General features: G+C 61.4%; 94 protein-coding genes, 3 tRNA genes, 3 rRNA genes and 1 pseudogene (2 of these 101 only partly in view). 66 read left to right on the top strand and 35 right to left on the bottom strand.

Translation table 11 applies throughout. The annotated features are described in order from the left end of the window. On the bottom strand, positions 1 to 567 hold the 5' portion of the coding sequence (locus AC0J5Z_RS19745) for an alpha/beta hydrolase (protein WP_475035733.1). It extends 438 nt beyond the left edge of the window; only the first 567 of its 1,005 coding nucleotides appear in the window; the start codon lies at positions 565 to 567; its stop codon lies off the left edge, out of view. 548 nt (positions 568 to 1,115) lie between these two features. Further along, a tRNA-Ser gene (locus tag AC0J5Z_RS19740) sits at positions 1,116 to 1,203 on the bottom strand. A 101-nt stretch (positions 1,204 to 1,304) separates the two neighbouring features. Between AC0J5Z_RS19740 and AC0J5Z_RS19735 the strand changes: the two genes are divergently transcribed. From AC0J5Z_RS19735 to AC0J5Z_RS19695, 9 genes are all read left to right on the top strand, one after another. Continuing rightward, the gene (locus tag AC0J5Z_RS19735) at positions 1,305 to 2,288 is read left to right on the top strand and encodes an NAD(P)H-quinone oxidoreductase (RefSeq protein ID WP_475035729.1); all 984 of its coding nucleotides are present in this window, start codon (positions 1,305 to 1,307) and stop codon (positions 2,286 to 2,288) included. A 47-nt stretch (positions 2,289 to 2,335) separates the two neighbouring features. Beyond that, the gene (locus AC0J5Z_RS19730; protein WP_475035727.1) at positions 2,336 to 2,884 is read left to right on the top strand and encodes a PadR family transcriptional regulator; all 549 of its coding nucleotides are present in this window, start codon (positions 2,336 to 2,338) and stop codon (positions 2,882 to 2,884) included. 145 nt (positions 2,885 to 3,029) lie between these two features. Then, the gene (locus tag AC0J5Z_RS19725) at positions 3,030 to 5,300 is read left to right on the top strand and encodes a carbon starvation CstA family protein (RefSeq protein WP_475035725.1); all 2,271 of its coding nucleotides are present in this window, start codon (positions 3,030 to 3,032) and stop codon (positions 5,298 to 5,300) included. Further along, positions 5,300 to 5,491 carry a YbdD/YjiX family protein gene (locus AC0J5Z_RS19720; protein ID WP_475035723.1) on the top strand — a complete coding sequence of 64 codons (192 nt, stop codon included), beginning with the start codon at positions 5,300 to 5,302 and terminating at the stop codon, positions 5,489 to 5,491. The genes AC0J5Z_RS19725 and AC0J5Z_RS19720 overlap by 1 nt, the downstream gene beginning before the upstream one ends. 90 nt (positions 5,492 to 5,581) lie before the next feature. Beyond that, positions 5,582 to 6,235 carry a bacterial proteasome activator family protein gene (locus tag AC0J5Z_RS19715; RefSeq protein ID WP_475035720.1) on the top strand — a complete coding sequence of 218 codons (654 nt, stop codon included), beginning with the start codon at positions 5,582 to 5,584 and terminating at the stop codon, positions 6,233 to 6,235. A gap of 8 nt (positions 6,236 to 6,243) precedes the next feature. Beyond that, positions 6,244 to 6,684 carry a hypothetical protein gene (locus AC0J5Z_RS19710; RefSeq protein WP_475035718.1) on the top strand — a complete coding sequence of 147 codons (441 nt, stop codon included), beginning with the start codon at positions 6,244 to 6,246 and terminating at the stop codon, positions 6,682 to 6,684. Positions 6,685 to 6,822: 138 nt separating this feature from the next. Further along, positions 6,823 to 7,662, top strand: coding sequence for an aldo/keto reductase (locus AC0J5Z_RS19705; protein ID WP_475035714.1), 840 nt, complete (start codon positions 6,823 to 6,825; stop codon positions 7,660 to 7,662). A gap of 174 nt (positions 7,663 to 7,836) precedes the next feature. Next, on the top strand, positions 7,837 to 9,006 hold the full coding sequence (locus tag AC0J5Z_RS19700; protein WP_475035712.1) for a DUF6226 family protein: 1,170 nt from the start codon (positions 7,837 to 7,839) through the stop codon (positions 9,004 to 9,006). A 36-nt stretch (positions 9,007 to 9,042) separates the two neighbouring features. Next, entirely contained in the window at positions 9,043 to 9,474 is a 432-nt protein-coding gene (locus AC0J5Z_RS19695) for a DUF3592 domain-containing protein (protein ID WP_475035710.1), read from the top strand. Positions 9,475 to 9,529: 55 nt separating this feature from the next. On the opposite strand, the gene AC0J5Z_RS19690 is transcribed toward AC0J5Z_RS19695, so the two are convergent. Further along, positions 9,530 to 9,602: transfer RNA gene (locus AC0J5Z_RS19690), tRNA-Thr, on the bottom strand. A 215-nt stretch (positions 9,603 to 9,817) separates the two neighbouring features. On the opposite strand from AC0J5Z_RS19690, the gene AC0J5Z_RS19685 reads away from it, so the two are divergent. Further along, entirely contained in the window at positions 9,818 to 10,549 is a 732-nt protein-coding gene (locus tag AC0J5Z_RS19685; protein ID WP_475035708.1) for an HAD family hydrolase, read from the top strand. On the opposite strand, the gene AC0J5Z_RS19680 is transcribed toward AC0J5Z_RS19685, so the two are convergent. From AC0J5Z_RS19680 to tmk, 3 genes are read right to left on the bottom strand one after another with little or no spacing between them, the layout of a single operon-like run. Then, positions 10,546 to 12,186, bottom strand: coding sequence for an alpha/beta hydrolase (locus tag AC0J5Z_RS19680; protein ID WP_475035704.1), 1,641 nt, complete (start codon positions 12,184 to 12,186; stop codon positions 10,546 to 10,548). The genes AC0J5Z_RS19685 and AC0J5Z_RS19680 overlap by 4 nt on opposite strands. Before the next feature lie 8 nt (positions 12,187 to 12,194). Next, positions 12,195 to 13,346, bottom strand: coding sequence for a DNA polymerase III subunit delta' (locus tag AC0J5Z_RS19675; protein ID WP_475035701.1), 1,152 nt, complete (start codon positions 13,344 to 13,346; stop codon positions 12,195 to 12,197). After that, positions 13,343 to 13,987 carry a dTMP kinase gene (gene tmk, locus AC0J5Z_RS19670; protein WP_475035696.1) on the bottom strand — a complete coding sequence of 215 codons (645 nt, stop codon included), beginning with the start codon at positions 13,985 to 13,987 and terminating at the stop codon, positions 13,343 to 13,345. Before tmk ends, AC0J5Z_RS19675 begins: the two co-directional genes overlap by 4 nt. 73 nt (positions 13,988 to 14,060) lie before the next feature. Between tmk and AC0J5Z_RS19665 the strand changes: the two genes are divergently transcribed. Both AC0J5Z_RS19665 and AC0J5Z_RS19660 read left to right on the top strand, forming a co-directional pair. Beyond that, positions 14,061 to 15,245: a trans-sulfuration enzyme family protein gene (locus tag AC0J5Z_RS19665; RefSeq protein ID WP_475035694.1), complete on the top strand. Its 1,185-nt coding sequence runs from the start codon at positions 14,061 to 14,063 to the stop codon at positions 15,243 to 15,245. Between the two features lie 9 nt (positions 15,246 to 15,254). Then, a complete protein-coding gene (locus tag AC0J5Z_RS19660; protein ID WP_475035690.1) occupies positions 15,255 to 15,593 on the top strand; it encodes a DUF2516 family protein in 339 nt (112 codons plus the stop codon). A 21-nt stretch (positions 15,594 to 15,614) separates the two neighbouring features. Here the strand turns inward: AC0J5Z_RS19660 and AC0J5Z_RS19655 are convergent. Then, positions 15,615 to 16,436, bottom strand: a pseudogene (locus AC0J5Z_RS19655) (class I SAM-dependent methyltransferase). Between the two features lie 69 nt (positions 16,437 to 16,505). Here AC0J5Z_RS19655 and AC0J5Z_RS19650 point away from each other — a divergent pair. Next, positions 16,506 to 17,252 (top strand): phosphoglyceromutase, encoded by a 747-nt coding sequence (locus tag AC0J5Z_RS19650; protein WP_475035687.1) that lies wholly within the window; start codon positions 16,506 to 16,508, stop codon positions 17,250 to 17,252. 144 nt (positions 17,253 to 17,396) lie between these two features. Here the strand turns inward: AC0J5Z_RS19650 and phoU are convergent, their stop codons facing one another. After that, positions 17,397 to 18,050, bottom strand: coding sequence for a phosphate signaling complex protein PhoU (gene phoU / locus AC0J5Z_RS19645; protein ID WP_017198057.1), 654 nt, complete (start codon positions 18,048 to 18,050; stop codon positions 17,397 to 17,399). A gap of 199 nt (positions 18,051 to 18,249) precedes the next feature. On the opposite strand from phoU, the gene AC0J5Z_RS19640 reads away from it, so the two are divergent. Continuing rightward, positions 18,250 to 19,506, top strand: a complete 1,257-nt coding sequence (locus tag AC0J5Z_RS19640) for a sensor histidine kinase (protein WP_475039801.1) — start codon at positions 18,250 to 18,252, stop codon at positions 19,504 to 19,506. Further along, positions 19,503 to 20,183: a response regulator transcription factor gene (locus tag AC0J5Z_RS19635; protein WP_020608526.1), complete on the top strand. Its 681-nt coding sequence runs from the start codon at positions 19,503 to 19,505 to the stop codon at positions 20,181 to 20,183. Before AC0J5Z_RS19640 ends, AC0J5Z_RS19635 begins: the two co-directional genes overlap by 4 nt. A gap of 197 nt (positions 20,184 to 20,380) precedes the next feature. Here AC0J5Z_RS19635 and AC0J5Z_RS19630 read toward each other — a convergent pair whose 3' ends face one another. Next, on the bottom strand, positions 20,381 to 20,923 hold the full coding sequence (locus AC0J5Z_RS19630) for a hypothetical protein (protein ID WP_475039799.1): 543 nt from the start codon (positions 20,921 to 20,923) through the stop codon (positions 20,381 to 20,383). A 293-nt stretch (positions 20,924 to 21,216) separates the two neighbouring features. Between AC0J5Z_RS19630 and AC0J5Z_RS19625 the strand changes: the two genes are divergently transcribed. From AC0J5Z_RS19625 to rlmB, 6 genes are all read left to right on the top strand, one after another. Then, a complete protein-coding gene (locus tag AC0J5Z_RS19625; RefSeq protein ID WP_011690592.1) occupies positions 21,217 to 21,699 on the top strand; it encodes a CarD family transcriptional regulator in 483 nt (160 codons plus the stop codon). 121 nt (positions 21,700 to 21,820) lie between these two features. Then, positions 21,821 to 22,603 carry a 2-C-methyl-D-erythritol 4-phosphate cytidylyltransferase gene (gene ispD / locus AC0J5Z_RS19620; RefSeq protein ID WP_475035685.1) on the top strand — a complete coding sequence of 261 codons (783 nt, stop codon included), beginning with the start codon at positions 21,821 to 21,823 and terminating at the stop codon, positions 22,601 to 22,603. Next, positions 22,603 to 23,160 carry a 2-C-methyl-D-erythritol 2,4-cyclodiphosphate synthase gene (gene ispF / locus AC0J5Z_RS19615; RefSeq protein ID WP_475035681.1) on the top strand — a complete coding sequence of 186 codons (558 nt, stop codon included), beginning with the start codon at positions 22,603 to 22,605 and terminating at the stop codon, positions 23,158 to 23,160. Before ispD ends, ispF begins: the two co-directional genes overlap by 1 nt. Beyond that, a complete protein-coding gene (locus AC0J5Z_RS19610; RefSeq protein ID WP_475035680.1) occupies positions 23,153 to 23,506 on the top strand; it encodes a hypothetical protein in 354 nt (117 codons plus the stop codon). The genes ispF and AC0J5Z_RS19610 overlap by 8 nt, the downstream gene beginning before the upstream one ends. A 35-nt stretch (positions 23,507 to 23,541) precedes the next feature. Next, on the top strand, positions 23,542 to 24,996 hold the full coding sequence (gene cysS / locus AC0J5Z_RS19605; protein ID WP_475035679.1) for a cysteine--tRNA ligase: 1,455 nt from the start codon (positions 23,542 to 23,544) through the stop codon (positions 24,994 to 24,996). A gap of 80 nt (positions 24,997 to 25,076) precedes the next feature. After that, on the top strand, positions 25,077 to 26,069 hold the full coding sequence (gene rlmB, locus AC0J5Z_RS19600) for a 23S rRNA (guanosine(2251)-2'-O)-methyltransferase RlmB (protein ID WP_475035678.1): 993 nt from the start codon (positions 25,077 to 25,079) through the stop codon (positions 26,067 to 26,069). Positions 26,070 to 26,296: 227 nt separating this feature from the next. Here the strand turns inward: rlmB and AC0J5Z_RS19595 are convergent, their stop codons facing one another. Next, entirely contained in the window at positions 26,297 to 27,106 is an 810-nt protein-coding gene (locus AC0J5Z_RS19595) for a carbon-nitrogen hydrolase family protein (protein ID WP_475035677.1), read from the bottom strand. Positions 27,107 to 27,345: 239 nt separating this feature from the next. On the opposite strand from AC0J5Z_RS19595, the gene glgX reads away from it, so the two are divergent. The 6 genes from glgX (at position 27,346) to AC0J5Z_RS19565 (ending at position 35,032) form a co-directional block, all read left to right on the top strand. Then, positions 27,346 to 29,460: a glycogen debranching protein GlgX gene (gene glgX / locus AC0J5Z_RS19590; protein WP_475035676.1), complete on the top strand. Its 2,115-nt coding sequence runs from the start codon at positions 27,346 to 27,348 to the stop codon at positions 29,458 to 29,460. 29 nt (positions 29,461 to 29,489) lie between these two features. Continuing rightward, a complete protein-coding gene (locus tag AC0J5Z_RS19585; protein ID WP_475035675.1) occupies positions 29,490 to 29,969 on the top strand; it encodes a guanyl-specific ribonuclease in 480 nt (159 codons plus the stop codon). An 8-nt stretch (positions 29,970 to 29,977) separates the two neighbouring features. Next, on the top strand, positions 29,978 to 30,337 hold the full coding sequence (locus tag AC0J5Z_RS19580; protein WP_017198045.1) for a barstar family protein: 360 nt from the start codon (positions 29,978 to 29,980) through the stop codon (positions 30,335 to 30,337). Positions 30,338 to 30,990: 653 nt separating this feature from the next. Then, positions 30,991 to 31,812 carry a hypothetical protein gene (locus tag AC0J5Z_RS19575; RefSeq protein WP_475035674.1) on the top strand — a complete coding sequence of 274 codons (822 nt, stop codon included), beginning with the start codon at positions 30,991 to 30,993 and terminating at the stop codon, positions 31,810 to 31,812. A gap of 164 nt (positions 31,813 to 31,976) precedes the next feature. Continuing rightward, positions 31,977 to 33,017 carry a hypothetical protein gene (locus AC0J5Z_RS19570; protein ID WP_475035673.1) on the top strand — a complete coding sequence of 347 codons (1,041 nt, stop codon included), beginning with the start codon at positions 31,977 to 31,979 and terminating at the stop codon, positions 33,015 to 33,017. A 59-nt stretch (positions 33,018 to 33,076) separates the two neighbouring features. Further along, complete coding sequence (locus tag AC0J5Z_RS19565; protein ID WP_475035672.1) at positions 33,077 to 35,032, top strand: ABC transporter ATP-binding protein/permease; 1,956 nt, start codon at positions 33,077 to 33,079, stop codon at positions 35,030 to 35,032. A 119-nt stretch (positions 35,033 to 35,151) separates the two neighbouring features. Here the strand turns inward: AC0J5Z_RS19565 and glgP are convergent, their stop codons facing one another. Continuing rightward, the gene (gene glgP / locus AC0J5Z_RS19560; RefSeq protein ID WP_475035671.1) at positions 35,152 to 37,776 is read right to left on the bottom strand and encodes an alpha-glucan family phosphorylase; all 2,625 of its coding nucleotides are present in this window, start codon (positions 37,774 to 37,776) and stop codon (positions 35,152 to 35,154) included. Positions 37,777 to 37,880: 104 nt separating this feature from the next. Here glgP and AC0J5Z_RS19555 point away from each other — a divergent pair, with 104 nt between their 5' ends. From AC0J5Z_RS19555 to AC0J5Z_RS19520, 8 genes are all read left to right on the top strand, one after another. After that, on the top strand, positions 37,881 to 39,986 hold the full coding sequence (locus tag AC0J5Z_RS19555) for an alpha-1,4-glucan--maltose-1-phosphate maltosyltransferase (protein WP_475035670.1): 2,106 nt from the start codon (positions 37,881 to 37,883) through the stop codon (positions 39,984 to 39,986). Then, positions 39,986 to 41,782, top strand: coding sequence for a maltose alpha-D-glucosyltransferase (gene treS, locus AC0J5Z_RS19550; protein WP_475035669.1), 1,797 nt, complete (start codon positions 39,986 to 39,988; stop codon positions 41,780 to 41,782). Before AC0J5Z_RS19555 ends, treS begins: the two co-directional genes overlap by 1 nt. Position 41,783: 1 nt before the next feature. Beyond that, complete coding sequence (locus AC0J5Z_RS19545) at positions 41,784 to 45,464, top strand: 1,4-alpha-glucan branching enzyme (protein WP_475035668.1); 3,681 nt, start codon at positions 41,784 to 41,786, stop codon at positions 45,462 to 45,464. Positions 45,465 to 45,954: 490 nt separating this feature from the next. Continuing rightward, positions 45,955 to 47,477, top strand: a 16S ribosomal RNA gene (locus tag AC0J5Z_RS19540). A gap of 522 nt (positions 47,478 to 47,999) precedes the next feature. Then, positions 48,000 to 51,155, top strand: a 23S ribosomal RNA gene (locus AC0J5Z_RS19535). A 141-nt stretch (positions 51,156 to 51,296) separates the two neighbouring features. Next, positions 51,297 to 51,413, top strand: a 5S ribosomal RNA gene (rrf, locus tag AC0J5Z_RS19530). The 16S, 23S and 5S rRNA genes sit together here, the layout of an rRNA operon. Positions 51,414 to 51,516: 103 nt before the next feature. Continuing rightward, complete coding sequence (locus AC0J5Z_RS19525) at positions 51,517 to 52,011, top strand: SRPBCC domain-containing protein (protein ID WP_475035667.1); 495 nt, start codon at positions 51,517 to 51,519, stop codon at positions 52,009 to 52,011. Next, positions 52,004 to 52,525 carry a GNAT family N-acetyltransferase gene (locus tag AC0J5Z_RS19520; RefSeq protein WP_475035666.1) on the top strand — a complete coding sequence of 174 codons (522 nt, stop codon included), beginning with the start codon at positions 52,004 to 52,006 and terminating at the stop codon, positions 52,523 to 52,525. Before AC0J5Z_RS19525 ends, AC0J5Z_RS19520 begins: the two co-directional genes overlap by 8 nt. 8 nt (positions 52,526 to 52,533) lie before the next feature. On the opposite strand, the gene AC0J5Z_RS19515 is transcribed toward AC0J5Z_RS19520, so the two are convergent. Together AC0J5Z_RS19515 and AC0J5Z_RS19510 are read right to left on the bottom strand one after the other, a co-directional pair. Next, the gene (locus AC0J5Z_RS19515; RefSeq protein WP_475035665.1) at positions 52,534 to 53,556 is read right to left on the bottom strand and encodes a LacI family DNA-binding transcriptional regulator; all 1,023 of its coding nucleotides are present in this window, start codon (positions 53,554 to 53,556) and stop codon (positions 52,534 to 52,536) included. A gap of 19 nt (positions 53,557 to 53,575) precedes the next feature. Further along, on the bottom strand, positions 53,576 to 55,321 hold the full coding sequence (locus AC0J5Z_RS19510) for a glycoside hydrolase family 13 protein (protein WP_475035664.1): 1,746 nt from the start codon (positions 55,319 to 55,321) through the stop codon (positions 53,576 to 53,578). Between the two features lie 211 nt (positions 55,322 to 55,532). Between AC0J5Z_RS19510 and AC0J5Z_RS19505 the strand changes: the two genes are divergently transcribed. The 8 genes from AC0J5Z_RS19505 to AC0J5Z_RS19470 all read left to right on the top strand — a co-directional run bounded on the left by AC0J5Z_RS19505 (position 55,533) and on the right by AC0J5Z_RS19470 (position 65,301). Further along, positions 55,533 to 56,831, top strand: coding sequence for a sugar ABC transporter substrate-binding protein (locus tag AC0J5Z_RS19505; protein WP_475035663.1), 1,299 nt, complete (start codon positions 55,533 to 55,535; stop codon positions 56,829 to 56,831). A gap of 98 nt (positions 56,832 to 56,929) precedes the next feature. Then, positions 56,930 to 58,570, top strand: coding sequence for an ABC transporter permease subunit (locus AC0J5Z_RS19500; RefSeq protein WP_475035662.1), 1,641 nt, complete (start codon positions 56,930 to 56,932; stop codon positions 58,568 to 58,570). Next, positions 58,570 to 59,502: a sugar ABC transporter permease gene (locus AC0J5Z_RS19495; protein ID WP_475035661.1), complete on the top strand. Its 933-nt coding sequence runs from the start codon at positions 58,570 to 58,572 to the stop codon at positions 59,500 to 59,502. The genes AC0J5Z_RS19500 and AC0J5Z_RS19495 overlap by 1 nt, the downstream gene beginning before the upstream one ends. 2 nt (positions 59,503 to 59,504) lie before the next feature. Further along, positions 59,505 to 61,430, top strand: a complete 1,926-nt coding sequence (locus AC0J5Z_RS19490) for a glycoside hydrolase family 13 protein (protein ID WP_475035660.1) — start codon at positions 59,505 to 59,507, stop codon at positions 61,428 to 61,430. A 130-nt stretch (positions 61,431 to 61,560) separates the two neighbouring features. After that, on the top strand, positions 61,561 to 63,006 hold the full coding sequence (locus AC0J5Z_RS19485) for an FAD-binding oxidoreductase (protein ID WP_475035659.1): 1,446 nt from the start codon (positions 61,561 to 61,563) through the stop codon (positions 63,004 to 63,006). A gap of 474 nt (positions 63,007 to 63,480) precedes the next feature. Then, the gene (locus AC0J5Z_RS19480; RefSeq protein WP_475035658.1) at positions 63,481 to 64,491 is read left to right on the top strand and encodes an MFS transporter; all 1,011 of its coding nucleotides are present in this window, start codon (positions 63,481 to 63,483) and stop codon (positions 64,489 to 64,491) included. Continuing rightward, on the top strand, positions 64,488 to 64,709 hold the full coding sequence (locus AC0J5Z_RS19475; protein ID WP_475035657.1) for a hypothetical protein: 222 nt from the start codon (positions 64,488 to 64,490) through the stop codon (positions 64,707 to 64,709). Before AC0J5Z_RS19480 ends, AC0J5Z_RS19475 begins: the two co-directional genes overlap by 4 nt. Before the next feature lie 103 nt (positions 64,710 to 64,812). Beyond that, positions 64,813 to 65,301, top strand: a complete 489-nt coding sequence (locus tag AC0J5Z_RS19470; RefSeq protein WP_475035656.1) for a pyridoxamine 5'-phosphate oxidase family protein — start codon at positions 64,813 to 64,815, stop codon at positions 65,299 to 65,301. Positions 65,302 to 65,383: 82 nt separating this feature from the next. Here the strand turns inward: AC0J5Z_RS19470 and AC0J5Z_RS19465 are convergent, their stop codons facing one another. The 6 genes from AC0J5Z_RS19465 to AC0J5Z_RS19440 form a co-directional block, all read right to left on the bottom strand. Further along, positions 65,384 to 66,613 carry an amidohydrolase family protein gene (locus tag AC0J5Z_RS19465; protein WP_475035655.1) on the bottom strand — a complete coding sequence of 410 codons (1,230 nt, stop codon included), beginning with the start codon at positions 66,611 to 66,613 and terminating at the stop codon, positions 65,384 to 65,386. Between the two features lie 23 nt (positions 66,614 to 66,636). Then, positions 66,637 to 67,659, bottom strand: a complete 1,023-nt coding sequence (locus AC0J5Z_RS19460; RefSeq protein WP_475035654.1) for an ABC transporter ATP-binding protein — start codon at positions 67,657 to 67,659, stop codon at positions 66,637 to 66,639. Positions 67,660 to 67,667: 8 nt separating this feature from the next. Beyond that, complete coding sequence (locus tag AC0J5Z_RS19455; RefSeq protein ID WP_475035653.1) at positions 67,668 to 68,723, bottom strand: ABC transporter ATP-binding protein; 1,056 nt, start codon at positions 68,721 to 68,723, stop codon at positions 67,668 to 67,670. Further along, positions 68,720 to 69,721 (bottom strand): ABC transporter permease, encoded by a 1,002-nt coding sequence (locus tag AC0J5Z_RS19450; protein WP_475035651.1) that lies wholly within the window; start codon positions 69,719 to 69,721, stop codon positions 68,720 to 68,722. The genes AC0J5Z_RS19455 and AC0J5Z_RS19450 overlap by 4 nt, the downstream gene beginning before the upstream one ends. A gap of 81 nt (positions 69,722 to 69,802) precedes the next feature. After that, positions 69,803 to 71,527, bottom strand: a complete 1,725-nt coding sequence (locus tag AC0J5Z_RS19445; RefSeq protein WP_475035650.1) for an ABC transporter substrate-binding protein — start codon at positions 71,525 to 71,527, stop codon at positions 69,803 to 69,805. Positions 71,528 to 71,568: 41 nt separating this feature from the next. Continuing rightward, the gene (locus AC0J5Z_RS19440) at positions 71,569 to 72,600 is read right to left on the bottom strand and encodes an ABC transporter permease (RefSeq protein ID WP_475035649.1); all 1,032 of its coding nucleotides are present in this window, start codon (positions 72,598 to 72,600) and stop codon (positions 71,569 to 71,571) included. Positions 72,601 to 72,760: 160 nt separating this feature from the next. On the opposite strand from AC0J5Z_RS19440, the gene AC0J5Z_RS19435 reads away from it, so the two are divergent. Beyond that, positions 72,761 to 74,227, top strand: coding sequence for a chlorohydrolase family protein (locus AC0J5Z_RS19435; protein WP_475035648.1), 1,467 nt, complete (start codon positions 72,761 to 72,763; stop codon positions 74,225 to 74,227). A gap of 34 nt (positions 74,228 to 74,261) precedes the next feature. Beyond that, complete coding sequence (locus tag AC0J5Z_RS19430) at positions 74,262 to 74,963, top strand: GntR family transcriptional regulator (protein WP_475035647.1); 702 nt, start codon at positions 74,262 to 74,264, stop codon at positions 74,961 to 74,963. Here AC0J5Z_RS19430 and AC0J5Z_RS19425 read toward each other — a convergent pair whose 3' ends face one another. The 5 genes from AC0J5Z_RS19425 to AC0J5Z_RS19405 form a co-directional block, all read right to left on the bottom strand. Next, positions 74,964 to 76,379, bottom strand: coding sequence for a DUF4032 domain-containing protein (locus AC0J5Z_RS19425; protein ID WP_011773665.1), 1,416 nt, complete (start codon positions 76,377 to 76,379; stop codon positions 74,964 to 74,966). After that, positions 76,376 to 77,983 carry a beta-N-acetylhexosaminidase gene (locus AC0J5Z_RS19420; protein ID WP_475035646.1) on the bottom strand — a complete coding sequence of 536 codons (1,608 nt, stop codon included), beginning with the start codon at positions 77,981 to 77,983 and terminating at the stop codon, positions 76,376 to 76,378. The genes AC0J5Z_RS19425 and AC0J5Z_RS19420 overlap by 4 nt, the downstream gene beginning before the upstream one ends. A gap of 117 nt (positions 77,984 to 78,100) precedes the next feature. Continuing rightward, positions 78,101 to 79,183 carry an ABC transporter ATP-binding protein gene (locus AC0J5Z_RS19415; protein WP_089593814.1) on the bottom strand — a complete coding sequence of 361 codons (1,083 nt, stop codon included), beginning with the start codon at positions 79,181 to 79,183 and terminating at the stop codon, positions 78,101 to 78,103. Positions 79,184 to 79,389: 206 nt separating this feature from the next. Further along, positions 79,390 to 80,187 carry a trehalose-phosphatase gene (otsB, locus tag AC0J5Z_RS19410; protein WP_475035645.1) on the bottom strand — a complete coding sequence of 266 codons (798 nt, stop codon included), beginning with the start codon at positions 80,185 to 80,187 and terminating at the stop codon, positions 79,390 to 79,392. Next, positions 80,177 to 81,676, bottom strand: coding sequence for an alpha,alpha-trehalose-phosphate synthase (UDP-forming) (locus AC0J5Z_RS19405; protein WP_475035644.1), 1,500 nt, complete (start codon positions 81,674 to 81,676; stop codon positions 80,177 to 80,179). The genes otsB and AC0J5Z_RS19405 overlap by 11 nt, the downstream gene beginning before the upstream one ends. Before the next feature lie 176 nt (positions 81,677 to 81,852). On the opposite strand from AC0J5Z_RS19405, the gene AC0J5Z_RS19400 reads away from it, so the two are divergent. From AC0J5Z_RS19400 to AC0J5Z_RS19380, 5 genes are all read left to right on the top strand, one after another. After that, positions 81,853 to 82,731 (top strand): DsbA family protein, encoded by an 879-nt coding sequence (locus tag AC0J5Z_RS19400; protein ID WP_475035643.1) that lies wholly within the window; start codon positions 81,853 to 81,855, stop codon positions 82,729 to 82,731. Positions 82,732 to 83,199: 468 nt separating this feature from the next. Further along, positions 83,200 to 84,396, top strand: a complete 1,197-nt coding sequence (locus AC0J5Z_RS19395; protein ID WP_475039797.1) for an IS30 family transposase — start codon at positions 83,200 to 83,202, stop codon at positions 84,394 to 84,396. 160 nt (positions 84,397 to 84,556) lie between these two features. After that, a tRNA-Thr gene (locus AC0J5Z_RS19390) sits at positions 84,557 to 84,633 on the top strand. Between the two features lie 537 nt (positions 84,634 to 85,170). Continuing rightward, positions 85,171 to 85,395, top strand: a complete 225-nt coding sequence (locus tag AC0J5Z_RS19385; protein WP_475035641.1) for a hypothetical protein — start codon at positions 85,171 to 85,173, stop codon at positions 85,393 to 85,395. Positions 85,396 to 85,497: 102 nt separating this feature from the next. Beyond that, entirely contained in the window at positions 85,498 to 85,749 is a 252-nt protein-coding gene (locus AC0J5Z_RS19380; protein ID WP_475035639.1) for a helix-turn-helix domain-containing protein, read from the top strand. Positions 85,750 to 85,839: 90 nt separating this feature from the next. Here AC0J5Z_RS19380 and AC0J5Z_RS19375 read toward each other — a convergent pair whose 3' ends face one another. Together AC0J5Z_RS19375 and AC0J5Z_RS19370 are read right to left on the bottom strand one after the other, a co-directional pair. Further along, positions 85,840 to 86,763, bottom strand: coding sequence for a ketopantoate reductase family protein (locus AC0J5Z_RS19375; RefSeq protein WP_475035637.1), 924 nt, complete (start codon positions 86,761 to 86,763; stop codon positions 85,840 to 85,842). Between the two features lie 4 nt (positions 86,764 to 86,767). After that, positions 86,768 to 86,953 carry a hypothetical protein gene (locus AC0J5Z_RS19370; protein WP_475035634.1) on the bottom strand — a complete coding sequence of 62 codons (186 nt, stop codon included), beginning with the start codon at positions 86,951 to 86,953 and terminating at the stop codon, positions 86,768 to 86,770. A gap of 410 nt (positions 86,954 to 87,363) precedes the next feature. On the opposite strand from AC0J5Z_RS19370, the gene AC0J5Z_RS19365 reads away from it, so the two are divergent. Both AC0J5Z_RS19365 and AC0J5Z_RS19360 read left to right on the top strand, forming a co-directional pair. Continuing rightward, positions 87,364 to 87,960, top strand: a complete 597-nt coding sequence (locus AC0J5Z_RS19365; RefSeq protein WP_475035632.1) for a TetR/AcrR family transcriptional regulator — start codon at positions 87,364 to 87,366, stop codon at positions 87,958 to 87,960. A 202-nt stretch (positions 87,961 to 88,162) separates the two neighbouring features. Beyond that, positions 88,163 to 89,368, top strand: coding sequence for an MFS transporter (locus AC0J5Z_RS19360; protein WP_475035630.1), 1,206 nt, complete (start codon positions 88,163 to 88,165; stop codon positions 89,366 to 89,368). A gap of 266 nt (positions 89,369 to 89,634) precedes the next feature. Here the strand turns inward: AC0J5Z_RS19360 and AC0J5Z_RS19355 are convergent, their stop codons facing one another. Further along, entirely contained in the window at positions 89,635 to 89,982 is a 348-nt protein-coding gene (locus AC0J5Z_RS19355) for a hypothetical protein (RefSeq protein ID WP_475035628.1), read from the bottom strand. Between the two features lie 357 nt (positions 89,983 to 90,339). Between AC0J5Z_RS19355 and AC0J5Z_RS19350 the strand changes: the two genes are divergently transcribed. Continuing rightward, on the top strand, positions 90,340 to 91,611 hold the full coding sequence (locus tag AC0J5Z_RS19350) for a Vps62-related protein (RefSeq protein ID WP_475035626.1): 1,272 nt from the start codon (positions 90,340 to 90,342) through the stop codon (positions 91,609 to 91,611). 832 nt (positions 91,612 to 92,443) lie between these two features. Here AC0J5Z_RS19350 and galU read toward each other — a convergent pair. The 5 genes from galU to AC0J5Z_RS19325 are packed head-to-tail and all read right to left on the bottom strand — an operon-like array spanning position 92,444 to position 96,541. After that, positions 92,444 to 93,325 (bottom strand): UTP--glucose-1-phosphate uridylyltransferase GalU, encoded by an 882-nt coding sequence (gene galU, locus AC0J5Z_RS19345; RefSeq protein WP_475035624.1) that lies wholly within the window; start codon positions 93,323 to 93,325, stop codon positions 92,444 to 92,446. A gap of 32 nt (positions 93,326 to 93,357) precedes the next feature. Then, positions 93,358 to 94,221: a hypothetical protein gene (locus tag AC0J5Z_RS19340; RefSeq protein WP_475035621.1), complete on the bottom strand. Its 864-nt coding sequence runs from the start codon at positions 94,219 to 94,221 to the stop codon at positions 93,358 to 93,360. Beyond that, complete coding sequence (locus AC0J5Z_RS19335) at positions 94,193 to 95,182, bottom strand: MsnO8 family LLM class oxidoreductase (protein WP_475035619.1); 990 nt, start codon at positions 95,180 to 95,182, stop codon at positions 94,193 to 94,195. Before AC0J5Z_RS19335 ends, AC0J5Z_RS19340 begins: the two co-directional genes overlap by 29 nt. Next, positions 95,179 to 95,700 (bottom strand): hypothetical protein, encoded by a 522-nt coding sequence (locus AC0J5Z_RS19330; protein ID WP_475035617.1) that lies wholly within the window; start codon positions 95,698 to 95,700, stop codon positions 95,179 to 95,181. Before AC0J5Z_RS19330 ends, AC0J5Z_RS19335 begins: the two co-directional genes overlap by 4 nt. Before the next feature lies 1 nt (position 95,701). After that, positions 95,702 to 96,541: an alpha/beta hydrolase gene (locus tag AC0J5Z_RS19325; RefSeq protein WP_475035614.1), complete on the bottom strand. Its 840-nt coding sequence runs from the start codon at positions 96,539 to 96,541 to the stop codon at positions 95,702 to 95,704. Between the two features lie 218 nt (positions 96,542 to 96,759). Here AC0J5Z_RS19325 and AC0J5Z_RS19320 point away from each other — a divergent pair, with 218 nt between their 5' ends. The 6 genes from AC0J5Z_RS19320 (at position 96,760) to AC0J5Z_RS19295 (ending at position 104,052) form a co-directional block, all read left to right on the top strand. Next, a complete protein-coding gene (locus AC0J5Z_RS19320; RefSeq protein ID WP_475035612.1) occupies positions 96,760 to 97,434 on the top strand; it encodes a hypothetical protein in 675 nt (224 codons plus the stop codon). Positions 97,435 to 97,501: 67 nt separating this feature from the next. After that, positions 97,502 to 98,683, top strand: a complete 1,182-nt coding sequence (wecB, locus tag AC0J5Z_RS19315; protein ID WP_475035610.1) for a non-hydrolyzing UDP-N-acetylglucosamine 2-epimerase — start codon at positions 97,502 to 97,504, stop codon at positions 98,681 to 98,683. Between the two features lie 5 nt (positions 98,684 to 98,688). Further along, positions 98,689 to 99,903, top strand: coding sequence for an MFS transporter (locus tag AC0J5Z_RS19310; protein WP_475039795.1), 1,215 nt, complete (start codon positions 98,689 to 98,691; stop codon positions 99,901 to 99,903). Continuing rightward, positions 99,900 to 101,171, top strand: coding sequence for an FG-GAP repeat domain-containing protein (locus tag AC0J5Z_RS19305; protein ID WP_475035608.1), 1,272 nt, complete (start codon positions 99,900 to 99,902; stop codon positions 101,169 to 101,171). Before AC0J5Z_RS19310 ends, AC0J5Z_RS19305 begins: the two co-directional genes overlap by 4 nt. After that, complete coding sequence (locus AC0J5Z_RS19300) at positions 101,171 to 102,868, top strand: FAD-binding oxidoreductase (RefSeq protein WP_475035606.1); 1,698 nt, start codon at positions 101,171 to 101,173, stop codon at positions 102,866 to 102,868. The genes AC0J5Z_RS19305 and AC0J5Z_RS19300 overlap by 1 nt, the downstream gene beginning before the upstream one ends. Further along, positions 102,865 to 104,052: an acyltransferase family protein gene (locus AC0J5Z_RS19295; RefSeq protein WP_475035604.1), complete on the top strand. Its 1,188-nt coding sequence runs from the start codon at positions 102,865 to 102,867 to the stop codon at positions 104,050 to 104,052. Before AC0J5Z_RS19300 ends, AC0J5Z_RS19295 begins: the two co-directional genes overlap by 4 nt. A 52-nt stretch (positions 104,053 to 104,104) precedes the next feature. On the opposite strand, the gene AC0J5Z_RS19290 is transcribed toward AC0J5Z_RS19295, so the two are convergent. Beyond that, positions 104,105 to 104,920, bottom strand: a complete 816-nt coding sequence (locus AC0J5Z_RS19290; protein WP_475035602.1) for a hypothetical protein — start codon at positions 104,918 to 104,920, stop codon at positions 104,105 to 104,107. 136 nt (positions 104,921 to 105,056) lie between these two features. Beyond that, positions 105,057 to 105,938 carry a helix-turn-helix transcriptional regulator gene (locus AC0J5Z_RS19285; protein ID WP_475035600.1) on the bottom strand — a complete coding sequence of 294 codons (882 nt, stop codon included), beginning with the start codon at positions 105,936 to 105,938 and terminating at the stop codon, positions 105,057 to 105,059. 323 nt (positions 105,939 to 106,261) lie between these two features. Here AC0J5Z_RS19285 and AC0J5Z_RS19280 point away from each other — a divergent pair, with 323 nt between their 5' ends. Continuing rightward, positions 106,262 to 107,650, top strand: a complete 1,389-nt coding sequence (locus AC0J5Z_RS19280) for an MFS transporter (protein ID WP_475039793.1) — start codon at positions 106,262 to 106,264, stop codon at positions 107,648 to 107,650. Between the two features lie 135 nt (positions 107,651 to 107,785). Here the strand turns inward: AC0J5Z_RS19280 and AC0J5Z_RS19275 are convergent, their stop codons facing one another. Then, positions 107,786 to 108,028, bottom strand: coding sequence for a hypothetical protein (locus AC0J5Z_RS19275; protein WP_475035598.1), 243 nt, complete (start codon positions 108,026 to 108,028; stop codon positions 107,786 to 107,788). Positions 108,029 to 108,070: 42 nt separating this feature from the next. Between AC0J5Z_RS19275 and AC0J5Z_RS19270 the strand changes: the two genes are divergently transcribed. From AC0J5Z_RS19270 to AC0J5Z_RS19245, 6 genes are all read left to right on the top strand, one after another. Further along, positions 108,071 to 108,718: a GHMP family kinase ATP-binding protein gene (locus tag AC0J5Z_RS19270; RefSeq protein ID WP_475035596.1), complete on the top strand. Its 648-nt coding sequence runs from the start codon at positions 108,071 to 108,073 to the stop codon at positions 108,716 to 108,718. Beyond that, the gene (locus tag AC0J5Z_RS19265; RefSeq protein ID WP_475035594.1) at positions 108,712 to 109,728 is read left to right on the top strand and encodes a pyridoxal-phosphate dependent enzyme; all 1,017 of its coding nucleotides are present in this window, start codon (positions 108,712 to 108,714) and stop codon (positions 109,726 to 109,728) included. Before AC0J5Z_RS19270 ends, AC0J5Z_RS19265 begins: the two co-directional genes overlap by 7 nt. After that, complete coding sequence (locus AC0J5Z_RS19260; RefSeq protein WP_475035592.1) at positions 109,718 to 110,878, top strand: ATP-grasp domain-containing protein; 1,161 nt, start codon at positions 109,718 to 109,720, stop codon at positions 110,876 to 110,878. The genes AC0J5Z_RS19265 and AC0J5Z_RS19260 overlap by 11 nt, the downstream gene beginning before the upstream one ends. After that, positions 110,871 to 113,255: an MFS transporter gene (locus tag AC0J5Z_RS19255; RefSeq protein WP_475035590.1), complete on the top strand. Its 2,385-nt coding sequence runs from the start codon at positions 110,871 to 110,873 to the stop codon at positions 113,253 to 113,255. Before AC0J5Z_RS19260 ends, AC0J5Z_RS19255 begins: the two co-directional genes overlap by 8 nt. Before the next feature lie 7 nt (positions 113,256 to 113,262). Further along, complete coding sequence (locus tag AC0J5Z_RS19250) at positions 113,263 to 114,255, top strand: ATP-grasp domain-containing protein (RefSeq protein ID WP_475035589.1); 993 nt, start codon at positions 113,263 to 113,265, stop codon at positions 114,253 to 114,255. A 789-nt stretch (positions 114,256 to 115,044) separates the two neighbouring features. Beyond that, positions 115,045 to 115,343 carry the 5' portion of a hypothetical protein gene (locus AC0J5Z_RS19245; RefSeq protein ID WP_475035587.1) on the top strand. 394 nt of this gene lie beyond the right edge of the window, so 299 of the gene's 693 nt are visible here — the first part of the coding sequence; the start codon lies at positions 115,045 to 115,047; its stop codon lies off the right edge, out of view.

Raw genomic sequence — 115,343 nt, 5'->3', positions numbered from 1 at the left:
TTGCGGTGTGATGAGCATGCCGGACACTGCGTAGGTAACGTTGTCGGCCGTATCGGGGTTGCCCGCAGAGACCTGTGCCTGCGGTGAGCCGTGGGTGAGGTCGAAGCCGAGCAGGACAGCTTCTCCTGACGCTCCCGCGTTGACGAGGGCTTGACCGATACCGTCAAGGGCTTTCTGCTGCGTTTGCAGCTGTATCCAGTGCGGGTTTGGAATGGACCGCCCTGTGCTGGTGAACAAGGACTCCGGCGTCCTGGCGAGTTCGGCGTTGATGCGCTCCTGCTCGGTAAAGAGACGTATCCGGTTGGCTTCATTCCGGGCAGTGGCGGTGACACCGTTCAGGTTCCCGATAACCCCGGGGAGGGCTTCGATCAGGAGCAACTGACTGATGCCGGGTTCAATTGCCCCGTTGACGATTGTGTGGCCGAGCCCGGCCCACCACTTGGCTGTCACGACGGAGTCCAGCCCTGGTTGTTGCAGGAGCCCTTGTAGTCGGTCTTTGTTCGCAGGGGCGGCGAGCCAGGCTTTTAGTTGATCGGCGTTCAGGGCCCCGATGTCGTTCAAACTCACTTGCCCGGGTGATGCGTGCTGTATGAGGGCGCTCGCAACCAGTGAGGTGCAGATCCGCGCCATGCTCAAGACGGGACAACTGAAGGGAATCCAAATCGGTGGCGCAACGTTTCGCGGATCGGCCGGCAAGACCTAGGAGACTTCATTCAGGACGCCTACCGGCAAGTCAGCGAACGAATCGCCGCGGGCAACGTAGAGGATGAGGACGGAGCTAGCTAAGGGAGCGCGGGTTGAGGGACGCCTCTTACGAAGCGCAGGGCCGGACCGTGCCTTTGAAGGCTTGGTCCGGCCCTTGCCGCGGAACCGAGGGCAGCCCCAGCCATTGTGGGGGAAACGATGGCCGTTGCGAGGATCCGCTGAACTCAGTAAAGACCAGCTTCAGATGACCCGCACGCGTAGTTAGTACTCAACTTTGCTGATAAAAGGGGGGAAAACCAGCGGCCACGGATCGGCCACAAATTTACCTTGAGGATCGCAAAAGGCCGGTTGAATCAATCCACTCGGATCGACTCAACCGGCCTCTGACCTGCATAAATGCTCGGTCTACGCGGAAGGTAAGGGATTTGAACCCTTGGTACGGGGTTACCGCACACTGGTTTTCAAGACCAGCTCCTTAGGCCGCTCGGACAACCTTCCTCGCCTAGTAGTGTTTCATAGGGAGTTGGCTGTTCCAAAACATCACGTCCTCCAGCCCCTGTGCCGGGGCTGGAGGACAAGCAAGAAACCGGGAGTTCGTCATGAAAGCCGTCTACATCTCAGAGCCAGGCGGACCCGAAGTCCTCGAAGTCCGCGAGGTCCCCTCTCCGGTGCCCGGCGAGGGCGAGGTCCTGATCGACGTCGTGGCTGCGGGGCTGAACCGTGCGGACGTACAGCAGCGGCGTGGCTTCTACCCGCCGCCCCCGGGCGCCTCGGAAGTTCCAGGTTTGGAGATTTCCGGGCGTATCGCGGCCTTTGGACCCGGCGTCACCAAAGCATTCTCCGTGGGGGACAAAGTAGTGGCACTGTTGTCCGGCGGTGGCTACGCCCAGCAAGTTGCCGTCCCAGTGGAGCAAGTGCTCCGGATTCCCGAAGGCGTGGACCTGATCACAGCCGCCGCCCTGCCGGAAGTGGCCGCGACCGTGTACTCGAACCTGATCATGACGGCACAGCTGCAACCCGGCGAAACTGTGCTCATCCATGGTGCCACCGGCGGCATCGGTACCTTGGCCATCCAACTGGCCAAGGCCTGTGGGGCAAAGGTTGCAACCACGGCGGGAACGGACGAGAAAGTCGCCACCGCCAAGGGCTTCCTGGGTGCCGATATCGCCATCAATTACACCGAAGAAGACTTCGCTGAAAGCCTCAAGGCTCACAACGGAGGCAAAGGCGCGGATGTGATCCTCGACGTCGTTGGTGCCAAATACCTGCAACAGAATATCGAGGCGCTCGCCGACTACGGACGACTCATCGTCATCGGCCTGCAAGGCGGTACAAAGGCCGAGATCAACCTGGGGCAGCTCCTCAGCAAACGGGCAGCTGTCATCGGAACAGCCCTCCGGCCGCGGCCGGTCGCTGAGAAGGGAATCATCATGTCCGCCGTGCGCGAGTTCGTGTGGCCCATGCTCACCGATGGCAGGATCAGGCCCCTCGTCGCCAAGTCTTTCCCCCTGGAGCACGTTCGGGAAGCGCACGAGTACTTTGATTCCGGCGAGCATGTGGGCAAGGTCCTACTGCTCCTCTGATTCGTCCGTTCAACTGCATTCATCCGCCAACTACAGCGAGGAGCCATATGTCCATCCGGCACAGCCTGCTGGCCCTGCTCCAGGACCAGCCGCGGTACGGCTATGAGCTGCGTGTCGAGTTCGAGGACCGCACCGGTGCCGCCTGGCCGCTGAACATCGGCCAGGTTTACACAACCTTGGACAGGCTTGAGCGCGACGGCCTGGTCAGCAAAGACGGCGACGACGGCGGCGGGCACGTCGTCTACAGCATCACTGACGCCGGGGCCGAGGAAGTTGGGGCCTGGTTCACTGGCGCAGTGGACCGGGGAAATCCTCCACGGAACGAAATTGCCATCAAGTTGGCGCTCGCGGTGACGCTTCCGGGCGTGGATGCTTCTGCGGTGATCCAGTCCCAGCGGGAGGTCTCGGTCAAGGCCCTGCAGGAGCATACTCAGGCTAGAAAGGCGCTCTCCGCCAACCAACGATCGTCGGATACAGCTTGGCTACTGGTGCTGGATTCACTCATTTTCCAGGCCGAAGCGGAAGTTCGCTGGTTGGATCTCTGCGAGGCCCGTACGGTGCAAGGGCGCGGCAACGGCGGGGCCGGCATTGGTTGAACACCGCTGATCGCAATATAGCTACCGTTCACCGCAGCCAATCCATGCTGCGGTGAGTTCCGCCATGCACCAGGGAACCTCTTTGCTAGCTTGCCCGTGACGCGCGTTCGGGCCACGGCAGCGCAGCAGTTCTCAAGGAGGAGATATGGGTACGATTCCTGACCAAGCCGGACTCGCGGAAGGACTGGATCCTACGCTGCCTGCACCGGCTGTGGACGACTCGGTGCGTGAAGCGGAGGAACGCCGGTGGACCCCCGCCAAGATCGGTCTCTGGATTGCTATTTCGCTGCTGGGAGCCGTGGCATGGTTCATGCTCGCACTGGTGCGCGGCGAAACCGTCAACGCCATCTGGTTCGTCTTCGCCGCCGTTTGCACCTACCTGATCGGCTACCGCTTCTACTCCAAAGTCATTGAGCGTTACCTGCTCAAACCGGACGACCGCCGCGCTACTCCTGCCGAGTACAAAGCTGATGGCAAGGACTACGTCCGCACTGACAGGAACGTGTTGTTCGGCCACCACTTCGCCGCCATTGCCGGTGCCGGACCGCTGGTGGGACCCGTTATCGCGGCCCAGATGGGCTACCTTCCAGGCACTATCTGGATCATCATCGGCGTCGTTCTTGCAGGCGCCGTCCAGGACTACCTCGTCATGTTCTTCTCCATGCGCCGCGGTGGCCGTTCGCTGGGCCAGATGGCACGCGAGGAACTCGGCGTCATCGGCGGTACGGCGGCCCTTGTAGCCACGCTGCTCATCATGATCATCATCGTGGCCATCCTTGCCCTGGTAGTGGTCAACGCCCTCGGTGAGAGCCCGTGGGGCGTGTTCTCGGTGGGCATGACCATCCCCATCGCGTTGTTCATGGGTGTCTACCTGCGCTTCATCCGGCCGGGCAAGGTGATGGAGGTGTCCATTATCGGCTTCGTGCTCCTGATGGCAGCGATTATTGGTGGGGGTGCCGTTGCAGGTACGGAGTGGGGTGCTGCCTTCTTCCACCTGGACAAGGTCACCATCGCCTGGGGCATCATCGTTTACGGCTTCATCGCCGCAATCCTGCCCGTCTGGCTGCTGCTTGCTCCGCGCGACTACCTCTCCACGTTCATGAAGATCGGCGTGATCGTGATGCTCGCGCTCGCCATCATCGTGGTGCGCCCCGAAATCACCGTCCCGGCGTTCAGCGAGTTCGCCGGCCGGGAGAACGGCCCAGTGTTCTCCGGCGCCCTGTTCCCGTTCTTGTTCGTCACTATCGCCTGTGGCGCCCTGTCGGGGTTCCACGCGCTCATTTCTTCAGGAACCACACCCAAACTGATCGAGAAGGAACGGCAGACCCGCTTCATCGGTTACGGCGGCATGTTGATGGAATCTTTCGTGGCCATCATGGCCTTGGTTGCCGCGATCTCGATCGACCGCGGGATCTACTTCGCCATGAACGCGCCTCTGGCCCTTACCGGCGGCACAGTGGAATCTGCGGCGCAGTGGGTGAACAGCCTTGGCCTTGCCAACGTGAACATCACTCCGGACGTTTTGGCCCAGACCGCAAAGGATGTCGGCGAGGAAAGCATTGTTTCCCGTTCCGGTGGAGCTCCCACGCTCGCGGTCGGTTTGGCGCACATCATGCAGCAGTTCATCGGCGGACCGGGAATGATGGCTTTCTGGTACCACTTCGCCATCATGTTCGAAGCACTCTTCATCCTTACCGCCGTTGACGCAGGCACGCGCGTTGCCCGTTTCATGCTGCAGGACTCCATCGGCAATTTTGTTCCCAAGTTCAAGGAAGCTTCATGGAGGCCCGGAGCCTGGCTGTGCACCGCCATCATGGTGGGTGCATGGGGTGCTGTGCTCCTGATGGGAGTCACCGATCCGCTGGGTGGCATCAACACGCTCTTCCCACTGTTCGGCATCGCCAACCAGCTCCTGGCAGCCATTGCGCTGGCTGTGTGCCTCGCCATTACTGCCAAGCGCGGTGTCTTCAAATGGCTGTGGATCGTGGCAGCTCCGCTGGCTTTCGCGGCCGTTGTGACCATCACGGCCAGCTTCCACAAGATCTTCTCGCCAGTCCCGGCAGTGGGCTACTTCGCCAACAATCAAGCGTTCTCCAAGGCACTGGCTGACGGCAAGACGGAATTCGGCACGGCCAAGACCGTTGCAGCCATGGAAGCGGTAGTCCGTAACACCATGATCCAGGGTGTGCTTTCCGTCATCTTCGTGACACTGAGCATCATCGTGATCGTCGCCGCCCTCCTGGCAACCATCAAGGCAATCCGCGCAGGCGGCGGCCAGGACCATGAAGACCCGCCTGTTCCTTCCAACGTGTACGCACCCGCGGGGCTGTTCCCCACGGCTGCAGAGAAGAAGTTGCTCACAGAATGGAACGCCCTCCCTGCGGAGAAACGAACACAGAAGGCCAGCCACCACTAATGAACACCGTCTTGAGGGGCCTTCGGGGCTTCGCCGCCTATCTGGGTTCGCTCATGGGGGCTGACGCGTACCGGAAGTACCTGGAGCATTTCGCTTCTACCGGCCATGCCGGTCGCGCCATGACTGAACGAGAGTTCTGGCGGGATCGGATGGACCGGCAGGACAGCAACCCCCAGGGCAGGTGCTGTTGAGTCGGCATCCGGCACGGGTTTCGCTACGAACGAAGTCCAAAATCCGGTTGTGGCCAGAGGTTCGCAGGAACCACGTGAGAGTATGAACGAATGAGCGATCTGAACAACATTCAGCCCACGGATGAGGCTTCGGACGACACCCCCGTGGAGGGAACAATGCTGGACGAGGGCCTCGAGACGCCCAATGGACAGCAACCCCGGCCGGAAGGGGTGGAGAAGGAGGCCAGGCCCAAGGGAGGAAACCTTCACGAACTCGTTGACGAGCCAGCCAAGGTGATGCGGATCGGCACCATGATCCGCCAGCTCCTGGAAGAAGTTAAGGCCGCGCCGTTGGACGACGCCGCTCGCGGTCGCCTTGCCGAGATTCATGAGCGGTCCATCAAGGAACTTGAAGACGGGCTGGCTCCTGAACTCATCGAGGAGTTGGAACGGATCAGCCTGCCCCTCCCGGACGAAAAAGCCCCTTCTGATGCGGAGCTTCGCATTGCGCAGGCACAACTCGTTGGCTGGCTTGAGGGCTTGTTCCATGGCATTCAGGCTGCGATCGCCGCACAGCAGGCCGCCAAGGAGCACGCTGCCGCGCAGATGCAACTCCGTCAGCTCCCGCCGGGAACTGTGATTGCGCCGGGCATCGTCATCGGCGAGAACGGCCAACCGCAGCGGGCGGCTGCACCCGGCGCGCCGGGCGCTGCTGCCCAAGGCCGCCGGGAAGACCCCGACCACGGCCCGGGCCAGTACCTCTGAGTTCGCAGGTGGGTTTCTTTGGGGCCGTCCGTCAAGGGCGGAAGGACGATCTGGAGCTTGGTAAGGGATTGTGGCGCCGAGCCCATGATCGTTTTCATCGTGGGCTGGACCGGTACCACCAGGTCCTTGAGGGCGTGGATGATGAGCAGCTCTACATCGAGCTGGTGCAAATAGCCAACGAACTTGCCGAGCTATCACCTCGGGTGAGGATGATCTGCGTCGAGGCACAGAAACGGTCTCCGAGCGACGGATTGGATGTCCCGGGAGCACTTGCCGGGGTGCACCGCGCCCTGTCCAAAGCAGGAAATTCCCTGGCCACTACGGCTGAGGCCGCAGCTATGTTGAGGTTGGCCGTGGGACCCGTTCCAGTGGGCGCGTTGTCCGTTCGACGCCGGGCGGAATCAGTTTTCGAGCAGGTTGCTGACGCGGAGCGTCAACTGGGAGCCTGAAACCCAGCTGCGCTAAATGAGGCGCATTAGCAACTACCCGCGCACGCCTTTATTCCCTGCATGCAAGAAGTTAAGCGCATAGCTGATCTGCGTAACATTCGGCGCTTTTCGCGACTGCTTGCTGGGAGGATGGCAAACATGACTTCGTCACCAACACTTACTTTCAACGACGGCAACACCATCCCCCAACTCGGCTACGGGGTGTGGCAAGTTGAAGACGATGTAGCCGAAAAGGTGGTGCGCCAGGCTTTCGAAGCCGGATTCCGCCACATCGATACCGCCAAGATCTACGGCAACGAGGCAGGCGTCGGCCGTGCCATTGCTTCCTCCGGCCTTTCCGCCGAGGAAATCTTCATCACCACCAAGTTGTGGAACGCAGACCAGGGCTACGAGTCCACACTCGCAGCTTTCGAGGAGTCCATGGACCGTCTCGGCCTCGAGACCCTGGACCTTTACCTGATTCATTGGCAGCAGCCCAAACAGGAAAAGTATGTTGACACCTGGAAGGCCCTCATCGAGCTCAAGAAGCGCGGCCGGGTCAAGTCCATCGGTGTCTCCAACTTCACCAAGGAAGGCCTGCAGCACATTATCGATGAGACCGGTGTGGTTCCGACCATCAACCAGGTTGAACTGCACCCGTTCTTCAACCAGGCCGAGCTTCGCGAATTCAACGCTTCCAAGGGCATCCTGACCCAGGCCTGGTCCCCGCTTGGCCAGGGCGGCGAGCTGCTCGAAAGCGCCACCGTGGCTGAGATCGCCGCCAAGCATGATGCCACTCCGGCGCAGGTCATCATTGCCTGGCACCTTGCCATCGGCAACGTCGTGATCCCCAAGTCCGTCACCGAGTCCCGCATTCAGGAGAACTTCGCGGCGCTCAACGTCACGCTGGATGCCACTGACATCGAGGCCATCAATGGCCTGGACCGCGGTGCTGAAGGCCGCATCGGACCGGACCCGGCAGTCTCCGACTTCGCCTAAACCCCGAGTTTTACCGCGGTGCCCCGTCCCCCTTGGGGGCGGGGCACCTGCCGTTAACGCTCGACGGCGCCACTCGCTTCGGCGGGGCAGCGCAACGTCGCTCAAAGCGGAGGAGCCGCGAACTTATTTCACCATTCGGCGTCCAAACAATTGCGGTCGTCCTAGGATGGGCCCATGGGGGATATGGAAGGTCTTTTTGACGGGCCTGCATCCGGGCTGCCCGCATCACTTTCCTCCAAGACTGCGCTGTATCGGCCAGCGTCGGAGGACGAGGCTCCGGTCAAGCACCTGGCCGGTTACGCGCCGTTCATGGTGTTCTGCCAAAGCAGCGGCGTTCCCGCAGAGAACCTTGCTATTGACTTAGCCAGCCTGCTCGCCTTCTTGCGAACCAACGTCGACCTAATCTTGCGCGACCCCAAGCTACGCGATGCTGCCACCATTTTCGTCGGGAACGTCATTGTGTCGATGCGCCCGGAAGCACACTGGAGGGTCATGGCGGACGGATCCCGCGAAGCCGGTGACCGCGGCATGATGATAACGGTGGACCGCTTGTTTGACGGCTTGGCGGAAGTCGACGACACCATGGTGGCCGGACTTGTCACCCGTCTTAGGGAGTGGTCAACTGACGAACTGGACGAAACTGCGCTTCCCGAATTGCGGCCCGTTCCTGTGGGGCAGGCCCATGATCTTTATGAGCGGCCGGAGCTGCCGAACCACGAATATCGTGATGCCGACGGCCAAGTGATCCAGTACGGGAACCGATGGGGCGGTGAGAGCCCACCGGAGGACTCCTCCAGCGTGGAAACCCACGTTGAACGCTTCGAAGGCCTCCACAAGGTAGCCCGATCCCTACTTGAGTACTTGGAGAGCGCATACGACGTCGACGTCAGCCTGGATCCTGCCCACGCGATGGAGGTCTCCCTGAACACTGTCGAGGTGATCGCCGTGGCACGCCTGACGCCGCGCGACCCTCTAGCGGCGCCATTGACGTTCGTCTGGACAAGTTTCCCGGGTGTCGTGGTCCGCGCGGGTGCGCTGCACGACTTTCCATTTCCCATCTGCGGCTGTGACGCTTGTGACGAAACGGCTGAGAGCGAAGCGTCCCGCTTGGAGGAGCTGGTCCTTGGAGTTGCAGCAGGAGGGTATGGCGAACGTTACCCGGTGGGACGGGAGCGCTGGGCAGAGTATACGCTTTTTACCGCTGACGGATCAGGCAGCCGCAGCGGGAGGGGGCCGCAGGGGACTACCCCGGCTCAGCTCGCCGCCGCGGAGGAACGACTCAAAGCAGTACAAAATGGCTGGAGGCCATGGCCGCCAAGGAAGACCCGGAGTGCCCGCGACTGACCTGATCGCGAGGACCCGATGTGGGGGGGAGCAGTTGTGAAAGTCGTGCTTTATGTTGTGTGGGCGCTATTCGTGCTCGCCGTTATATGGACGCTTTTCAGCGCCATCAGGGAGATGAAACGCAGGGAGACGTTGGTCTCCAGGTGGCCCAAAGTCCTCGCGACTGTGACTGGAAACCGCTCCGGCTGGACCAATGGTGGGGGCAGCTCCACCCGCAACCGCCGTTTCCGGCCGTACTACCAGTTCAGCGACTCCCGCGGTGTTGTCTACGGGGGAGAATCTGATGTCTCAACGGTGAACGAAACCCTACCCGGCTCACCGCTGGCCGTGGCCTATAACCCTGCAGACCCACAAGAGTCCTACCAAGTCGTCAGCCAGTCCAAAATGCTGGTTGGCTGCCTGCTTCCCGTCTTCATGGCCTTCGCCGCGGGCTCATTGTGGTTCATCGGGATACTCCCCGTGGGATGACAAGCAGCAAACAAAAGCCCCGCCGGTTCAACGAACCAGCGGGGCTTTTTCTCTGAGCTTCCTATCAGAATCGAACTGATGACCTTTTCATTACGAGTGAAACGCTCTACCGACTGAGCTAAGGAAGCACCGCGTTCATCACCGGTTTCCCGGGCGATCACGCAAGACATAACTGTAATAGAGGCACCGCACCCGGGTCAAAACGAGGGCGGTGGAGGCCGTTGCGGGGATGTTCACCCGCCCGTCGGGCCGGGTTCAGGCGGTGGTTTCCCGGCAGCCGGAAGCTGGGGAATCAACTGTGGTGAGGTGCACCTGCCACGCATACAAACGAAGGAGCCGCTCAATGACCGGGGACGCTTTGACCAGGGACGCCAGCCACACACCGAATCGGTTGAGGTTGGCCGTCGTGGACATGGTGGGCACCACCATTACCGACGACGGCCGCACCGAGCGGGCCATGTCCCGGGCGCTTGTGGAACACGGGATCGAACCGGGCAGCAGCCGATTCGAGAGCATGCTCGGTTATGCAAGGGACACTATGGGTTTTTCGAAGATGACAGTCTTCAGCCACCTTTTCGACGACGCCGCGGTGGCCGAAAGCGCCAATAAGGTCTTCGAAAACGCCTATGACGAGCTCATTGAAGACGGCGGTGTCCGTGCCATTGCGGGAGCAGAGGACGCCATACTGTGGATGCGTGAGTCCGGCATGCAGATTTGCTTGGCCACGGGATTCGGCCGGCATACCCAAAACATGGTGCTGGAATCCCTGGGCTGGATGGGCCTAGCGGACCTTAGCCTCTGCCCTGCCGATGCCGGACGCGGACGGCCGTACCCGGACATGATCCTGACTGCCGTGCTCGCACTGGACCTCGATGACGTGCGCGAGGTTGCTGTGGTGGGCGATACCAGCTCGGACATGCTCTCGGGCGTCCGGTCGGGAGCGTCCCTCGTGGCCGGCGTCCTGACTGGCTCGCACTCAGAGGCGACGCTACGCGCGGCCGGAGCCACCGCCGTCGTGGACTCCATCAAGCAGCTCCCGCTCCTGGTGGAGAAGCTGGAAGCCAGGCACCTCTAGCACTTGAGGCCGTCCTGCGGCAGTTTGCCATCAACAAAGTAGTCGTCGACGGCGGTGCTGACGCACGAGTTCGCGCGGCCGTAGGCTGTGTGCCCCTCACCTTCCCACGTGACGAGGGAAGCATTCTCAAGCTGCTTGCGCAGCGACTGGGACCACTCGAGCGGGGTGGCGGGATCACCGGTGGTACCGACCACCACAATGGGTGCAGATCCGTTGTATTCCGCTGGCGCGGGAGTGCGCGTGCTGGGGTAGGGCCAGTCCTTGCAGGTGACACCGCCGTAGGCGAAGAACGCACCGAACGTGGGGGAATCCTGCATGAGGCGGACTTCTTCAGCCCGCATGCCGGCAGTGTCCGTAACCATCGGATAGTCCAGGCAGTTGATGGCCTGGAATGCGAAAGCGGAGTTGGAGCTATAAGTGCCGTTGGGTTCGCGGTCGGCGCCCAGGTCCGCAAGCCGCATCATCTGGGACACGTCTCCGGAAAAGGCGCTGTCCAGGGCTTGGGTGAGCGCCGGCCAGCTTTGGTCGTTGTAGAGGGGCAGGATGAGGCCGTTGACGAAGTCGTTGGCTGTCACCAGACGGCCGTCTTTGGCGGTCTGGGGGTTCTGATCCACGGCATTGATGAGCTCTTGGATTTCCTGGACGCCGTTGTCCACGGAGCCGCTCAAGGGACACTCTTGCTGGCCCTGGCAGTTGGTCACGTATGTGCGGAGGGCCCTTTCGAAGGCACGTGCCTGGCCGGCCGTCAGTTCCTCGTTGCTGATGGCTGGGTCCACGGCGCCGTCAAGGACCACGCGGCCCACGTTGTCCGGAAAGAGCGCAGCGTACGTCGATCCGAGGAACGTGCCGTAGGAGAAGCCCAGGTAGTTGAGCTTGGCATCATTCGCCACCGCGCGCAGGATGTCCAGGTCTTTGGCAGCGCTCACGGTATCGATGTGTCCCAGAACGTCCCCGGTCTGCTCGGCGCACTGCTCAGCGAACGCCTTGTTGAAGGCAAGCGCGGCGGCCAGTCCTTCGTCAGTGTTCTTGCGGAACACCTTTTCGCGGGCGGCATCACGTTCGGCATCGGTCATGCAGGTCACCGGAGCAGAGCGACCCACACCCCGTGGATCAAAACCGACCACATCGTAGTTCGCCCGCACCTTCTCGGTGAAGTGGGTGTTGCCGGCATCTTTGATGAAATCCACGCCGGAGCCACCAGGTCCGCCCGGGTTTACCAGGATAGACCCTTGTTTGTTTCCGGTGCTGGGCAACTTGATGACGGAAAGGGTGATGTCCCCGGATGCCGGATTAGCGTAATCCATGGGCACTTGGACCTTGCCGCAATGGAAACCGTCCTCGCAAGAGCTCCACTCCACGGTCTGCGAATAGAACTTCTCAAGACCCTCGGGTGCTGAGGCCGCGATGGAAGGGTCCACCGTGCTGGTGGACGGTTTGGCCGTGGGAGTTGGCAGGAAGGGGATGGTGCACGAGCTGAGTACCAGCATGGAAGCAAGGGCAACGCACAGTGCAGCGAACCCGCGGCTACGTCCCCCTGGCCCTGTGACACCCCGGGTTGCCGAACCACCACCCGCATCAAGCTGGGCAGACCGGTCCCTTGAAGGGGTACCGGCGGACCGGCGGGGTGCGGACTTCATGCATTCTCCTATTGCTGGATAAGGCTCGTGGCCATGGACTCGACAGCCAACAGCGGCGCCACGTTGGTGGTGGTAATTCGGACACGGGCTTTGTTGATGGCGTCCATTCGCGCCAAGGTGGTTTCCGGCGTTGAATGGCCCGCGTATTCTTCGAGTTCGCTCTTGAGTTCAACGTTAACCAGTTCCACTGCGTTCCCCAGTTGGATGATCAGTACGTCCCGGTAGAAGGACAGCAGATCCGTCAGCGTGCGGTCCAACGAATCAGTGATGGAGCGCTTGGCACGCCGCTTCTGGTCGTCTTCGAGCTGCTTGACCTGGCTGCGCATGGACGGCGGGAGAGTGCCGGACTCAGGAGCGCCCAAGCTTGCAAGCAGCGCGATCTTCTCTGCGGCGTCGCGTTCGTCGTTGGAGCTGTTGGCTTCTTCGGTGGCGATCTTGACCAACTTTTCGGCCATCATCACGGCAGCGGTGACGCCCCGAAGACCAAGGGGAATACGAACGGTATCCATCCGACGTTGCCGCGCATCGGCGTCGCGGGCCAACCGCCGGGCGATCCCTATATGGCTTTGCGCCGCACGCGCCGCACGGTCCGCGAGTTGGCGTTCGACGCCGTCGCGCCTCACCAAAAGGTCAGCGACGTCGGAAGCCGGCGGCAGCCGCAGACTTACCGGACGGCAACGGGAACGGATGGTGACGAGGACGTCCGCGGGCGAGGGGGCGCACAGCATCCAGATGGTGCGGGGAGTGGGTTCCTCGATAGCTTTCAGCAGCACGTTGGTGGTGCGCTCGGCCATGCGGTCCGCGTCCTCCACCACGATGATCCGCCACCGGCCCGTGGCCGGCCGGTCGCCTGCTTTGGACACGAGTTCGCGGGCTTCGTCGATGGTGATGGTGACCTTTTCGGTGCGCACGAACGTTACATCCGAGTGCGTCTCACCGAGGATCGTGTGGCACGCCGCGCACTCGCCGCAGCCACGCATGGTGACGTCGTCCTGCTCGCAGTTCAAGGCGGCGGCGAACGCTTTGGCCGCGTTGGAACGGCCGGATCCGGGCGGTCCGGTGAAGAGCCATGCATGGGTGAGGCCGGTATCGCCCTGCGCCGCCTGCCTCAGTTGCGCGACGACGGATGCCTGCCCTTGAAGGTCGTCCCAGACGCTCACGTGCGGTCGCCCAACAGCAACTCCACCCGTTCCAGGATCCGCGCAGCCAGCGTTTGAATGTCGGCGCTGGCGGGCAGGACGAGGTAGCTCGACGGCGCAGCCTCAGCAAGGTCCAGGAACGCGTGGCGGATGGCGGAATGGAAAGCGTCGGGCTCGGACTCCAACCGGTCCTCGGTGGCTTCCCCGGCAGTTCGGCGTTGGCGGCCGTCGGAGGGATCGACGTCGAGCAGTACTGTAAGGTCCGGATGCAGGCCTTCGGTGGCCCATTCGTTGAGTGACAAAACGCCTTCGGCACCCAGGCCGCGGCCGGCACCTTGATAGGCGACGGACGAATCGATGTAGCGGTCCGTGATGACCACGGTTCCGTCGGCCAGTGCGGGCCGGATCACCTGGCTGGCATGGGCGGCGCGGGCGGCGGCGAACATGAGGGCCTCAGTGCGGGGATCGATGGTACCGTGCCCGTGGTCAAGGACCAGGGAACGCAATTTCTCACCGATGGGGGTGCCGCCTGGTTCGCGGGTGCGCAGCACGGAAAAACCCCGGGACTCGAGGGCGTCGGAGAGCCGGGCAGCCTGGGTGGACTTGCCCGCTCCGTCCCCGCCTTCGAAGGCGATGAAAAGGCCTGGGCTCTTAATACTCACTCGACTAGCCTACCGATCACCGGCATACGAGACGGCCTTCATCCACAGCATCGCCCAGCACTACGCTGAAACCATGAGCCTTTCCGATCAGCACGCCGCCGAATTGTCTCCGGAAACCGTTGTAGTTGCCGCCGGCCGTCCCGAGCGCGCCCACGACGAGCCGGTGAATCCGCCCATCGTCCTGTCCTCCACATACTTCGGAACAGGTTCATTAAGCGATGGAGATCGCGGCTACGGACGCTACGCGAACCCCACCTGGGATCCGTTCGAGGACGCGTTGGCCAAACTGGAAGGCGCCACGCTCCCGGGCCTGCTCTATGCCTCCGGCCTGGCAGCTGTCAGCTCCGCGTTGTCGCTGGTTCCCGCCGGCGGTGTGGTGGTGATGCCCTCGCACAGTTACGCAGGTTCCCTGGTCATGGCGACCGAACTGGCGGAGAAGGGCTTCCTGGAACTTCGCACCGTGGACATCACGGACACGGACGCCGTGAAGGCCCTCATCAGCCCTGAAAGCGGCAAGAAGGCGGACCTCCTCTGGTTGGAGAGCCCCACTAACCCCATGCTCGGTATCGCGGACGTCCGCGCCCTCACTGATGCCGCACACGCGGTGGGCGCGATCGTGGTCACGGACAATACCTTCTCCACGCCGTTGGTGCAGCAGCCCCTCAGCCTGGGTTCCGACGTCGTGCTTCACTCGGTGACCAAATATTTGGCGGGCCATTCCGACGTCGTCCTAGGCGCGTTGGTGACGTCCAACCCGGAGCTGCGCGCCACCCTGCTTCATCACCGGATCATCCACGGCGGGATCGCCGGACCGTTTGAAGCCTGGCTGGCACTTCGCGGCCTGCGCACCCTTGCGCTGCGGATCGGGCGTTCCCAAGCGTCCGCCGCGGCGCTCGCCGAACGACTCAGCGTCCATCCCCGCGTCGAAGCCATCCGGTTCCCCGGCCTCCCCACGGATCCTGGGCATGAGCGTGCAAAAGCGCAGATGAAGGGTTTCGGTTCCATTCTCTGCATCCAAATCGCCGGCGACGAACAGCGCAGCGGGGCCGACGCCGCAGACGAATTGGTTCGCGCCTTGCAGCTCTGGCTGCCGGCGACGTCTCTGGGTGGGGTTGAGTCACTGATTGAACGCCGACGCCGGCACACGGCTGAGCCGCTCAGCGTTCCGGAGAACCTGGTCCGGTTGAGCGTCGGGATCGAGAACGTGGAAGACCTCTGGTCCGACCTTGAGCAAGCGCTGAAGTCGCTGGACGGTTAGGCTGGGGGAGTGGACGGAAATTTCTTGATCGCTTACGTTACCAGCGGGGTTTACTGGATCCTTGGCTTGGTGGCACTTGCCTTGGAACTGTGGGCTTTCGCGGACTGTCTGCGGCACAAGCCGACGCTCTTCGTAGCGGCTTCGAAACGCACCAAGATGTTCTGGTTGGCACTCACCGGCGTGGCCGTCGCGATCGGGCTGCTGACACTCCCGACCGCCGGCAGCATGTTGATCTTCAGCATCGCTGCTGTCACGGCGGCCTGCGTCTACCTTGCCGATGTCCGTCCCGCCGTGCGTGAGGCCGGCAGTGGCGGCAACCGCAACGTCGGCCCCTACGGCCCTTGGTAACGGCGTTACTGTAAATCAGCCTTAGCGGGGCGCCACCGCATCCCACGCCACGGTCAGTTCGCCAAGGCGCCACCGCGAGGGACCATCCTGAAGCGGCCACCCGGCGTCGCGCAGTGAACGGCACATTCCCGTCCAGCGCTGCCGGTTCCCGAACGACGCCAACGGCGCCGCGTCCAGCCAGGCTTTGTCCATGGCCTGCAGGAACGCGTGGATTGCTTCGCCCGGGACATTTCGGTGAATGAGGGCTTTTGGCAGCCGCTCGGCGACCTCCGACGGCAGCTCAAAACTGCCGAACCGCACGGAAAAACTGAGGCTCAACGGGCGCTCCGCATCCAAGGCGACCCATGTGGCGCGCCGGCCGATTTCGTCGCAGGTGCCGTCTATGAACAGACCGCCGGGTGCCAAGCGCGACTGCACCAATCGCCAAATCCCGGTGACGTCCGCTTCCTCATATTGCCGCAGCACGTTGAAAGCACGCACCAACACGGGCTTGCCCGGCACCGGCACTTCGAAGCCGCCCACATGGAAGCTGAGCCCCGGCCGCTCCAGTGACTTGGCAGTCCGTACGCGCTCCGGTTCGATCTCGATTCCACAGACCCGCACATCCTATCGCACGGCCCGCAGCCGCTCAAAAAGCTCGACGGCGGTGGTGGGCGAGGCGCCATAGCCCAGGTCCACAACAAGGGGGTCGCCGGCGGCGCGCAGCCGCCACGCTTGCGGACCGGCAAGCCAACGGTCAAGGCGGCGCATGCGGTTGGGATTCGTGGTCCCGCGAGTGATGTTGCCAACCGGCTTTCCGCCCCGACTCCGGGGAGAGCCCACCCGTTCTGCTTTTTGCACCACGGCCCCACTTTATCTCGCGCGGACGTAACGCCGGGCAGGTCATGTAGCCGCTCGGCTAGGATGAAAACCATGACTTACAAGCTGATTCTGCTGCGCCATGGCCACAGCGACTGGAACGCCAAGAACCTGTTCACCGGCTGGGTGGACGTAGACCTGAACGATCAAGGCCGCGAAGAAGCAGTGCGCGGTGGAGAGCTCCTGGTTGAGAACGACATCCTCCCGGACATCCTCTATACCTCGCTCCTGAAGCGTGCCATCAACACCGCCAACATGGCGCTGGACAAGGCCAACCGCGGCTGGATCCCGGTCAAGCGCGACTGGCGCCTCAACGAGCGCCACTACGGCGCGTTGCAGGGCAAGGACAAAGCCCAGACACTGGCCGAGTTCGGCGAAGAGCAGTTCATGGAATGGCGCCGCAGCTACGACACCCCGCCGCCGCCCCTGTCCGACGACAGCGAATTCTCCCAGGCCCACGATGTCCGCTATAAGGATCTGGGCGAAGCCCTGCCGCGCACCGAGTGCCTTAAGGACGTCCTGGTCCGCCTTCTTCCTTACTGGGAATCGGACATCAAAGAAGACCTCAAGGCAGGCAAGACTGTTCTGGTTACGGCCCACGGCAACTCCCTGCGCGCCCTCGTGAAGCACCTGGACGGCATCAGCGACGAAGCTATCGCCGGCCTGAACATCCCCACAGGCATCCCGCTGGTGTACGAACTGGACGAGGACTTCCAGCCGATCACCCCCGGTGGAACCTACCTGGATCCCGACGCCGCAGCCCAGGCCATCCTCGCGGTGGCCAACCAGGGCAAGAAGTAAGGCTTCGCGGTTCTTCGCCGGATGCTCGGTCGTTCCTCCCTTAGACGCATCCCGGCCGAAGAACGCGCTGCGCCGCAGTTAAAGGCAGGCGGCCGGTCACCTTTGGTGACCGGCCGCCGTCGTTTGTTCTGCGGTAGGTGAAGGCTAGAAACCTTCAGGCTGCCATTCGCCGGTCACCAGGTAGGTGACCTTGCGGGCGACCGAGACGCCGTGGTCGGCGAAGCGCTCGAAGTAGCGGCTGGCGAGGGCGACGTCCACGGTGGTGGAAGGGCTTTCATTCCACTCGGGGGAGGCGATGGCCTTGAAGACACTGAGGTGGAGGTCGTCCACGGCGATGTTGATCTTGAGGATGTCGCGGGCTACCTCAAGATCGCGGGTCTCCAGCAGCTCGATCACCTTGGCGGTGATCTCGATGTCGTGCTGGGCCATGGCCTTGAAGGTCTGGGTCAGCGAAGCGGGGATCACGGTGGCCGGGTAGCGCAGGCGCGCCAGCTGGGCAACGTGACGGGCGAGGTCACCCATGCGTTCCAGCGACGCGCTCATACGCAGCGAACCCACAATCATGCGGAGGTCGCTCGCGACAGGGCCCTGCAGGGCAAGGATGTCGATGGCGCGCTCGTCGAGGCTGTTCTGCAGGAAGTCGATGCGGGCATCCGCCGCGATGACGTCCTGGGCAAGATCCACGTCGGCGCCTTCGAAGGAAGTAGTAGCCTTCGTGATTGCTTCGTGAACCAGCTTGGAGATCTCGATGAGGTCGTCACCTACCTGGGTGAGCTCCTCCTGAAAAACCTTGCGCACTAAGGCGTCCTTTCCTTGGAAATCCTGTTCCCATGGTGGGGGTCGGATTTCAAAACCATTGACAGTCCAACCAGTAACTGTGTCAGGGGCCAGTGAACTGTTCGGCTCCTTTAGATGAACGTTAGTTGAACCGTCCGCGTTTGGCGCCTGATCAATGCTTTGACGTGTTTCCACAGCATAAGCTGGACACGTGGATCCATTGCTCATAGGTGTCGTCGCAGGCCTCGTCGGCCTGTCGTTGGGCGTCTTTGGCATGCTCGCGTTCAGGATCAGTGAGCGACAACGGAGCATTGTTGACTTGGACGTGACCGAGCCTCTGCTGCCGGACGGCGCAGCGGAAGTACTAGCCGTCGTCGGGCGTGCCTTTGTAGTGGTGGACGCGATCGACGGCGTTGTCCGCGCGAGCCCCGCCGCATATGCGTACGGATTGGTACGTGGCCACACCGTGGTGCACAAACAGCTCTTGGATATGACCGCGAAAGTCCGCCGCGACGGCGTGATCCTGGAGAAGCAGTACGAACTCCCGCGTGGTCCCTTGGGCAAGGGCACCATTGTTGTCCAGGTCCGGGCAGCCATGCTTGGCCAGGAATACATTGTGTTGTTGGCGGACGACCGCACCGAGATCACCCGCACCGAGGAGATCCGCAACGACTTCGTGGCCAACGTGTCCCACGAGCTCAAGACCCCCGTCGGCGCCATCTCGCTCTTGGCCGAGGCCCTCGAAGCGTCGCCCGATGACGAGGAAGCAGTGCGGCGCTTCGCCAAACGCATGCATAAGGAATCCGGGCGGCTCGCCGCCCTGGTCCAGGACATCATTGAACTTTCCCGCTTGCAGGGCGCCAACGTTGCCCAGCAGGGCCACGCCGTGGACATCAACACTGTCATCTCAGAAGCGGTGGACCGGTCGCAGCTGCCGGCGGAGAGCAAGAACATCCAGATAGCGGTAGGCGGCCATTCAGAATCCCTGGTCTTCGGCGACCGCGACCTCTTGGTCACAGCCCTCCGCAACCTGATCGACAACGCCATCCGCTACTCACCCGAAAACACGCGGGTGGGTGTCGGCGTCCGGACGCGGGAGGGCGTCGTCGCCATCTCTGTCACGGACCAAGGTGAGGGCCTGACGCCGGAGGACCAGGAGCGCGTATTCGAGCGTTTCTACCGCGTGGACTCTGCGCGATCCCGCCACACTGGCGGCACGGGCCTCGGGCTCAGCATCGTCAAGCACGTGGTGTCCAACCACGGCGGCGAGGTGACCGTGTGGTCCCAGCCTGGCCAAGGGTCAACCTTCACCATCCGCCTGCCGGAGATGGAAGGCCAGGACGACGACGCCGGCCTTCCGACTGCCACTGCGGCTACGCCAGCCGAATTTCCGGCGACTGCTGCCGCCGTCGAGCCCCATCACGCGATACAACCCAGGGGCGCCACCGGCGCCCAAGAGCAAGGAGCCAGCGCTTGAGCCGGATACTGATTGTGGAGGACGAAGAGTCCTTCAGCGACCCCCTGTCCTATCTCTTGGGCAAAGAGGGTTTCGACGTCGAGGTAGTGGATAACGGCAGCGACGCCTTGGTGGAGTTCGACCGAAACGGCGCGGACCTCGTCCTTCTGGACTTGCAGTTGCCGGGAACGCCGGGGACGGAAGTGTGCCGACAACTTCGCCAGCGCTCCAGTGTCCCTGTCATCATGCTGACGGCCAAAGACTCGGAAATCGACAAGGTTGTTGGCTTGGAGCTTGGCGCCGACGATTATGTCACCAAGCCCTACTCCTCCCGCGAGCTCGTAGCTCGTGTTCGTGCGGTGCTGCGTCGGCAGGGCGAGCCGGAGGAACTCATCACGTCCACCGTGCAGGCTGGTCCTGTACGCATGGACATCGAACGCCATGTGGTGAGCGTCAATGGGGAACAGGTTTCCCTGCCGCTAAAGGAATTCGAGCTGCTGGAGATGCTGCTCCGAAACTCAGGCCGGGTTTTGACGCGTGGTCAGCTGATCGACCGCGTGTGGGGTTCGGACTACGTGGGGGACACCAAGACACTTGACGTCCACGTGAAGCGGCTGCGCAGCAAGATCGAACCTGATCCCTCTGCCCCGCGTTACCTGGTCACAGTGCGCGGACTGGGCTATAAATTCGAGCCGTAAAGCTTCCCTCGCCGGGGACGCGCATATTCCTTGGCGCCACGGAGAGCGGTTGGCGACACCCGGATTGGGGTGTCGCCAGTCCGGCAGGGTGAGACTGGTGAATATGGGTGTCCGCAGCGGCAGCCACATACTACGAAGGAAGGGTCCCGCCGCAGCGGGACCCTTCCTTCGTCATATGGCTTGCGGTGTCTTACCTGCTAGTGTCCGGCGGCCGGGGCCTCTGAGGACGTAGCCGTGGACGTCGACGTCGGCGTTGCCGTCGGGGTCGGCGTGGTGGGCAGGTACTTGGCGTACTCGGGCAGGGTGCCGTCAACCACCGGGACATTGACCGTAGCGGAATCGGATCCGCTGCGGATGGTGATCGGTGTCAGACCACCGGGGATGACACCCGCGGTGCTGAGGATCGCTGCATCCGCGGTGTCGTTCAGGTACTTCTCCGCGTTGGCCTTGACCGGGATTTCGGTCTGGGCGCCGTTGGCACCACTCATGGTGAGGGTGGCGTCGGTGCTGGAGGTGTTGAAGACGGCGCCGATAACGCGGCCGGGCTCGTTCTCGCCCGAGGCAACAATCAGGATGTTGCGCAGCTGCAGGGAACCGAGATCAGCTTTGATCCCGTCCGATGCCGAGTATTGGTGGGTAGTCTGCTGGGCGTTGACGAATCCACAGCCGGTGACGGACAGAAGACCGACGCCGATTGCAGCCGCCGCAATTGCCAGCTTGCCGCGCTGGACAGGGTTCATCGCAGTATTGCGCACGACACCTACTCCTCAAGAGTCATTGGAACACTTTTCAGCCATAGCCTATCGGCAAACCCGCCGAAACAAGGATTCGGGAAGGCTGTGTGGCGCCGCCAACGGAGGAGATCTTGATCGCACATTGCTTGCTTGAAGCATCTTTCCAGGAATACGTCAAGACCTTGGAGGAAGTCGTTTAAGGCCTTATTCCCTTTATTGGCGCGGTAGAAGGGCCTGCCGGATGCCAGTCGTATGCCTTAATCGTGATAGACTAATCTGCGGGAAAGGGGAAAGTCCACATGGTTTTTGAGGTCGGCGAGACAGTAGTTTACCCTCACCACGGTGCAGCAAAAATTGAGGAAATCAAGATGCGCACCATCAAGGGCGAAGAGAAGATGTATCTCAAGCTCAAGGTGGCTCAGGGTGATCTGACCATTGAAGTTCCAGCAGAGAACGTTGACCTTGTTGGGGTCCGGGACGTAGTGGGCAAAGAAGGCTTGGAGCACGTATTTGACGTTCTCCGCGCCGAGTTCACTGAAGAGCCTACCAACTGGTCACGTCGTTACAAGGCGAACCTGGAGAAGCTTGCTTCAGGCGATGTCATCAAGGTGGCAGAGGTCGTTCGCGATCTTTGGCGTCGTGATCACGATCGCGGCCTTTCCGCAGGTGAGAAGCGGATGCTGGCCAAGGCGCGGCAGATTCTGATTTCAGAACTGGCCCTGGCTGAGAAGACGGACGAAGAGAAGGCTGCAAGCGTTCTTGACGAGGTCTTGGCTTCCTAAGAATTGATCCCCGGTGGTGCGAAAGCGCCGCCGGGTTTCTTTTTGCCATGAAGTAGCCGCAGCAGCGCGGAGTTACCCGGCATGTGGGTATTCCATGCACATTCCGCATAATCTTGGGCGCATGAGTATTCCTTCCAAGCGCGCCGTCACCGCCGTGATCGTGGTTGCTGCCGGCTCCGGTGAACGTCTCGGCTACGGCATGCCCAAAGCCCAGGTTCCGCTGGGCGGCGAAACCATCCTGATGCATGCCCTCCGTGGTGTGGTTGCCTCGGATGTCGCGCGCCAGATCTGCGTCGCCGTCCCCAAGGGGGACACGGTCCTGCGCGCGTCGATCTCCGAGTTCACCATTGACCTGGTGGACGGCGGCCCCGAAATTTCAGTTGTCGACGGCGGTTCCTCCCGCGCCGATTCAGTCCGCGCCGCCATGGCTGCGCTGGAGGACGGAACCGAATTGGTCCTGGTCCACGATGCCGCGCGTGCCCTGACCCCCGAGCGGGTTTTCCAACGCGTCTCCGACGCCCTCGCCTCGGGTGCGAAGGCCGTCATTCCCACCATGCCGGTGGTGGACACCATCAAGACCGTTGCCGACACGCACGGCTCAGACGCTTCCATCGCCCCGGAGGTAGTCACGGGGACCGCTCCCCGTGAAGAGCTCCGTGCCGTGCAGACTCCGCAAGGTTTCGAACTGGCCGTACTGCGCAGGGCACACGAAGCTGCCGGGCTCTTCGACGACAAGCAGTCCGCAGCCGTGACCGACGACGCGATGCTGGTGGAACTCCTTGGCGTTCCGGTCCACGCTGTCCGCGGGGCCAGCCAGTCGCTCAAGATCACCACCCCGTTGGACCTCATCATTGCTGAGGGCTTGCTGGAAGGCCCGCTCGGAATCCGGTGGGTGGAAGGCTAATGACACTGAACCAGGACTTGGTTCTTCCCCGCACCGGCGTTGGCATCGACGTCCATGCATTCGCACCCGAAAATGATCCCCAGCCGCTGTGGCTGGGCGGGCTCTTCTGGGAAGGCGAGCAAGGACTTTCAGGGCATTCCGACGGGGATTGCGTCGCCCACGCCGCCGCCGACGCACTCTTCTCCGCCTGCGGCATCGGTGACCTGGGCACCCATTTCGGCACGGACCGCCCCGAATTCGCCGGTGCCTCCGGGGTCAAGCTCCTCGGTGAAGCGGCACGCATCGTGCGCGCAGCGGGATTCGAGATTGGCAATGTCGCAGTGCAGTTCGTGGCCAACCGACCAAAGTTCGGGCCGCGCAGGGAAGAATCCCAGCGGGTGCTGAGCGAGGCCGCCGACGCTCCCGTAAGCGTCACAGCCACCACCAGCGATGGCCTGGGCTTCACAGGCCGTGGCGAAGGAATATCCGCTGTTGCCACGGCTCTCGTGTACCCGGTTTCCGGACACAAAGCGGCCGCATCCGAGCCCGGTCCCGCGAAAGGTGCGCCACATGGATAAGCCAAGCGCCGGCGTCGTGCGTTCCACTGTGTTGTCAGCAGGCTTGGCCGCGTCGCTCCTTCTAAGCGGTTGTGGAGGGACGCCAACAATGGATGTGGCAGCCAGCTGCGAGTTCCTGAACAACGACACCTTCAAGCCAGACGGCAACCAACAGCAGCAGTCCAAGCAAATCGCCGAGCACTACCACGAGATCGCGGACAAACTGGCCCCGGAGATCGGGAACCCCATCAAGGCGATGGCATCGATCATGGACGAAGCGGCGGCTTCATCCCTCGGGGCAGCCACCCAGGACCAGCAGGAGAAGCTCAAGGTGCAGTTCAACAAGATCGGCGAATACTGCAAGTAGGCAGGTCACGCCGCGTCATCGGCTAATCTGGAGCGGTGACCCTGCGCTTCTATGACACCGCCTCCGCCGAAGTCCGCGACTTCGTTCCCCTCGAAGACGGCAAGGCCAGCGTGTACTACTGCGGGGCCACAGTCCAAGGAATGCCGCACGTGGGCCACGTCAGGTCGGCCATCGCCTTCGACCAACTGACCCGCTGGCTCGAATTCCGTGGCCTGCGCGTCACTGTGGTGCGCAACGTGACGGACATCGACGACAAGATCCTGGCCAAGTCCGCACAGTCGTTCGGGCCGGACTGGGACGCCGAACCATCGGCACGCCAAGCTGAAGAGTGGTGGGCCTTGGCGTACCGCTACGAGCAGGAATTCGAGAACGCCTACGAATCCCTCGGCGTCCAACGGCCCACTTATGAACCCCGTGCCACCGGCCATATCCCTGAAATGCACGCGCTCATCCAGCGTCTCATCGATCGCGGCCACGCCTACCCCGCACTGGACGATTCCGGAGACGTCTACTTCGACGTTCGCTCGTGGAGCAAGTACGGCTCGCTGACGCGGCAGAATATCGATGACATGCAGGGAGCGCCCGACGCCGACCCTCGCGGCAAGCGTGATCCGCGCGACTTCGCGCTGTGGAAGGGTTTCAAAGACGGCGAACCCGTCACAGCCAAGTGGGAGTCCCCTTGGGGTGCCGGACGCCCGGGATGGCACCTCGAGTGCTCAGCCATGGTCACTAAGTATTTGGGCCCGCGGTTTGATATCCACGGTGGAGGACTGGATCTTCGCTTCCCGCACCACGAGAACGAGATGGCCCAGTCCCAGGCTGCCGGTGACGAGTTCGCCAACTTCTGGATGCACAACGGCATGGTCACGTACGAGGGCGAAAAGATGTCCAAGTCCATCGGAAACACCGTGAGCCCGGCCGAAATGCTGGAGCTCGCCTCACCGCGCGTGGTTCGGTATTACCTCGGCCAGGCCCACTACCGTTCCATCCTGGACTACCGGCCCACCTCTCTGCAGGAGGCCGCGGCCGCCGTCGAGCGCATTGATGGTTTCATTCACAAGGCATCTGCCAAGGTAGGCACGGACGCCTCGGACGTTTCCCCGCAGGCCAACATGCCCACTGCTTTCATCGCGGCCATGGACGACGACCTCAACGTGCCACAGGCCCTCGGTGTGCTGCACGAAACCGTCCGGGCAGGAAACACGGCCTTGGCTGGCGGCGACCTGGATGTCGCGAAGACCGCTCTCTACGGCGTGCTCTCCATGACCGAAGTTCTTGGCCTGGATTCGGTGAAACGTCCGGAAGCTGTCCAGGGGCGCGAGCATGCCGCTCTGGAAGTGCTGATCGAAGCTCAACTCGAAGCACGTGCCGCTGCCAGGGCCAACAAGGACTGGGCAGCATCCGATGCTATCCGCGACACACTCGCCGCGGCCGGCGTCGTCGTCGAAGATGGTGCGGATGGCGCCAGCTGGAGCCTCAAGCGCGACTGACAAACCGGCGCGACAGCCGAATTGCATCGGGTCAGTAGACTTGATTCCAGACTTACTCACAAAATCAAGGATGGAATCTCATGGCCAATAATGGTCGCCGGTCGGTCAAGCAGAAGAAGGGCCCCACCACCGGAACCGGTGGCCACGGCCGCAAGGCCTTGGAGGGCAAGGGTCCAACGCCCAAGGCGGAGGAACGCACCTACCACAAGGCATACAAGAACAAGCAGCTCGCTGAGCGCTCAGCAGCCAAGCGCGGATCGGGCACCCGTCCCGGTGGCGCCGGCGCCCGCTCGGGTCCCAAGGGCCGTGCCACTGAAGAGCTCGTGACGGGCCGTAACTCGGTGGTCGAAGCCCTCCGCGCAGGCATCCCGGCCAAGGCCCTGCACGTCGCCATCCGGATTGAGATGGACGACCGCGTCAAGGAATCCCTCAAACTCGCGGCTGAGCGTGGCATCCCGCTGCTCGAAACCGGCAAGGCTGAGCTGGACCGCATGACAGAGGACGCCGTCCACCAGGGCCTCGTTCTGCAAATCCCGCCGTACGAATACGAGGACGCTTACGACCTCGCTGAGGAAACCCTCGCCAAGTGGAAGAAGGGGCACATCTCCAACGCCCCCATCTTCGTTGCACTGGACGGCATCACCGACCCCCGCAACCTCGGCGCGATCATCCGCTCCGTATCCGCTTTCAGCGGCCACGGCGTCATCGTCCCCGAGCGTCGCTCCGTTGGTGTCACTGCGTCCGCGTGGAAGACCAGTGCCGGCGCCGCTGTCCGTGTCCCGGTTGCCCGTGCTGCGAACCTCAACAACGCGCTCAAGCAGTTCAAGAACATGGGCATCTACGTCCTTGGCCTGGACGGCGACGGCGATGTCTCGCTGCCCGACCTCACCGTTGCAACCGAGCCCGTCTGCATCGTGGTCGGTTCCGAAGGCAAGGGCCTCAGCAGGCTCGTCCGCGAAAACTGCGACCAGATCGTCTCGATCCCGATCGACTCCGCCATGGAGTCGCTCAACGCATCCATGGCCGTCGGAATCTCGCTGTACGAAGTGTCAAGGCAGCGCGCCGCCAAGTAGTTTCCCGCTAAGGCGCCGCAAGCGCCATCCTCCGCGTGCTCCCCACCGTCCCCCTAGCCTCGCAAGCTCGGCCAGGGAACCCTGACGGCGTGGGCCCAGTCCTCGCTTTGACGCACGCTTCCGGATGGCCCTTCCGGCGCCTTCGGACGCTCTTTCATGTCCCTCGGGTTTGAGCCGGTCGCTCTCTCACGTCCGTTGCTGGGGAGGGCTAGGGATGTGAGTGACCGTTAGAAGTCGCGGCGGTTGGCCAGCACTGGGAGTTTGGTGCGGGCATCCTCCACCACAGCGGGGTCGAGGTCGTAGAAAATGATGCCCGGTTCGCCTTCGAGGGCTTCCAAGACCTGGCCGAACGGGGACACGACGGCGGAGTACCCCACTCCGGTGGGCGCGGTGCCTTTGACCTCAACGCCTTGGGTGGCAGGATCTCCCTGGCCGCAGGCGAGCACGAACGTGGTGGTGTCCACTGCGCGGGCGCGGGCCAGAAGTTGCCACTGCTCGGCCTTACCCGGTCCGGATCCCCACGAGGCGGAAACGATATTCACAATGGCTCCGCGCTGTGCGTTAGCCGTAAACAGGGCAGGGAAACGGATGTCGTAACAGGTGGCCAACCCAAAGGTGAGGCCACCGGCGTCGAACGTTACCGGATCTGCACCCGCCTCAACGGTGTCCGATTCCGCGAAACCGAACGCGTCGAAAAGGTGTATTTTGTCGTAGCTCGTGTCCACGCCGGGCCCGGTGGCGAGGAGCGTGTTCCGCACGCGCGGGGATCCCGAATCGGAGGGAGTGCCCGGCGTGAACATGCCAGCCACGAGCACCAACTGAAGTTCGTCAGCGAGGGATCGCACCCGGCTCGCCCACGGCCCATCCAATGGTTCGGCAACGTCCAGCAGCGAGTTTCCGAACGCGCGCATCATCGCTTCCGGGAAGACCACCAGCTCGGCGCCACCCTCCTTGGCCCGGCGGGCGTACTCCTCAAGGAGCCGCAGGTTGTCGGCCAGATCCCGGCCGGTGATGACTTGGGCAAGTGCCACGCGCACGATAAAACCTCCAGTTGTCTCCGTCCCAGTATGCCAAGCGCACTGGTCCGGGGCAGTGGAACGCGACACAATCGATGCGAACCAGCTCAATCGCGGACAGCACGAATGCAGCATTCCAGCACGTGAGCGGCAGATAAAATCCCGCCAGTTTCGGGCAAGTAATGAAATCGCGACGCTGAACGTCGTCACATGGCAGGCCCGCGCGGTACATACTTGGCGTGGAACTAAACTTGCAAGCAATGGTTATGCCTATTTTTGACACAGAAGCTGCCCTGGACGCGTCGCAGCCCAGGCCCCTCGGACTGAGCACGCCCCAGCCCGGGGTTTTCGACGCCGAAACCACGCAGAACCATTCGGTGAACGTGGCCGTTTTCGCTCCGGACCTGGACCGGGTGGAAGTGGTGTTCCAAGCACCAGGCGAACCTTGGCGCGCGCATATTCTGTCCAATGTGCAGGACGGCGTGCACTTCGGCCTTGTGGACGGCATGCCGCCGGGCACCCGCTACGGTTTCCGCGCTGCCCCCAGCGAGGGTGGCCTCCCTCTGTCCATCCCGGCTTTGGACCTGGACGACGACGGTGACCAACCGCTGCTGCTCGATCCCTACGGCCGCGCGGTGGACCAGCGGGGCGAGTTCCTGACAAGCGTTCACGTGGATACAGGCTTTGATTGGGGCGACGATCATCCGCCCCGGACGCCCATGCGTACATCGGTGATCTATGAGGCCCACGTCCGCGGCCAAACCATGCTCCATCCGGACATCCCGGAGCACCTCCGCGGGACGTACGCGGGCATGGCGCATCCTGTGATGATCCAGCATCTCACTGAACTCGGCATCACTGCTGTCCAGCTCCTGCCCATCCATTTCCACCTGGATGAGTCCCACCTTCAGGACCTGGGCATGACCAATTACTGGGGCTACAACACGGCCGCCTTCTTTGCTCCCCACGCCGACTACGCCACGGAGGCGGCTCGCAGTGCGGGTCCCCACGCGGTGCAGGATGAGCTCAAGGGGATGATCAAACTGCTCCATGCGGCGGGGATCGAGGTCATCCTGGACGTGGTGTACAACCACACCGCCGAGGCCGGGCCTGACGGGCCGCCGCTGAGCTTCCGCGGTTTGGCAGAGAAGCGTTATTACCGGCACGATGCCCATGGCCGCTACCTGGACACCACCGGATGCGGCAACACCTTGGATTTCAGTGATCCCGTAGTGGTGGATCTGGCACTGGATTCCTTGCGGTACTGGGTAAATGACTTCCATGTGGACGGTTTCCGCTTCGACCTCGCAGTGACACTGTGCCGGGATGCCAGCAACACTTTCGATCCCCAGCACCCCTTCTTGCAAGCAATTGCCGAGGACCCGGTGCTCTCTGCGGTCAAGCTGATCGCCGAACCTTGGGATGTTGGCTACGGTGGCTGGCAGACCGGCCGTTTCCCGCAGGGATGGTCTGACTGGAATGACCACTTCCGCGATGGCGTCCGAAGCTTCTGGCTGTCCGACCGGGCTGCCATGGAGGCCGGTGGACATGGTGGCTCGGTGGCGTCTTTGGCTGAGCTCATGGCGGGCTCTGCCAATCTCTTCGCATCATCCGGCCGCACCCGCCTTGCCAGCGTCAACTTCATCACCGCCCATGACGGCTTCACCCTCAAAGACCTGGTCAGCTACGACCGCAAGCACAATGAGGCCAACGGCGAGCAGAACCGCGACGGACACGGCGACAACCGAAGCTACAACCATGGTTTCGAGGGCCGGAGCGAGAACGAGGCCATCGTGGCTGCCCGGTCACTGTCCATCCGCAACCTTATGGCGACGTTGCTGCTGTCCATTGGCGTTCCCATGATCACAGCCGGTGACGAGATCGGGCGTACACAGCAGGGCAACAACAACGCCTACTGCCAGGACAATCCCACGGCATGGCTGGACTGGAGCCGGACCCAGGAAGCCAACGCCATGTTCAGGACTACCCGTGAACTGGTCCGACTCCGGCGCTGGTTCCTGCGTCACCAACCTGAAAGCTTCCCCGGGCAGGCCAACGACTCGAGCCTTCAGTGGTTTGACGACAAGGGTAAGAAGATGACTCCGGCGCGCTGGAATGATCCCACCGTCCGCTCGGTCCAGCTGCTGATGGGCCACGAGGACAGTGAAATCCGGGGCTTGATTGTGGTGAACGGAAGCAACCAGGACGTAAAAATGGTCTTGCCGGAGATCCTGAGCGAGTCGGGCATCGGGAAGCGCATGTTTGAGCTGCGCTTTACCACCTCGGTTTTGCACGACCGACGAAAGGGCGCGTTGGTGGCTTCGGGCGAGCGGGATATCCTGCAAGCCAACACCATCAACATCTACCGCACGTAGCCAACCAACCATCGAGGGGAGCCCACCGGATGAACCGCAACCGCAGCAAACTGGTGGCCTTCGCGGGGCTGGTGATTGCCGTCGTCGTGCTGGTGGTCGCCATGGTCGGCGGCGGCTCACTGACGACGCAAAGCACGACGACGGCACCTGGCTCCACGGCAGCGTCACCAGCTGCTGCCGTTACCAATCCGGCAGCTGCTAGCCCGGCTGTCGCCAACCCTTCCACGCTGCCCACCATCAATGCTTCGCAGTTGCCCAAGGAAGCGCGCCAAACCCTTGCCCTGATTGCGAAGGGCGGCCCGTACCCTTACGACCGCGACGGCGTGAACTTCGGCAACTTCGAGGGTTTGCTGCCTAAGAAGTCCGGCGGTTTCTACAAGGAATACACCGTGCCCACGCCGGGAGAGTCTGACCGGGGTGCCCGCCGGATCATTGTGGGCAAGGACTCCGCCAAGTACTACACCCCTGACCATTACGAGTCGTTCATGTTTATCGTCGAAGGCAAATAGAGGAGCCCATGAAAATCTACTCCGCGGACACCTGGACCCTCGAAGAACTGCAAGAGCAGATCTCCGACGCCGGCCGAAGGACACTTCTGGTCCCGCCGGCAACCACAAAGCAGGCAGTACTCGAGGTCTTCGGCCAGGTCCTCGATTTCCCCGAGTACTACGGCGTGAACCTCGACGCCCTAAACGACTCATTGCACGACTACGCCGACGCCCTCTCGGAGGACGACGGAAGCCCCGTCACTATGCTCTGGCAGGTCCCCGCGGCCTACCGTACGGACCGGTCCTTCGGTGTTGTCTGCGAAATCCTCCAAGACGCCGAGCGCTACGCCGGACGAGACCTGGCCGTCATCGCGGTCTTCGAGAATTAGTCGGGCCAGCGGGCCTAACTGCACCGGCGTCCTACCCTTGTGGGCACGCGCCCGAAGAGGCAACTTCATTGGCTGGTCTTACGGGCAGCTGCGATGTAATCAGCGTTGGTTTCCCACGTGAGCTATGACTACCGCCGAAATTCACTTAAGTGGTGCATGCAACTCATTCGTGACGCGAAACATTGAATATTTCTATAATTATCCCGATTATTTCAAAAGTTTGAAATTAAAAGTGTTGAGCGATATGTTCTTGGCGAGGCACACTATCTGCCTCGCCACTTGCGTATTGGGGAACACGCGGAGTTAATTGCTGGCCTCAAGTCGCACCAGCCAAATGAGGACCAAGATATGAAAAAGCCCACACGGGCCGCCATGGGTTGGTACGTGCCGTTCCTGGGAACGTGGAATGACAACATCAGCAGTTTTCACCGTGGCTGAACATAGCATGCGCTTCGATCTACACTAACTGAGCGCGCTTGTGCTTTGACCTGCCAATTAGAGTTTCGGCAGGTCAAAGTTGCTTTCCGGGAACAGGCCCGGGTACCCAATCGAGGCACAAAAAAGATTGGACGCGAAAAGTGTCGATAAGAATTCCTGAACGTCGGGCACGCTGGAATAGCTACATCGCTCCCGCTCTTGCCATAGGCGTAACCTTGGCTATCTCATCTTGTTCCGGAAGTCCGGATGCGTCAATCGCGCCGGATCCATCTGGGAAAGTGAAGCTGGATTATGAGAACTCCCTGATAATTTTCCCAGTTGATGTATATAGAATTTCGGCCAGTGATCGCGCGCAAATTCTCCTTGCGAGGGAAGTCATCATGACTACATGCATGAAGAAATATGGCTTCATAGATGATCCGAATGCAGCTTATCCGAAGGCGGAAAATCGGAACTTCGGGGTGTGGAACGTTGACCGTGTGAGGCAGCACGGCTTCCGGCTTATTGGAGAAGACGGTCCATCGAACCAGAAGCATGATGAGGCAGGCGAGTGGGGGGACGCCCGATATGAGTGTCTCGCCAGCGAAAAGAGCAGGATCGAAGAAATCACTCCCCCCGACGATCTGATGAATGGCGGGGCAGCGGCTGAGATCGCTTTGAAAAGCCTCAGCATGGCATCAGAAACTGATGCTTGGAAGGATGCCAAGGAGAACTGGGACAAGTGCATCTCAGCGGCAGGCTTGACGCCGGGGCGGGACGCCGATAAAGCCAAGTGGTCGAGCCAGCAGTCCTTTGACCTGCAGATGAGGGCAGATCAGCAAAACCCGTCGGCATCGGATGCCGCCGAGGGCATCCGAATCGCTACGGTTGAGGCCGAATGTAATCAAAAAGTCCAGCTAACTCAAACGCTTGGTGATATTCAGGCAAGCTACCAGCTGCCCCTCATCAGACAGAACGAGGCAGTTCTTACTGAACTCAAGAAGAAGAGCCAGAAGTACGTGGATGTCGCTCAGAAGTTCTTGAAAGAGACGCAGTGATCCATAAAAAACCTCGGCAGGGGGCGGCAGCCGTCGGCTTATCTCGAATCTCGCGACGGTGGCTTGTCGTCCTGTTAGCAGTCACCGCAGCCATGTCCGCCGGAGTGGGCTTGCTGGCTGGAACAATCTTTGGTCGTTCAGAGATCATTCGGCCAGAGGACTCGATGGCTGACGTCCCGGTCTATGCAAAGGTTGAGAACCGCATCGTCGATGACCGTCTTGCATTCTCCGGAGTTATCAAATCCGGCCCGGCAGTGCCAATCCAGATCGATCTGGAGGGACAAGAACCGATTGTCGTGCGCCAGACACTTCAGGCTGGGGAGGCGCTAAAGTGGGGCGACCTGGCTGGTGTAGTCTCTGGCAAGCCCTATTTCGTGCTGCCAGGTCCGCTCCCGTTGTATCGTGATCTCTCACTAGGCGATGAGGGAGATGACGTCTCGGCTTTGCAACGGGCGCTGATGCAGGTGGGGTATCTCTCTTACGAAACTGGTCACATGGACAGCGCAACCATGGAAGCTGCATCCTCGTTCTTTGCTAGCGAGGGATTCACCTTGAGCAGCGGAAGAAAAACTGCCGTGAAAAATCGTCAGGTCGAACCTAGTGCTACACCCGAAGCCCCTGCACTAGACGACTCGAAAACCCCTGAGGTGACGATCCCGTACAGGCAACTGATAGTCCTCCCCGTCGCCAGTACGACCGTCGTCTCCGCTCTGGAGGTAGGGCAGAAGGTTACGGCCGAAAGCCCTCTCGCCAGGTTCCAGGCCGAAGACAACTTCGTCGAGTTCATCGCTGAGGTCCAGCAGGCTGGATTCCTCAAGACTGGGCAGGAAGTCTCTGTCAGGGTCGTGGAGAAGCTAGTGACCGGACGGATAACTTCAGTAGGTCCATTCACGGATGTGGGGAATGGACAGCGCGCGGGACATGCCGTGATGGTGGAACCTACCAACAAGGCAGATCTTGCCCTATTGACTCCCAACTTAAGCGTCACTGTGGCTGGCCAGGGTACTGCGGAGCAGGCCCTCGCTGTACCGTTATCTGGCATTCGACAGGATGCCGGAGGGACCTACGTTCTTAGAAGCTCGCCGGACGATAGAGCTTCGAAGGTCTCTGCAACGCGTGTCCCTGTAACGGTTCTTCGGTCAGGGGGAGGTTTCGCCGCAGTCTCTGGCGACCTCGCCCAAGGAGACGAGGTCCAAATATCGTGACGGTTTTACGATCGAAGCGACTAGCTGGCACAGCGGAATCTACGGACTCGGATGACGCATTGGCCATCAGCCTGCAGAGAGTTTCCCGCACCTTTCCCGGCGCCGAGGCCCCGGCTCTATTGGACGTCTCACTGGCTATTGAGTGCGGTGAGTTCGTTTCCATTGTGGGCCCTTCAGGCTCTGGGAAATCGACACTTTTGAACATCATGGGCTTGTTGGATAGAGCAAGCTCGGGGAGCCTCGCTATTCGTGGGCAGGCCGTCGAGACCGCATCGGAACGAAGCCTTGACACGGTGCGGCTACATCGGATTGGGTTCGTTTTCCAGTCCTCGAACGTCATCGGTGACGACAGTGTGATCAGTAACGCAGCAATCGGATTGCGTGTCCAAGGTGTGCCGATGGATGAACGGGCCGCAGCTGCCTTGGACGCGCTGGAGTTCGTTGGGCTGGTGCATAAGCGCAAGGTCCAAGCGAAGCTCCTCTCAGGCGGTGAGCGACAACGACTTGCCATAGCACGAGCGATTGCGACGCACCCGCAGATCATCCTAGCCGACGAACCGACAGGCAATCTTGATTCCAACAACAGCAGTCGGGTCATCGAATACCTTCGGAAGCTCAACTCCGGAGGCGTCACAGTGATCATCATCACCCACGATTTGGATGTGGCGAATCAAACAGATCGCCAGATTGAAATCCGGGACGGTCGAATCAGCCGTGATGTCAAAGACAATTCTCAAATAAGACGGAATCTTCTCGTCCCGTCCGCCCCATCGCCTCTCGATGCATCAAGCCAGCAGACTTGGGTATCCCGCATCGCGCGCTCCCTACTGGATGATTGGGGCGATGCATTTACCGCCCTCTCCGCTCGTGCTCTCCGAACAATGCTTCTTATCACCGCGTTCGCGATTGCTATTGGCGGGATGACGGGCGCCCTTGGCATCAGTTCGACCACTTCGAATGCCATAAATAATCGGCTGGCAATCGCGTCACAGGATCGGCTGTCCATCTCCGTCGGAGGCGGACCTGCTGTGCTTCGAGACGATTTCGATGGACTTCGTTCCGGGGTAGATCGAATCGCCAGCCTTCCTCATGTAGTTGGCGCATCCTATGTGTACTCAGCTGTACCGGCAGACGTACGTATTACGCGAGTTGGACCCACCGACCTGGAACCCGAAACACCTTTGTCACTTCATTCCTCCTCGAAGACCTACTTCAATGACTTCGAAATGCAGCTATTTCCCCACAACAGCCGAAGTGCCCTCGACGACCCACGAGCGGGTCCTCTCGCAGTAGTCTCGACCAAGGCAGCAATTGCGCTCGACGTCCCGTACAGCAAGCAAACCGGACCGTCGGCAGGGGCGAGCATTTGGATCGATGACCGACTTGTGCCGGTTGTTGGCGTATTCGACCCCGGCTCAAATTTTCCTGAGTACACTAACTCCGTATTCGTGGATGCCAGTGTCATGAGTGCTGTCTCCAGAGCAGAACTAAAAATTCAAGTTCGAACCGAAAAGGGCTTCTCCGCTGCGATCGCGCGAGTGGCTCCGCTGGCATACTCGCCGAGCGACCCAGGGAAGGCAAGGGTAGACGTCACGGCCGATATTCAGTCGATCAGGCAGGGTGTCTCAAATGATCTCGGGTCACTCATCGCATTGCTATCCCTTGTCCTGATGCTCCTGGCTGTCATCACGGCGGCGTCCGCGATGTACCTGACCGTTCAGAACCGATCGGAGGAGATAGCGCTGCGACGAGCGATCGGTTCAAGTCGATGGCTAATTTGCCGCTCCTTTATCTTGGAGGGCTTAATCGTGGGAATTACAGCAGGTTCACTCGGCGGCATCATCGGAAACTTGACCACGCTTTGTGTCTCTTGGATCCAGACCTGGCCGCCCGTGTTGCCCCCAGAGCTTTGGCTGGTTGGACTCTTCCTCGGGGCGGCCACCGGCATTCTAAGCGCCATATACCCTGCATGGGTCGCCAGTCGTAAAGATCCCGCTATTGCCATTCGCGGCTAGAGAATGAGGGTGAAAAGGAGTCATGCTGCCCTGAGCCCTGCTCCGACGTCGCTGGCCCGTTTATCCGTTATTGGGCAACAACGGAACAGCGGGCCAGGAACGTCCCGGAGGACAAAGATCTAGGCGTTCGCGATCAATCCCAGTTCAGCTTTGGAAGCCAACGCCGTGTGCTTCGGGAACACCCGTACGGTGTAGCCGAAGGACCCTGAGCGGTTGATCACCAGAGAGCCGCTGAACAGGTGGCGTCCGCCGCCGAGATCTTCCAGGGAGTCCAGTTCGGCTACCACGATGTCCTCGAGCTCGTCGGTTTCTTCCGCGCGGCCGAAGGCTACTTCCACGGTGACGTCGTCCGGGGTGAGGTTGTTGAGGGCCACGTAGGCGTTGACTTGGAGTGCGTCGCCCACCTGGGGTTCCTCGGAGACGCCCACGGAGTCAACGTGTTCCACCACTACCTCGGGCCAGGCGTTCCGAACCTTGGAAGTCCAGGCAGCGAGTTCCTTGGCTTCCTTGAAGGACTCGGCAACAGCGCGTCGTCCGGACACAGCGGCCGGGCAGTAGAGGTTGTTGACGTAGTCGTGGAGCATGCGTTCTGCAGAAACTGCGGGGCCCAGGTTAGCCAGCGTGTGCTTGATCATGGACACCCAGTGTGTGGGCACTGTCTCACGGCTGGATTCGGATGGACCTGCTGCTCCGGCGCCTTGGGACACCGTGGTGCCGTAGAAGCGCGGTGCTACCTGGGTTTCCAGCAGCTCGTAGAGTGCTGATGCCTCGATGTCGTCGCGCTCCTCGGAGGACGCGTTGTTGTTGGCTGTGGGGATTGCCCAGCCGTTCTCGCCGTCGTACATTTCGTCCCACCAGCCGTCCAGGACGGAGAGGTTGAGCGAACCGTTGATGGCGGCCTTCATGCCGGAGGTGCCGCAGGCTTCCAGCGGTCGGAGCGGGTTGTTGAGCCAGACGTCGCAGCCCGGGAACAGTGTCCTCGCCATGGCGATGTCGTAGTTGGGCAGGAACACGATCCTGTGCCGGACCTGGGGGTCGTCCGTGAACTTGACCAGGTCCTGGATCATTTTCTTGCCGGCGTCGTCTGCGGGGTGTGACTTGCCCGCGATGACCAACTGGATGGGGTGTTTGGGGTCAAGCAGCAGGGCCTTCAAACGGGCAGGGTCGCGCAGCATGAGCGTAAGCCGCTTGTAGGTGGGCACACGGCGTGCGAATCCGATCGTGAGGACGTCGGGGTCCAGTACGGAGTCGGTCCAGCCGAGTTCGGCATCGGCAGCGCCACGCTTCTTCCATGATGCCCGGAGCCGGCGTCGGACGTCGTCGATGAGTTGTGCGCGGAGTTCGCGGCGGAGCGACCAGACGTCCTCGTCGCTGACGTTGTAGGCCAGGTCCCAGCGTCCCAGTGCTTCGGCTTCCGCACCGAACTGGTTCCGTGCCAGGGATGAGATGCGGGGATCCACCCAGGTGGGTACGTGGACGCCGTTGGTAACGGAGGTGATGGGGATTTCGGAGTGGTCGAATCCTGGCCAGAGCCCGGCAAACATTTCGCGGGACACCACGCCGTGGAGCTTGGCCACGCCGTTGGCGCGCTGCGCGAGGCGCAGGCCCATCACGGCCATGTTGAAAACGGAAGGGTTGCCGCCGTCGAAGTTTTCGCGGCCGAGTTCCAGAATGCGGTCGGTGGGCACGGCGGGTGCCAGGCCGGCTTCGAAGAAGTGCTTGATCTGCACGGTCTCGAAACGGTCGATGCCGGCCGGTACGGGCGTGTGCGTCGTGAAGACGGTGGACGCGCGTCCTGCGGCGAGGGCCTCGTCCCAGCTGAGGGGCTGGTTGGCGTCGGACATCGCTTCCTGGATGCGTTCGATCCCCAGGAACCCTGCGTGGCCTTCGTTGGTGTGGAAGACTTCCGGAGCGGGCGTGCCGGTGAGCTCCTGGTAGACGCGCAGCGCCTTGACGCCGCCCATGCCCAGGAGGAGTTCCTGCTGCAGGCGGTGGTCCCCGCCGCCGCCGTAGAGGCGGTCGGTGATACCGCGCGCGGCTTCGTCGTTGGAGGGGACGTTGGAGTCCAGCAGCAGCAGCGGAACGCGTCCGACGTCGGCACGCCATACATGTGCGTGAAGCTCGCGGCCGTTGGGCAGCGGGAGGGAAATGTGGACGGGTTTGCCTTGGCCACCGTCCTTGGCCGGGTGGCGGAGCAGCGTCAGGGGGAGTCCGTCGGGGTCCAGCACGGGATAGGTTTCCTGCTGCCAAGCGTCGCGCGACAGCGACTGCTTGAAGTATCCGGCTTGGTACAGCAACCCGACGCCGATCAGCGGGACGCCGAGGTCGGAGGCAGCCTTGAGGTGGTCCCCGGCGAGGATTCCGAGGCCGCCCGAGTACTGCGGGAGGACTTCGGTGATGCCGAATTCGGGCGAGAAGTACGCGATGCAGGCCGGAGCGTCTTCGCCCAGGCTTTGGTACCAGCGCGGTTCGCTGAGGTAGCGGTCCAGGTCAGCCGCGGCGTGCTGCACGCGTTCCACAACCTCGCCATTGTTGGCCAGATCCTGCAGCTGTTCACGGCTGATCGACCCCAGGAGGGCTATGGGGTCGTGCTGCGATGCCTCCCAGAGAGCCGGGTTGAGGCTCGCAAAAAGTTCCCGTGTGGGCCGGTGCCAGGACCAGCGCAGATTGGTCGCCAAACGGGCCAATGGCCGGATGGGCTCGGGGAGGACGGTACGGACTGTAAACCTTCGAATAGCCTTCACGAGCGCCACACTAACGGACTCACATGGCAGTCGGAACTGCATTGGGTTTCTTTTAGGTAAAAGACATCTTGCGTCGAGCAGAAAGGTCGTGTGCTTAGCATTCTGTGATGTTTCTCGCTAACGTCGTGCTTGTGACGAATACCGTGCGAACCATCACCGCTCTGAAATCCAAGACGAAAACGGACATCACCGACGGACTTCGGTTCGGTCGGTTCCCCATCACGGCCGTTCAACCGGTAGTCGAGGGTGGCCGTTTCCCGGCGAAGGCCTTGCCTGGCGAGGACCTCGTTGTCGGCGCCACAGTCTTCCGTGAAGGCCATGACCAGCTTGGCGTGTCCGCTGTGCTGCTCGATCCCAGGGGCAAGGAGCGCCAGAGCGTTCGCCTGACCCCGGCACAGGGGGAGCAGTGGAAAGGCCTGGACCGCTGGGAGGGTTTGATCACGCCAAGCGGCACCGGCGCCTGGTCTTTCGTCATCGAGGCTTGGCATGACCGCTATGGCACTTGGCACCACAACGCCGAGGTCAAGGTGGGGGCAGGCATTGACGTCGAGTTGATGCTCGCCGAGGGCGCTGCCCTCCTGGCAGAGGCAGCCGACGACGCCGGGCGCAGCGCTGTGGAGAAGCGCACCTTGCGTGCCGCTTCCGTCGTGCTGGCCGACACTACCAAGACCGCCGAGGAGCGCCTTGGCGCCGGTTTCAGCGCGGAGGTGCTTGCCGCCGTCGGACGCCTTCCGATCCGCGAGCTGGTGACAGTCTCAGAGCGTTTCCCGCTTCAGGTGGAGCGTGACCTCGCCGGCCGCGGTTCCTGGTACGAGTTCTTCCCACGCTCCGAGGGCGCTGTGTTGGACCACTCCACTGGTGTGTGGACTTCGGGCAATTTCCGCACGGCAGCCAAAAGGCTCGACGCCGTGGCGGACATGGGCTTCGACATCATCTACCTGCCGCCCATTCACCCGATCGGTTTCCAGCACCGCAAGGGCCGTAACAACACGTTGACGCCAGGACCCCAAGATCCAGGTTCGCCGTGGGCGATCGGGTCCAAGGACGGTGGCCACGACGCCATCCACCCGGAACTGGGGACGTTTGAGGACTTTGACGCGTTCGTGGCCCGCGCCAACGAGCTGGGACTCGAAGTTGCTTTGGACCTCGCCCTGCAGGCAGCTCCGGACCACCCTTGGGTCACGTCCAACCCCGAATGGTTCACCACGCGCGTGGACGGCTCCATCGCGTACGCAGAAAACCCGCCGAAGAAGTACCAGGACATTTATCCCCTGAACTTCGACAATGACCCGGCCGGCCTTTCCAAGGAAATCCTGCGGATCGTGCAGCTGTGGATCAGCCACGGCGTCAAGGTTTTCCGCGTGGACAATCCCCATACCAAGCCCGTGTGGTTCTGGGAATGGTTGATCGGCAAGATCAACAAAAAGAACCCTGAGGTTGTATTCCTGGCGGAAGCCTTCACACGCCCGCCGATGATGCATGCTTTGGGCCGGGCAGGATTCCAGCAGTCTTACACCTACTTCACGTGGCGGAACACCAAGACGGAGTTGGAGCAGTACTTCCACGAGGTCAGCCACGAGACAGCGGCATTCTTCCGGCCGAACTTCTTCGTGAACACCCCGGACATCCTCACCGAGTACCTGCAGTACGGTGGTCCGGCCGCATTCCGCATCCGGGCCGCGTTGGCAGCTACGGCAAGCCCGCTGTGGGGCGTCTACGCCGGTTATGAGTTGTACGAGCACGTGGCCCGTCCGGGCGCCGAGGAGTACATAGACAACGAAAAGTACGAGTACAAGGCGAGGGACTGGGAAGGTGCTGCTGAGTCAGGGCGCACCTTGGCGCCGTACATCACCAGGCTCAACACCATCCGCAAGAACCACCTGGCCTTGGGCGACCTGCAGAACCTGACGCTGCACAGCAGTACCGACGACGCAACGATTGTGTACTCCAAGCACAAGACGCTCCCGGACGGCACCAAGGACACTTTGATCATTGTGGTCAACGTGGATCCTCACAGCACCCGCGAAAGCACGGTGTCCCTGGACTTGGAAGCCCTGCAACTGGACCCCTCGGACTTCAATGAGGACGGCCGGTTCCGGGTGGACGACTTGATCAGCGGCGAGAGCTGGGAATGGGGCGAGCACAACTACGTCCGCCTGGATGCCCACGTTGAGCCGGCACACATACTGAGCATCCGGAGGCAGCCTTAGTGAGTTTTTCTCCGCAGAACCCCAGCCAGTACTTCACTCCGAAGAACACCTTCGAGTTGAACGCCCCAGGTCTCCAGCATGATCCGCACTGGTACCGCAAGGCAGTCTTCTATGAGGTACTGGTGCGGGCCTTTGCGGACGCCAACGGGGATGGTTCCGGCGACTTCCACGGCCTGATCGAGAAACTGGATTACCTCCAGTGGCTGGGCGTTGACTGCCTGTGGTTGCCGCCGTTCTTCCATTCCCCGTTGCGCGATGGCGGTTATGACATCGCGGACTATACGTCCGTGCTGGACGAGTTCGGCACCATCAGCGATTTCAAGCGCTTGGTTGCCGAGGCCCACGCCCGTGGCGTCCGGGTGATCATCGACCTGCCGTTGAACCACACCTCGGACCAGCATCCCTGGTTCCAGGAGTCGCGCAAAGATCCGACGGGTCCCTACGGCGATTTCTACGTGTGGAGCGATACGGACGAGAAGTACCAGGACGCACGCATCATCTTCGTTGACACCGAAGAATCCAACTGGACGTTCGATCCCATCCGTCGCCAGTTCTTCTGGCATCGCTTCTTCAGCCACCAGCCTGACCTGAACTTCGAGAACCCCAAGGTGGTGGAGGCGCTCTATGACGTCATCCGGTTCTGGCTCGACCAGGGCATCGATGGCTTCCGTGCCGACGCCATTCCCTACCTGTTCGAAGAAGACGGCACCAACTGCGAGAACTTGCCGGCAACTCACACGTTCCTGCAGGACCTGCGGCGGATGGTGGATTCGAACTACCCCGGCAGGGTGATCATTGCCGAGGCAAACCAACCCCCGCATGAAGTGGTGGAGTATTTTGGCACCGAGGAAGCCCCTGAATGCCACATGGCCTTCCATTTCCCCATCATGCCGCGGCTGTACTACGCCTTGCGGGACCAGAAGGCTGCGCCGATCATCGAGACCTTGCGGAACACCCCGGCGATCCCCAAGGGGGCACAGTGGGGGACCTTCCTGCGGAACCACGATGAACTGACGCTGGAGATGGTGCCCGCGGAAGAGCGTGCCGCCATGCTCGGCTGGTATGCCCCTGATCCCCGGATGCGGGCCAACATCGGCATACGCCGACGTTTGGCACCGCTGCTGGATAACTCCCGCGCCGAGATTGAGCTCATCAACGCTTTGCTGCTTTCCCTTCCTGGCAGCCCATTCCTGTACTACGGGGATGAGATCGGTATGGGAGACAACATCTGGCTCGATGACCGCGATGCCGTCCGTACCCCGATGCAGTGGAACCCCGACCGCAATGCGGGTTTCTCCGGAGCCGATCCGGGCAAGCTCTACCTTCCGGTCATACAGTCGCTGGTTTACAACTACAGCATGGCCAACGTTGAGGCCGAGGCCGCACACTCCGGTTCGCTGCTGCGCTGGACCCGCCAGATCCTCAGCGTCCGGAAAAACCACCCGGTGTTTGGTTTAGGTGGCTTCCGGCATATCGAGGCGGACCACGAGGTGGTGCTGGCTTATGTCCGGGAGTTGCCGGCGGGCAACCCGGAAGGGGAGGACGCGGAAACTATTCTTTGCGTTTTCAACCTCTCCCAGCACCCCGTGGCGGCGACCTTGGACGTGCCTGAGTTTGCAGGCCGCGGCCTGCGCGATATTTTCGGCGGCCAGCCATTCCCGGCCGTCGGGGACAACGGTCATCTGACCGTGATGCTGGGCAGCCACAGCTTCTATTGGCTGCGGGTCCGCTCGGCATCTTCCAACCCCTCGTCGCCTTTTACCCAGGCGATTCCCGTGGTGACCTCCAAAGGATGAGATGAGCAAGGAAAACTTGAACCCCTCCATTGAAGGACTTCTCCGGAACTGGCTTCCAGGCAAGCGCTGGTTCCCGGTCAAGAGCCCCGACTTTGCGCTGGAGCAGGTGGGTGGCTTCCGACTCCCGGATACCGGCGGAGAGGCCGGGCTGGAAATTGTGTTGTTGGCGGTGACTCACCGAACGGCCGACGGCGGTCCGCGGACGGACGTCGTCCAGGTCCCGTTGAGCTACCGGAGCCAGCCGCTGGCGGACGCGCCCACAGCCTTGCTGGGGGAGTTTACGGATCCTGAATTGGGGCTGCGTCTGGTGTACGACGCCGTCTACGATGCGGATTTTGCCACTGCTTGGCTGGAACTTATGCGCAGTGAAGGAACTGTGACTGCTGAAGGGAAGGCGGGTGGTGCCCAGGGGCACCTCACGAGTGGCCGCGTCGCCCTCCCGAAAAGTCCTACCTCCGTAAAAGTCCTGTCCGGGGAACAGTCCAACACGTCCGTCATTATTGACGACGGCGACTCCGCAGCGATCGTCAAAATCTTCCGTGTGCTTGCCGACGGCAAGAATCCCGAAGTGGAACTTGGTGCCGCCCTGACGGCAGCCGGGACCAGTGAGGTTCCCGCGACGCTCGGATGGATTACCGGCTCGTGGGATGGGCCGGCGTCGAACGGTTCCATAGCGGCCACGGGCGAGCTGACTGTCGCCCACGAATTCCTCGTCGGAGGTCTGGATGCCTGGCGCCTGGCAGTAGAGGCCGCAGCAGCCGGCAGAGATTTCACGGCAGAAGCCCGCGGGCTCGGGGCTGCCACTGCCACGGTTCACGCCAGGCTCGCAGAAACGTTCGGTACCCAGGACGGACAGGAACAGGGCCCGGACATCATCGCGTCGGTGGCCCGGCGGGTCCGTGGATCGTGGGCGGAAGCCGCCTCCGCCGTCGGGCCCTATGACGACAACCTGGATGAGCTGCTCGCGGCCCTGGATCCCCGTGACGTTGGCCAGTTGCAGCGCGTCCACGGCGACCTCCATCTGGGACAGATCCTTTTGGTTCCCGGCGCTGAAGGGCAGCCGGGACGATGGGCCATCCTCGACTTTGAAGGCGAGCCGCTCCGGACCATCGATGAACGCAATACTCCCGATTTGCCCCTGCGGGACGTCACGGGCATGCTGCGTTCATTCGACTACGCAGCCGGTGCCGCCACGCGCGAAAACGAAAAAGCGGCCGTCAAGGTGCCTGAAACCTGGGTGGATGACTGCGCTGCCGCGTTCCTTGAGGGTTACAGCGAAGTCACCCCGGGAACCATAGACCGCCGCTCGCCGCTCTTTGTGGCATTGTGGCTGGACAAGGCCTTATACGAGGTTGTTTACGAGTTGCGGAACCGGCCCGACTGGCTGTCGATTCCGGTAAACGCATCGCGACGAATCCTCGACAACACAAGCCGCGGCAAGCATGCGGCAGCTACAGCGGAAGGTAATGACATGACTGGCTCTGCACGCACCGAACGGCCCCGAGTTCCCCTGCACGTGGACTCCGAGACCTTGGAACGCGTAGCTACCGGCGCTTACCACGCGCCGCACTCAGTGCTTGGCGCACACTTGGACGATCATGGCCACGTCACTGTCCGTACAGTGAAGCACCTCGCAAAGTCCGTGGCTGTAGTGACCGAAGCCGGCCGCACCGAAATGACGCATGAGGCCCACGGCGTCTGGACTGCGGTCCTGGAACCGCTGCAGGCCGGCCACGTGCCTGACTACCGTTTGGAAGTGGTCTACGACGCCGAACCCGTCACCATCGATGACCCGTACCACTACCTGCCTACCGTGGGTGAGGTGGACCTGCACCTGATCGGTGAAGGTCGCCACGAGCGTCTCTGGGATGTCTTGGGTGCGCACGTCCAGCACTACCGCTCTGTATTGAGCGAGGTGGACGGAGTCTCCTTCGCCGTCTGGGCCCCGAACGCCCAAGCCGTCCGCGTGAAGGGTGACTTCAATGGGTGGGATGGCCGTTCCCACGGAATGCGTTCGCTGGGTTCCTCCGGTGTCTGGGAGCTCTTCATCCCGGGCGTTGTAGCAGGGGCGTGCTACAAATACGAGATCCTGACCAAGGCCGGTCACTGGGTAGAGAAAGCCGACCCCTTGGCGTTCGGAACCGAGGTTCCGCCGCTGACTGCCTCACGCGTGGTGGACGCCAGCTACCGGTTCAAGGACGCGGACTGGATGAATGCCCGCGCCCAGAAGGACCCGCACAACTCGCCCATGAGCGTCTACGAGGTCCACTTGGGCTCTTGGCGGCTGGGCCTTGGCTACAAGGAACTCGCCAAAGAACTCGTGGAATACGTGAAGTGGCTTGGGTTCTCCCACGTTGAGTTCATGCCGGTTGCGGAGCACCCCTTTGGTGGTTCGTGGGGCTACCAGGTGACGTCCTACTTCGCGCCGACCTCACGGTTCGGACACCCGGACGAGTTCCGGTTCCTGGTGGATTCGCTCCACCAGGCCGGCATCGGCGTCCTTCTCGACTGGGTCCCTGCACACTTCCCCAAGGATTCCTGGGCCTTAGCGCAATTCGACGGCCAGGCTCTGTATGAGCACTCCGATCCCGCGCTGGGTGAACACCCGGACTGGGGAACACTGATCTTCGACTTCGGACGCAGCGAAGTCCGGAACTTCCTGGTGGCCAATGCGCTGTACTGGCTGGAGGAATTCCACATTGATGGCCTGCGGGTGGATGCCGTGGCCTCCATGATCTACCTGGACTACTCCCGTGAGGAAGGACAGTGGCGGCCCAACAAGTTCGGTGGGCGCGAGAACCTCGAAGCCATTTCCTTTATGCAGGAAGTCAATGCCACCGTCTACAAGTCGCACCCCGGCGCCATCATCATCGCCGAGGAATCCACGGCATTCCCGGGTGTCACGGCGCCCACCAACCACGGCGGGCTGGGCTTCGGGCTCAAATGGAACATGGGCTGGATGCATGATTCGCTCAAGTACATTTCCGAGGACCCCATCAACCGCAAGTGGCACCACGGCACCATCACGTTCTCCATGGTCTATGCCTTCACCGAGAACTTCCTGCTGCCCATTAGCCACGACGAGGTAGTTCACGGCAAGGGCTCCATGCTGCGCAAGATGCCCGGTGATCGCTGGCAGCAGCTGGCGAACCTGCGTGCCTTCTTCGCTTACCAGTGGGCGCATCCGGGCAAGCAGCTCATCTTCATGGGTACGGAGTTCGGCCAGGAAGCAGAGTGGTCCGAGCAGTACGGACTCGATTGGTTCCTTGCAGACATTCCTGCGCACCGCGGACTGCAGCTGCTGGTCAAGGATCTTAATGAGCTATACAAGGCGACGCCGGCCCTTTACCAGCGGGACAACGAAGCCGGCGGTTTTCAGTGGATCAACGGTGCAGACGCGGATCACAACGTTCTGACCTTCATCCGTTGGGATCACGATGGCAAGCCGTTGGTCTGCGCAGTGAACTTCTCGGGTGGTCCTCACAAGGACTACGTCCTGGGCGTGCCGGCAGCAGGGGAGTGGACAGAAGTGCTGAACACCGACTCCGAAACATATGGCGGCTCGGGGGTTGTCAACGCAGGATCGTTGAAGGCTTCGACTCCCGGGACTGACGGCCAGCCTGCAGCGTTGACCGTCACGCTACCTCCGCTTGGTGCCTCATGGTTCGCGCCGGCAGAGTAATTCCTTAGGGAAGAGGGCCCGGAAGCCATGGCTTCCGGGCCCTCTTCCCTTTGTTTCCGGGGATCTTGCTCGTTTGAGGAGCCGTGTCGCTGCAGGGTTTTGCCATCCCGGGGAAGTAGGGGTATAGTTAGTACCCGCGCTGCTCCACGAGTAGAGATCGCAAGCTGACAAGAAACCGCAAGGAAAAATCACGTCACGCTTGCCGATTTGACTCGGAGGGAGCTAGCCGGTAAGTTTGAAAAGTTGCTCCGGAGCGATCCTGGGACCCTGTTGGGGGTTTTGGTGGTGCCGGTAGTGTCTGTTGTTTGAGAACTCAATAGTGTGCCAAGTTTGTTGATACCGATTGTTTTTCAATTGGTTGAAATTATGGCTGGACCCTGCGCACCCCCGTGTGTGGTGGTCTGGTTTTCAGCTGGTTTCGAATTTTGTGCAGCCGTGTTTGCCGTTATTTCCGGTGGGTGTGGTTGTGTCTGTTTGGTTTTGTTTTACTTCAACGGAGAGTTTGATCCTGGCTCAGGATGAACGCTGGCGGCGTGCTTAACACATGCAAGTCGAACGATGATCCCAGCTTGCTGGGGGATTAGTGGCGAACGGGTGAGTAACACGTGAGTAACCTGCCCTTGACTCTGGGATAAGCCTGGGAAACTGGGTCTAATACCGGATACGACCATCTGGCGCATGTCATGGTGGTGGAAAGCTTTTGTGGTTTTGGATGGACTCGCGGCCTATCAGCTTGTTGGTGGGGTAATGGCCTACCAAGGCGACGACGGGTAGCCGGCCTGAGAGGGTGACCGGCCACACTGGGACTGAGACACGGCCCAGACTCCTACGGGAGGCAGCAGTGGGGAATATTGCACAATGGGCGAAAGCCTGATGCAGCGACGCCGCGTGAGGGATGACGGCCTTCGGGTTGTAAACCTCTTTCAGTAGGGAAGAAGCCGCAAGGTGACGGTACCTGCAGAAGAAGCGCCGGCTAACTACGTGCCAGCAGCCGCGGTAATACGTAGGGCGCAAGCGTTATCCGGAATTATTGGGCGTAAAGAGCTCGTAGGCGGTTTGTCGCGTCTGCTGTGAAAGACCGGGGCTCAACTCCGGTTCTGCAGTGGGTACGGGCAGACTAGAGTGCAGTAGGGGAGACTGGAATTCCTGGTGTAGCGGTGAAATGCGCAGATATCAGGAGGAACACCGATGGCGAAGGCAGGTCTCTGGGCTGTAACTGACGCTGAGGAGCGAAAGCATGGGGAGCGAACAGGATTAGATACCCTGGTAGTCCATGCCGTAAACGTTGGGCACTAGGTGTGGGGGACATTCCACGTTTTCCGCGCCGTAGCTAACGCATTAAGTGCCCCGCCTGGGGAGTACGGCCGCAAGGCTAAAACTCAAAGGAATTGACGGGGGCCCGCACAAGCGGCGGAGCATGCGGATTAATTCGATGCAACGCGAAGAACCTTACCAAGGCTTGACATGAACCGGAAAGACCTGGAAACAGGTGCCCCGCTTGCGGTCGGTTTACAGGTGGTGCATGGTTGTCGTCAGCTCGTGTCGTGAGATGTTGGGTTAAGTCCCGCAACGAGCGCAACCCTCGTTCTATGTTGCCAGCGCGTGATGGCGGGGACTCATAGGAGACTGCCGGGGTCAACTCGGAGGAAGGTGGGGACGACGTCAAATCATCATGCCCCTTATGTCTTGGGCTTCACGCATGCTACAATGGCCGGTACAAAGGGTTGCGATACTGTGAGGTGGAGCTAATCCCAAAAAGCCGGTCTCAGTTCGGATTGGGGTCTGCAACTCGACCCCATGAAGTCGGAGTCGCTAGTAATCGCAGATCAGCAACGCTGCGGTGAATACGTTCCCGGGCCTTGTACACACCGCCCGTCAAGTCACGAAAGTTGGTAACACCCGAAGCCGGTGGCCTAACCCTTGTGGGGGGAGCCGTCGAAGGTGGGACCGGCGATTGGGACTAAGTCGTAACAAGGTAGCCGTACCGGAAGGTGCGGCTGGATCACCTCCTTTCTAAGGAGCTGCTAACAGCTGTGTTGTTTGCCTGCATGGGTGAATGACGGGTTGTCAGTGTTGCCCATTGCGCAGGCGTCTGTTCTGCGGTGGGTGCTCATGGGTGGAATATCAACGAATCAAACTTGTTTGGCATGGCCTTTACCGGTTGTGTCCTGGTGTCAGTACGGCAGCATCTGTGTCCCTTTTTGGGGGTGTGGTGTTGTCAGGAAAGCTGCCGGGGCGTGCGGTTGTGGGGGTTGTGTTTGGCGCACTGTTGGGTCCTGAGGCAACAGGACCTTTTTGCAGCAATGCAGGGGGGCACTTCTGGTGTTTCTTTTGTTCCTGCTTCCGGTACTTGCCATCTGTCCGCTTTTGCGGGGTGGTGGTGGTCTGGTTGACGGGGTTGTTGTTTGAGAACTACATAGTGGACGCGAGCATCTAGAACACACACTTGTGTGTGTTCTTACAGCAATTTCTTATGAATGAACCTTGGGCCTACGTGGCGCATGGTTCTCTCGAGTAAGTTTTTGATCTTTGTGTGGTCAAGTTTTTAAGGGCACACGGTGGATGCCTTGGCATTAGGAGCCGAAGAAGGACGTAGGAATCTGCGATAAGCCTGGGGGAGTTGATAACCGAGCGTTGATCCCAGGATGTCCGAATGGGGAAACCCCGCACAACGCTGTCAAAAGTGATTGTGTGACCCGCATCTGAACACATAGGGTGCGTGGGGGGAACGCGGGGAAGTGAAACATCTCAGTACCCGCAGGAAGAGAAAACAATAGTGATTCCGTTAGTAGTGGCGAGCGAACGCGGATCAGGCTAAACCGTTTCCATGTGTGATAGCCGGCGGGCGTTGCATGGGCGGGGTTGTGGGACTTTCCGTTCTGGTTCTGCCGGACCAGTGAGGTGAGGTGCAGGCATAGGTGAACGGTCTTGAAAGGCCGGCCAGAGAGGGTGTGAGCCCCGTAACCGTAATGTTGTGCACGGCCTGGGGAGTATCCCAAGTAGCACGGGGCCCGAGAAATCCCGTGCGAATCTGTCAGGACCACCTGATAAGCCTAAATACTTCCTAATGACCGATAGCGGACCAGTACCGTGAGGGAAAGGTGAAAAGTACCCCGGGAGGGGAGTGAAACAGTACCTGAAACCGTGTGCTTACAATCCGTCGGAGCAACCGCGAGTGATCGCATAGTAGTTGTGACGGCGTGCCTTTTGAAGAATGAGCCTGCGAGTTAGTGTTACGTCGCGAGGTTAACCCGTGTGGGGTAGCCGTAGCGAAAGCGAGTCTGAATAGGGCGAGTGTAGTGGCGTGATCTAGACCCGAAGCGGAGTGATCTACCCATGGCCAGGTTGAAGCGACGGTAAGACGTCGTGGAGGACCGAACCCACTTCAGTTGAAAATGGAGGGGATGAGCTGTGGGTAGGGGTGAAAGGCCAATCAAACTCCGTGATAGCTGGTTCTCCCCGAAATGCATTTAGGTGCAGCGTTGCGTGTTTCTTGCCGGAGGTAGAGCTACTGGATGGCCGATGGGCCCTACAAGGTTACTGACGTCAGCCAAACTCCGAATGCCGGTAAGTCAGAGCGCAGCAGTGAGACTGTGGGGGATAAGCTTCATAGTCGAGAGGGAAACAGCCCAGACCACCAACTAAGGCCCCTAAGCGTGTGCTAAGTGGGAAAGGATGTGGAGTTGCGAAGACAACCAGGAGGTTGGCTTAGAAGCAGCCATCCTTGAAAGAGTGCGTAATAGCTCACTGGTCAAGTGATTCCGCGCCGACAATGTAGCGGGGCTCAAGTACACCGCCGAAGTTGTGGATTTCACATAATGCCCTAGCCTTCGTGGTTCAGGGGTGTGGAGTGGTAGGGGAGCGTCGTGTGGGCAGTGAAGTCGCGGTGGAAACCAGCGGTGGAGCCTACACGAGTGAGAATGCAGGCATGAGTAGCGAAAGACGGGTGAGAAACCCGTCCGCCGAATGATCAAGGGTTCCAGGGTCAAGCTAATCTGCCCTGGGTAAGTCGGGACCTAAGGCGAGGCCGACAGGCGTAGTCGATGGACAACGGGTTGATATTCCCGTACCGGCGAAAAACCGCCCATGCCAAGCGGGGGATACTAACCGCCCGGAGCCTGCCCGCCCACCCTTGTGGTGTGTGGGTTTTGGCCGAGCGCGGGACCTGATCCCGGGAGGTAAGCGTATTAACAGGTGTGACGCAGGAAGGTAGCCGGGCCGGGCGATGGTTGCCCCGGTCTAAGGATGTAGGGTCAGGGATAGGCAAATCCGTTCCTGTGTGTTCAATCACGGTCCTGAGATCTGATGGGACCCCCGTTCGGGGGGATCCGGTGATCCTATGCTGCCAAGAAAAGCATCGACGCGAGGTTTTAGCCGCCCGTACCCCAAACCGACACAGGTGATCAGGTAGAGAATACCAAGGCGATCGAGAGAATTATGGTTAAGGAACTCGGCAAAATGCCCCCGTAACTTCGGGAGAAGGGGGGCCTGCCCCGTGATGGAGACTTGCTCTCCGTGAGCGGGTGTGGGCCGCAGAGACCAGGGGGAAGCGACTGTTTACTAAAAACACAGGTCCGTGCGAAGTCGCAAGACGATGTATACGGACTGACTCCTGCCCGGTGCTGGAAGGTTAAGAGGACCGGTTAGCCCCTTGCGGGCGAAGCTGAGAATTTAAGCCCCAGTAAACGGCGGTGGTAACTATAACCATCCTAAGGTAGCGAAATTCCTTGTCGGGTAAGTTCCGACCTGCACGAATGGAGTAACGACTTCCCCGCTGTCTCAACCATAAACTCGGCGAAATTGCAGTACGAGTAAAGATGCTCGTTACGCGCAGCAGGACGGAAAGACCCCGAGACCTTTACTATAGTTTGGTATTGGTGTTCGGAGTGGCTTGTGTAGGATAGGTGGGAGACGTTGAAACCCGGACGCCAGTTCGGGTGGAGTCATCGTTGAAATACCACTCTGGTCACTTTGGACATCTAACTTCGGCCCGTGATCCGGGTCAGGGACAGTGCCTGATGGGTAGTTTAACTGGGGCGGTTGCCTCCTAAAAAGTAACGGAGGCGCCCAAAGGTTCCCTCAGCCTGGTTGGCAATCAGGTGTCGAGTGTAAGTGCACAAGGGAGCTTGACTGTGAGAGAGACATCTCAAGCAGGGACGAAAGTCGGGACTAGTGATCCGGCGGTACATTGTGGAATGGCCGTCGCTCAACGGATAAAAGGTACCTCGGGGATAACAGGCTGATCTTGCCCAAGAGTCCATATCGACGGCATGGTTTGGCACCTCGATGTCGGCTCGTCGCATCCTGGGGCTGGAGTAGGTCCCAAGGGTTGGGCTGTTCGCCCATTAAAGCGGTACGCGAGCTGGGTTTAGAACGTCGTGAGACAGTTCGGTCCCTATCCGCTGCGCGCGCAGGAAATTTGAGAAGGGCTGTCCTTAGTACGAGAGGACCGGGACGGACGAACCTCTGGTGTGTCAGTTGTACTGCCAAGTGCATCGCTGATTAGCTACGTTCGGATGGGATAACCGCTGAAAGCATCTAAGCGGGAAGCTCGCTTCAAGATGAGATTTCCATACACATCATGTGTGAGAGGCCCCCAGCCAGACCACTGGGTTGATAGGCCGGATGTGGAAGCGAGGACTAACGACTCGTGAAGCTGACCGGTACTAATAGGCCAACAACTTACACCACACAACACACTGCACGCGTCCACTATGTGGTTCCCGAACAACAACCGTTCCAGGAACCAAACAACTACATAACAACACCACAGTTGTAACCAACAGATTTCCCACCACCAGGGCCCGAACCCTGCTGGACGGGTAACAGAGTTACGGCGGTCATAGCGTGGGGGAAACGCCCGGTCCCATTCCGAACCCGGAAGCTAAGACCCACAGCGCCGATGGTACTGCACCCGGGAGGGTGTGGGAGAGTAGGACACCGCCGGACATAATTTGAGAAGAGCCCCGACCCTGAAGGTCGGGGCTCCCCGCATTTAACAGTCATGTAAAACCCAACTGTGTGCCTTTTGCCACCGGTAGAGTTGGTGGTCATGGAAAACCTCTTCAGCCACCCCCAACCGGAGCCCGAGCCGTCCCAGCAGGACAGTGATGGCTTGGAGCCCCTCATTATCACCGTCGTGGTACCCACGAACGTCTCGCATGCCTTCCAAGGATTCACGGATCATCCGCACCTATGGTGGCCGCTGGAACAGGAGAGTGTGTTCGGCGCGGGATCGCATGTTGAGTTCGAAGAGAACCTGATCCTGGAGACGGCCGAGGACGGTCGTACGTCTGTATGGGGAACCATAGACGATTGGCAACCCCCGCTGTCTTTCCATGCCAGCTGGTATCCGGCCAGTACGCCTCTGTGGTCCACCGAGATCCGTGTAGCTTTCCGGGCTGTTGACGAGGGCACTGAAGTGCGCCTGGTCCACGATGGTTGGGAGGGCGCCGAGGACCCTGCCGCCTCCCGTGCGTCGTACGCCGAAGGCTGGCCACGCGTCCTGGAGCGCTATGTGAGGTTCATGGGCGGAGCAGTTGCCTAGGATCCGCCGGCTCCACGCCAACGATTGGCCATTGTTGAGGGCCGTCCGCTTGGAGATGCTCACAGATACGCCCATGGCCTACGTGGAGAGCCTGGATGCTGCGCGCCGACAAACAGATACGCAGTGGCAGGAGCGTGCTGCCGCAATGTCCGGGGATGCCAGTATCACCCTGGTTGCTGATTCAGGCGAAGACGGCAGCGGATTCTGCGGCCTGATGCGGGTGGTGGTCAAACACCCTCAGAATCCGGAGAAGCCGCTGCAGGCGATGCTCATCAGCGTGTATGTCGCACCGGAACACCGCGGGCTGGGCTTGGCCGACGAACTCCTGAAGGAGGCGTGCAAAGCCGCGGCGGAAGAACTCGCGGCCGAGCACATCGAGCTCGGGGTGCATGAGGACAACTCCAGGGCGCTTGCGTTCTACCGGCGCCATGGATTCGAGACTACGGGGGCCAGCCGGCCGTATCCGCAGGACGCGTCAAAGCTGGAACTCGTGATGGAGCGCCGGCTGCCGTAGGAAGCACCCTAGGAGGCGCCGGACCTCGGCACAGCGGTACTTGTTCGCACCACGAGCTTGGTGGGGTGCTCGGTGTCTGCAGGCTCCAGGACCAAGCCGTTATTGATTGCGCCCAGCAGTGTTTGAACCGCCAGCGCACCTTGGCCTTTGGCATCCTGGTCGATGGTGGTCAGGCCCAGGACGTTGCCCAGGTCATGCCCGTCGATGCCCATGACCGAGAGGTCGTCGGGGATGCGCAGGCCGAAGTCCCGCGCGGCGAGGATGGTGCCTATGGCCATCTCGTCTGACGCTGCGAAAACGGCTGTGGGACGCTCCGGTGCGCTTGCCAGCAGTTGCCGCGCTGCCGCGTATGCGCCTTCTATGGTGAAGTCCGCGGAAACGATCCACTCGGGCCTAACCGGGCAGCCGGCGTCGTTCATTGCTTTCTCAAAACCGCTGCGGCGGGTTCCGGGCAGGTGGAAGTCTTGGTCGTAGGCTTCGTGACCGGTGATGTGGGCGATCTTGGCGTGGCCCAGGCCAAGAAGGTGGTTGGTGGCCTTCAGCGCGATCGCGGTGTCATCGATCCTGATGGTGGAGGCTCCGGGCAGAGGGCCACCGATGCCGACAATCGGCCTGTGGACTGTAAGAAGTTGCTGGATCTCGTCTTCACTGAGCTCCAAGGAGACAGCTATGACCGCGTCCACACGTTTGCGGAGCAGGAAGTCGTTGAAAACGCTCTGACGATGCGCCGGGTTCTCGCCGATGTTGTAGAGGGTGAGGTCGTAACCGGCCTCAAGCAAGGCAGCTGAGGCGCCCTCGATCACCGCTGAAAAGAACCAACGGTGGACCGAGGGCACTACCAACCCGACGTTGTGCGTACGGCCCGAAGCCAGGCTCGATGCATGGTAGGACAGCACGAATCCCAGTTCGGCAGCTGCAGCGCGGGCACGTTCCCGGCTTGTGGGGGAGACGTTGCCCTTCCCGCTCAGCGCCCGTGAGACCGTGGCAACGGACAGCCCTGCTCGCTCGGCTACGTCCTTGATGCCGGTCATGCTGCTCCTCGGGGAAAAGTTAGCTGGCTGCGAGCCAGATTGTCTCCCCTGAGCCTAGTTGATCAGCGCCTGGTTGATCGGCGCCGGCTTCCGCCGCGGAGCTGCGGAGGATCGTCCTGCCTGCCGGGAGCGGCATGGCATCCGTCCCAACGTTCATGATCACCAACGTGTTGCCGTTGAGGTAGGCGAGCGAGGTCTCGGTGCAGTAGTCCTCCACCCAGGCGAGGGAGCCTTCGCCGAGCCTGTGCGAGGCCCGCAACGCGAGCATCTCACGGTAAAGGTTAAGGTGCGACGCCGGATCTGACTCTTGCTGGTCCCTCGCCAGTGTGGGCCAGGACTCGGGTTGGGGCAGCCATGGGTCCATGCCGCCACCGAAGCCGGCGTGCGGCTCGGCGGAACGCCACGGGAGCGGCACTCGGCAGCCGTCACGGCCGATCCGGGCTCCGCCAGTGCGCGCGAAAGTTGGATCTTGGCGCATGCTGCCGGGAATGCTGGAGGAGTCGGGAAGGCCCAGCTCTTCGCCTTGGTAGAGGTAGGCGCCACCTGGCAGGCCGAGCATGAACAGGGTAGCCGCGGCAGCCCTCCGTCGTCCGAGGTCTTCATTGGGCTGGGCGTCGTCCGGGCCGATACCGTCGCCGTCGCGGGGTCCCGGTCCGTCGTAGCCGAAGCGTGAGGCGTGCCGGACAACATCGTGGTTGGACAGCACCCAGGTGCTGGGGGCGCCCACTGCGTCCAGCGAGACCAGGGAGTCGGTGATGGTGTGGCGCAGGCGGTTCACATCCAGTCCTGCGTGCAGGTAGGGGAAGTTGAAGGCCTGGTGCATTTCGTCGGGACGGACCCACTGTGCCAGGCGGGGGAGTGGATCCACATTGGCTTCGGCGCACAGGATGCGGTCCGGACCGTACTCTTCCAGGATGGAGCGCCAGCGGCGGTAGATGTCGTGCAGGGCGGGCTGGCCAAACATGGGAGCATCATGGCCCGGGAAGCCTTCGGAGCTGTTGCCGTCTGCACGGCCACCCCAGTTGGGGAGTCCGGCGGCCTTGACCAGCGCGTGGGCGACGTCCACGCGGAAGCCGGAGATGCCGCGGTCCAGCCAGAAGCGGAGGACGCGTTCGAACTCGGCGTGGACTGCCGGGTTGTCCCAGTTGAAGTCGGGCTGCGAGGAGTCGAAGAGGTGCAGGAACCATTGGCCGGGCTTTCCGCCCGGCTCGATGATGCGGGTCCATGCCGGTCCACCGAAGTGCGATTGCCAGTTGTTGGGTGGCTCGTTACCGTCGGGTCCTTGGCCGTCCCGGAAGATGAACATGTCCCGCTCCGGGCTGTTTGCACCCGCCGCGAGTGCCGCCTGGAAGGCGACGTGCTGGTCAGAACAGTGGTTGGGGACGAGGTCCGCGATGACGCGCAGGTTGAGCCGGTTGGCCTCTGCGATGAGGGCGTCGAAGTCGGTGAGTGTGCCGAACAGCGGATCGACATCGCAGTAGTCGCTGACGTCGTATCCTGCGTCCCGCTGGGGTGAGCGGTAGAACGGCGACAACCAGACGGCGTCGACCCCCAACGCAGCCAGCTGCGTGAGTTCGGCTGTGATGCCCGCCAAGTCTCCTACGCCGTCACCGTTGAGGTCCCTGAAGGATCGCGGATAGATCTGGTAAATCACAGCGGAACGCCACCATCCGTGCGCCGTCGAGGCTTCGTGGACCGGGGTCAAATGTATGAAAGCTGCAGGGGGCTCGTGGGTCGCAACCGAGAGCAATGAGTCAACGGACATGAACACATCGTAGAAGAGAATTCGGGAAATTGTAAACGTTTCCAGTCCTAAGGGTGCTGTCTTTGCGGCGCTATTGAGTTGCGGGCTTTTCAAAACTGGCCACAGCAATGTAGGGTGTGGAAGCGCTTGCAGTTGTGAGCCATGTCACCGATGATGCAACGGGCTCAGAGCCCCTGCCGTCGTCGAAGCAGAAGAAACGAAAGGGACACCAATGAAGGTGCACAACACCCTAGCGACTCAAACCACCCGCCGCGTGTTCGCCACCGCGGCGATCTCCGTGGTTGCAGCCCTGGCACTGAGCGCCTGTGGCGGCAGCGCCTCCACCGCTCCCAGCTCGGAAGCCGCCAAGCCTGATCTGAAGGCTGCCGGCGCAGGCGTTATCACCATGTGGGTGGACGCCGAGCGTTCCCCTGCACTGAAGGACATTACCGAGAAGTTCAAGTCCGACACCGGCATCGAGGTGAAGCTGGTGGTCAAGGACTTCGCCGCCGTGCGTGACGACTTCATCACCCAGGTACCCACCGGACAGGGGCCGGACCTGATTGTTGGACCGCATGACTGGATTGGAAAGTTCGTCCAGAACGGTGTGATTGCCCCCGTCGAGTTGGGCGACAAAGCAGGACAGTTCCAGGATTCCTCCATCAAGGCCATGACCTACAACGGCGCCGTCTATGGTGTCCCCTACGCCACCGAAAACATTGCCCTCCTTCGCAACACCAGCATCGTGGACAGCAAAGCTGCAACCTTGGACGAAGTGGTGGCCAACGGCAAGAAGGCCGTAGCGGACGGCAAAGCAACGTTCCCGTTCCTGGTGGGTATGGACCCCAAGCAGGGCGACCCGTACCACCTGTACCCGCTGCAGGCCTCCATGGGTTCGCAGGTCTTCGGCAAGAATGCCGACGGCGGATATGACGCCAAGCAGCTCCTCATTGGTGACGCTGCCGGCGTCGAATTCGCCAAGAAACTGGCCGCCTGGGGCGATGCTGGCGAGAAGATCATCAACTCCAACATCACTGGCGACATCGCCAAGGAGAAGTTCCTGGCCGGAGAATCACCGTACTTCCTGACAGGCCCGTGGAACGTTCCGGATGTCCAGAAGAAGGGCATCAAGTTCGCGGTGGATGAACTCCCCACCGCCGGTAGCGAGCCTGCCCAGCCGTTCATCGGCGTCAACGGCTTCTTCATCAGCGCCAAGAGCGCCAACGCCCTTGCCACCAATGAATTCGTGACCAACTACCTCACGTCTGAGTCTGCCCAGGACTCCATGTATGCGGCAGGTGGCCGCCCGCCTGCCCTGAAGGCCTCGTTCGAGAAGGCTGCCAGCGACCCCGTGGTGGAAGCGTTCGGCAAGATCGGCGCCGCCGGCGTTCCCATGCCGGCCATCCCGGAAATGAGCGCCGTGTGGGCTGACTGGGGCGCTACGGAACTGGCCATCATCAAGGGCCAGGGCGATCCGGCTGATGCCTGGACCAAGATGGCCGACAGCATCAAGTCCAAGATCGGCGGCTAGTACCGCAACCCGGTTACTCCACCGGTCTGCCAGGGGCCGGGCGGCACCCCACCGCCCGGCCCGTGCCTGCCGCCAACCGCTTTACCCAAGGATCCACAATGCCAAAACCAGATCTCCGCGAGCTGCCAGCCAACCAAGCCCAAGCGGCCCCGGCCCAGCCGACTCGTAGCAGCGCCCGCCGCCCCGCCAAGCCCGCACGTCATCCGGATTCCCTCAAGGGCACCATCCTCAAGGTTGTCCTGCTGGGACTTGTGGACGCTTTCGCCGTGTATGTCCTGATGATGCTCTTCCTGAGCCAGTCGTGGGCTGCGCTGGCGGTGTCTGCTTTGGTGGTCCTTGCCATCAACTGGATCTACCTCCGCAAGGGCGGGTTGCCGGCCAAGTACCTCGCTCCGGGCGTGCTGTTCCTGCTGGTTTTTCAGGTTTTGGTGGTGGTCTTCAGCGGCTACATCGCGTTTACCAACTACGGCGACGGGCACAACAGCACCAAGGATGATGCCATTTCGGCCATTCAGTTGACGGCTCAGAAGCGCGTCCCGGACTCGCCCGCTTATAAGGCCTCCGTTCTCACCAAAGACAACGAGTTCTATCTGCTGTTCACGGATCCTGCGGGCAAGGCGCAGATCGGCAGCAGTGAGGATCCGCTCACCGATGCACAGGGCGCGGGCAAGGATTCAACGGGCAAAGCAAACTCCCTGTCCGGTTACGAGACCTTGAAGTTCCAGGAGATTGTGGCCAACCAGCAGGAGATCCTGAAGATCACTGTTCCAGTGTCCGATAACCCCGCGGATGGAACGCTCCGAACCGCGGACGGCAGTACGGCCTACCAGTTCAAGCCGGCGCTCGACTATGACGCCACCACGGACACATTCACGGACACCGGGACCGGCACGGAATACCGCGATAATGGCAAAGGAGCCTTCGCCGATGCAAACGGGGAGACCTTGGCTACTGGCTGGAAGATCGATGTTGGCATGGACAACTTCGTCCGGGCCTTCACGGATCCCAGCCTCCGAGGGCCGCTCCTGGGTGTGATCCTCTGGACGTTCACCTTCTCTATCGCATCCGTCGCCCTGACCTTCGTGATGGGCCTCTTCCTGGCCATCACGTTCAACCGGGAGGACCTCCGAGGCAAGAAGGCGTACCGGATCCTGATGATCCTGCCCTACGCGTTTCCTGCATTCCTGTCCGGCCTGGTGTGGTCCGGCATCCTCAACCCCGAGTTCGGCTGGCTCAACCAAACGCTGCTGGGCGGCGCGAACATCGGGTGGCTTACGGACCCGGTCCTGGCCAAGATCAGCGTGCTGGTGGTCAACGTGTGGCTCGGCTTCCCCTACATGTTCCTGGTCTGCACGGGTGCTCTCCAGTCCCTGCCCTCTGAAATCGACGAGGCCGCACGTATGGACGGCGCATCAGCCTGGCGCGTCTTCCGCTCCATCAAGCTTCCCCTGCTGCTGGTGTCCGTAGCCCCGCTGCTCATTTCGTCCTTCGCCTTCAACTTCAATAACTTCAACGTCATCTACATGCTGACCGGCGGCGGGCCGCGCTTCGCGGACACTGACCGAGACATCGGATCCACCGACATCCTGATCACGCTGGTGTACAAGGTGGCGTTCGGCCAAGGAACGGGCCGCGACTACGGCCTGGCCAGCGCGCTCGCCATCATCATCTTCATCATCGTGGCCACTATTTCGGCCATCAGCTTCAAGCAGACCAAAGCACTCGAGGACGTGAACTGATGAGCGTACGCACATTCGCCTCCAGCAAGGAAACAACGTTCGACGGCGGCCCCTCGCCGCTGGCGCAAAAGCGCCGTCCCTTTGGGGTCTGGTTCAAGGACAAAGGCTGGCGGCATGTGGTGGGCATCGTCACCACCATCTTCGCCGTGTTCCCGCTCCTGTATGTTCTGTCCGCTGCCCTGGATTCCAACGGCACCCTGGTGGGTTCCAACGGGCTGTTCTCCAGGTTCGACACCGGTAACTTCGTGGCACTCTTCAGCGACCCCACCCGACCCTTCGGCCGGTGGTTCGTAAACACTCTGGTGGTTGGCACGGTAACGTCCGCTGCCACCGTTTTCCTCGGTGCCATGGCCGCGTACGCGTTCTCCCGCATGCGCTTCAAAGGCCGCCGGATGGGACTCTTGACCCTGCTCCTGCTGCAGATGTTCCCGCAGCTGTTGGCCGTCGTCGCCATCTTCCTTCTCCTGAGCGGGATCTCGCAGGTAATTCCGGCCTTGGGGCTGGGCAGCCAGCTGGGCCTCATCATGGTGTACCTGGGCGGAGCGCTGGGTGTGAACACCTACCTTATGTACGGGTTCTTCAACACAGTCCCGCAGTCACTGGATGAGGCCGCCAAGATCGACGGCGCCAGCCACGTGCAGATCTTCTTCGGCATCATCCTGCGACTGGTCACGCCCATTCTGGCGGTTGTGGGTCTCCTTGCGTTCATCGGGATCTCCAGCGAATTCGTCATTGCCAGCGTTGTGCTGACCGATCCGGACAGCCAGACGCTCGCCGTCGGGCTTTACTCCTACGTGGCCCAGCAGCGCTCCGAGAACTGGGGCGTCTTCGCGGCAGGTGCCGTGATCGCCGCGATCCCCGTCATGGCACTGTTCCTCTTCCTGCAGAAGTACATCGTCAGTGGCCTCACCGCCGGCTCAGTGAAAGGCTGATCATGCCCATCGCCCTTCCGCACCACGACGGATCTGGACTCTTTGCTCCCCATGCCGTGTCCCTTGGCGATACCGTTCGCCTCCGGATCCGTGTCCCGCAAGGGTGGGGCCCGGCGTCGAAAGTTTGGGTCCGTTCCCTCCAAGATGGGGAGCCCCGTTACGACGCCGCGATCCGGCTCGGCTCGACTGATGGCTGGGACTGGTGGGAGGCGGCGATGCTGGTAGCGAATCCCGTGGCCAAGTACCGCTTCCTGCTTGAAGTCGCTGACACGCACGACGGCGGTGCTGCCACCAGCGCCCCGGGGAGTGGCAGTACCGTCGGGCGGCGGTACTGGAACCTCAACGCCCAAGGCCTGTTCGCCAGGGATGTCTCCGATTCCGCGGACTTCAGGCTGACGTCGTTCGCCCCGGCTCCGGAGTGGCTGCGTAAGGGCACCATCTACCAGGTGTTCCCGGACCGGTTCGCGCGATCCACCCAGGCGGATGGCCATCCCACTCCCGATTGGGCCATCCCGTGTTCCTGGAATGAACCGGTGGTGGGAACGGGCGAGGAGGCTTCCACCCAGTTCTATGGGGGAGACCTTCCCGGGATCACGGGCAAGCTCGACCACCTGCGGGAACTGGGCGTGGATGTCCTCTACCTGACGCCGTTCTTCCCGGCACGCTCCAATCACCGCTACGACGCTTCTACCTTCGATGCCGTAGACCCGCTCCTTGGCGGGGACCAGGCATTGGTGGAACTGGTTGAAGCAGCGCACGCCCGGGGTATTCGCGTCATGGGGGACCTCACCGCCAACCACTCCGGCGCTGCCCACGAGTGGTTCGTCAAAGCGCTCGCCGATCCTGGATCCGAGGAAGCAGGCTACTACTACTTCAGCCCGGACCATTCCAGCTACGAGTCGTGGTGGGGCGTGCCGTCGCTGCCCAAATTCAACTGGTCCTCGGAAGCCCTCCGGCGGCGTTTCGTGACCGATGATGATTCCGTGGTGGCCCGCTGGCTCAAACCGCCGTTCAACCTGGATGGCTGGAGGATCGACGTCGGCAACATGACCGGGCGCCTTGGATCGGTGGACCTTAATCACGAGGTAGCCGGGCTCATCGCGGTCCGGGTTCGTGAGATCAACCCGGACGCTGCCCTGTTGGCGGAATCCACGTCCGACGCCGCCTCGGATTTCACAGGTGAGCACTGGCAAGGCGCCATGACGTATTCCAACCTCACCCGCCCGCTGTGGTCGTGGCTCGCGAAAGACGCTCCGAACGTCAATTTCTTTGGCTCGCCCCAAACGGGGCCCCACAGGATCGACGCCGAAGACTTCCTCGCTACGCATCAGGACCTCGCCGCGGGATTTAGCTGGGGTGTGCGACAAAATAATATGAACGCGCTGAACACGCACGACACAGCGCGTGCCGCGACCGTGATGATCGACGGCGGCCCGGAAGTGGGCGCCGTACTCACCTTCTGCCTGCCGGGCGTGCCTGTAATCTTCGCGGGTGATGAGTTCGGCTTGGAAGGGTTCAACGGGGAGGATTCCAGAACTCCCATGCCATGGGTTGAGAGTGACCGCGTGCTGAAGGACCTGCAACCCGTCTATGCACGCCTGGGACGGCTCCGCAAGGAAGTTCCGGCGCTGACCGACGGCGGGGTGCGTTGGCTCCACGCAGAGGGCGACACTTTGGTTTTTGTTCGCGAGACGGCAGAATCTTCGGTGCTGGTGTTCGTCGCGAGGGCCGCCGCCGATGTGGTCCTCGACAATTCAGTTCTTAGCGGCGCGCAGCTCGAAGCGTTGCTTGCCGCGCCACTGCACCACTCCGGAACAGTGACGTCCGCACCCGCTGGGCCATCACGCGTCGAGGGTGTCTGTCTACGCGCCGAAGGCCGCTCCGCGGGAATCTGGGCGATCCCCGGGACACGGGTTCCCACCCGGTAGCAGGCGACTGTGGCCGTGCTCTGCCGTTCTGTGCTGGCTAGACTGTGAGCACTAAAACACTGCGAAGACTGCCGGTTTGGCGTGTCCGCGGTGCGTACGTGGAGGGACCACTGTGTCGGACGAAACGGCTATGGCCGGAACATCAGCGGAGAGCATCAACGGCAGGATGGCGGGCCACCGGGAAGCCTCCAAGCCATCAGCGGCCCAGCAAGTGTTCCTGCAGGAGCTCGCGGCCGGACTCCGGGCCGGACAGGTAGCAGAGGATGAAGAAACCCTGAGCGTCTACTCCGTGGACCAGGGCCCACTGCTGGAGCGGCACCTGCCCCTCGCCGTCGTCTGGGCCGAATCCGTGGAGGACGTCCAACACATCGTTCGCAGCTGCGCGGCGCATCAGGTTCCCATTGTGGCCAGGGGCGCCGGAACCGGCGTCTCCGGCGGCGCGCATGCCACCGAAGGCTGCATCGTCCTGGGCCTTGAACGGATGAACCGCATCCTGGACCTCAACCCGGACGACGAGACCGCCGTCGTCGAACCCGGCGTCATCAACGCCGACCTGAACGCTGCCGCCGCCGAACACGGACTGATGTACGCACCGGACCCCGCCAGCTACAAAATGTCCACCATCGGTGGCAACGTGGCAACCAACGCCGGGGGACTGCGCTGCGCCAAATACGGTGTAACACGCGATTCCGTGCTGGCACTGGACGTTGTCATGGCGGACGGCTCCTTGATGCACACAGGCCACCAAACCTTCAAAGGCGTTGCGGGGTACGACCTGACCGCGCTGCTGGTCGGCTCCGAGGGAACGCTGGGGATCGTGGTGGGCGTGACGGTGCGGCTGAAGTATCTGCCCCGCGAAGTCCACACCATTGCGGCCTTCTACCAGGACTTCCGCAGCGCAGCTTCTGGCGTGCTTGCCGTGGGAAGGGCCCGGGTGCAGCCCGCCATCATGGAACTCCTGGACAACGGCACCCTGGCGCAGCTGGACGAACTTCATGGCGGCGACCTCCAAGCACGAGGTAAGTCCTTGCTACTGATCCAGACCGATGGCTTCGGTGCGGCCGCAGAAGCCGATGTCGTCCGGCAGGTACTTGCCGACGGCGGCGCCACCGTGACTACGGAAGCCAGCGAAGAAGCCGAGATGCTGGTGGAACTGCGGCGCAACAGCCGCGGCGTCGAAGTGGACGACGAATTCAGGGTGGGTGAGGACATCGCCGTCCCGCGCTCCAGGCTGGTGGACTTCGTGGCCGAACTCGAAGCGATGGCTGCCCGGTTCCAGGTGCGGCTCAAGGTAGTGGCCCATGCGGGCGACGGCAACCTGCACCCCACCTTCTGGATGGAACGGGTAGATCCCGCCACGGATGCGGACGCCCTGCAGCGTCTCAACGCGGCCCTGGACGAATCCATCCGTGTAGGGCTGGACATGGGCGGCACCATCACAGGCGAGCACGGCGTGGGGCAGTACAAGCTGCGGTGGCTCGGGCTGGAGCAGCCCGAGCCAGTGCGGGAGCTGCAGCGGCGGATCAAGGAGTTGTTTGATCCGCAGGGGATTCTGAATCCGGGGAAGGCTATCTAAGGGTGAGTCGTGCGCCCGCAGGGCCGAAACGCTCGGCGCGCTCGGTCGTCTGGTGCCCGCAGGGCCGGAACGCTCGGCGCGCTCGGTCGTCTGGTGCCCGCAGGGCCGGAACGCTCGGCGCGCTCGGTCGTGCCTCCCTTAGACGCGCGCTGCCCCGTTCCGGCCCTGCGGGCCATCCGCGGACGGCTCTCTGACGCTCTATCAGGTCCCTCGTGTTTGGGTGTGACGCTCTATCACGTCCCTCGTGCTTGGGTGTGACGCTCTATCAGGTCCCAGACCCTTACGGATCACCTTTGCAGCTCTTGGTATTCCAAGCTCGAGAAAGTTGCACTTGGAGTCATCTCAGTCACGGCTTTTCACGGCATTTACTTTCCGCTTATCACGCCTTAGTCTTACTTGGTATACCAAAGTTGCTATAAGGGGAAAGACGTGCGTGTGAAGCGGTTGGGTGGGGCGCGATTGAATCCCAGGTTGATGACTGGCCTGGTGCTGCTCGCACTTGTTGTGGTGTCCGTCAATCTTCGGCCGGCCATAACTACTGTGGCCGGGGTGATGAACCAGGTTCCGGGAGTGTTTATCCTTGACCCTGCGCTGCTGCCGTTGTTGGGGACTTTGCCTGTGCTGGCGTTCGGTATTTCCGGTCCCATCGGGCCTTGGCTGGCCCGACGATTCGGGACCGGGCGGGCGGTCGCAGTGGCATTGTTGGTTCTCGCTGCTGCGCTGATTGTTCGGGCGACGGTGCCCGCTCTCTTGCTGCCCGGAACGTTCCTGGCCGGCAGCGCGATCATGACTGCGAGCGTGCTGGTGCCGCAGATCGTCAAGGCGAACCGCGGCACTGGCTGGTGGACAGGGCTGTGCACCATGGGGTTCGGGTTGGGAGCGGCCCTTGGTGCCGGCCTGGTCCAACCACTCGAGCACGCCTTCGGCGGCAACTTGTCGTCGGCGCTCGCGGTGTGGGCCGTTCCTGCGCTACTGGGTGCCTTCTTGATCCACCGATGCGGAGACCCCGCGGCGGACGGCGCCGCCACGCCGCTGACCGGGGATGCGCCGTCGAAGCCTGTCACCCCAAGGCACGCGGTGCCGCTCCGGAAGCAACGCACCGCATGGGCAGTCACAGCTTTCTTCGGTCTGCAGGCCATGCTCTACTTCGCGATTACGTCTTGGCTGGCTGTGTATTTGGTATCCCGTGGGCTCACACCAGGCGATGCTGCTGCCCTGCTTGCTTGGTTCAGTCTGGCGGGCCTTCCTGCAAGTTTGCTCGCCCCCGTGCTGGCCAGCAATCCTCGCAGCCTCAGGATCATGGCGCCGGGGCTTGGCTTGTCGGTGGCGCTCGCGCTGGTGGGAGTCCTGGCCGCACCGGCTGAGCTGCAGTTCCTGATGGTCGGGATTCTGGGAGTGGTCCAGAGCGCCGGATTCGGGCTGGCCATGGCCTTGGTGGTGATCCGGTCCGATGGACCCCAGCTGCAGGGAGACTGTCGGCCATGAGCCAGGGCCTCGGGTTCGCGCTGGCCTCCCTCGGTCCTCTGGGTGCCGGGTTGCTACATACGTTGACCGGTGGCTGGGAAGCGACGTTCTGGGCACTTGCCGCCGAAGCCCTAGTCCTGGCCGGTGCCGGATTCTTCGCCATCCGTGGACCCCTCGTGAGCGTGGAGCAGGCGGACCAAGCGTCCCGTAGGGGCTCGAAAGCTATGTTCGTTCGATAACCCGGCCGTACGAGGGCGGGCGCAGTGAACAAGACCGGCTCCTTTTGCCCGGAACCGGGCGAAGGCCTGTCGGGCGGCAACTCTGCGGCGTATCCTCGGCGATATGACGAACTCACCATCAGGGACGAACCAGCCGGACACACCCGCGACGGAAATCCTGGAGACCAACGAATGTTGGGAGCTCCTCCGCGGTGTCTCAGTGGGCAGGCTCGCCGTTGTGGTGGACGACCACCCGGACATTTTCCCCGTGAATTACAAGGTTGACCACGGGACCATGATGTTCCGGACCGGAGAAGGCACCAAGCTCCATGCTGCCCTCGGAGATGCTCCCGTGGCCATTGAAGCCGACGGCGTCGATGCCGAAACAGGGGTGGCCTGGAGCGTGGTGGTCAAGGGCCAGGCGTCTGCCGTGGAGTTGACTCAGGACGTGCTGGATACCGTCGGACTCCTCCTCTTCCCATGGGAAGCCGGCCAGAAGGACCAGTTCATCCGCATCACTCCCAGCAAGGTGACGGGCCGGCGCTTCAAGGTCACCCCAGCTGTGACGTGGTGGACGCCGCTGGACGATGCCCCCACGGCACGAGGCGAGTAGCCCGTAACGTTAAACCCACCCTTGTCCGATCTCCTCCACGTTCAACGGCGAGGAAGTCGGACAAGAGCGGGTTTCGGGGGAGCTAGAGCAGTTCCAGCTGGTCAGCCACAACTCGGCCGGCGTGGATCACGGTGCGGTCCTTGCCGCGGTCCATCACGGTGGAAGCCACCGTTTCCCCGTCCACAAGGAGCAGCTCCGCAGGATCGCCAACCTCGACGCCGGGACGGTGCGCCGTGTCCTTCAGCCGGGTAGCGCCGGGGTCAAGGATGCTCGCTCCACCGACGGTGGCAATCGCCAGGCAGTGCTCGATCAACTCGTCCTTGCGGAAACCGTGCGTGAAGGCGAGCTGCCATGTCCGGTCCAGCATGTCCGTGTTGCCGTAGGGGGACCAGTAGTCGCGTTGGCCGTCCTCGCCCAAACCCAAGCGAACTCCAGCCTCGGTAAGCAGCGGGATGGGCAGTTGGCCGGCAGCAGAAGGAGCAACCGAAGCCAAGGAAACGTCCAGCTCCGCGAAGGCATCAATGAGCCTGCGCGTGGTGGCTTCGTTAACGCTGCCCAATTGGTAGGCGTGGGACATGGTGACCTTGCCTTGCATGCCCAACGCCCGGGTGCGCTCGAGCACCAGATCTGTGCTGAAGACTCCCAGTTCGCCGGGTTCGTGAAGGTGGATATCGATGGGAACCTGATATTTCTCGGCCAAGCCAAACACGATATCCAGGTGCTTCGCCGGGTCCCTGTCCAGGGTGCAGGGATCGATTCCACCCATCACGTTGGCGCCGGCTTTCAGCGCCTCCTCCATGAGCTCCACCGTCCCTTCCTCTAGCAACAATCCAGCTTGCGGAAAAGCGATGATGTCAACGGAAGCCTGGCCGGCGAACTTCTCCTTGGCGGTAGCAACGGCGTCGAAACGCTCCAGCCTGCAGTCCACATCCACCTGCGCGTAGGAGCGTACGCGGGTGGTGCCCCGCGCGACCATCCGGCCCAGGGTGTCGTTCACGCGATCCTGCAGCGGGACCTCGGCGTTGCGCCAGTTTTGACGGTCGTTCATCATCATGGTCCACACACCCGGACCTCCGGTGTGCTCCCGGAACGGGAGACCGATCCGGGTGGAATCCAAGTGCACGTGAACGTCCGAGAAGGACGGCAGCAGCAGGCGCCCACGTCCCTCCACAACAGTTAGGCCATCCGGAACGACGCGGGCAAGGTCATGCGGTTCGACGGCGGTGATCTTGCCGCCTGTTTCGCCCGCAACAAGACTCACGTCGCTGAGCGCTTGCCCCCACGGGCGGACGGCGCGGATCAGGGTATTCAATGGTTGCTCCTTTGCTAGTGAATCTATTGCACACCGGCCAGTGCCGCCGCGGCCATAGCTGTGTGATGGCAGGCAGGCACCGCAGGCGTGGCCGGTGTCGGAATGTCGTTGATGCACCGTTGGCGCTGCTCGTCGGGAAGCGTGCCAATGAGCGGGCACCGTGTCCGGAAGACGCAGCCGCTGGGTGGGTTGGCCGGCGAGGGAAGGTCTCCACGAAGCCGGATCTTCACCTGTTCACGGGCTGCCCGGGGATCCGGAAGGGGTACTGCCGAGAGCAACGCCTTGGTGTACGGATGCAAGGGATCGCTGAACAAAGCGTCCCGAGGCCCCTGCTCGACGATCTTGCCCAGGTACATCACAGCGACTTCGTGGGAGATGTGCCGGACCACAGAGAGATCGTGCGCGATGAAGATGTAGGAAACGCCGGTGTCGCGCTGGATCTGCTGCAACAGGTTCACCACCTGTGCCTGCACTGAGACGTCCAAAGCGGACACTGGTTCGTCGCACACAATCACTGACGGACTCAGGGAAATCGCCCGGGCAATACCCACGCGCTGACGCTGGCCTCCGGAAAATTCATGCGGGAAACGGTTGTAGTGCTCCGGCTTGAGCCCTACTTGGTCCAGGAGTTCCTTCACCCGGTTCTTGAGACCACCCGGCGGGCTGATCTTCTGTGCCACCATGGGAGCCGCGATGGCCGTGCCCACGGTTTGGCGGGGATTCAGCGAGGCAAAAGGGTCCTGGAAGATCATCTGGACCTTGCGCCGGAAGGTGTAGAGATCCCGGCCGCGGAGCTGGCTGATGTCCTCTCCGTCCACCAGGATCCGCCCGCCCGTCGGGTCCAGGAGCCGCGCCACCATGCGTCCGGTGGTCGACTTACCGCACCCTGACTCGCCCACGAGCCCCAATGTCTGGCCTCGGGCAAGGCTGAACGATACGCCGTCCACCGCTTTGACAGAGCGCTTGGCCGCGCCGGGAAGGAGTCCGCCCTTCAGCGGAAAGTGCTTCTGCAGGTTCTCCACCTGGAGAATAGGCTGATGTTCCATGGCGGGTCCTAACGCGAATTCCGGATGGTGATGATCTGCGGGCCGCTGAGATGACAGCGTTTGCCGTGCCCGTCCTCAACCCGCAGTTGGGGCCGCTGGTTGGCGCAGACGCCGTCGCCGGCGAGTTCGGCGTATTGGCACCTGGCGCTGAAGATGCAGCCCTTAGGCAGGTCAAGGAGCGACGGCGGCTGGCCGGGTATGGGGTTCAGCTGGCTCGACGCACTGTTGAGCGTGGGCATCGAGTTGAGGAGGCCCAGGGTATAGGGGTGCTGCGTGTCGTGGAAGATCTCGTCCACGGGCCCGGACTCGACGCACTGCCCGCCGTACATGACCAACACGTTGTCGCAGACCTCGGCCACCACACCGAGGTCGTGCGTGATGAGGATCAAGGCCGAGTTGCTTTCCTCCTGGAGCTCCGACATGAGGTCCAGGATCTGCGCCTGAACGGTGACATCCAGAGCCGTGGTGGGCTCGTCGGCTATCAACAACTCAGGTTCGCAGATCAGCGCCATCGCGATCATGGCACGCTGGCGCATGCCGCCGGAGAAGTGGTGGGGGTACTCGTCGTAGCGCTGCTCCGGGCTGGGGATACCCACCCTTCCCAGCATGTCGACGGCGGCTGCCCGGGCCTGTTTCTTGCTCGCCTTGTTGTGGACCAAGTACGCCTCGGCGATCTGGTGTCCAACGGTGTAGAAGGGGTGCAGCGCCGAGAGGGGATCCTGGAAGATCATGCCGATGTTGCGGCCACGGAGCGGGCGCATGGCGGACTCGGGCAGGGTGACCAAGTCCTTGCCTTGGAACATCGCCTGACCGGTGACCTGCGCCGACGTGCCTTTGAGCAGGCCCATCAGCGCTTGGCTGGTGACGGATTTTCCGGAACCGGATTCGCCCACGATGCCAAGGGTCTGACCGCGTTCCAGCGAGAAGTCCATCCCGTTCACTGCGGAGACAACGCCGTCGTCCGTGGGAAACTTCACCGTGAGGTCGCGGACCTCGAGGAACGGCGCGGTGGCTGTACCTCCAGCCGGGGCGCTCGCCACGTTGGCGGTATCTACATGGGTCATTGGAGCCTCACTCGGGGATCGATGGCGGCGTAGGCGAGGTCCACCACAACGTTGGCCACGATGACGAAGAACGCGGCCAACATGGTGATGGCCATGGTGACGGGGAGGTCGCCGGAAATGGCGGCATGCACAGCCGTGAAGCCCAGGCCGGGGACAGAGAAGATCTGTTCGGTGAGGACTGCTCCGCCCAGCAAGAGGCCGATGTCCATGCCCAGCATGGTGACAACAGGGGTTATGCCTGCACGCACACCGTGCTTGAAGGTGACAGTCCGGGGCGCGAGGCCCTTGGCACGGGCCGTCCGGATGAAGTCTTCGCCGAACGTCTCGATCATGTTGGTACGGGTGACGCGGATGTAGGAAGCACTGAAGAGCACGGCCAACGCAATCCACGGCAGCAGGTAATTGGCCACCCAGGCTCCCGGACCTTGCGGGCCGAACGGGCTGTTGATCTCGTTGGTGGTGAAGGGCAAAAGGTGCAACTGGTTGACGAACAGGAGCAGCAGGAACAGGCCCGTAACGGGGATAGGCAGTGAGACACCAACGGAGGCGGCGCCGACAATGAACTTGTCCACGGGCGAGCCTTTGCGCAGGGCGGCCAGCAGACCAAGCCCGACGCCGGTGATGGTCCACAACACCAGCGCGCCGATGGCCATGGAGAAGGTGTAGGGGAGTGAACGGGCGATGATGTCCGCAACGTTCTCGTTGGTCTGGAAGGACTTGCCAAGGCAAGGCCATTCGCAGAGGGTCTGCGCTCCCGGGGCGCCGATCATCCGCGAAGAGAAGAAGCCACGGATGTAGTCGATGTACTGGACCAGGAAGGGCTGATCCATGCCAAGGGCAACCCGGGCTTCGGCCACACGTTCGGGCGTGCACTCCTGTCCACAGGCAGCAGCTGCGGGATCAGAGGGGCCAAGCTGGAAGAGCGTGAAGGTGATGAAGCTGACCGCGGCTAGAAGCAGGACCAGCGATCCGGTTCGGCGAAGAATGAAAGTCATCATGGTGGTGGTTGCGGGCCGCCCGCTGAGGCAGGCGGCCCGCTTCTCCTTCTGGACTATGCCCGAATAGTTTTCGAAGCCCGGTTATTGCTCGACGCCGACGATCGAGAGATCGATGCCGCCGAAGAAGTAGCCCACCTGGGCGTTGCGGACGTTGGAACCCACCACGCTGTTGGTGTGGCTGCGGATGAGCGGGACGATCGGGTAGGTCTTCAAAGCTGAGCCGAACGCCTCAGACCATTTCTTGCCCAGTTCCTCGGAGGTGCCGTCCGTATTGCGGAGATCGAACATGGCCTTGGAAACTACGGGATCGAAGTACCGGGAGGTGTTGGAGAAGCCGTAGCTGGTGCCTTCATTGTTCGGTCCCAGCAGGGGATCAGCGGACGTGCGCACCGATGCGGGGTCGGCACCACCGCACCAGCCGGAACGCCCCATGTCCGGGAGCTGCTCACTGGCCAGGACTGAGTAGTAGTTGGGTGCCGGAATTGGAACCAGCTCAACCTCGATGCCCAGGGCCTTGAGGTTCTGCTGCACAACTGTGCCAGTGTTCTTGAAGGCGTCCCGGTTGTTGGCGTAGCCGTACGTCAGGGTCTTGGGGAAGTCCTTGCCTTCCAGGAGCTTCTTGGCTTCATCCAGCTTGGGCTTTCCAGTGGGGTCCAGTTCCAGTTCGGTCTCCACATAGCCGCGCATCTTGGCATTGAGCGGGCTCTGAGTGATTTCACCGAAGCGTCGTCCACCGTACTGAACCAGGATGGACTGGCGATCCAGGGCCAACGCGATGGCCTTGCGGACGTCCGGGTCCTTGATCTTTTCCGTGTTCAAGCTCAGGACGTCGTTGCATCCCAGGAGACCTGAGGCCACGCGGTCTTTGACCTTGGCGTCGGCCAGTTTGGCGGAGTCCGAGGTCTGGAGGGCACCGTTGGAGTCCAGCGTGATGGCATTAGGATCCGAGTCGGCCAGGAGCTGCTGGCTGATGGTGGCCTGCGAAGTGGACAGCGAGAAGCTGAACGTATCCGGGAGTGCCGAGCGGTTGGGGTCTGTAGCGGGATCCCAGTGCGGGTTGCGGACCAGCTTGAGGGACTTGCCACGGTTGTAGGACTCCACCATGTACGGACCCGAAGATACCGGGTGGTTGGTGTAGTCCAGCTTGGTGTCCTTGGCCTTCGGGACAGGAGCGGTATTGGACCGGGATGCCAGCGCCGGGAACTCGGCGAACGGTTTTTTCAGATGGAAGACCACGGTGCGCTCATCAGGCGTTTCAACGGCCTTGAGCACAGCGGAAGGATCCTTATACGGCCCCTTGTACCCGCCGGCGTCGAGCGCTGCGTTCAACTCTTGGGGCGCCTGGGTGAAGACATCCTGTGCGAACGTGCGCTCCACGCCGTACTTGATGTCGGCTGAGGTGATGGGCGTTCCGTCCTCGAACTTCACGCCTTCCTTGAGGGTGAACCTCCAACTCAGGCCGTCGTCGGAGGCCTTGCCGGTGTCCGTCGCGAGGTCAGGGACCACTGTTGGGGGCTGGCCGGCTGTCTCCTTGGCCATGGTCAATGTGCGGTAGTAGAGCTGGCCGACGTTGGCCGTCTGAACATAGTTGCTGTTTCCGGGGTCCAACGTTTGGAAATCGGAGGACATCAGGACGTTGATGTTGCCGCCCTTGGCATTGAAGCCGGACTTGATCACGTTGGGGGCCAATTCCGTGACCGACCCGGCGGCCTTGGAACTGCTGGGCTGGCTTTGACCAGGGCCGCAGCCGGTAGCGGCCATGGCGATCAACACCGAAAGTGCCAGAGCTCTTGCAGGGGTTTTCATGATGCTCCTTGTGAGGGGGGATGCGATACGGGGGATGAGGGTTAGTGGCGCGAAGCCTTAGGGTCCAGGGCGTCGCGGACGGCGTCGCCGAGGAGGTTGAAGGCCAGGACGGTGATGATGAGCATGACTCCGGGGACAGCGAGGAACCACGGATCACTGAGGTACCAGTTGCCGGATTGGGCGGCGTTGAGCATCTGGCCCCACGACGGTGTGGGGTCCTTGACGCCGACACCCAGGAAGGACAGTGCTGCCTCGGCCGAGATATTGGTGGGGATCAGCATGGTGGCGTACACCAGGACGACTCCCATGACGTTGGGGATGATCTGTCGGAAGAGAATGCTGAGGTGTGAGGCGCCGAAGGATCGCGCGGCTTCCACGAACTCGCGCTCGCGGAGGCTCAGCACCTGTCCGCGGACGATCCTGGCGAGGTACGCCCAGCCAAAGAAGCCCAGGATGATCACCAAGGAGGCCATGGGCAGGAAGCTTCCTTCACCCAACGGCGTATCCCTGAGCCGTGACTGAAGGATGGGCGTGAGGGAGAGCACCAGGAGAAGGTGGGGGAAAGCCAGGAACAAGTCCATGATGCGGCTGATGATGGCGTCGGTCTTGCCACCAAAGTAGCCGGCTGCCGCGCCAAGGACGGTTCCGAGGACCACTGAGACAACGGTGGAGAGCAAGGCGATGGTGAGGGAGACCTGTCCGCCGTAGGCGAGCCTCGCGAAGAGATCGCGTCCCAGCCCGGGCTCGACACCCAACCAGTGCTGGGCCGATGGGAACATGTAGCCGGGGAGCGGCAGGCCGGGTGTCTGGAAGTCGTCCAAAACCTCGGGACTGGTATTGGACGTGTAGGGGTCGTTTCCGGACAGGGCGCTCAGGACGGGAGCCAGTATGGCGAACAGCAGGATGGCCACCACCACACACAGGCTGAGGAGGGCGATCTTGCTGCGCCTGATCCTCATCCAGGCCGTGGCGAGGAGGGAACGCGCTTCGGCAGGTGCTTTGCTCTCCGGCGACGTTGCCGGAGGGAGCGGCGGCCTGCCGATGCTTGGTTCGACGGACTGTATCTGGGTCAACGGTTCTGCTCGTTTCGTGATCAGGAGCTGGCTCCGGAGTTCTTGTATACCAAAATAGACTAGAGCAGGATTGATGCGATGTAAATCACAAATAATGTACTGTTTGGAATACCAGAAAGTAATACGAGCTGTCCTTGGCGGACAGGAAACAGGAGTCGCCGTGCCTACCAAGGTCACCGCCCGCTACGTGCTGGGCCATCGCAACGGACGCCACGTGCTGCTGGAAAACGCGTGTGTGGTGTACAGCGGCCACACCATTGACTACGTGGGGCACGGCTACTCCCGGCCTGTGGACGAGGAACGCGATCTCGGCGATGCCTTGCTCATGCCCGGCCTGATCGACCTCGACGCCCTCACGGACATCGACCACCTCATTCTGGACAGTTGGGCAGGTTCGGAGCAGGCCAAGGGCCACCAGTGGTCCGAGGACTACTTCCGGAATCGCCGCGCGGACGTCTTCACAGCGGAGGAACGCCAGGAGATCCGCGAGTACGCCCTGATCCAGCTGGTCCTGCACGGCATCACCACCTACATGCCCATCGCATCGGAAGTCCACTCCGAGTGGGCTGAACCTTTCGAAGAACTGGTAGGCATGGCCGAGACCAGCCGGCGCCTGGGCCTGCGCGGTTACCTGGGCCCGGCGTACCGCTCGGGCGTCAACGTCGTGTTGGAGAACGGCGAACGTTCAGTGATGTTCGACGACGACCGTGGACGGGAGGGGTTAGCCGATGCCTTGCGCTTCATCGACCACGCCACGGAACTCGACGATCCCTTGGTCAACGGAGTCCTGCTCCCATGCCGGATCGAGACGCTGGACATCGAGCTGCTCAAGGAGACGGCGACAGCCTCCGAGGAACGCGACGTGTTGGTGCGCCTGCACTCACTTCAGGGACTCGTGGAGCGGGAGCTCATTCTGGATTGGCACGGCGTGACACCGCTGGAGCTTTTGGACCAGGTAGGGATGCTCAACGAACGCCTGCTGATCCCGCACGCCACCTACACGGACCGGAATCCTGCAGTGTTCGGCGAGGACCGCGGCGACCTCGCCCGGCTGGCAGCCAGCGGCGCCAGCATCATCCACTGCCCCCTCACCTCCATGCGCTACGGCAGCGCGTTGGACTCCTTCAACGCCTACAAGGCCGCAGGCATCAACATTTCCCTGGGTACCGACTCGTTCCCGCCGGACCTGATCCGCGGCATTGATGCCGGCGTGCAGCTCGCCAAGATCCTGGCGGGGACGAACGACGCCGGCGACGTCGCCGGATATTTCGACGCCGCCACGGTGGGTGGAGCGCATGCACTGCGCCGTGCGGACCTTGGTCGGCTTGAGCCGGGTGCCCAAGCAGACCTGGTGGCCTTCTCACTTGGAGACATCCGCGACGGCGTCCACGATGACCCGCTGAGGACCCTCCTCCTGAACGGCACTGCCCGCCAGGCTGTGCTGTCTGTAGTGGCCGGCCGGACCATTATGGCAGACGGCGTGATCGACGGAGTGGACCTGGACCACTGGCGCGTAAAGGGGCAGGAACTCTTCGACAAGATGCGCAGCGGCTACACCGTCCGGGACGCCCGGAACGGTGCGGCGGATGAGCTGTTTCCTCCCGTGTATGCTCGGTTGGAACGCTGACCGGCGCCGTCCGGCACATGGAGCGGACACTGGCATGAAGGGAAGTTCGACAGTGGCTGAGGCGATGCCGGAAACCGGAAATGGCCGCGATGACGAGGCTCGTGCGGAGAACGTCTACCAACTTGTGTTGGAGGGCATCGTCACAGGCACCTACGCGCAGGGCATGCGGTTGCGGGAACGGGAACTCTCCGAGCTCTACAACGTCTCCCGCATTCCCGTGCGCGAAGCCATCCAGCGCTTGGAGCAGGATGGATTCGTGGCTACTTTTCCACGCCGCGGTGCCGTGGTGCGCCAACTGACCCTCACGGACGTCAACGAGCTCTTCGACGTTCGCCTCTGCTTGGAGACGTTCGCTGCGCGGATGGCCGCCACGCGTGTGGCCGAGGGCAGCGACGGCGGACGGTTGGAAGAACTCATGGAGGCCTCCAAGTCAGCCATCGACGAGGAACGCACTGAGGATGTCGCCCTGATCAGTGCTGAGCTGCATGCTGAAATCGTTCGCCTCTCGGGAAACAGGCTGCTGATTGAATCCGTGAAACCGCTGTTCGGGCGGATGCGCTGGATCTTCGGGTTGGCCCACAACCGCAGTAATGAACTCCAACGCGACGAACACACCGAGCTGTGCAACGCAATCCTGAAGGGCAGGCCGGACCTGGCCTACTCGTTGGCGTACTCGCACATCGAGCTGGGCCGCGAACCCGTCCTTGCAGGCCTCGCGGAGACCTTGGAACCGTAGCTAGTCGTCAGCGTCCGGGTACTCGTCCTCGTCGTCATACCGGCCGGATTCCTCAACCTCTACCTCAAGGATCTTGAGCAGCTCAGTGTCCGGGTTCAGCATGATGGCTGCCTCGTCACGGCGGTGCTGCAGCACGGTGTCCAAGTAGGACTGGACGGTCTCGGCCAAGGGAACGTATCGGTCCTGTTTTTGGCTCATGTACCAGCGGTGCTCCAGGACCTCGTGCACCACTTCCGCGGGCTCCAGCTTCCCGGCCAAGTGCCTGGGAATGGAACGAACAATGGGCTCAAAGATCTGGCTGACCCAGATGTGGGCGCTGATTTCCTCGTCCAGATCCGGGTTGTTGTCTGCGCGGAACTGGTCCATGTCGTTGAGGAGCCTGCGGGCTTGGTTCTCCTGGGCGTCCAGGCCCGTGAGGCGCAGCAGGCGACGCTGGTGGTGACCGGCGTCGACCACCTTTGGCTGGAGCTGGATGGTGGAGCCATCCGCCGTGGTCTTGATGGCGTACTCCTCCACGTCGAAGCCGAGCTCGTTGAGACGCCTGATGCGGGCGGCCACGCGCCACCTTTCACCAAGCTCGAAGGACTCCTTCTCCGTCAACTCAGTCCAGAGCCGGCGGTAGCTGTCCATGATCAGCTCACTGGTGGCTACGGGATCCACTTTTTCCTCGATGAGCCCGCCGTCCAGCAGGTCCATCAGTTCGCCGGCGATGTTCACGCGGGCGATTTCGAGGTCGTATTCGCGTTGACCCATGGAGAGGTCCGGGTAGAGCTCGCCCGTCTCGGCATCCACCAAATAGGCGGCGAAGGCGCCGGCATCACGGCGGAACAACGTGTTGGAGAGCGAAACGTCACCCCAGTAGAAGCCCACAAGGTGCAAGCGCACCAGCAACAGTGCCTGGGCGTCAATCAGGCGCGTCAAAGTGTCTTTGCGGAGCATCTGTGAGAACAGTGCGCGGTATGGCATGGAGAACTTCAGGTGCCGTGTGACCAGCACGGGGTTCAGCGGCCTGCCGTCCGCGGTGGTCCTGCCCGTAATGACGGCCACGGGCTCCACACAGGGAACGTCCAGCCGGGCCAGCTTCCGAAGCATGTGGTACTCGTGGCGGGCAACGTGCTCCGACGTTTCCTTGATGGCGATGACCGAGCCACCCAAGTGCGCGAAGCGTACGATGTGCCGGGAAATACCGCGGGGTAGCGCGGCCAGGTTCTCGGCAGGCCAGTCTTCCAAGGCGATATGCCACGGCAGGTCCAGCAACTCCGGATCCGCCGCAGCTGCCGTGATGTTCAGCGATCCGATGACACTCGCAGGCGGCGCGGTGTCCTGCGCACTCGCGGCTTCAGTCCTGGGGAGCTTGCCGATCTGCCCGTAGTCGGTGGGTTCGTCGTGCCACTGGGCTTCGTTTTGCTCGCTCATGCCTCAATTGTTCCGTACTTGGGCGGGGAGGAGGTCAAGGCCTCCGGAAACGGCCACTTCGACGTCGCGGACCACTCGACGTCGGGCGCTTCCTGGAAAGCGACACCTTGCCTGGCGAGCCGCTCGCCCAAGGCGCCCAACCGGCGTCGGAAGTCACCTGCGTTGCGGACCTCCTGAGCGGACCAGGCAACTTCCGCCAAGGAAACGGCCCTCGGGTACAGGAGCCACTGGGCCTGCTGGTTGTCACGGACTGTTTCAGTCCACAGGGGACCTTCGACACCGAGGATGTGCTGGTCCTTCAGGCCACCTTGGGCGGGATCCCAGTTGTAGTACTCGGACCACGTGAACGGCCCACCTTCTACCCACTCGAGCCCTATGGGGCTGTCCGACGAATACTTTTGGTCCAGGTAAGTGTTGGCTGCGGGGGACATGATCACCTGTGAACCGCTGTTTTCGGCTTGCCGTACTGTGGGCTCGAAATCGCCATGCCAATACTGGATCACGGCACCGTCCGGAAGCTCGACAGCGGCAAATTCGTTCCAGCCCACCACGGCCTTGCCGGTTTCGGCGCCAATTCGAACGAACTGCTGCACCATGGCCACGTATTCGTCGTGCCCCGTGACGTGGGCTTCGTCGCCACCAATGTGGAGGTACGGGCCGGTCGTGATGGCCGCGAGCTGGCCGAGGACCTCGCGTACGAACTCATACGTTGCTGGCAGGTCTTCGGTGAGGGTTGACCAGCCCACCTCGGAGGTGGTGCTCATCGGCTTGGCTTGGCCGTCAGGGTTGAGCTGCGGGATCGCGGCGAGGGCGGCGTTGACGTGGCCGGGAAGATCGATCTCCGGCACCACCAGCACGTTCTTGGTGGCAGCATAGGCCTGGAGGTCGCGGAAGTCCTGCTGGGTGTAGAACCCTTGGCGGCCGCGGGCAGGCATCGCTGTGGGGACCTCCACCGCGCCTTGCCCGCCGATCCCGGTCAGATTGCCGTAGGGCAATCCGGACGGGTTGCCCTCAGACCCAGGATCGTGGATTTCGATGCGCCACGCTTGGTCGTCCGTGAGGTGCAGGTGCAGGACGTTCAGCTTGAATTGCGTCATGACGTCGATCTGCTCCTTCACCTCCTCCACGGTGAAGAAGCTGCGGGCAACATCCAGCATGAGGCCGCGGTAAGTAAAGCGCGGTGCGTCTGCAATCTCGACGGCGGGAATCACCCAAGTGCCTGCCGCGGACTCAGGGTCGTTGGCTGATTGAGTGCCCTCAATGGATGCAGGGAAAAGCTGGCGGAGCGTCTGGATTCCGTTGAACAGTCCGGCCGGTGTGGAGGCCGTGAGCTGAACCCCGGAATCGGTGACCTTGAGCGCGTAAGCTTCCGGGCCGCCGTCGAACGTTTCCGCCAACTCAAGGACGATGTCGCCGGGGCGGGCGTCCTCAACGATCGGCAGGCGGAGGCCCGTGCCGCTGCGCAGCAGCGAGGCGAGTTGTTCGGCCACCAGCACGGTTGAGTTGGTCGCGGTGATCCGCGCGGTGGGAGCGAGCGTGAAGGCCGGGCTGTCAAGGAGGGCGACGTGCGAAGGCCGGGGGATCAGGTTATCTGTCGTGTTCATGCCATTCTTTCCGGGAGAAAGGTTAACGCGAGAGCGGCCCGACCGGGAGGGGTCGGGCCGCTATCACAATGCGGAACTTACAGACGCGTCAGCGCCGGGAGGAACCTTGCCGGGGGACTAGTCGCCCAGGCGGAGGCCGGTCTTCGTGTCGAACAGGTGCACGTGGCCGGACTGCGGACGAACAAAGATGGACTCGCCCTTCATCGGGGGGCGACGACCGTCGACGCGTGCCACGATGTCATGGCTCTTGCCATCCAGGATGGTGTGGCCGTAGACGTAAGCGTCGGCACCGAGTTCCTCGACGACGTCAACCTCAACCTGGAGGCCTTCGCCGTTGCCGACGGTCTCGAGGTCTTCCGGACGCGAACCGACAGTGACGGTCTGGCCGTGAGCCTCTTCGAGAATGTTGCGCGGCACGGGGTAAACCGTTCCACCGAACTGGACGCCGCCGTCCACCACCGGCAGTTCAAGCAGGTTCATGGCCGGGGAGCCGATGAAGCCGGCAACGAAGACGTTCTGCGGGCGGTCGTAGAGGTTGCGCGGGGTGTCAACCTGCTGCAGAAGACCGTCCTTCAGGACTGCAACGCGGTCACCCATGGTCATGGCCTCGACCTGGTCGTGCGTCACGTAAACCGTGGTGACGCCGAGACGGCGGGTCAGGGATGCGATCTGCGTACGCGTCTGGACACGGAGCTTGGCGTCAAGGTTGGAAAGCGGCTCATCCATGAGGAAGACCTGCGGGTTACGGACGATTGCACGGCCCATGGCAACACGCTGGCGCTGACCGCCGGAGAGTGCCTTCGGCTTGCGGTCCAGGTAGGCCTCAAGGTCAAGAAGCTTGGCGGCTTCGCGAACACGCTCGGCGCGCTCTTCCTTGGAAACGCCGGCGATCTTCAGGGCGAAGCCCATGTTGTCCGCAACGGTCATGTGCGGGTACAGGGCGTAGTTCTGGAAGACCATTGCGATGTCGCGGTCCTTCGGCGGAACATCCGTGACGTCGCGGTCACCGATCAGGATGCGGCCGGCGTTGACGTCCTCAAGGCCTGCGAGCATGCGCAGCGAGGTGGACTTACCGCAACCGGAGGGTCCAACGAGGACCAGGAATTCGCCATCGGCGATGTCGATGTTGAGCTTATCGACGGCGGGCTTATCTGTGCCCGGGTACAGACGCGTAGCGTTATCAAAAGTAACTGTAGCCACAGTTATCAATCCCTTCACCGGCAGGTACGTGCCGGACGATCCGTTGTGAATGGTTCATTTTCTTCAGTTGAACTCCCCGGCCAATGGCCGGGGAGGATCGCGTGACGCCGCACGGTACTGTGCGTCACATCACATCCAAGAGTATGTCAGACTTTTGGACGAACTACCTAAATGTTACAAACGTCACATGTTGCGCTGGTCACTCGCTAGGCCTCCGCGGTCACCCGCCGACGCTCCCTCAGCAAGGCTTCCAGCAACTCCGCCACGTGCACCGGCGCTTCCACCCGGTACTGCGCTTGGGTGAAGTCCAGGCCCACTTTGATGCCGACGTCGTCACCCAGCAGCCGGCCCAGAGCATCCTCGTCCGTGACGTCGTCACCCGCGAACAGGATGGCCGTTGCACCCGTTGCCTGACGGAGGAACTCCACGGCCTCGCCCTTGGACGCGTGGACTACGGATGTCTCCAAAACCCGCTTGCCCGTCTTCAGGTAGACGCCGGGATGCTCGCGGAGCACCCGCATCGCGGCCTCGACGGCGTCTTCCGCAACGTCGTCGTCGGCCATCCTCGTGTGGAGGACGACGCCGGCTGGTTTGTCCTCGAGCAACGTCCCCGGAGCGATGTTCACGATTTCCGCCAGAACCTCACGGACCGCGGCCAGCTTGGTGCGCTGATCCTCATCCAGTTCCAGGCCCAAAGATCCCTCGCCCAGCCAGACCTCGGCGCCGTGGCTGCCGATCAGCAGCGTATCCACAGGAGGCGAGGCGACCAGCCGCAAGCTGTCGAGTGCGCGGCCCGAGATGAGTGCCGTCGTCGTGCGTGGAAGTTCAGCAAGGCTTGCCAGTGCCGTTGCGGACCGGGGCAGGGGACGTGCGTCCTCCGCATGGTCGACGATAGGGGAGAGGGTGCCGTCGAAATCGAGGGCAACCAGGAGATGCTCCGTGCTGGAAATGCGTCGGACGGCGTCCAGTAATTCGGGCGATAGGGAGAGTTTCTCAGCTGTCATCGCGCACTACCTTCTCCTCCAAGGCAGCCAGGAACTCGGCTGACCAATGATCGACGTCGTGGTCCAGGATCTGCTTGCGCATCAGCTTCATGCGGCGGCGGGCTTCCTTGGGCGGTAAGTTGACGGCGCGCAGAATGGCCGACTTGAGGCCGTCAATGTCGTGCGGGTTGATAAGTAGCGCTTGCTTGAGTTGGTCGGCGGCGCCGGCGAACTCGCTGAGTACCAAGGCGCCATCGTCTTCTGAACGGGCTGTGACATATTCCTTTGCCACCAGGTTCATGCCATCGCGCAAGGCTGTTACGAGCATGACATCCGCCGCGAGATACAGCGCCACCATTTCCTCCACGGGATAGCTGTGGTGCAGGTAGCGGACGGCTGTGTTCTGGATGGTGTCGTAGGTGCCGTTGATGTGGCCAACGGTTCCTTCGATCTCTTCGCGGAGGAGCCTGTACTGCTCTACGCGTTCGCGGCTGGGGCTCGCCACCTGAATGAGCGTGGCGTCCTCCACCTTGATGCTGCCTTCACGGAGGAGTTCCTCGAAGGCCTTGAGGCGGTGGCCGATTCCCTTGGTGTAGTCCAAGCGGTCAACACCCAACAGGATGGTGGTGGGGTCGCCGAGGTCCTTGCGGATCTGCTTGGCCCGCTCGATGATGTCAGGCCTGGCTGCGAGCTCGCGGATCTGGTCAACGTCGATGGAGATGGGGAAGGCCTGTGCCCGGGCGATGTGGGTAACTTCGCCGTCCGGGCCCTTCACATGAACCTGCTGCTGCTTGACGCTGGCACCCAGGAAGCGGCGGGCTGAGCGCATGAAGTTGCCTGCGTCGCTGGGGCGCTGGAAGCCCAGAAGGTCAGCGCCCAGCAAGCCGTCAATGATCTCCCGGCGCCAAGGGAGCTGTGCGAAGATCTCCGGCGGCGGGAAGGGAATGTGGTTGAAGAAGCCGATCTTGAGGTCCGGGCGGACTTCGCGGAGCATTCGCGGAACCAACTGGAGCTGATAGTCCTGGACCCAGACAGTAGCGCCGTCGGCGGCGTGGCGAATGACGGCGTCGGCGAACTTCTTGTTGACCTGGCGGTACGAATCCCACCATGTACGGTGGAACTCAGGCGGCGCTATGACGTCGTGGTAAAGCGGCCAGATGGTGGCATTGGAGAAGCCCTCGTAATACAGCTCCACTTCGTGGCTGCTGAGCTGGACCGGGACGAGGTCCATACCTTCGTGGCTGAAAGGACGCACCGTCTCATCCGGGGCGCCATGCCAACCCACCCACGCGCCGTCGGACTTTGTCATCATTGGCGCGAGTGCCGTGACCAGGCCGCCGGGCGAACGGCGCCAGCCGCCGCCGTCGCCGTTTCCGTCGCTGCTGCAACGGTCGACGGGCAGCCTGTTGGACACCACCATGAAATCGAACTTGCTCGCCGTGGGCTTCTTTGTTGGAGAAGCCTTGGTGTCCTGTCCGGTACTGAGTTTTTCGCTTGCCGGTTCCTGCATTAACGCTCCCTGGGGTTGCTGTGACTCAACTCCCAGCCTACTAGCGGAATCTTCCCCGGCAGTTGATCGTTCAACAACGGGGTCATCAGGTATGGGGCAGAGCTTCAAGTTTGCTCCCGTAAACTGACCCCGTTGCCCTAGATATGCACTATGACGTCGAATAACCCGAGGAACTGATGAGCCCCGCAAACGAACCACGCCTGTCCAAGGCCGAAAAGACCGCCCAGGCGCGGGAGAAAGCGCGCGCAATCCGCGAAGAACAGCTGAAGAAGGAGAAGCGCAACAAGCTTCTTGTCGGCTGGGGCATTGTGGTGGCCGTGGTTGTCATCATCGCTGTGGTGGCCTTTGTGGTGGTTGGAAATATCCAGAACAACGCGCCCGTGGCTGATGAGGGTCCGACGCCGGCCAACGGCAACGTGCACGGTGGCATCACGCTGCTGGCCAACACTGAAGTCCTGAAGTCGGAGCCTGCCAGCGTCAACGTGGCTGATGTGCCGGCTCCTCTTCCCACCAAGCCGGCTACAGTAACGGTTCCGGGTGGCGAGGCCGAGGCCGGCAAGCCCGTCAAGGTTATTGCTTACATCGACTTCATCTGCCCGGTCTGCAAGCAGTTCGAGACCGCCTACGGTGAGTCGCTCACGAACCTTCGCAACGAAGGCAAGATTTCCCTCGAATACCGGGCCCTTGGCTTCCTGGACCGCCAGTCCACCACCAACTACTCATCCCGCGCAGCCAACGCAGCAGCCTGCGTAGTCAACTCCTCCCCCGAGAAGTACGCGGAATTCTTCAACCTGCTCTTCGAGCGCCAGCCGGCTGAAGGCGGAGCAGGCATCTCCGACAACGACCTGAAGGCCATGGCCACCGAAATTGGTGCGGCCAACATTGACTCCTGCATCGACAGCAAGCAGTTCCGTCCGTGGGTGAAGGTTGCCACGCAGGAAGCTGCGGCGATCGGCGTCACGGGCACGCCCACCGTGTTCATCGACGGCAAGCAGTGGGACGGCAAGGCCGACCTGAACGCCGAGATCCAGACGGCAACTGACGCCAAGGGCTAACCCTGGGAATTCACGACGGCGGCCGGTCACCCTTAGTGCGGGTTCTAGCGGTCGTTGCAACACCCGGAATTTTTGGGAGTTGCAACGACCGTGTCGTCTTTATCGAACGAACCGGCAAACCGCCGGAAGTACACGCCTGAGCAGAAGGCTCAGTTCTTCCAAGCCCTTGATCGCCTTGGCAGTGTCACCGCCGCAGCTTCGGAGCTTGGGCTGAATCGGATGACTTGTTACCAGTGGTGCCGGAAGGCCGGCATCCGGAACGAGCAGGCCGTCAGGATGCAATACACGCCAAGACAGAAGGAAGAGTTCCTCTTGGTCCTTCGGCGTGTGGAGAGTGTGACTCTGGCCGCCGCCGAACTTGGGTTGAACGTCAATACCTGCCACCGTTGGGCTGGAGAAGCGGGAATTGCCAGCAAGGCCCCAGGATCCGGCCGGCGGGAGAAATTCCTCCAGTTGCGTGGGATCGGGATGAGCCGAAGCGAAGCCATCTCCGCCGTGGGCGTCAATCCCAAGACCGCCCGGGAGTGGGAGCGTGGAATCCGGAAGTCCGGCGGGCGACGCATTTACCCTGATGGGCGCGTAGTCGATTACAAACGTGGTGTGACCACCATGACCTCTTCCACCGGCACAACCGAAAGGGCGCTGGTGCCGGTCCCGGCCTTAGAGAAGCCCGTCGACCCGCGATACCTCAATGTTCAGGAACGGGAACTGATCCGGGATCTGCAAGCGGCGGGATCCTCGCTCAGGGCGATAGCCCATGTCCTGGGCCGTTCGCCCTCGACCATTAGCCGTGAGTTGGCCCGCAATACCGACGGCAGGCTGGGTTACCTGCCACATGGGGCACACCGGCGAGCCTTGCTCCGGCGGGCACGTCCCAAGACCGCCAAACTGGCCGGTGAGTCGGAGTTGCGGGACTATGTCAAGGACAAGCTGCTCATACGCTGGTCTCCGGAACAGATCAGCAACACGCTGATCGAAGAGTTCCCCGACAACCCGGAGATGCGTGTGAGCCCAGAAACCATTTATCAGGCCCTCTACCTCCAGGCCAGGGGCGGACTCAAACGCGAAGTGCAGGCAGCGCTGCGCACCGGCCGGACCCGCCGCAAACCACACACGACCGGCGAACAACGCACGCGACGGTTCGTGGACCCTATGCTCATGATCTCCGAGCGTCCGCCCGAAATCGAAGACCGCGCCGTCCCGGGCCATTGGGAGGGCGACCTCATTACCGGCGCCAATAACCAGTCCGCGATCGCGACCCTGGTCGAACGCACTACCCGCTACGTCATGCTCGTCCACCTCCCAGGCGACCACACCGCCGAAACCGTCCGTGACGGCCTCATCAAGACCATGGCCACCCTACCGGCCCACCTGCGCGGATCCCTGACCTGGGACCAGGGCTCGGAAATGGCCGCCCATAAATCCTTCACCCTCGCCACCGACATGCAGGTCTACTTCTGCGACCCTGCCAGCCCCTGGCAACGCGGCTCAAACGAAAACACCAACGGACTGCTGCGCCAGTACTTCCCCAAAGGCACCGACCTGTCCGTCCACGGTCCGGAAGACCTCGAACACGTCGCCCAGGAACTCAACGGCCGCCCACGCAAAACGCTCGGCTGGAAAACCCCAGCCGAGCGTTTACGTGATTTACTACTAACCACCTAACCAACAGGTGTTGCAACGACCCCTAGAAACCGCCTAGTGGGTGGCCGGCCGCTGTTGCTTTGCGGCAGCTGCGTTGTAGCGGCGAATTTCGTCGACAGGGATGGTCTGGGCTAACCTTATCTAGCGCTCTTTCGCGCTTTGCTTCGGGTGACCGGAGCGCGCCTCCTTAGCTCAGTTGGCCAGAGCACCGCTCTTGTAAAGCGGGGGTCGTCGGTTCGAATCCGACAGGGGGCTCCACGAACCCCTCCATTCCGGCGAACTTGCCCGGGAAGGAGGGGTTTTTCGTGTCTGAAGTGCACGGCACTACACGTTTGTAACACGCTTTCAAGAAGGCAGGCGACGGACCGAGGCAACGCAGGGACACTCAGGGATACCAATGGGGCCGCCGGCAGGCTTCAACCGATTTCGGTGGCCACCCGGAACAATAGCTCTGCCGACAGTACCCTCGATGTCTTGAAGCATCGCGACCGGAAAGTGGCGGGCCAGTTGTCGGTTGCGCGGATGGGACGGTGCCACCGGACGTATAGCAAGTTCGGTTCGACTAAAGGCAAGGCCACAACTGTGTTGCTGGCATCCATGAAAGAACGCCACGAGCGAGCAGGTCGAGTCGCAGCCAACCCCACGTTGAACGTTGTTGCAGGAAACTGGCTCGTCCAAAAACGCCGCAAATCCATAGTTGCCAGCCGTGACTTGCGGCGCCGGCGGCTTCTCTGAAGACTGGGCACTAGACGCGGGCCAAGGTCCGTGGAGCATCAATTGTTTGGGGGACCCGAAATGCTGGGACAGAGAATGTATGCGTGGCGGCGACCGTTGTGGCCGGGCACCTTGGTCATCCTTGTGGCTTGCGTCGTGAGCGGTGTCTGCATTTACAACGGGATTGCTGATCCTGCCGTCGGTACCGTCGCATCGGTGGTCACGATCGTGTGGCTTGTGTTGGGGCAGTTCATCGGTCCAAGACTCCAAGCCCGGACGACGGCGGCCCGGAATTCGGAAGCTTGAGCGCTTCTACCGGTAGTGGATTCTGACAGCATAGGGGCCGATTAGTGTCCTGACCGTCGTCGAACTATTGACACTAAGCCCTACGACTGAATGGTTTAGTGTATGCAGCACATGAGCGGGATGACCGTCGCGGAGGTCGGGGACAGACTCGGTATCACTCGCGCCTCAGTTCATGACCTGCTCAAGTCTGGCCAACTGACGGCCAGTCGCCGCGCTGGCCGCATGTTGCTCATCGACCGTTCATCGGTAGAGCGCCTGGCCGTGGCCGGCACCCGTCGCGGCCGCGCGTGGACTGCCAAGACTGCCTGGGCTGCATTGGCGTTATCCTCGCCCGCTCGGAGAGGGAACCCATAGTGTCACCGCATCAGACTCCGGCCCGGAAGTTCCCGATGCTCACCGCTATGAGGAGCGGGACAGCCATGCGCCGTACTGTGGGAGCCTCGCTCATGAGCCCAGCCTTGCTTGCCGTTCGCGTGGCAGCTGTGAGTTCAGGATGAACGAATGGGTTGGCGTTGCAACCCCGACGTGGGCGGCCCGGGCAACAATCGCCCCGTTTTGGTCTGCCAGTTCTGACGGCAATCCTGAAGCCAGGTCGCGCTGCATTGATGACGTCGTCGAAGGGTCGAAGACGTCGGTGTAGACGGAGAAGACTTCCTCCACGTCCTCGCTGGTAAACGTGACGCCGTAGGCATGGGCTACCGAGGCGACCTCAACGATGCCATCACGGACCATTGATCGGGTCTCGGGATTCGTGCGGGTCACCCCGACGGGGACGCCTGAGACGGCGCCTACCCCGCCATAGGAGGCGATCAGGGCGATCTTCTTCCAGAGCGCGCGTTGGACGTCCTGGGCAAGGGTCGCCGTGACGGAGCTTTCGTTGATGGCGTCCACCACCCTCTCGGCTATGCCGGTGTCTGCGCCGACCTCATCGAAGAGTCCGGCGCTGAGGGTGGCTTCTCCGCCGATGAGCTCAACAGCCAGCGGGGCGGTGCGCTTGACGATGACAACGCAGGTTGTGGCGATGACCGGGGAGGCAGGGAAGATGCGCCGGGCTACTTCGGGGGCCTCTATGCCGTTTTGCAGAGTGACCAGCGGTGTCCCGTTATTGATCTTGCCCTGCAGGTCGCGGAGGGCGTCCTCGACCTGCCAGGCTTTGGTGGCAATCAGGACAACGTCGACATCCAACGGGTCTATCTCAGAGACGACGCTTACCCCGGATATGGTTTCTGTTCGAACAGATGTGAGCAGGTGCAGTTTGGCGTCCCGGGTAGATGACCGGGCTTTGAGTACTAAGCTGTGGCCGGCCTGCGCCAAGCGTGCGGAGAAGTACAAACCCATGGCTCCGGCGCCGTATACAAGGATGTTCACGGCCTCAACCTCTCATGGTGGCCGGAGCGGAATTTAGTAGCTCCAGCCCCTTCATAACCAGCTCCAGCTTGTCATCGTTGTCGGCGCCGAAGGGGTCGCGTTTGCCGCCTTCACGGAAGGTTTCATCTGAGTTGGCTTTGATCGAGAAGTCGTTGTACCGGGGTTTATGTTTGCTCGGAAACTGGAGCATGGGTCGCCTATCGCTCGAAGGAGAAAGGTGTGGCCTCGAGAGAAATCCGGCTATTTCGAAGCCCACGCCGATGTTTGCACGGCCCTCGTGGCTTATCAAGCCGGACGACCCGTTCTTGGACAGCTTTCGTGACTCCCGGCGGATTGCACGTCGGTCACAATCAGTTGGCAGCACTGATGATACGTAATTCGGCTCGTCTATCCGGTCCGGATGGGGATAACCAGCCCCAGCCCTATGGCAACAATGCCGAATAGCAGCATGAGCGCTCGCCGATGCGGTGTTCTACTTCGCCTCACCCAGAGCAGCGTTCACCACAGGGGCAAGACTTGGCGTCGACGGCGGCCGTAACGCATAGATTAATCCTCACCAACCGTATTGGACAGGTTCATCCAAAATGTTAGTGTGGGGCGATGGGAAGACCTCGCCAGTTCGATGAACGTCAAGCGGTCGAGTCTGCCTGCCAGGTGTTTTGGGCCAAAGGGTTCGACGGCACTTCGACGGAGGATCTCTGTGTAGCCACAGGACTCAACCGAAGTAGTCTCTACAACACCTTTCGGTCCAAGGAGCAGCTGTTCCGGCTCTCATTGGTGCACTACACCACCACAACAACCGCCAGGCAAGATGAGTTTTTGGAGATTCCAGGGAAGAGCGGCCTGGACCGCCTCCGGATACTCTTGAAGGCGATTGTGGACGATGAAATTGCCAACCGAGCCGCCGGCAATGGCTTCGGCTGCTTCACCGTCAACACCATCACGTCCATTGCGGCTCGAAATTCCGAGGTTGCCCAGCTCATCGACACCGACCTGCAGAAGCGCATCGCAGCACTGGGTGCTGCGGTGCAGATCGGACAAAGCGATGGGTCGATCAACAAAGACCGGGATCCCCGCGAAACCGCTTGGTATATAACAACTGTCATTTCGGGAATGCGCGTCTCGGCGCAATCAGGGGCCGATAAGAAGATTCTGGACGCACTGGCCGGCACCGCACTTCAGGCCCTCGCAGCCTAGTTCGCACTTTACGGCCTCTCCTTCCCGAAGCTGGCAAGCTCATCTGCCGCTTCAACCCCGTTACGTGGAACTGGGAAGCCCTACCGGGCTTTCCAGTTCCACGTAGCACCATCCGCATGCTGAAACGAACTATTCAATATCCGCGTTATGAATCGATCAGTTCAAAACTGACGACCACAGTCGCACCCAGGAGGAACATTAAATGCCAAAACCCGTATACCTTATGTCGCTCGGCATCTTCGTGATGGTTTGCAGCGAGCTGCTTGTCAGTGGATTGATGCCGCAGATGTCGAGAGACCTTGGCGTGAGTATCCCGGAGATCGGGTACCTTGTCACCGTGTTCGCCTTGGCGATGGCACTCGGCGGCCCGCCCCTGACCCTTGCCGTGATGCGTATGAGTACCAAAAAGGCCTTGCTGACGCTTTTTATCGTCTTCTTGATCGGAAATGCTCTGGCCGCGTTGTCGACGTCCTACGGCATGATGCTGGCCGGGCGTCTCGTTACCGGAGCAGCTTCGGGGGCCTTCTTTGGCGTCGCGCTCTCTGCCGTCGCCCAGATCACCGCCCCCGAGGTGCGCGGACGGGCCACAAGCCTCGCGCTGCAGGGACTTATGCTCGGCACCGCACTTGGCCTGCCGCTGTCAACACTTATCGGTGGCCAGCTGGGTTGGCGATCGGCTTTCCTTGCGATCGCCGTCCTGACCGTGATCATAGCTGTCGCCACAATGATTGCGCTACCTTACATGGCACCAGAGAACACAGGTGGCCTGCGCGCAGAAGTCCAAGTTTTCCGTAGTCCTCGTTTGTGGTTCATCATGGCAACCTCGACGCTCATCATCGGGGCAACCTTCGCCGCGTTCTCGTACTTCGCGCCGATTCTTACCGAGATCACCGGCTTCTCCGAATCAATCGTCCCGCTCCTGCTACTCGGATATGGCGCAGCCACGGTGGTCGGCAACATCATTGTTGGGCGGCTCGCGCAGTCACACACGATCTCAGTAATTGTGATCGGTCTACTGCTCAACATCGTGTTCTTGATCGGATTCGCGCTCTTCGCCCAGGTCCCTCTGGCGGCGATCATCGGGATGATTGGTATCGGTCTGGTGGGCATCACCTTGAACCCAGCCATGATCACCCGTGTCCAGCAGGCAGGCAACACGGGCTCCCTAGTCAACACCGCTCACTCTTCCTTCATCACCTTCGGCGTTGTTGTCGGTTCCTGGATTGGTGGCCTGGGGATCAGCGCTTCCGGGCTCAGGGCTCCGCTCTGGGTTGGCGCGGTACTGGCCGGTCTTGCGCTCGTAGCGATGGTCCCGGCGATCATCAGTAAATCCCGCGGCCGTCAAAAGACCGGGACCGAGACCGAGACCGCATCCGGAACTCCTGAGCTAACTGCCGTCGAACACTAGCTAGCCCCGTCTGTTCTCTCTCTGAGACCTAGCCAGCGTGCCCGTCTCCCTGTAGGAGGGGGCACGCTGGCAGACCTGAATTGAAATTCTTCGATCCTTCACGGTGGGGATTACGAGCCAGCGTATGCAGCCATGTGCCTGCACCAATCACATTGACGTGGGAGAACTACCTTGCGAAACAGCCAAGAAAACAGGGCATACTTAGTTCGGCGCACTGAGCTCAGCCCGACGCGGATAATCAGGGCTGTGCCACGAGGGGCCTTCCGCTAGAGGCGCACCCTCTCGGTCGAGTACTCCTGGCTCGCATAGACCCCGCCTTGCGGCGAGGCTGGATCGAAGTCCTCTTCCGCTCCCCACTGCGCATCGTCGTCCTCAGGAATGAACCCGACTGCTTCTCCCGCGCCCAGGTCCCACCAGCGGGCGGTGTTCGCCGAGACGGCGTAAAAGACGGCTACGTGTTCAGTCGTCGTCATGGCGGCCAGGAACGCCCGAACCGCATCTGACGGGCTGAGCCAGGTCCGCTGCTCGCGCGCAGAACCCGGACGATGTTCGTAACTGCCGATACGCACCGCGATGGTGCTGAGGCCAAATTTGTCCGCGTAGAGCTGGCACACATCCCACACCGTTCCTCTATCTATTGGAGTAACGCCGGGCTACGCTGTCAATTGAAAATCGATCCTGGCTGGGGGCTTCGTTGATCGATGAGGGTCGGCACTTCGACGCCGAAACTATTTCCGACCGCAGGACCCCTTAGTTGTCCCCGGCCTTCGCAGTATTAGCGGTCTGCTGCTGTCGCTTCGCCTCTCTTGCATGGTGTGTCGCCGCGGCTCCCACCATGCCTCATCAGTCCCTGGCTCCCTCTTGCGGGCGAAGTCCGGGAATCAACCTGACATGCGGCGCTACGTCTTCTTGGTCAGGGTTTCGTCCGGTCAACAGTCCTGACGTCAAGCATTCAAATCTTTGGGGAAGAAATGACCACGAGCACTACCGAAAATAGGGCCTTCGAATCCGATGCCCAGCCCTCCGATCCCGCTCAAGCTGTTGCTGATGCCATTGCGAAGTGGAAGTACTCCGAGGAGGGCGCGCCTTTCAAGCCCTTTCTGGTGAAGACAACTGGCCCCGAAAACTTCGTCAATGGTTGGACGGCTGAAAGGGGTCACCCTATTTCGTTCTTCGGCGAGTACAACGGCTCTACAGGACCGTTCCTGCCGCTGGGTGACTACGCCTCAGTCAACAACGAGCCCCTCCCTGCTCTCCTGCTCCTGGCACCCATGAAGGGATATGAGGATGCGCTGGTGCATCCCGATGGTTTCACCTGGATCCTCGATGACATCCATTCAGGCAACCACAAACACATCGGCTATTACTGGCCCATTGCCCCTGAAGGGTACAAAGCACTAGGTATCTGCGTCAGCTTCGACAAAGACAGGGAACCGGATCCCACCAAGTACTGGTGCGTCAAGGAGAAGCCGTACCTTCACCGCGTCCCGACCCAGGACTTCTGGAGCGATGAAGACTCGCACTGGACCAGCCACAACGGAAGTCTCAGTGCGCCGTCCACCCTTGGAGTGAAGGTACTCAAGCAGCAACTCCTGCTCACGCCAACGACCATGCTGAGCAACAAGCACGGTGATCTCAAAAACACGTCCTACTCTCTTGCGCTGGAGAAGTTGTGGCTCGTCGTCGACAGCAGTAGGGCTCCTGACGCGGACTACAACGCCAACTACGGTGAAGGATCAACCACCGCTTACGGGTTGGATAAGGTGGCTGTGTTGCCCGCGACAATGGTGCAGGATTCGGCAAGCAACCCGAGCTCGCTGTACTACCTTGCCGCTCAGCCCCGATGGGTTTGCACGAAGCGTTTCTCGGCTCCGGAGGGTGGCGACAGAGAAGAAACGGTGGTCATTGGCACGAATCAGGAAACCTCCAGTGGTTTCCAGAACACCACATCTCTGACGGTCGGCGCGGAGATCGGCATCGAGGCCGGCCCATTGAGCGCAAAGGCCTCGGTCAGTTATACCAACGAGATGCAGCTGAGCGGGACAGTCACCGATGGATCCTCGAGCGAGAGGTCCGAAAAGACGATCATCAAAGTCCCCGCCGCAGACCATGTGCTGATCTGGCAAAAGCAGATCGACTTCTTTGCCTACCGCGAAGGTGTGAACAGCGATAACTGGGACGATTACGCCGACATGGTGACCTATGCCGTGAACGATACCGATATGACCTACAGCAAGAAGTAGATCGGAACGAAACTGGAGGCCGGTGGTGCAAGCCGCCGGCCTCTGCCCTGCGGCCACGGATCACAGCGGGGCTCCTTCAGGGAGGAGCGCCTCTGCGCACGCGACCGGCACCAATTGCCAGGAGTCCATACCTATCAACCGCGCGATGACCCGAACGTGGGCATTTGTGTCGGCGGTGAGCGTCCAAGATCAGATCACGCCAACGGCTAGGGCTGCCGGCGGGAGGATCCAGAAGGGCGTGGGGAGCGAGGGAGCTTGCCCCAACCCGTGATTTGCAGGTGGTCCATCAGGTGGTCCATCAGCTGGTCCACCGCGTGGTCTTTTCGTGGTCACAGCGTGGTCCTTTGGGTCCACAAGATGGTCCTTGGCGTGGTCCAGTGCTGGTCCACGGGATACCTTGCTGCAACGATACTTCGTGGAAACAAGCGGTCCGTTAGCCCAATAGAGGACGGGGCCAGTGGCTAAGGGACCGGCCCATCAGGGTGTGGCATTCGTGCTGATGCGACAGGTCCAGAGTGGTCCCAAAGTCAGCAAGGACCAGCTCCGGAAGAAACCGCAGCGCCGCCCACGACTCTCTACCGGGCGACAGGTGCCTCACCGGTTCCTTCCCTGAAGACTTGGATCACGCGGCTCCGCCCTAGCGGATGGAGCACTCCGTTGTTTCTGCCATTTCCTTGCACGCTGTGTTGGCCGTGCTGCCCGGCAGGCGCGGGACAGCACGGCGGGATTACCATCTCGCATGAGGTATTCAGCTGCTTGTCCGTGGCTTAATGCTGCGAAACAGCGAAGTGGCGCTGCACGACCAGCCGCAGTCGCACCCCGCCAGCCGCAGTTAGACCATTGGGGTCATCACCTCTTCGAGCCATTCCCGCAACCCGGGTCCGGTATCTTCGCGTTCCAGTGCCACTGTCATCACAGCTTTGAGATAGCTCAGCTTGTCGCCGGTGTCATAGCGGCGTCCACGGAAGATGACGCCGTGCACACCGGAGCCTTCACCGTCGGAGACCGCGAGGGTCTGCAGAGCGTCCGTCAGTTGTATTTCCCCGCCTCGCCCTGGAGGGGTCTGCTCGAGAACGTCGAAAACCCGCGGGTGGAGGACGTAGCGACCGATGACGGCAAGGTTCGACGGGGCGAGGGAGGGGTCGGGCTTTTCGATGAGGCCACGGATTCTCAGGAAACCGCCGACCTCGGTGGAGGCGACATCGGCACAGCCGTAGGAGCTGATCTGTTCGGGTTCGACTTCCATGAGCGCGACGACGGAGCCGCCGGTCAGTTCCTGGATGCGGGCCATTTCTTCAAGGACGCCGTCGTGTTCGTCGATGAGGTCATCGCCCAGCAGGACCGCGAAGGGTTCGTCGCCGACGTGTGCCCGGGCCCGCAGGACGGCATGTCCTAGTCCTTTCGGGTCGCCTTGGCGCAGATAGTGCAGGTCTGCCAACGATGAAGACTCTTGGACGGCGGCCAGCTTCGCATGGTCTCCTTTGGCTGCAAGGGTTTGCTCGAGGAAGGGCTCCCGGTCGAAGTGGTCTTCAAGAGCCCGTTTGTTCCGACCGGTGATCATGACGACATCGGTCAGTCCCGCGCGTACGGCTTCTTCAACCACGTACTGTATGGCGGGCTTGTCGACCACGGGGAGCATTTCTTTGGGCATCGCTTTGGTAGCCGGCAGGAATCGTGTTCCAAGTCCGGCGGCGGGTATGACTGCTTTACGCATGAGGGTCCTTCGGATCGTGATGATGGTCGTGGTCATTCCCGGCGACAAAGTCTGCAGGGCAGTTGTCGTTCATGGACCAGACACCGGCGGCGGTGTCCCATTGGTGGAAGATGGCGCACGGGAACGCGTCTGCGAGTACGGTGCGGGAACTTACGCTCAGCGGTTCGGTCATAATGACGTCCCTGAACTGGGCGAACACGGCGTTCGGGGGAGTGACCGAGTCGTCGCGGCAGGGCCGAAGGGACGACCAGGAGGTCCGCTTCGGTTTCGCGAAGGTGTTGGAGCAAGCAACGATCAGTCAGGTTGTCGTAATCGTTGAGCAGGTCCACAGTCCCTCCGGCCGCTAGTACCGCCCACAAATCGAGAAGCGACTCCGGGTGCACGATACTGGTGAGCCCCAGAGAGGTCCGAGTGGAGAGGGTGAATCGCTTCTCCGCGCCCTCAAGGATGTCGATAAATTGCTGCTCGTTCATGGGAGCGACAGGCTGACTGGACCTATGATGCATCCACAGAGATGCCACCGGTGAAGGGTGCCCTGAGGGCGCTCCGGACGTAGTGGCAGCCTTGATGTAGTCTCCCTTGGGGTGCATGAATCCGGTAACCCCTTCGAGGATGGCGTGCGCAGGCAGCGGTCCGTCAGCAGTTGACTGGAAGGGAAAGGCCGAGGCTCCCAGTGCCCATAGCGCGGACGTAGCTGCCACGGTTTCAGGGCCCGGGGCCGCATCGAAGGCGACCAGTTCGCCTGCCCGGATGCCTTTCAGTTGCATTGCCAGGGCCCGGGTGTGAATCAGCCGGTCGAGGGCAGCGTACGGGAAGTCGTTGCACTTCCAGCGGATGGCAGCCTTGCCAGGGTCGTGCTTGGCAATGTCATGAATGGCTGAAACGAGGGGATGCACTGACTGCCCCTTCCTGAGCGACAGGTTTGCTGCTCGTTGCCGGGGACAGCCGGGCCAAGGCACGGGCGATGAGCCGGTTGGAGTTGATACGGTCCTCCAGCCTGGGCACGGGGGTACTGATCATCAGTTCTTCGACGCCCAGTTCTTCTGCCAGGGTCGCGAGCTGGTGGGCTACGTCTTCCGCAGCCCCGACGATCAACCGGGTTTCGTTGTTCTCGCTGCGGCGGAGCTCTTGGGAGGACCAGGTAGCGGGGCTGGTGCTGACCGGGAAAGGCTCATCCAGGCCGAGGTCTTTTCGGGCTCTCCAGAGCCGCACCGGGTTGGCGATTTCTTGCGCTTCAGCGTCAGTGTCGGCTGCGATGACGCGAATCGCGAGAAGGGCTTCAGGTTCGCGTCGCACCGGCCCGGGCTGAAAGTTTTCCCGGTAGTGGGCAAGTGCGGTGCTGCCGCTAGCGGTGTTGAGGAAGTGGGCGTGGGCGTAGCCGGCGCCGGCGGCGGCGGCCAGAGGCGCCGAGCCAGTGCCGGCCCCCAGCAGCCAGATGTCCAAATCGTCCCGGCCCTTACTCCCGGGTGTAAGGCCGAGGCGGGCATGCAATTCCATGATCTTTTCGTTGAAGGTGTCGCTCCCGCCGCTGCCTGCCCTACCGACGCCGAGGTTAACCCGGCCGGGATGGAGGGCTGCCAGGATGTCGAAGGCTTCGGCGACCTGCCAGGGTTCATGCAGTCCCAGCAGGACTCCGCCGGAACCGACAGCGATCTCCGTGGTTGCCTCCAAAACGGCCATTGCCATCAGCGACGGAGTGGTGCCGGCAAAGCCAGGGGAATCGTGATGTTCGGCGAGCCAGAAACGATGGTAGCCGTCGTCCTCGGCAGCGCGGGCCAAAGCGATGGTTTCGCGCAGTGCGTCGGCTTTGGTTTTGCCGGTGGCGATGGGGGACTGGTCCAGGACTGAGATTCTCATCGTGTCGAGGTCGTGGTGCCGGGCTTGGACGACGGGACGATGGTGTAGTCAGCGAGGAAGACGAGGTTGTGGATCTCCGCCGAGGCAATGGCCCGAAGGATCGGCAACTCCTGCGCCGCCTGTTCGTGGGTAAAAACATTCAGAGGCCATTCCTTGACCGTCCCTCCCCGCAGATGCGGGTGGTGGAATCCACGGCCGTAATAGGCATGAACGGTTATCGGAGGGATGCCGGCAGCGCGCTGTTCAGCCCACCCGAGCGTCCAGGAACAGATCAGGCCCGTATCCGGTGACCTGCCGACCCCTGAGGACTCCACGGTTCCCTGCCCCAGCATGAGCGCCTCGTTGACTTCGTTGAGGGCTTGGCGCGCGTATGGGTCCAACAGGTCAACTGCAGTTCGGAAAAGCGCCTCTTTGTCCTCCCGGCTTACGGCCTCTCCGTGGGTTCCATCGCGGAGGTCAGCAAAGTGCCGCAGCAACGCCTTCGTGTACGCGGCGTCCGGGCTGGTTGTCGTACTCATCTCATGCTCCATCATTTGTAGTGGTTTCGTTGTTCGCAAGGCTCAACCGGGTTTGAATCCACCGGTGCACAGGGTTCACCGGTGAGCTGTCCAGAAAGTGTCCGTGGGCGACAGCCGGGCTTATCGTCAGGTCAACGGGGACCGAGGATGATGTCAGCCGGTGCGCGAATTGCTCGACGTCGTCACGAACCGGGTCAGTCGCGCCGACGATAAGGGAAACCGGACAGAGCCCGGTGAATTTGGCGGCGTGCAACGGTGAAAGGTACAACCGTTCCCGGAGGTCAGCGCCGGATCCGGCGTACTCACCCCACGCATCAAGCAGCAGTGACCGGGGAGGAAAGGACCTGGATTCACGGTAGGAGTCTGCGGTGCACTCGGGATCCAGCGGTGGGTAGGCGAGGACTTGCCCGTCCAAGGGCAGACCGTTGTCCCGGAACCAGAGGGCGACACCAGCAGCGAGAGTTCCACCGGCGCTGTCACCACCGACCAAGACGGGATGACGGTACGTGTGCTGCGCCCAGAGGGTTGCTGCTGCGATGTCCATGACGGCGGTTGGGTGCAACCATCGGGGAGCGAGCCGGTAGCCAACGCTGACGATCCGGGCAGTGCCAAGGGAGGCCAGAGCAGCGCAGGCTTCGTGCCAGCCTTCGATAGAACCGCGGGTCCAACTGCCGCCGTGAGCCCACACCAACGTTACGGTGGGGCGGGCCGCCGGTTCATATACGCGCAACCGGACGTCTGCCCCGTCCGCCCCCTGCACGAACGTGTCCGTCCAAGGGACATCGGGCCGTTTGTCCCGGAGGTACGCGGCCCCGGGGCGAGCAGAAGTATCTGAAGTCATAGGTTCATCCTTCACGCCAGGACCGATCCGCGCCTGTCCCTGCTCTGCCTATCACTGACAGGGGGTGGATAACTGTGCATGGCACCACCAATACTTGCTCCAGTGGGACAGTGTCGTAGCCTCGCGAAGGTTTCGCACCGTTCCACTTCTTTGTGCCGATCCGTAAGTGCGCGGAGATTGAATGATGAACCTTGGGGGTAAATGTGGGAACTGTCCTAATGGAAGAACTGTCCTTCAGCAGCGAACTGGCTCATGCCGTCGTGCTGCGGGACGTGCAGCAGTACGAGGTGGCAGGACCAGTCGTCGTAGTGAATCTGGCAGGTAGCGACGCGTTGGTCGGTCACGGACAGTCATCGGCATTGCCAGCCTTCAGCTCAACTGTCCTTTATGGTGGAACCATTACGGGAGCGCTGCTTGCGGTGCTCTCCATGGGGGCGGTCCCGAACGCAGAACAAAGCGCCAGGGACCTCGGATGGGCCGACTTTTATGGTGCCGGACCAGGACAGCCTGTCCTCCTGCGCTCGGCACAGCAAACTATTGGCACGGTCCACCTGGATCCAGCCGTCGTGCTTCGCCAACCCGGGCTGGAATCAGGAGATAAGACCTTCACCCTGAAGGCAAACTTGTGGTTCAGCCCCGCAGGAACAGACTGCGGGATACACAACCGGCATGACTTCATCGAGGTCCACACCCAGATTTCCGGGCTCGGCCGCATGCAGAAGTTCACCACCGAGGAGCACTCGTCCCTCTACGAGGACCAGCTCCTAAGCCCGGGCAATACCAACCCCGTGCCGTTCTGTCTGGAACGAGAGGGTACTTTCATCTACCCGTGGCACCAGTACCGGGCCGACACAGACTGTATCTGGCTCGCTCTGGAATACCACCTCAGCTAATCACTCCGTTTCACACCCGCCGGCGACAACCGGCAGATCCGTTACGCCCATTTTCAGGAGAGCAGCCATGAAAACTATTGGAATTATCTTCGGTACACGACCCGAAGCTGTGAAGTTCGCCCCCATCATCCACGCCTTGGCCCAGGACCCCCGTTTCCGCCCGGTCCTGATTTCCACCGGCCAACACCGCGAAATGCTGGACAGCACGTTGGAGGAGTTCGGCATCACTCCTGATGTTGAACTGCGCATCATGAAAGAACAGCAGACCCTCTCCCAGGTGACCCATCGGATCCTGGAAGGACTCTGCTCAGGGGACCACATGGAGGGCCTTGACGCCGTCATGGTCCACGGCGACACCGCCACCACCCTTGCCGGTGCCTTGGCTGCACTGCACCGTTCCGTGCCCATCATCCACGTCGAAGCCGGGTTGCGGAGCGGGAACAATTACTCACCGTTCCCTGAGGAAGTTAACCGGAAGCTCGTGGCACAGATCGCTGCCCTGCACTTGGCACCAACGCCTGGAAACAGCGCGAACCTGATCCGTGAGGGCGTCCGGGAACACTCGATCGTGATCACCGGGAACACGATCGTTGATGCCCTGCAGTGGGGAATGAACAACCTTCGCGGCTACGGGGAACCGTCGTTGTCAGATCTCGATGACGACCCCCGGAAGGTGATCCTCTCCACGACGCACCGGCGTGAAAGCCACGGCCGGCCCATGCGGGAGATCGCCGCGGCACTGGCGGACATTGCCCGACGCCGGGAAGACGTCCGAATCGTTGTTCCACTGCACCTGAACCCGAAAGTACGCGAAGTCATGGTCCCCGTCCTGACCGGCATCCCCAACGTGGATATGGTTGACCCGCTCCCGTACCTGAGCTTCTGCAGACTCCTGCAGCGCAGTGACCTGATCCTTTCGGACAGCTCAGGGGCCGAAGAAGAAGGCCCTGCCCTGGGCAAGCCGACCCTCGTGTTGCGCGAAATCACCGAGCGCAGCGAATCGATCCTGACCGGAAGTTCGCGCCTGGTCAGCCGAAACCGGGGCCAGATCGTCCACGAAGTCGAACGTCTCCTCGATGACCCGAACGCCTATATGGAGATGGCAACCGCCATCAACCCCTACGGTGACGGCAAAGCCACCGAGCGGACCGTTGCTGCCGTCGCCCATTACTTCCGGCTGGGCCCGGCCGCCATGCCGTTCGTTCCAGGCGCGGACTTTGTACCGACACCGACACGAACAGCGGCATGACCAGAATGCCGTTGGGCCTGCTCGCCCTGGCCGTAGGTGGGTTCGGGATCGGCCTCACAGAGTTCGTCATCCTTGGACTGTTGCCGGAAGTAGCGGCGGACTTCGCCGTCAGCATCCCGGTCGCCGGGCACTTGGTTTCCGGCTACGCCCTCAGCGTCGCCGTCGGAGGGGTCCTTGTCACTGCAGCGACGGCGGCCCTTCGCCCCAAGCGCGTTCTATGCGCCTTGATGGTGCTTTTCATTCTGGGAAACCTGCTTTCAGCGGTGGCCGGCGACTACGGCACCATGTTCGCGGGCCGGGTCGTGGCTGCGTTGTGCCACGGGGCGTTCTTCGGGATCGGTGCCGTTCTTGCATCAAAACTGGTCACCCCCGACCGCAAGGCCCGGGCCATCTCCATCATGTTCGCCGGGCTGACCATCGCAAACGTCCTCGGTGTTCCAATGGGCACGTTCCTGGGCCAGCAGCTCGGATGGAGGTCCACCTTTTGGGCGATCACCATCGTGGGGGTTATCGCCCTGGTAGGGCTGATCGCCTACGTACCGGCCCAAGACGCCGCCGAACGGGGACCAGGGCAGCTACGTCGTGAACTGGGGGCATTCACCTCCGGACAAGTCTGGCTGTCCATCCTGGTCACCGTCTTCGGATTCGGGGCCATGTTCGGCGCCTTCACCTACATCGCACCGATGCTCACCGACTTGGCCGGCATGCCGGCAGGGGCGGTGCCGTGGATGCTGGTCATATTCGGCGCCGGGCTGTTCACCGGGAACATTATCGGTGGCAAGGCTGCCGACGGGAACCTGGACAAGTCCTTGCTGGTGCTCCTGTCGACCCTGACCGTCGTACTGCTGGTCTTCACCATCACCGTTCATAACCCATGGGCAGCAGCGGTTACCTTGTTCCTCCTCGGGGCAGTCGGTTTCGCCGCCGTCCCCGGCATGCAGACCCGCGTACTGTCCTTCGCCCACAGGGCACCAACTTTGGCCTCCGGGGTCAACATCTCCGCGTTCAACCTCGGCAACGCCATCGGCGCCTACCTCGGTGGAACAACCATCGCCGCCGGGCTTGGACTGTCCTCACCCATCTGGGTCGGGGCAGGACTCGCCCTCATCGCGGTAGCACTCATGGCCGCAGCTTCGCTGAAGCTGCGCCGAACCAACACCTCCCACTCCGGCACGCCGGAAAGCCCATCACCGGCACTCACACGAAAGGTACTCTCATGAGCTCACCCACAGTCGGCAAGACCATGCCAAGCCTGGACGTCACCGAACCGGCCTTCGGAACCGAGACGGTCACCGACTTCCTCCGCGACGGCTACTGGCTCGAAGCTGCAGACATTGACGGCGACGGCAAACCCGACCTCGTCGGCTACGGCCTCAAAGTCGGTGAAATCTACTGGTACAAGAACCCCACCTGGGAAAAGAAGCTGGTGCTCGACAAGATCAAAGAACCCGTCGGCATGGACTTCGGTGACATCACCGGCGACGGCACCGCGGACCTGGTCGTTTGCTACCAGCTCTACGGTCCCGGCGGGACGATCCATCACGCCGACCCCGAAGGTGGCAAAATCGACTGGCTGGAAAACCCCGGCAACCCTTCCGAAGCCACTGAAAACTGGAAACGGCACTACGTCGGACGCGCCATCGGCATGCACCGTCTGCGCGTCGGTCACTTCACGCGCACCGACAAAATCCAGATCATCGGATTCCCCATCGTTGCCGTTGAAGACGTCCACGCCGTCCTGCCCGTGGTGCTGTTCACCCCTACCGATGACCCGCGAGCCGAATGGGACAAGGAAATCATCTCCGACTCGGACTTCCGGATGATCCACGGCGTCGCCAAAAAGGGCGGACTGATTCCCGGCTCACCGCTGGATTCCATTCTCATGGCCTCCGATGAAGGCGTCACGTGGCTCTACTACGACCAGGACAACAGCACCTGGGCTTGGGAGCACATTGGTGACGGCGAGGAAAGTCAGTTCGAGAAGACAACGTTCAAAGGCAGTGGAGACGTTGACGGCGGACGCATCGGAGATGACCCCCTTGCCTACGTCGCAGCCATCGAACCTTTCCACGGCAACACCGTGGCCGTGTACGTCCGCAGCGGGGGAGACGCTGAAGCCGCCGGCTGGACCCGGCACCTGCTGGACATTTACGGGGACCCGAACGAAAACGGTGAAGGCCCCGGCCACACCGTCATGTGCCGCGACTTCGACGGTGACGGGGACGACGAATTCCTCATCGGCCTGCGCGGTCCAGAACCCTGGCAGGGCGCCTACTACTACAAGGCCGTGGACCTGGCCAAGGGCCTGTTCCTGAAATGGAAAGTCTCCGGGGAATCCATTGCCCGGATCGTCGCCGGTGACTTCACCGGACGTGGCGTCGAAGATTTCGCCACCATCTCCTACTCCGTCCAGCACTACTTCGTTGCCCCCAAAGCCGAAATCACCCTGCACCCCAACAACACCGTCCAACATGAAGGATCCATCTGATGACCACCACAGAAAAACCCGGTATCGGACGCCGGTTCTTCATGGCCGGTTCCGCCGGCACCATCGCAGCTGCCTCCCTGACGGCTCTGGGAACAGTCAGCGCCCCGCAGGCCCAGGCAGCCAACGGCTCCGCTACGGTGCCAGACGGTTCGGTCATCAAATCGGGGGACTCCCGCTATCTGGACCTTATGACGGGAAACAATCAGCGGTTCGTTTCGAATCCCGACTATGTCCGGCTGATCACCAGCACCAAGGATGCCGAGGACGCCGTCCGCGAAACGGTACGCACCGGCAAAAAGGTCTCGGTTCGAAGCGGTGGGCACTGCTTCGCGGATTTTGTCTGCAACCCTTCCATCCAGGTCATCCTCGACGTGTCCCCGATGAACGCGGTCTACTACGACAAAAAGATGGGCGCGTTTGTTGTCGAGCCAGGGGCGCGGCTGATGAACGTTTACGAAACGCTGTACAAGAACTGGGGCGTCACCGTTCCCGGAGGTATCTGCTACAGCGTCGGTGCCGGCGGCCACATCGCTGGCGGCGGCTACGGCCTGCTCTCACGCTCCCACGGTCTGGTCGTGGACCACCTCTACGCCGTCGAAGTCGTCACCCTGGACGCCAACCGTAAAGTCCGCACCGTCATCGCTACCCGTGACGACAAAGGTGAGCTCGGTGACCTGTGGTGGGCACACACCGGCGGGGGAGGCGGGAACTGGGGCATCGTCACCAAATACTGGTTCCGGTCCCCGGGCACGAAAGGAAAGAACCCTTCCGAGCAGCTCGTCAAAGCCCCGTCCACTGTGCTGGTGAGCGCCATCTCCCTCCCGTGGGACCAACTGGACGAAGCAAAGTTCCGGCGCCTCATCACCAACTTCGGAGCCTGGCACGAAAAGTACCGCCAACCCGGCACCGCCGAGTCGCACCTGAGCAGCCTGTTCAACGTCAGCTCGAAAGCTCACGGCAGCTTGGGGATGTTCACCCAGATCGATGCCGCAGCCCCGGACGCCAAGGGCGTCATGGAACGCTATGTGGCGGCGATACTTGACGGGGTCGCCATTACCGCCGAACCCGTGGAAAAGCCCAACGGGGAAATCCCGGCCATGCCGGAATTCTTCAAGACCCGGGAAATCCCCTGGCTGCAAGCCACCCGTCTTGTGGGGACGGACAATCCGGTGATCACCAACCCCACCAGCCGCGGCGCCCACAAGTCCGCATACCTGAACCAGAAATTCACTGATGACCAGATCGCTGTGCTCTACCGCCAGATGAGCCGGCCGGACTTCACCAACCCCAACACTATGCTGGTCCTGTTTTCGTTCGGCGGGCAAGTCAACGCCGTCGCCCCCGACGCCACAGCCAACGTCCAGCGCCAATCAGCCTTCAAATTCTGCCTTCAAACGTTCTGGCCGGAAGCCGCCGATGACGACTTCTACCTTGGCTGGGAACGGGAAACATACGAGGGCATGTTCAAGACCACCGGTGGGGTACCCGTACCCGGCGACCAACTCGATGGATGCTACATCAACTACCCGGACGTTGATGTGGCCAGCACCGAGCACAACAGCTCCGGAGTCGGCTGGCAAACCCTCTACTTCAAAGGCAACTATCCCCGGCTTCAGAGGGCCAAAGCCAGCTGGGACCCAACCAACTACTTCACCCACAGCCTCGGCATTGAACTCCCGGCAGGAAGTGCCTCATGACCGCCCCAGTCCCGGAAGCCACCACCGCGCATCCCCGGCTCAGTAAGCTCCCATCCCTGACCGGGCTTCGGTTCTTCGCCGCCCTGCTGGTGTTCTTCTTCCACATCACCTTGTCCAACTCACCCATCCCACCGAACGACCCCATCAACCCCTTCGCCGATACGGAACTTGGATCCACCCTTGAATGGCTGGTCAGCAAAGCAGGGTACGTCGGAGTGTCATTCTTCTTCGTTCTCAGCGGGTTCCTGCTTGCCTGGGCATCCAAGCCGGGCGAACCGAAGCGACAATTCTGGCGCCGACGGCTACTGAAGATCTTCCCCAACCACCTGGTGATGTGGGTGCTGTCGATGATCCTGTTCGCCGCCGCCATCAACCCGCCCCTTGGATGGATCAGCAACCTCTTCCTGGTGAACTCGTTCATCCCTGACGCCTCCGTCTACGTCGCGGTGAACCCGCCCTCATGGACCCTGAACAGCGAACTGCTCTTCTACATGCTGTTCCCGCTGCTGATGGTCCCGATCAGAAAGATCCCCGGCAACCGGCTCTGGGCTTGGGCCTGGATCACGGTCGCAGCCATGATCGCCGTACAGTTGGTCACCACGTACCTGATCCCTGCCACCCCCGTCTCGGCCCTGACTCCGATCTCCGAGGCGCAGTTCTGGTTCGGGTACATCTTCCCGCCCGCCAGGCTGTTCGAATTCATCCTGGGCTCCCTCCTGGCCCGAATTGTCTTGTCCGGCCGCTGGATTCCTTTGAAGATGTGGCACACCCTCATCCTCTGCGTGGCAGGCTACGCTGCGGCCATGGTCGTCCCGTTCGTATACTCCTTCAACGTGGCCACCATCATTCCGGTCGCGGCGATCATCTGCACCGTCGCAACCCGCGACATCGCCGGCCACACCGGGTTCCTAGGTTCCGAACCCATGGTCTGGTTGGGAAACATCTCCTTCGGCTTCTACCTGTGCCAGGGAGTCGTGATCTTCTACGGCCGCATCCTGCTAGGCAACGAGGTGTACCCGACACCCATTGCCTGGCTGGTGGTCGCCGGCTTCTTCGTGGCCACGTTGTTGGGTGGATGGGCCCTATACGCTCTCGTGGAAAAGCCCGTCATGGACCGGTGGGCCCGGCCGCGGTCCAAACTGGTTCAGCGAGAACCGGACCAAGCCACCGTTACCGTGGGTTAGACAAAGAAGTTAAGAAGGCCCGTTCTGAATGGATCGGGCCTTCTTTGCGCCGTCAGTACTGGAGACTCGAACGGGTCGAGAACAGCGAGACCGCCTCCGTCAGCATGGTGTAGGCGAGCTGAGCCATCACGGAGATGTCGCTCATCCCTGCCGTGAGACGTACCTCCGAGACGCCCTTGGCGACTTCACGCAAGAACTGCCGATGCAGGACATCCAAGGTTGCCCATTCCCGTCCATGTGCCATTCCACTGCACATTCGCCAGCCAAGCTCCCCGATATTGTCCCCGTCACACCACATCTCCTTGTCGACAGTTTTCGCGATCGAACTAAACGAAGGAGTCCCTCCCAGAACCCGGGAACGGTCGAGACCACATTGCACGATAAGCGATTCCATCCAGGCACTTCGGGACTTCGCGGGCGGTTCGTCGACACAGGAGGCCATGGTGGTCTGATCGCGGTCGTCTGCCCGGCAAGCCAGCACATGGCGGGTGATCCGTTCATTGCGCTGTTCAGGTTTCAATAACCAGAGCGCATGGATGGCGCCTTCGAGGCTCCCGCGGAGCAGGGTGAAGGGGGCATACGTGTGCAACGCGTTGGCGAGTTGAAGTGATGCCCGCAGGGAGTGGAGATGGTCAATGGAGACCAAAAGATTACGCGACACCGCATGCGAGAGAGGGAAGGGGGCGGTCTTTTTATCGTCACCGCCCAAGGACGAACGAGAACCCACAGCTGGCAGCTTGATGGCTCCGTCAACGTAGAACTCGTCGATCGCGGCGAAGATTTTGGACAGTTCGGCTCCTGCGCGGTAGGCCTCATCAGGGGTTTCGCTGCGCCCCTCGGACCATGACTCCTGATCCGTAACGACCATGTCTGCCCCTCCCAAGTATCGGACGACGAGCCGTCCTGATATAGGGGACCACACAAACTGCCCGCCGACCTATTCGATAGGACGGCGGGCAGTTTGGACCCGAACCCTGCATACGCGGGTTGTTTGAGTGCTGCCGCTACTTGGCTGGGACGTGTTGAGCTTCGCTGGCCACTCCTGTGTCGCTGGACGTCAGCAGCTGCAGTGCTTCGGCCGCCGGGGTCCCAGGGTCAGCGGTATACATCAGGATCCGGTGGCCGGACTCATCGGGCGGGGTCAGGACCTCGAAGTTCAGCTCAAGATCGCCCACCTCCGGGTGGTGCATGTACTTCAGCCCCGACATGCAGTTCTCCACCGGGTGCCGCGCCCACAAATTAGCGAACTCTTCGCTGTTCATGGTCAGCTCACCGACCAGCGAAGCGAGTTCCGGGTCATCAGTGGCGCGACCGGCGACCAAACGTAACGAGGACACCGCGCGTGTGGCCTCCTCAAGCCATCGCGTGTATAGCTCACGTGTATGACGGTCCAGGAACAACAGCTTCGTCATGTTCGGCCGCGCCGAAGGCGTTTCCGGGGAAGTGAAATCCAGATGACCAGCAACAAGCCGATGACCGATCCGGTTCCAGGCCAGTACTTCGCTGCGGCGCCCCAAAACGACTGCCGGTGTGTTGGACATTGACTGGATCAATCGCAGGGTACCCGGCCTGACCTTGTCGGGCTTAGTCAGCGTCCGCCGTTTGGTCGTGCCGGGCCGGGCGAGGTTGAACAGATGTGCGCGCTCGTCCGTATTCAGGTTCAGAGCCCGGGCGATGGCATCGATGACCGCCTCTGAGGCATTGTTGCTCAGGCCCTGCTCTAGACGGGTGTAGTAGGTGTTGCTGACGCCGGCGAGCATGGCGAGCTCTTCCCGGCGGAGGCCCGGTACACGGCGGATACCGTAGTTGAGAAGGCCGACGTCCTCGGGCTGTAAGGCAGCTCTTCGGACGCGAAGGAACTCCCCAAGTTCACTTAGATTACTCATGCGCCCCATTCTGCCTGTCTTCTCCGGCACTGTCCTGTCCCTGCCAGTGACACCCTAAACGTCAAGACGCATACGTACATGTGACAAGACAACAGCAGCGAAGCAGGCTAGGGGCTTTCCCGCCTGTCACTGCCAGTGGTAGGCAAGAGGGGGTGTGGTTGATCCCCGGACATTCCGTGACTGTGGAGTGTGAAGATGCCGCCAAAGGGCGGCCACCCCTCCAGAGAAGGATCGCCGTCATGACCACCCAACCGGATGTCACCACAGGACCCGGAGTCCCACCCTCGACCGAATCGCTACCGACACCTGCTCCCGCGGGACGCATGACGGGCCGGCAGCGACTGGCACTCATTGTCCTGCTCACAGCGAGTTTTACCCTCGCTGTTGATTTCTCCATCCTCAACGTAGCCCTCCCGGCCATAGGCACCGACGTGGGCTTCAGCCTGGAGAACCTTCAGTGGATTGCGACGTCATTCGCACTGTGCGCAGCGGGCCTGACGCTGCTGTTCGGACGTGTCGCCGATATTGCCGGCCGCCGCAAGATGTTCATCATCGGCATGGCCCTGCTCGGCGCGGCGTCGCTTGCCGGCGGTTTGGCCGCCGACCCGGCCTTGTTGCTTATCGCTCGCGTGGGCCAAGGCGTCGCTACGGCCATTGTCGTTCCCGCTGCCTTGTCCCTGTTGCTGGCATCCTTCCCGGAAGGCCCGTTGCGCGATAAGGCACTGGGCCTTAATGGATCACTGATGGCCGCGGGCTTTACGACCGGCGCTATCCTGGGCGGACTCCTGACAGACCTGCTGAGCTGGCGGTGGGCGTTCTTCATCAACGTTCCCGTAGCCATCGCAGTACTGGTTATCGCCCCCATCGTCCTTGCCGAGAGCAAACCCACCTCGAAGTTGAAGTTGGACGTCCCGGGTGCCATCACCGTAACCCTGGGCCTTCTGGCCCTTGTCTTCGGTTTGACGAACGCCGCCGAGCACTCCTGGACCAACCCCCTTACTTTGGGCTCCCTCGCGGCAGCCGTTGTGCTCTTTGTTGCTTTCGTCGCTGTCGAACGCCGGGCAAGCTCGCCGTTGGTGCCCCTGGAGATTCTGAAGCGCTCCACGGTCGCGTGGGGCAACATCGCCGGCATTCTGGCCTTCGTCACTGAAACATCGCTGGTGTTCCTGTTGACCCTGTACCTGCAGCAAGTTCTCGGTTACACCCCGCTCGGCGCCGGTCTGGCCTTCGCAGTCCTTGGCCTCGGCACGGTACTCGGTGGCGTCCTCGGACCCAAGGTGATCGGAAAGATCGGTAACAAGAAGGCCATCGTCTACGGATTCATAGTCCAGGCTATTGCGACCGGCGCCCTCGTCGTGCTCAGTGCAGACCCTGCCTCCATCGGTCTGCTGCTGGTCGCCACCTTCATTGGTGGTGTAGCCAACCTTGTCGTCATCGTCGGATTCATGGTTACCGCTACCTCCGGGCTGCCTGATGAAGAACAAGGCCTGGCCACGGGACTGGCAACCATGAGCCAGCAGATCGGCATCACCATGGGCATCCCCATCATGAGTGCCATCTTCACAGCCCAAATCCTCAGCATCGGGAACAACGAGGCCCCGGCCGTCCTCAGCGGTGTCACAACCGCCATCTGGGTCAACGCGGGCCTTTGCCTGCTCACCGCACTGGTTGTAGGCCTGTTCCTGCGCAAACCCGCGATGGCCGCCAACTAAGCCCTACAAGCAGAAGCCCTGCACGACGGCTGCGGGGGAGGGGTTCTTCCAAGGACCCCTCCCCCGGTCGCGGAGCAGGAGCACATGAAACACGGAGCAGAACAACGAAGAGTTCACCGATATTAGGAGACGACATTATTTCAAGGCAAGACTGATTCCTTCCTGCAGGAACGGAAGGCATCCGTTCACCCGGAGGTTGAAGTCCTGGCCATCGGGGCGTGCTCCGGATCCGTAGGGGAACTGTGGCAGGGCCCAGCCTGGTCGGGCAGCGCAGACGAAGTCGCACTGGTCACCCTGCACGGCCCCAACCAAAGCATCGCCTACGCGAGTAACGCTCCCGATGCGTCCGAAGACGTTGAGCGCGCCGCCGAAGACCACCTCCGCATCCAGGCCGAGCAGTTCTTCTATGAGGTTACGGCGGTGCCCAGCAAGGCAATTGGGTTGCGGTACTTGAGCGACATACCTCGTGGGAAGGGCATGGCGAGTTCCACCGCGGACATTGTTGCTGTGATCAGATGCTTGGCCAAGCTTCACGGGATGCCGCCGTCCGACGAGTTGATCCGCGAAATTTTGCGGCGCATTGAGCGTTCCGACCCGATATTTCACAACTATCACTCGGTGTATTTCAGCGGCCTTCAACGAGAGTACCGACGGTTCGCGACCCGGATCGGGTTCTACGCCTATTGGAGCTTCGGAAGTCAGGATACCGATACCAAACGCTTTGACCGGAACCTGCTGTTGGACGCATACAGCCGGCACCGACAGGACTACCAAGCCTCCCTGACCAATCTTATCGACGCCATGGACACCGGGAACGCTTCCGCGGTGGCGGCCGAATCGACAGTAAGTGCCCGGCTGGCTCAAAGCTATCTGCCATCGGCGACCGTTGAGAACCTGCTTGAGAACTACCAGTCACTGGGGGCGTTGGGCGTCCTTCGTGGCCATACAGGAACTGTTGCCGGACTGCTCTTTGGCGAGCGGCCACGCCCGGAGCTCGCGGTGTCAATCAAGAGAATATTCTCTCTGAACTCCATGGAACCTTACGAAGGAAACGTTGGACTATGCTGACCCACCCCGCAGATTTCCTTGCAAAAACATCGCTCCTTACGGTCCGGCCCGGATTCCACATCTTGCGGTTCGAATCGATGAAGGTGGCTTCCGCGCTCACAACCGTTCGTAAGCTGCTGGCCGAGGGCCGTGTGGATAAGAACTCGATCCTGGTCGATAGTTCAAGCGGGATCTACGCCGTGGCCCTGGCCATGGCAGCACATAAGTTTGGGCTTCGATGCAAGATTTTCGCTTCAACCACGGTCGATACGGTCACTCAGGCACAACTGAAGTCCCTCGGCGCAGACGTTGAAAGTGTGCCACCGTCGGCATCCTTGAAGCTCGATCAGGGCGAGCGGGTTCGGCGCGTGCAGGCCTATATCGCGGCCACTGACGATGCCTACTGGATGAGGCAATATCATGATCCTCTTCACTACGACGGGTATGCAGAGATTGCCGGGGGCCTGGAGCTTCCTGAACATCCGGAGGTTCTCCACCTCATCGGGAGTGTCGGCTCAGGAGCCTCAACAAAAGGTCTCTCACTTGGTCTTGAGCAACGGCACAGTGTCATCACGCACGGCATTCAGCCGTTCGGATCTGTCACCTTCTCATCCGAACACGTCAACGATCCTGACATGATCATCGCCGGCATCGGCAGCGCCATTCACTTCGACAACGTGGACCGGGAGCTCTATCAGTCCATTGATTGGCTTAGTTTCGGGCTGGCGGCAACGGCAACTGCACGGATGTGTCAGCAGATAGGACTGTTCGCCGGCCTGTCTTCTGGCTGCGCCTACATGGTTGCCGACAAAATGATCTACCCGCATCTGAACGACGGCGAATCGTTGATCATGATCGCACCCGATACGGGCCACAGGTATGCACAAGCCATTTTGCCGTATCTAACGAATCCAGAGATTCAATACGACGAACTGACGCCCCTGTCTGTACGGCGCCGTGACGATTTGGAACTGCCGTGGAGCCGACTTGATCGGACCCAAGTGTCTATGAAGGATTGGAATGAATTCTAAAATTATCGTTGCCCTCGAGGCGATGACGGTCAACCTGGACCTCCTTGACGCTGCGGTCAGGCGGCGCGGACACCATCTCGTAGTACTCGCAGGGGAGCCATCCATGTACCTGCCTGATGGTCAGGAGGTCGACCTGCGCCAATGCGATACCTCAAACGAAGCAGCAGTCCGGGCGACGATTGACGAGTTGAGCGGCGAACTGATCGGCTTGCTGAGCCCCACCGACACCTGGGGGATCCAGGCCGTCGCATTGTGCGAGGAACTCGGCCTGCCCCACTTGACCTCCTCAGCCAAGCTCGAAAAGCTTCGAGACAAGCAATGGGTCCGACGGACTACAGATACAGCCTTGGGCAGGATTCACGACCGGTCACCGGAGTCCCCGCACATCCTTAAGCCACGGAAAGGAACCGGGTCTCAGAACATCGAGTTGTTCACAAGTCTTGGTGCACTTTACGAGTTCGTCGAGAACCAAGGACTCAACCTCGATGAGTGGGTGATCGAGCCATACTTCATGGGACCGGTCTTCAGCGCTGAAACCTATACCCGCAATGGTGAAACTACCCTCCTCGGAGTAACCAATCGGATCATGTCGCCCGAACCTCTGTTCGTTGAACTGGTCAAGACGTTCCCGCACCTCCACGGAACACCCTGGGAGGCCGACGCTGAAGTCTGGGTCAGGGAGGTTCTTCGGGGCGTTGAATTCGAGGACGGGTTCGCACACATCGAGTTCTGTGAAACCCGAAACGGGCTGGAGCTCATCGAGATCAATGCCCGGATGCCCGGCGCACTCATTGGCCCGGCCATTGAGCAGACAACAGGAATCGACATTTACGACATCCTGATCGCCGATGCCCTAGGCGAAGAACCAACCCCGATTGTTCGGAACATACAAGGCGGCCATTCTCATGTAAGTGTCTACGCGGAGAACGTCGGGACCCTCACGGCCATCGACGGGGCAGAGAGCCTTAGCGATTTGCCCGGTGATGTCGGATGGCTGCCTGCCAAGGCCATTGGGGCACAGATCACTCATGTGGGGGACTACAAGTCGAGGATCGGCAATATCTTTGCGACCGCGGTTGAACCGAGTCTCGCACAGGATTATGCGATGGCTGCCAGCCGTCTCCTCAAGGTCACGGTGTCCGGTGACTAGCACGGTTCCATCTTCACCGGCCAAGATCCCGACATCGTCATGGGCGCTGCTGGTCTTAATCGTTGTTTCGGGCATCACAACCTTTATGTTCTTGCCGTTGCTCACACTGGAACTCGTTCAACGAGGGCTAGGTATTGCGAGCGTTGGAATTCTTGTCGGCTCCATGACCGGCTCGGGTCAGATAGCTTCGGTCTTCCTGGGGTTCCTTGTAGCAAGGTTTGGCTCGAAAACCATGGCCCTGTGTGGACTGGTGATCAGAGCGGCCGGCTTGTCGGTGTTTCTGTTCCGTGAGGACTTCACCAGCTACCTTGTCGGGAGCATCGTTGCCGGCATCGGTTCCACCAGCGTGTCTCTTGGAATCAAAACCGAGCTGCTTGCTGTGGCTGGATCCCGAAAGCTGATTTCGCTTAGGTCTGCAGCGGTTAACTCCGGGGCCCTGCTGGGGCCGGCAATCGGTGCGGTTCTGTTTCAGCTAACCGGATTCAACACCATCATTGCTGCTTCTCTGATCAGCTACCTCATCATGGGCGTTGTGGTCGCTTTCCTGCGCTTCGAATCTTCCGGAGGCACGCTGGAAGGCAAAGGCAAACACTCAGAGCCCGGTGAAGGCGGTCCGTTGTTCTCGGAGAAAACCCGGAAGCCCATCCTCGTGCTCCTGACACTTGTAGCCGCCTACTGGTTCGCTTATTCGCAGTGGAATGTCCTCATGCCGCTGACAGCACAGCAAGCCTTCGGTACAGATCAAGCCTCCTCCTGGTTCTACATCGCCAACGCGGCTCTGATACTTGGGTTCCAGTACCTCCTGCTGGTGCATCTGCTGGGACGGCTGAAGTCAGCCCGCATTCTCCTCCTGGGCTTCGGGAGCCTGTTCGCCGGTTTCCTCGTACTGGCACTCGGCTGGACGGCCCCTGCGGTCATCGCCTACGTGGTGTTCTTCACGCTCGGTGAAACTTTGGTCAGCCCAACACTTGATGAAACCGCCTCAAGGCTCTCCTTGGGACACAAAAGACTGGGAAAGCTGTTCGGTCTCGTCGGGACTATCTCGGGTGCGGCTTCCGTTGCGGGTGGGGCCCTGACCGGTTGGATCCTGAGCGCTGCAGGAGCCACTGGCCTTGCCAGTACGGTCGGCCTGCTCGCCGGCTTCATCGGCATATTGCTCTCAATACGGGGTCTCCGGAAGAAAGGACCGACCATGACAACGACTATCTACATTCCCTTCCCGCGGGGAGTGGTCCTGGAAGCTGCGCAAAAAATCGAAGGACTCCAGCTGATTCCAGTGGTTTCCGCCAAGGACGCGGGGGATGAGTACGGGGATATGAGGGTTCTCAAGGTCAGCGACCCCCTGGACGCCATCGAGGTTGCCCGGGCCTTGCTCGATGAACCTGACGACGGTTCACGACGGATCGTCCTGGCTTTCGGAGACCAGTCCACCGAAGTAGCGAGCATGGTCAACGCTGCCCTTGGCTGGGGCATCGCAGGATACCTTGACTTCCAGACCCTTGAGGCTTTCCGTAACAAGTCCAGGCTGCGCAAGGCACTGGGTAAAGACAACCCAATGAATCTGCCCTTCGCAGAGGTCAGCGACGCGGAAGAAGTAATTCGTTTCGTCCAAATGCTTGGAACGCAAGCCATTCTCAAACCGACCGATGGCAGCGGGAGCCGCAACATTCTTACGCTGTCCCCCTCGACAGTGGTGCAGGACTTATCCGAGCAGGACCACTCCTGGATTGAACAAGGCGGGATTGTCGAGGCGATGGCCATCGGGCCGGAATTCTCAGTCGAAGCCCTCAGCTGGAAGGGGGAACACTCGGTACTGGGCATCACCCGAAAGTTCACCAGCGGGACCCCCCACTTCATTGAGACAGGACATCAGTTCCCTGCGGACATCCCCGCGGAGCTCAGGACTGCCCTGGAAACAGCGACCAAGCAAGTGCTCGATGCTGCCGGACATCAAAGCGGTTTATCGCACACGGAATTCATCGCAGATACAAGCGGGGTCAAGCTCATTGAGTCCCATGGGCGTCCTGGTGGTGACAGGATTTCGGACCTGGTTGGCCTGGCCACGGGCCGGTCATCCTTCCACCTCTGGTTTGAAACTCTGTTGTCCGAGACCCTCGCTACCGTCCCCGAGACAACAGCCACCGCGGGCGTCGAATTTCTGAATCTGACTGGACTCAACGCTACGGACGAGGAATGGATTTCGGCGATGCGCGAAGTACCGGGCGTAGTCGAAGCGTCTGTGCTCCTGGACGAACCACGTCGGGGGAGCATCGTGTCCTCAAGTAGCCGGCACAGTCTCGTCGTGTTCCGCAGCGATCCGGAAAGTCACGACGAAACGCGCAACACCATTCGAGCCACCAACTTAGAACTCACGTAAGGAAATCATGAAAATTCTGGTCCTCACCATTCAGACGAATGAGTACAAATTCGTCAACAACTTCCTCATACCTGAATCACTGCACCGTCAAGGCCATGAGGTAGTCCTCGGCGACGTTGACACCTTGAGCTACCTCGAAGGTGAAATCCATTGCAAGCAAGCGAAATTCGATGGCGGCGCTGTCGGCGAACGTCACGATGTCATGGATCAGATGCGATCGTGTGAGGAATTCGATCTCGTTTGGGTGCTCGACTACAGCCACCCGGATCGAGAGAAGGAATTTTTCCAGCTCCTGTGGCTGCTGGAGCGTCGCATACCGTTCGTTAACGACCCCAGCGGACTGTTCTTCCTGAACAACAAAATCGGTATCGCGGCTCTGGATCTGCACGAGAACCTGCCCGAATCGTTCGTCTCCTGTGATGAGGATGTTCTTCGCCAAATCTGCGAATCACGGGCTGGCTCGGCGTGGGTGGTCAAGCCCCCGAACTCCGGCTGCGGTGCCGACGTGTTCAAACTATCCGCCGACGATGCGAACTTCTCGGCGCTGCTGCAGTCAGCAACCGGCAACGCGTACCAGAAATACGAAATGTTCACGCGTGAGGCATTTGGCCAGGCCGAAAAGTACGCCGTGCTCCAGGAGTTTCTGCCGCGACTGAAGGGAACAGAAAAGCGCGTCATGATTGCCGACGGCAAAGTCATCGGTGGTTTCAAGAAGACAGGCAAAGGATCCGAGTTTCGCGGAAACGCATCTACCGGAGGCGACATCGGTGCTCTGGAACTTGATGCTGACGAATTGGCTCTGAGCGAGAAGATCGGCAACAAGCTAAAGGAGTTCGGCATTCGGTTCGTCGGCATTGACATGGCTTACCCGTACCTGGTCGAGCTCAATCTCGTAAACCCTGGTGGCATCAACTATCACAAGAAAGCCACAGGAGAAGACATCGCGGACGTCCTGACCAAGACAGCGATCGAAGGCGCCCTACTGGTTGGTTCCAAGTAGCCCTGGCGACGAAGCCGTACACAGGCGGGAATTATGGACTGGCTGAAGGACTAGAGGTTACTTCCGGCTGTTCCTGTCACACTGACAACCGGCCCTCGTGACTCACGGGGTTCTGATGAAGACGGCGACTTCGCTCATAAGAGCTAAGCGATGGCCGGCGCCCGGGAAGGAGTGCCGGCCATCCACTGGCGAGTTCTGAGCGCCCTGAAGACTGGCTGACGGATCGGCTGCACAAACCTCGGCGGGTTGGCTTGGCAGGCTCTGCCGGGATTGCGCACGTCCTGTCGTCTACCTCATGAAGGACCAGTCCATTTAAAGGGAGAGGATCAGCTGAGGATCCGTTGAGTTCGGTTTTGCGGGGGAGCTTCCTCCTCGCGAACCGCATTGCACACCCATGGCCAAGCATGAAGCGCCAATATCCTGAAGGGGGCAATGGCATGTGAGGCTTTTGACAGTGGTTGAACTGAAATCAAAGGACTAGAGGCGCAGACTTGTGGCCCGGCTGACGCACCGTCCCTCGATCAATAGCGTAGGCTTCCTCAGAACTTGGGGGCCCTATCACCACTCGGTGGCTAGGATCAGCAACAGCATTTCACCGGAAAGCTAATACACACACAATTGGGGGCAGTTGCAATGATGTTTGGGGAAGGGCTCTTTGACAACGGGCGACCTGAGTACGAGAAAGAACTCGGCGGGGTCGTTACGGAAGCGAAAGTTCTGATAACCGTTAAGGCTGCACCCCAGCCTTCAACAAACCACGGTGACACCGTGTGCGTGGCAGGTCTGAAAATGACCGACAACGGCCCGGAGTGGATCCGGCTGTACCCCATCCCTTTCCGCTATCTGGAGACTGACGCGAAGTTCAAGAAGTACGACATCGTGAATTTGAAGGTGACGCCGGCTGTCAGGGATCGGCGGCCTGAGAGCTACACGCCGATACTCGACTCGTTGATCATCGAATCGCACCTTGACCCATGGAAGCCACGCCATCCCTACGTAGATCCGCTCATTGGCGCGTTCAATACATGTGAACTCAATGCTCGCGCCTTGGGCGGATCTGCTGGCCCGTCCTTAGCTGCAGTTGTGCC

The sequence above is a fragment of the Paenarthrobacter sp. TRD_SC_7 genome (assembly GCF_056156245.1).
Note: the sequence above shows the minus strand (reverse complement) of the source record. Positions and strands in the feature narration are given on the sequence as shown.

Coding starts and splice junctions, on each gene's coding strand:
- AC0J5Z_RS19295 (WP_475035604.1), top strand. CDS start 102,865: ATGACCGCCCCAGTCCCGGAAGCCACCACCGCGCATCCCCGGCTCAGT.
- AC0J5Z_RS19505 (WP_475035663.1), top strand. CDS start 55,533: ATGAAGGTGCACAACACCCTAGCGACTCAAACCACCCGCCGCGTGTTC.
- AC0J5Z_RS19700 (WP_475035712.1), top strand. CDS start 7,837: ATGGGGGATATGGAAGGTCTTTTTGACGGGCCTGCATCCGGGCTGCCC.
- AC0J5Z_RS19470 (WP_475035656.1), top strand. CDS start 64,813: ATGACGAACTCACCATCAGGGACGAACCAGCCGGACACACCCGCGACG.
- AC0J5Z_RS19290 (WP_475035602.1), bottom strand. CDS start 104,920: ATGGTCGTTACGGATCAGGAGTCATGGTCCGAGGGGCGCAGCGAAACC.
- AC0J5Z_RS19485 (WP_475035659.1), top strand. CDS start 61,561: ATGGCCGGAACATCAGCGGAGAGCATCAACGGCAGGATGGCGGGCCAC.
- AC0J5Z_RS19330 (WP_475035617.1), bottom strand. CDS start 95,700: ATGAGTACGACAACCAGCCCGGACGCCGCGTACACGAAGGCGTTGCTG.
- AC0J5Z_RS19395 (WP_475039797.1), top strand. CDS start 83,200: ATGAGCCGAAGCGAAGCCATCTCCGCCGTGGGCGTCAATCCCAAGACC.
- AC0J5Z_RS19380 (WP_475035639.1), top strand. CDS start 85,498: ATGCAGCACATGAGCGGGATGACCGTCGCGGAGGTCGGGGACAGACTC.
- AC0J5Z_RS19525 (WP_475035667.1), top strand. CDS start 51,517: ATGGAAAACCTCTTCAGCCACCCCCAACCGGAGCCCGAGCCGTCCCAG.
- AC0J5Z_RS19480 (WP_475035658.1), top strand. CDS start 63,481: ATGACTGGCCTGGTGCTGCTCGCACTTGTTGTGGTGTCCGTCAATCTT.
- AC0J5Z_RS19310 (WP_475039795.1), top strand. CDS start 98,689: ATGCCGTTGGGCCTGCTCGCCCTGGCCGTAGGTGGGTTCGGGATCGGC.
- AC0J5Z_RS19730 (WP_475035727.1), top strand. CDS start 2,336: ATGTCCATCCGGCACAGCCTGCTGGCCCTGCTCCAGGACCAGCCGCGG.
- AC0J5Z_RS19585 (WP_475035675.1), top strand. CDS start 29,490: ATGAACCGCAACCGCAGCAAACTGGTGGCCTTCGCGGGGCTGGTGATT.
- AC0J5Z_RS19570 (WP_475035673.1), top strand. CDS start 31,977: ATGGCTGACGTCCCGGTCTATGCAAAGGTTGAGAACCGCATCGTCGAT.
- otsB (WP_475035645.1), bottom strand. CDS start 80,187: ATGACAGCTGAGAAACTCTCCCTATCGCCCGAATTACTGGACGCCGTC.
- AC0J5Z_RS19685 (WP_475035708.1), top strand. CDS start 9,818: ATGACCGGGGACGCTTTGACCAGGGACGCCAGCCACACACCGAATCGG.
- AC0J5Z_RS19515 (WP_475035665.1), bottom strand. CDS start 53,556: ATGACCGGCATCAAGGACGTAGCCGAGCGAGCAGGGCTGTCCGTTGCC.
- AC0J5Z_RS19735 (WP_475035729.1), top strand. CDS start 1,305: ATGAAAGCCGTCTACATCTCAGAGCCAGGCGGACCCGAAGTCCTCGAA.
- AC0J5Z_RS19545 (WP_475035668.1), top strand. CDS start 41,784: ATGAGCAAGGAAAACTTGAACCCCTCCATTGAAGGACTTCTCCGGAAC.
- AC0J5Z_RS19265 (WP_475035594.1), top strand. CDS start 108,712: ATGCTGACCCACCCCGCAGATTTCCTTGCAAAAACATCGCTCCTTACG.
- AC0J5Z_RS19630 (WP_475039799.1), bottom strand. CDS start 20,923: ATGAACCCTGTCCAGCGCGGCAAGCTGGCAATTGCGGCGGCTGCAATC.
- AC0J5Z_RS19420 (WP_475035646.1), bottom strand. CDS start 77,983: ATGAACACGACAGATAACCTGATCCCCCGGCCTTCGCACGTCGCCCTC.
- AC0J5Z_RS19260 (WP_475035592.1), top strand. CDS start 109,718: ATGAATTCTAAAATTATCGTTGCCCTCGAGGCGATGACGGTCAACCTG.
- AC0J5Z_RS19400 (WP_475035643.1), top strand. CDS start 81,853: ATGAGCCCCGCAAACGAACCACGCCTGTCCAAGGCCGAAAAGACCGCC.
- rlmB (WP_475035678.1), top strand. CDS start 25,077: ATGGCCAATAATGGTCGCCGGTCGGTCAAGCAGAAGAAGGGCCCCACC.
- AC0J5Z_RS19350 (WP_475035626.1), top strand. CDS start 90,340: ATGACCACGAGCACTACCGAAAATAGGGCCTTCGAATCCGATGCCCAG.
- AC0J5Z_RS19725 (WP_475035725.1), top strand. CDS start 3,030: ATGGGTACGATTCCTGACCAAGCCGGACTCGCGGAAGGACTGGATCCT.
- glgX (WP_475035676.1), top strand. CDS start 27,346: ATGGTTATGCCTATTTTTGACACAGAAGCTGCCCTGGACGCGTCGCAG.
- AC0J5Z_RS19445 (WP_475035650.1), bottom strand. CDS start 71,527: ATGAAAACCCCTGCAAGAGCTCTGGCACTTTCGGTGTTGATCGCCATG.
- AC0J5Z_RS19460 (WP_475035654.1), bottom strand. CDS start 67,659: ATGGAACATCAGCCTATTCTCCAGGTGGAGAACCTGCAGAAGCACTTT.
- AC0J5Z_RS19365 (WP_475035632.1), top strand. CDS start 87,364: ATGGGAAGACCTCGCCAGTTCGATGAACGTCAAGCGGTCGAGTCTGCC.
- AC0J5Z_RS19430 (WP_475035647.1), top strand. CDS start 74,262: ATGAAGGGAAGTTCGACAGTGGCTGAGGCGATGCCGGAAACCGGAAAT.
- AC0J5Z_RS19280 (WP_475039793.1), top strand. CDS start 106,262: ATGACGGGCCGGCAGCGACTGGCACTCATTGTCCTGCTCACAGCGAGT.
- AC0J5Z_RS19490 (WP_475035660.1), top strand. CDS start 59,505: ATGCCCATCGCCCTTCCGCACCACGACGGATCTGGACTCTTTGCTCCC.
- AC0J5Z_RS19580 (WP_017198045.1), top strand. CDS start 29,978: ATGAAAATCTACTCCGCGGACACCTGGACCCTCGAAGAACTGCAAGAG.
- AC0J5Z_RS19495 (WP_475035661.1), top strand. CDS start 58,570: ATGAGCGTACGCACATTCGCCTCCAGCAAGGAAACAACGTTCGACGGC.
- AC0J5Z_RS19300 (WP_475035606.1), top strand. CDS start 101,171: ATGACCACCACAGAAAAACCCGGTATCGGACGCCGGTTCTTCATGGCC.
- ispF (WP_475035681.1), top strand. CDS start 22,603: ATGACACTGAACCAGGACTTGGTTCTTCCCCGCACCGGCGTTGGCATC.
- galU (WP_475035624.1), bottom strand. CDS start 93,325: ATGCGTAAAGCAGTCATACCCGCCGCCGGACTTGGAACACGATTCCTG.
- AC0J5Z_RS19475 (WP_475035657.1), top strand. CDS start 64,488: ATGAGCCAGGGCCTCGGGTTCGCGCTGGCCTCCCTCGGTCCTCTGGGT.
- AC0J5Z_RS19650 (WP_475035687.1), top strand. CDS start 16,506: ATGACTTACAAGCTGATTCTGCTGCGCCATGGCCACAGCGACTGGAAC.
- AC0J5Z_RS19405 (WP_475035644.1), bottom strand. CDS start 81,676: ATGCAGGAACCGGCAAGCGAAAAACTCAGTACCGGACAGGACACCAAG.
- AC0J5Z_RS19450 (WP_475035651.1), bottom strand. CDS start 69,721: ATGATGACTTTCATTCTTCGCCGAACCGGATCGCTGGTCCTGCTTCTA.
- AC0J5Z_RS19370 (WP_475035634.1), bottom strand. CDS start 86,953: ATGCTCCAGTTTCCGAGCAAACATAAACCCCGGTACAACGACTTCTCG.
- AC0J5Z_RS19510 (WP_475035664.1), bottom strand. CDS start 55,321: ATGTCCGTTGACTCATTGCTCTCGGTTGCGACCCACGAGCCCCCTGCA.
- AC0J5Z_RS19250 (WP_475035589.1), top strand. CDS start 113,263: ATGAAAATTCTGGTCCTCACCATTCAGACGAATGAGTACAAATTCGTC.
- AC0J5Z_RS19335 (WP_475035619.1), bottom strand. CDS start 95,182: ATGAGAATCTCAGTCCTGGACCAGTCCCCCATCGCCACCGGCAAAACC.
- AC0J5Z_RS19720 (WP_475035723.1), top strand. CDS start 5,300: ATGAACACCGTCTTGAGGGGCCTTCGGGGCTTCGCCGCCTATCTGGGT.
- AC0J5Z_RS19285 (WP_475035600.1), bottom strand. CDS start 105,938: ATGAGTAATCTAAGTGAACTTGGGGAGTTCCTTCGCGTCCGAAGAGCT.
- AC0J5Z_RS19715 (WP_475035720.1), top strand. CDS start 5,582: ATGAGCGATCTGAACAACATTCAGCCCACGGATGAGGCTTCGGACGAC.
- AC0J5Z_RS19705 (WP_475035714.1), top strand. CDS start 6,823: ATGACTTCGTCACCAACACTTACTTTCAACGACGGCAACACCATCCCC.
- AC0J5Z_RS19610 (WP_475035680.1), top strand. CDS start 23,153: ATGGATAAGCCAAGCGCCGGCGTCGTGCGTTCCACTGTGTTGTCAGCA.
- AC0J5Z_RS19425 (WP_011773665.1), bottom strand. CDS start 76,379: ATGAGCGAGCAAAACGAAGCCCAGTGGCACGACGAACCCACCGACTAC.
- AC0J5Z_RS19320 (WP_475035612.1), top strand. CDS start 96,760: ATGGAAGAACTGTCCTTCAGCAGCGAACTGGCTCATGCCGTCGTGCTG.
- AC0J5Z_RS19680 (WP_475035704.1), bottom strand. CDS start 12,186: ATGAAGTCCGCACCCCGCCGGTCCGCCGGTACCCCTTCAAGGGACCGG.
- AC0J5Z_RS19325 (WP_475035614.1), bottom strand. CDS start 96,541: ATGACTTCAGATACTTCTGCTCGCCCCGGGGCCGCGTACCTCCGGGAC.
- AC0J5Z_RS19665 (WP_475035694.1), top strand. CDS start 14,061: ATGAGCCTTTCCGATCAGCACGCCGCCGAATTGTCTCCGGAAACCGTT.
- AC0J5Z_RS19385 (WP_475035641.1), top strand. CDS start 85,171: ATGCTGGGACAGAGAATGTATGCGTGGCGGCGACCGTTGTGGCCGGGC.
- AC0J5Z_RS19625 (WP_011690592.1), top strand. CDS start 21,217: ATGGTTTTTGAGGTCGGCGAGACAGTAGTTTACCCTCACCACGGTGCA.
- ispD (WP_475035685.1), top strand. CDS start 21,821: ATGAGTATTCCTTCCAAGCGCGCCGTCACCGCCGTGATCGTGGTTGCT.
- wecB (WP_475035610.1), top strand. CDS start 97,502: ATGAAAACTATTGGAATTATCTTCGGTACACGACCCGAAGCTGTGAAG.
- AC0J5Z_RS19305 (WP_475035608.1), top strand. CDS start 99,900: ATGAGCTCACCCACAGTCGGCAAGACCATGCCAAGCCTGGACGTCACC.
- AC0J5Z_RS19455 (WP_475035653.1), bottom strand. CDS start 68,723: ATGACCCATGTAGATACCGCCAACGTGGCGAGCGCCCCGGCTGGAGGT.
- AC0J5Z_RS19500 (WP_475035662.1), top strand. CDS start 56,930: ATGCCAAAACCAGATCTCCGCGAGCTGCCAGCCAACCAAGCCCAAGCG.
- AC0J5Z_RS19360 (WP_475035630.1), top strand. CDS start 88,163: ATGCCAAAACCCGTATACCTTATGTCGCTCGGCATCTTCGTGATGGTT.